This is a genomic window from Wenzhouxiangella sp. AB-CW3 (assembly GCF_014725735.1).
Taxonomy (GTDB): Bacteria; Pseudomonadota; Gammaproteobacteria; order Xanthomonadales; family Wenzhouxiangellaceae; genus Wenzhouxiangella.
Genome location: NZ_CP061368.1, coordinates 145,001 through 260,343, shown reverse-complemented (window position 1 = coordinate 260,343; position 115,343 = coordinate 145,001). Strand labels below are relative to the sequence as shown.

General features: G+C 62.5%; 94 protein-coding genes, 1 tRNA gene, 2 rRNA genes and 1 pseudogene (2 of these 98 running past the window's edge). 56 read left to right on the top strand and 42 right to left on the bottom strand.

Annotated elements, in window-relative coordinates; translation table 11 throughout:
- The 7 genes from IC757_RS16905 to IC757_RS01085 form a co-directional block, all read right to left on the bottom strand.
- Positions 1-712 carry the 5' portion of a septal ring lytic transglycosylase RlpA family protein gene (locus IC757_RS16905; RefSeq protein WP_190976891.1) on the bottom strand. The gene continues 74 nt to the left of window position 1, outside the view, so the window shows 712 of its 786 coding nt (coding positions 1-712); the start codon lies at positions 710-712; the stop codon falls past the left edge of the window.
- Positions 712-1,668: a lytic murein transglycosylase B gene (mltB, locus tag IC757_RS01110; protein WP_190975576.1), complete on the bottom strand. Its 957-nt coding sequence runs from the start codon at positions 1,666-1,668 to the stop codon at positions 712-714. The genes IC757_RS16905 and mltB overlap by 1 nt, the downstream gene beginning before the upstream one ends.
- Before the next feature lie 150 nt (positions 1,669-1,818).
- Positions 1,819-2,922: a rod shape-determining protein RodA gene (gene rodA, locus IC757_RS01105; RefSeq protein WP_223846198.1), complete on the bottom strand. Its 1,104-nt coding sequence runs from the start codon at positions 2,920-2,922 to the stop codon at positions 1,819-1,821.
- Positions 2,919-4,766 (bottom strand): penicillin-binding protein 2, encoded by a 1,848-nt coding sequence (gene mrdA / locus IC757_RS01100; RefSeq protein ID WP_190975575.1) that lies wholly within the window; start codon positions 4,764-4,766, stop codon positions 2,919-2,921. Before mrdA ends, rodA begins: the two co-directional genes overlap by 4 nt.
- Complete coding sequence (gene mreD, locus IC757_RS01095) at positions 4,763-5,254, bottom strand: rod shape-determining protein MreD (protein WP_190975574.1); 492 nt, start codon at positions 5,252-5,254, stop codon at positions 4,763-4,765. Before mreD ends, mrdA begins: the two co-directional genes overlap by 4 nt.
- A complete protein-coding gene (gene mreC, locus IC757_RS01090; RefSeq protein ID WP_190975573.1) occupies positions 5,251-6,225 on the bottom strand; it encodes a rod shape-determining protein MreC in 975 nt (324 codons plus the stop codon). Before mreC ends, mreD begins: the two co-directional genes overlap by 4 nt.
- Positions 6,226-6,258: 33 nt before the next feature.
- Positions 6,259-7,305 (bottom strand): rod shape-determining protein, encoded by a 1,047-nt coding sequence (locus IC757_RS01085; RefSeq protein WP_190975572.1) that lies wholly within the window; start codon positions 7,303-7,305, stop codon positions 6,259-6,261.
- A gap of 167 nt (positions 7,306-7,472) precedes the next feature.
- Between IC757_RS01085 and IC757_RS01080 the strand changes: the two genes are divergently transcribed.
- Positions 7,473-8,417 carry a carbohydrate kinase family protein gene (locus IC757_RS01080; RefSeq protein ID WP_190975571.1) on the top strand — a complete coding sequence of 315 codons (945 nt, stop codon included), beginning with the start codon at positions 7,473-7,475 and terminating at the stop codon, positions 8,415-8,417.
- Positions 8,418-8,465: 48 nt separating this feature from the next.
- Here the strand turns inward: IC757_RS01080 and IC757_RS01075 are convergent, their stop codons facing one another.
- The 5 genes from IC757_RS01075 to IC757_RS01055 are packed head-to-tail and all read right to left on the bottom strand — an operon-like array spanning position 8,466 to position 14,556.
- Positions 8,466-11,795, bottom strand: coding sequence for a pilus assembly protein (locus tag IC757_RS01075; protein ID WP_190975570.1), 3,330 nt, complete (start codon positions 11,793-11,795; stop codon positions 8,466-8,468).
- A gap of 25 nt (positions 11,796-11,820) precedes the next feature.
- Positions 11,821-12,411: a PilX N-terminal domain-containing pilus assembly protein gene (locus tag IC757_RS01070; RefSeq protein WP_190975569.1), complete on the bottom strand. Its 591-nt coding sequence runs from the start codon at positions 12,409-12,411 to the stop codon at positions 11,821-11,823.
- 18 nt (positions 12,412-12,429) lie between these two features.
- Positions 12,430-13,608 carry a PilW family protein gene (locus tag IC757_RS01065; protein WP_190975568.1) on the bottom strand — a complete coding sequence of 393 codons (1,179 nt, stop codon included), beginning with the start codon at positions 13,606-13,608 and terminating at the stop codon, positions 12,430-12,432.
- On the bottom strand, positions 13,605-14,045 hold the full coding sequence (gene pilV, locus IC757_RS01060) for a type IV pilus modification protein PilV (protein WP_190975567.1): 441 nt from the start codon (positions 14,043-14,045) through the stop codon (positions 13,605-13,607). The genes IC757_RS01065 and pilV overlap by 4 nt, the downstream gene beginning before the upstream one ends.
- A 10-nt stretch (positions 14,046-14,055) precedes the next feature.
- On the bottom strand, positions 14,056-14,556 hold the full coding sequence (locus tag IC757_RS01055; protein WP_190975566.1) for a GspH/FimT family pseudopilin: 501 nt from the start codon (positions 14,554-14,556) through the stop codon (positions 14,056-14,058).
- A gap of 286 nt (positions 14,557-14,842) precedes the next feature.
- On the opposite strand from IC757_RS01055, the gene IC757_RS01050 reads away from it, so the two are divergent.
- Positions 14,843-14,918, top strand: a tRNA-Ala gene (locus tag IC757_RS01050).
- Positions 14,919-14,962: 44 nt separating this feature from the next.
- Here IC757_RS01050 and IC757_RS01045 read toward each other — a convergent pair.
- A complete protein-coding gene (locus tag IC757_RS01045) occupies positions 14,963-17,809 on the bottom strand; it encodes a hypothetical protein (protein WP_190975565.1) in 2,847 nt (948 codons plus the stop codon).
- 130 nt (positions 17,810-17,939) lie between these two features.
- On the opposite strand from IC757_RS01045, the gene IC757_RS01040 reads away from it, so the two are divergent.
- Positions 17,940-18,539 carry a hypothetical protein gene (locus tag IC757_RS01040; RefSeq protein ID WP_190975564.1) on the top strand — a complete coding sequence of 200 codons (600 nt, stop codon included), beginning with the start codon at positions 17,940-17,942 and terminating at the stop codon, positions 18,537-18,539.
- A gap of 48 nt (positions 18,540-18,587) precedes the next feature.
- On the opposite strand, the gene IC757_RS01035 is transcribed toward IC757_RS01040, so the two are convergent.
- The 3 genes from IC757_RS01035 to IC757_RS01025 all read right to left on the bottom strand — a co-directional run bounded on the left by IC757_RS01035 (position 18,588) and on the right by IC757_RS01025 (position 24,278).
- Positions 18,588-21,020: a DUF305 domain-containing protein gene (locus IC757_RS01035; RefSeq protein WP_190975563.1), complete on the bottom strand. Its 2,433-nt coding sequence runs from the start codon at positions 21,018-21,020 to the stop codon at positions 18,588-18,590.
- Between the two features lie 94 nt (positions 21,021-21,114).
- Positions 21,115-23,943 carry a type 2 lanthipeptide synthetase LanM gene (lanM, locus tag IC757_RS01030; protein WP_190975562.1) on the bottom strand — a complete coding sequence of 943 codons (2,829 nt, stop codon included), beginning with the start codon at positions 23,941-23,943 and terminating at the stop codon, positions 21,115-21,117.
- Positions 23,944-24,089: 146 nt separating this feature from the next.
- Positions 24,090-24,278: a hypothetical protein gene (locus IC757_RS01025; protein ID WP_190975561.1), complete on the bottom strand. Its 189-nt coding sequence runs from the start codon at positions 24,276-24,278 to the stop codon at positions 24,090-24,092.
- Between the two features lie 537 nt (positions 24,279-24,815).
- On the opposite strand from IC757_RS01025, the gene IC757_RS01020 reads away from it, so the two are divergent.
- Genes IC757_RS01020 through IC757_RS01000 form a run of 5 tightly spaced genes read left to right on the top strand, consistent with a single transcriptional unit; the run spans position 24,816 to position 30,865 of the window.
- Positions 24,816-25,679 carry an efflux RND transporter periplasmic adaptor subunit gene (locus IC757_RS01020; protein ID WP_190975560.1) on the top strand — a complete coding sequence of 288 codons (864 nt, stop codon included), beginning with the start codon at positions 24,816-24,818 and terminating at the stop codon, positions 25,677-25,679.
- Entirely contained in the window at positions 25,676-26,590 is a 915-nt protein-coding gene (locus tag IC757_RS01015; RefSeq protein ID WP_190975559.1) for an efflux RND transporter periplasmic adaptor subunit, read from the top strand. The genes IC757_RS01020 and IC757_RS01015 overlap by 4 nt, the downstream gene beginning before the upstream one ends.
- A 13-nt stretch (positions 26,591-26,603) precedes the next feature.
- On the top strand, positions 26,604-28,835 hold the full coding sequence (locus tag IC757_RS01010) for a peptidase domain-containing ABC transporter (RefSeq protein WP_190975558.1): 2,232 nt from the start codon (positions 26,604-26,606) through the stop codon (positions 28,833-28,835).
- A complete protein-coding gene (locus IC757_RS01005; RefSeq protein WP_190975557.1) occupies positions 28,822-29,247 on the top strand; it encodes a gluconate 2-dehydrogenase subunit 3 family protein in 426 nt (141 codons plus the stop codon). The genes IC757_RS01010 and IC757_RS01005 overlap by 14 nt, the downstream gene beginning before the upstream one ends.
- On the top strand, positions 29,240-30,865 hold the full coding sequence (locus tag IC757_RS01000; protein ID WP_190975556.1) for a GMC family oxidoreductase: 1,626 nt from the start codon (positions 29,240-29,242) through the stop codon (positions 30,863-30,865). The genes IC757_RS01005 and IC757_RS01000 overlap by 8 nt, the downstream gene beginning before the upstream one ends.
- A gap of 95 nt (positions 30,866-30,960) precedes the next feature.
- Here IC757_RS01000 and IC757_RS00995 read toward each other — a convergent pair whose 3' ends face one another.
- The gene (locus IC757_RS00995; protein ID WP_190975555.1) at positions 30,961-33,033 is read right to left on the bottom strand and encodes a S9 family peptidase; all 2,073 of its coding nucleotides are present in this window, start codon (positions 33,031-33,033) and stop codon (positions 30,961-30,963) included.
- A 119-nt stretch (positions 33,034-33,152) separates the two neighbouring features.
- Positions 33,153-34,352 carry a DUF3322 domain-containing protein gene (locus IC757_RS00990; RefSeq protein WP_190975554.1) on the bottom strand — a complete coding sequence of 400 codons (1,200 nt, stop codon included), beginning with the start codon at positions 34,350-34,352 and terminating at the stop codon, positions 33,153-33,155.
- Positions 34,353-34,484: 132 nt separating this feature from the next.
- Between IC757_RS00990 and IC757_RS00985 the strand changes: the two genes are divergently transcribed.
- Positions 34,485-34,727, top strand: coding sequence for a FitA-like ribbon-helix-helix domain-containing protein (locus IC757_RS00985; protein WP_190975553.1), 243 nt, complete (start codon positions 34,485-34,487; stop codon positions 34,725-34,727).
- A 14-nt stretch (positions 34,728-34,741) separates the two neighbouring features.
- Complete coding sequence (locus tag IC757_RS00980; RefSeq protein ID WP_190975552.1) at positions 34,742-35,281, top strand: type II toxin-antitoxin system VapC family toxin; 540 nt, start codon at positions 34,742-34,744, stop codon at positions 35,279-35,281.
- Positions 35,282-35,286: 5 nt separating this feature from the next.
- On the opposite strand, the gene IC757_RS00975 is transcribed toward IC757_RS00980, so the two are convergent.
- The 3 genes from IC757_RS00975 to IC757_RS00965 are packed head-to-tail and all read right to left on the bottom strand — an operon-like array spanning position 35,287 to position 40,681.
- A complete protein-coding gene (locus IC757_RS00975; RefSeq protein ID WP_190975551.1) occupies positions 35,287-38,658 on the bottom strand; it encodes an ATP-binding protein in 3,372 nt (1,123 codons plus the stop codon).
- Positions 38,659-38,663: 5 nt separating this feature from the next.
- Positions 38,664-39,248 (bottom strand): DUF4194 domain-containing protein, encoded by a 585-nt coding sequence (locus tag IC757_RS00970; protein ID WP_190975550.1) that lies wholly within the window; start codon positions 39,246-39,248, stop codon positions 38,664-38,666.
- Positions 39,245-40,681: a DUF3375 domain-containing protein gene (locus tag IC757_RS00965; protein WP_223846197.1), complete on the bottom strand. Its 1,437-nt coding sequence runs from the start codon at positions 40,679-40,681 to the stop codon at positions 39,245-39,247. Before IC757_RS00965 ends, IC757_RS00970 begins: the two co-directional genes overlap by 4 nt.
- 64 nt (positions 40,682-40,745) lie before the next feature.
- On the opposite strand from IC757_RS00965, the gene IC757_RS00960 reads away from it, so the two are divergent.
- Entirely contained in the window at positions 40,746-41,309 is a 564-nt protein-coding gene (locus IC757_RS00960; protein ID WP_190975548.1) for a Uma2 family endonuclease, read from the top strand.
- Between the two features lie 73 nt (positions 41,310-41,382).
- On the opposite strand, the gene IC757_RS00955 is transcribed toward IC757_RS00960, so the two are convergent.
- From IC757_RS00955 to IC757_RS00945, 3 genes are all read right to left on the bottom strand, one after another.
- Positions 41,383-42,444, bottom strand: coding sequence for a hypothetical protein (locus IC757_RS00955; protein ID WP_190975547.1), 1,062 nt, complete (start codon positions 42,442-42,444; stop codon positions 41,383-41,385).
- A gap of 209 nt (positions 42,445-42,653) precedes the next feature.
- The gene (locus tag IC757_RS00950; RefSeq protein ID WP_190975546.1) at positions 42,654-43,334 is read right to left on the bottom strand and encodes a PhoU domain-containing protein; all 681 of its coding nucleotides are present in this window, start codon (positions 43,332-43,334) and stop codon (positions 42,654-42,656) included.
- Positions 43,335-43,366: 32 nt separating this feature from the next.
- The gene (locus tag IC757_RS00945; protein WP_190975545.1) at positions 43,367-44,560 is read right to left on the bottom strand and encodes a Na/Pi symporter; all 1,194 of its coding nucleotides are present in this window, start codon (positions 44,558-44,560) and stop codon (positions 43,367-43,369) included.
- Between the two features lie 273 nt (positions 44,561-44,833).
- Here IC757_RS00945 and IC757_RS00940 point away from each other — a divergent pair, with 273 nt between their 5' ends.
- The 6 genes from IC757_RS00940 to IC757_RS00915 all read left to right on the top strand — a co-directional run bounded on the left by IC757_RS00940 (position 44,834) and on the right by IC757_RS00915 (position 52,085).
- Positions 44,834-46,201, top strand: a complete 1,368-nt coding sequence (locus IC757_RS00940) for a serine hydrolase domain-containing protein (protein WP_223846196.1) — start codon at positions 44,834-44,836, stop codon at positions 46,199-46,201.
- A gap of 16 nt (positions 46,202-46,217) precedes the next feature.
- On the top strand, positions 46,218-47,417 hold the full coding sequence (locus IC757_RS00935) for a sensor histidine kinase (protein ID WP_190975543.1): 1,200 nt from the start codon (positions 46,218-46,220) through the stop codon (positions 47,415-47,417).
- Positions 47,414-48,175 (top strand): LytR/AlgR family response regulator transcription factor, encoded by a 762-nt coding sequence (locus IC757_RS00930; protein ID WP_190975542.1) that lies wholly within the window; start codon positions 47,414-47,416, stop codon positions 48,173-48,175. Before IC757_RS00935 ends, IC757_RS00930 begins: the two co-directional genes overlap by 4 nt.
- 65 nt (positions 48,176-48,240) lie before the next feature.
- Positions 48,241-49,389, top strand: a complete 1,149-nt coding sequence (locus IC757_RS00925; RefSeq protein ID WP_190975541.1) for a GGDEF domain-containing protein — start codon at positions 48,241-48,243, stop codon at positions 49,387-49,389.
- A 459-nt stretch (positions 49,390-49,848) separates the two neighbouring features.
- A complete protein-coding gene (locus tag IC757_RS00920; protein WP_223846195.1) occupies positions 49,849-50,961 on the top strand; it encodes a DUF1611 domain-containing protein in 1,113 nt (370 codons plus the stop codon).
- Complete coding sequence (locus IC757_RS00915; protein WP_190975539.1) at positions 50,958-52,085, top strand: alanine/ornithine racemase family PLP-dependent enzyme; 1,128 nt, start codon at positions 50,958-50,960, stop codon at positions 52,083-52,085. Before IC757_RS00920 ends, IC757_RS00915 begins: the two co-directional genes overlap by 4 nt.
- A 61-nt stretch (positions 52,086-52,146) precedes the next feature.
- Here IC757_RS00915 and IC757_RS00910 read toward each other — a convergent pair whose 3' ends face one another.
- Positions 52,147-52,473 (bottom strand): hypothetical protein, encoded by a 327-nt coding sequence (locus tag IC757_RS00910; protein ID WP_190975538.1) that lies wholly within the window; start codon positions 52,471-52,473, stop codon positions 52,147-52,149.
- A 171-nt stretch (positions 52,474-52,644) separates the two neighbouring features.
- On the opposite strand from IC757_RS00910, the gene IC757_RS00905 reads away from it, so the two are divergent.
- The 16 genes and pseudogenes from IC757_RS00905 to IC757_RS00835 all read left to right on the top strand — a co-directional run bounded on the left by IC757_RS00905 (position 52,645) and on the right by IC757_RS00835 (position 73,742).
- Positions 52,645-55,812: a DUF3427 domain-containing protein gene (locus tag IC757_RS00905; RefSeq protein ID WP_190975537.1), complete on the top strand. Its 3,168-nt coding sequence runs from the start codon at positions 52,645-52,647 to the stop codon at positions 55,810-55,812.
- Positions 55,813-55,933: 121 nt separating this feature from the next.
- Complete coding sequence (locus tag IC757_RS00900; protein WP_190975536.1) at positions 55,934-57,142, top strand: Fic family protein; 1,209 nt, start codon at positions 55,934-55,936, stop codon at positions 57,140-57,142.
- A 144-nt stretch (positions 57,143-57,286) separates the two neighbouring features.
- Complete coding sequence (locus tag IC757_RS00895; protein WP_190975535.1) at positions 57,287-57,685, top strand: nucleotide pyrophosphohydrolase; 399 nt, start codon at positions 57,287-57,289, stop codon at positions 57,683-57,685.
- Positions 57,686-57,755: 70 nt separating this feature from the next.
- A complete protein-coding gene (locus IC757_RS00890; RefSeq protein ID WP_190975534.1) occupies positions 57,756-58,673 on the top strand; it encodes an HNH endonuclease in 918 nt (305 codons plus the stop codon).
- A 20-nt stretch (positions 58,674-58,693) separates the two neighbouring features.
- Positions 58,694-61,210, top strand: coding sequence for a class I SAM-dependent DNA methyltransferase (locus tag IC757_RS00885; protein WP_190975533.1), 2,517 nt, complete (start codon positions 58,694-58,696; stop codon positions 61,208-61,210).
- Positions 61,203-62,579: a restriction endonuclease subunit S gene (locus IC757_RS00880; RefSeq protein WP_411913463.1), complete on the top strand. Its 1,377-nt coding sequence runs from the start codon at positions 61,203-61,205 to the stop codon at positions 62,577-62,579. The genes IC757_RS00885 and IC757_RS00880 overlap by 8 nt, the downstream gene beginning before the upstream one ends.
- The gene (locus IC757_RS16640) at positions 62,576-63,715 is read left to right on the top strand and encodes a DUF262 domain-containing protein (protein WP_223846194.1); all 1,140 of its coding nucleotides are present in this window, start codon (positions 62,576-62,578) and stop codon (positions 63,713-63,715) included. The genes IC757_RS00880 and IC757_RS16640 overlap by 4 nt, the downstream gene beginning before the upstream one ends.
- A gap of 128 nt (positions 63,716-63,843) precedes the next feature.
- Entirely contained in the window at positions 63,844-64,677 is an 834-nt protein-coding gene (locus IC757_RS16635) for a DUF1524 domain-containing protein (protein ID WP_263405590.1), read from the top strand.
- Between the two features lie 276 nt (positions 64,678-64,953).
- A pseudogene (locus IC757_RS00870) lies at positions 64,954-65,475 on the top strand (DUF4433 domain-containing protein); the annotation flags it as partial.
- A 16-nt stretch (positions 65,476-65,491) separates the two neighbouring features.
- On the top strand, positions 65,492-66,583 hold the full coding sequence (locus tag IC757_RS00865) for a macro domain-containing protein (protein ID WP_190975531.1): 1,092 nt from the start codon (positions 65,492-65,494) through the stop codon (positions 66,581-66,583).
- Positions 66,584-66,670: 87 nt separating this feature from the next.
- A complete protein-coding gene (locus IC757_RS00860) occupies positions 66,671-67,333 on the top strand; it encodes a hypothetical protein (protein ID WP_190975530.1) in 663 nt (220 codons plus the stop codon).
- A gap of 45 nt (positions 67,334-67,378) precedes the next feature.
- Positions 67,379-70,459: a type I restriction endonuclease subunit R gene (locus IC757_RS00855; RefSeq protein ID WP_190975529.1), complete on the top strand. Its 3,081-nt coding sequence runs from the start codon at positions 67,379-67,381 to the stop codon at positions 70,457-70,459.
- Positions 70,449-71,177, top strand: coding sequence for a M48 family metallopeptidase (locus IC757_RS00850; protein WP_190975528.1), 729 nt, complete (start codon positions 70,449-70,451; stop codon positions 71,175-71,177). Before IC757_RS00855 ends, IC757_RS00850 begins: the two co-directional genes overlap by 11 nt.
- Positions 71,178-71,395: 218 nt before the next feature.
- Positions 71,396-71,728, top strand: coding sequence for a helix-turn-helix transcriptional regulator (locus IC757_RS00845; RefSeq protein WP_190975527.1), 333 nt, complete (start codon positions 71,396-71,398; stop codon positions 71,726-71,728).
- Positions 71,715-73,052 carry a type II toxin-antitoxin system HipA family toxin gene (locus IC757_RS00840; RefSeq protein WP_223846193.1) on the top strand — a complete coding sequence of 446 codons (1,338 nt, stop codon included), beginning with the start codon at positions 71,715-71,717 and terminating at the stop codon, positions 73,050-73,052. The genes IC757_RS00845 and IC757_RS00840 overlap by 14 nt, the downstream gene beginning before the upstream one ends.
- Before the next feature lie 192 nt (positions 73,053-73,244).
- Positions 73,245-73,742: an exonuclease domain-containing protein gene (locus IC757_RS00835; protein ID WP_190975526.1), complete on the top strand. Its 498-nt coding sequence runs from the start codon at positions 73,245-73,247 to the stop codon at positions 73,740-73,742.
- A gap of 9 nt (positions 73,743-73,751) precedes the next feature.
- Here the strand turns inward: IC757_RS00835 and IC757_RS00830 are convergent, their stop codons facing one another.
- Both IC757_RS00830 and IC757_RS00825 read right to left on the bottom strand, forming a co-directional pair.
- The gene (locus IC757_RS00830) at positions 73,752-75,374 is read right to left on the bottom strand and encodes an SWIM zinc finger domain-containing protein (RefSeq protein WP_190975525.1); all 1,623 of its coding nucleotides are present in this window, start codon (positions 75,372-75,374) and stop codon (positions 73,752-73,754) included.
- Positions 75,371-75,838, bottom strand: a complete 468-nt coding sequence (locus IC757_RS00825; RefSeq protein WP_190975524.1) for a UPF0158 family protein — start codon at positions 75,836-75,838, stop codon at positions 75,371-75,373. The genes IC757_RS00830 and IC757_RS00825 overlap by 4 nt, the downstream gene beginning before the upstream one ends.
- Before the next feature lie 210 nt (positions 75,839-76,048).
- Between IC757_RS00825 and IC757_RS00820 the strand changes: the two genes are divergently transcribed.
- Positions 76,049-76,300 carry a type II toxin-antitoxin system Phd/YefM family antitoxin gene (locus tag IC757_RS00820; protein ID WP_190975523.1) on the top strand — a complete coding sequence of 84 codons (252 nt, stop codon included), beginning with the start codon at positions 76,049-76,051 and terminating at the stop codon, positions 76,298-76,300.
- On the top strand, positions 76,297-76,551 hold the full coding sequence (locus IC757_RS00815) for a Txe/YoeB family addiction module toxin (RefSeq protein ID WP_190975522.1): 255 nt from the start codon (positions 76,297-76,299) through the stop codon (positions 76,549-76,551). Before IC757_RS00820 ends, IC757_RS00815 begins: the two co-directional genes overlap by 4 nt.
- Before the next feature lie 32 nt (positions 76,552-76,583).
- Here the strand turns inward: IC757_RS00815 and IC757_RS00810 are convergent, their stop codons facing one another.
- A complete protein-coding gene (locus tag IC757_RS00810; protein WP_190975521.1) occupies positions 76,584-77,597 on the bottom strand; it encodes an NAD(P)-dependent alcohol dehydrogenase in 1,014 nt (337 codons plus the stop codon).
- A 274-nt stretch (positions 77,598-77,871) separates the two neighbouring features.
- The gene (locus IC757_RS00805; RefSeq protein ID WP_190975520.1) at positions 77,872-78,861 is read right to left on the bottom strand and encodes a zinc-dependent alcohol dehydrogenase family protein; all 990 of its coding nucleotides are present in this window, start codon (positions 78,859-78,861) and stop codon (positions 77,872-77,874) included.
- 142 nt (positions 78,862-79,003) lie between these two features.
- Here IC757_RS00805 and IC757_RS00800 point away from each other — a divergent pair, with 142 nt between their 5' ends.
- Entirely contained in the window at positions 79,004-80,251 is a 1,248-nt protein-coding gene (locus tag IC757_RS00800; protein ID WP_190975519.1) for an esterase/lipase family protein, read from the top strand.
- Here the strand turns inward: IC757_RS00800 and IC757_RS00795 are convergent.
- Positions 80,214-80,705, bottom strand: coding sequence for a hotdog fold domain-containing protein (locus IC757_RS00795; RefSeq protein WP_223846322.1), 492 nt, complete (start codon positions 80,703-80,705; stop codon positions 80,214-80,216). The genes IC757_RS00800 and IC757_RS00795 overlap by 38 nt on opposite strands.
- A 177-nt stretch (positions 80,706-80,882) precedes the next feature.
- Between IC757_RS00795 and IC757_RS00790 the strand changes: the two genes are divergently transcribed.
- From IC757_RS00790 to IC757_RS00780, 3 genes are read left to right on the top strand one after another with little or no spacing between them, the layout of a single operon-like run.
- The gene (locus tag IC757_RS00790; protein WP_190975518.1) at positions 80,883-81,173 is read left to right on the top strand and encodes a type II toxin-antitoxin system RelE/ParE family toxin; all 291 of its coding nucleotides are present in this window, start codon (positions 80,883-80,885) and stop codon (positions 81,171-81,173) included.
- The gene (locus IC757_RS00785; RefSeq protein ID WP_190975517.1) at positions 81,173-81,475 is read left to right on the top strand and encodes a HigA family addiction module antitoxin; all 303 of its coding nucleotides are present in this window, start codon (positions 81,173-81,175) and stop codon (positions 81,473-81,475) included. Before IC757_RS00790 ends, IC757_RS00785 begins: the two co-directional genes overlap by 1 nt.
- Before the next feature lie 60 nt (positions 81,476-81,535).
- The gene (locus tag IC757_RS00780; RefSeq protein WP_190975516.1) at positions 81,536-82,489 is read left to right on the top strand and encodes an MBL fold metallo-hydrolase; all 954 of its coding nucleotides are present in this window, start codon (positions 81,536-81,538) and stop codon (positions 82,487-82,489) included.
- A gap of 15 nt (positions 82,490-82,504) precedes the next feature.
- Here IC757_RS00780 and IC757_RS00775 read toward each other — a convergent pair whose 3' ends face one another.
- Together IC757_RS00775 and IC757_RS00770 are read right to left on the bottom strand one after the other, a co-directional pair.
- Positions 82,505-84,169, bottom strand: a complete 1,665-nt coding sequence (locus IC757_RS00775) for a hypothetical protein (RefSeq protein ID WP_190975515.1) — start codon at positions 84,167-84,169, stop codon at positions 82,505-82,507.
- Between the two features lie 146 nt (positions 84,170-84,315).
- Positions 84,316-85,929, bottom strand: coding sequence for a M20/M25/M40 family metallo-hydrolase (locus IC757_RS00770; protein WP_223846192.1), 1,614 nt, complete (start codon positions 85,927-85,929; stop codon positions 84,316-84,318).
- A 220-nt stretch (positions 85,930-86,149) separates the two neighbouring features.
- Between IC757_RS00770 and IC757_RS00765 the strand changes: the two genes are divergently transcribed.
- From IC757_RS00765 to IC757_RS00755, 3 genes are all read left to right on the top strand, one after another.
- Positions 86,150-87,295, top strand: a complete 1,146-nt coding sequence (locus tag IC757_RS00765) for a serine hydrolase domain-containing protein (protein ID WP_190975514.1) — start codon at positions 86,150-86,152, stop codon at positions 87,293-87,295.
- A gap of 95 nt (positions 87,296-87,390) precedes the next feature.
- The gene (locus IC757_RS00760; RefSeq protein ID WP_190975513.1) at positions 87,391-88,698 is read left to right on the top strand and encodes a hypothetical protein; all 1,308 of its coding nucleotides are present in this window, start codon (positions 87,391-87,393) and stop codon (positions 88,696-88,698) included.
- Positions 88,699-88,827: 129 nt separating this feature from the next.
- On the top strand, positions 88,828-91,302 hold the full coding sequence (locus tag IC757_RS00755) for a zinc-dependent metalloprotease (RefSeq protein ID WP_190975512.1): 2,475 nt from the start codon (positions 88,828-88,830) through the stop codon (positions 91,300-91,302).
- On the opposite strand, the gene IC757_RS00750 is transcribed toward IC757_RS00755, so the two are convergent.
- From IC757_RS00750 to IC757_RS00740, 3 genes are read right to left on the bottom strand one after another with little or no spacing between them, the layout of a single operon-like run.
- The gene (locus IC757_RS00750) at positions 91,299-91,718 is read right to left on the bottom strand and encodes a hypothetical protein (RefSeq protein WP_190975511.1); all 420 of its coding nucleotides are present in this window, start codon (positions 91,716-91,718) and stop codon (positions 91,299-91,301) included. The genes IC757_RS00755 and IC757_RS00750 overlap by 4 nt on opposite strands.
- A 5-nt stretch (positions 91,719-91,723) precedes the next feature.
- Positions 91,724-92,566: a hypothetical protein gene (locus tag IC757_RS00745; RefSeq protein ID WP_190975510.1), complete on the bottom strand. Its 843-nt coding sequence runs from the start codon at positions 92,564-92,566 to the stop codon at positions 91,724-91,726.
- Positions 92,567-92,597: 31 nt separating this feature from the next.
- Positions 92,598-94,277, bottom strand: a complete 1,680-nt coding sequence (locus IC757_RS00740; RefSeq protein ID WP_190975509.1) for a DUF2235 domain-containing protein — start codon at positions 94,275-94,277, stop codon at positions 92,598-92,600.
- Between the two features lie 181 nt (positions 94,278-94,458).
- Between IC757_RS00740 and IC757_RS00735 the strand changes: the two genes are divergently transcribed.
- The 8 genes from IC757_RS00735 to IC757_RS00705 all read left to right on the top strand — a co-directional run bounded on the left by IC757_RS00735 (position 94,459) and on the right by IC757_RS00705 (position 99,916).
- The gene (locus IC757_RS00735; RefSeq protein ID WP_190975508.1) at positions 94,459-96,024 is read left to right on the top strand and encodes a hydroxymethylglutaryl-CoA reductase; all 1,566 of its coding nucleotides are present in this window, start codon (positions 94,459-94,461) and stop codon (positions 96,022-96,024) included.
- 137 nt (positions 96,025-96,161) lie between these two features.
- Entirely contained in the window at positions 96,162-96,506 is a 345-nt protein-coding gene (locus IC757_RS00730) for a YciI family protein (RefSeq protein WP_190975507.1), read from the top strand.
- A gap of 9 nt (positions 96,507-96,515) precedes the next feature.
- Positions 96,516-97,784: an RNA polymerase sigma factor gene (locus IC757_RS00725; RefSeq protein WP_190975506.1), complete on the top strand. Its 1,269-nt coding sequence runs from the start codon at positions 96,516-96,518 to the stop codon at positions 97,782-97,784.
- 101 nt (positions 97,785-97,885) lie between these two features.
- Positions 97,886-98,254, top strand: coding sequence for a nuclear transport factor 2 family protein (locus IC757_RS00720; protein ID WP_190975505.1), 369 nt, complete (start codon positions 97,886-97,888; stop codon positions 98,252-98,254).
- A 37-nt stretch (positions 98,255-98,291) separates the two neighbouring features.
- On the top strand, positions 98,292-98,711 hold the full coding sequence (locus tag IC757_RS00715) for a YciI family protein (protein WP_190975504.1): 420 nt from the start codon (positions 98,292-98,294) through the stop codon (positions 98,709-98,711).
- Positions 98,708-99,259 carry a VOC family protein gene (locus IC757_RS00710; protein WP_190975503.1) on the top strand — a complete coding sequence of 184 codons (552 nt, stop codon included), beginning with the start codon at positions 98,708-98,710 and terminating at the stop codon, positions 99,257-99,259. Before IC757_RS00715 ends, IC757_RS00710 begins: the two co-directional genes overlap by 4 nt.
- Positions 99,260-99,335: 76 nt before the next feature.
- On the top strand, positions 99,336-99,464 hold the full coding sequence (locus IC757_RS16825) for a hypothetical protein (RefSeq protein ID WP_263405577.1): 129 nt from the start codon (positions 99,336-99,338) through the stop codon (positions 99,462-99,464).
- Positions 99,465-99,511: 47 nt separating this feature from the next.
- Positions 99,512-99,916 (top strand): VOC family protein, encoded by a 405-nt coding sequence (locus tag IC757_RS00705; RefSeq protein WP_223846191.1) that lies wholly within the window; start codon positions 99,512-99,514, stop codon positions 99,914-99,916.
- 23 nt (positions 99,917-99,939) lie between these two features.
- Here the strand turns inward: IC757_RS00705 and thiI are convergent, their stop codons facing one another.
- On the bottom strand, positions 99,940-101,445 hold the full coding sequence (gene thiI, locus IC757_RS00700; protein WP_190975501.1) for a tRNA uracil 4-sulfurtransferase ThiI: 1,506 nt from the start codon (positions 101,443-101,445) through the stop codon (positions 99,940-99,942).
- A gap of 258 nt (positions 101,446-101,703) precedes the next feature.
- Here thiI and aroK point away from each other — a divergent pair, with 258 nt between their 5' ends.
- From aroK to IC757_RS00675, 5 genes are all read left to right on the top strand, one after another.
- Entirely contained in the window at positions 101,704-102,234 is a 531-nt protein-coding gene (gene aroK, locus IC757_RS00695; protein ID WP_190975500.1) for a shikimate kinase AroK, read from the top strand.
- Positions 102,231-103,301 (top strand): 3-dehydroquinate synthase, encoded by a 1,071-nt coding sequence (aroB, locus tag IC757_RS00690; RefSeq protein ID WP_190975499.1) that lies wholly within the window; start codon positions 102,231-102,233, stop codon positions 103,299-103,301. The genes aroK and aroB overlap by 4 nt, the downstream gene beginning before the upstream one ends.
- Positions 103,298-104,353 carry a uroporphyrinogen decarboxylase gene (hemE, locus tag IC757_RS00685; RefSeq protein WP_190975498.1) on the top strand — a complete coding sequence of 352 codons (1,056 nt, stop codon included), beginning with the start codon at positions 103,298-103,300 and terminating at the stop codon, positions 104,351-104,353. Before aroB ends, hemE begins: the two co-directional genes overlap by 4 nt.
- Before the next feature lie 73 nt (positions 104,354-104,426).
- A complete protein-coding gene (locus tag IC757_RS00680) occupies positions 104,427-104,831 on the top strand; it encodes a GntR family transcriptional regulator (RefSeq protein ID WP_223846190.1) in 405 nt (134 codons plus the stop codon).
- Positions 104,824-106,668 (top strand): ABC transporter ATP-binding protein, encoded by a 1,845-nt coding sequence (locus tag IC757_RS00675; RefSeq protein WP_190975497.1) that lies wholly within the window; start codon positions 104,824-104,826, stop codon positions 106,666-106,668. Before IC757_RS00680 ends, IC757_RS00675 begins: the two co-directional genes overlap by 8 nt.
- Positions 106,669-106,704: 36 nt before the next feature.
- Here the strand turns inward: IC757_RS00675 and IC757_RS00670 are convergent, their stop codons facing one another.
- Positions 106,705-108,396 carry a glutamine--tRNA ligase/YqeY domain fusion protein gene (locus IC757_RS00670; RefSeq protein ID WP_190975496.1) on the bottom strand — a complete coding sequence of 564 codons (1,692 nt, stop codon included), beginning with the start codon at positions 108,394-108,396 and terminating at the stop codon, positions 106,705-106,707.
- Positions 108,397-108,540: 144 nt separating this feature from the next.
- On the opposite strand from IC757_RS00670, the gene IC757_RS00665 reads away from it, so the two are divergent.
- Complete coding sequence (locus tag IC757_RS00665) at positions 108,541-109,839, top strand: dicarboxylate/amino acid:cation symporter (protein ID WP_190975495.1); 1,299 nt, start codon at positions 108,541-108,543, stop codon at positions 109,837-109,839.
- Positions 109,840-109,845: 6 nt separating this feature from the next.
- Here IC757_RS00665 and IC757_RS00660 read toward each other — a convergent pair whose 3' ends face one another.
- The 5 genes from IC757_RS00660 to IC757_RS00640 form a co-directional block, all read right to left on the bottom strand.
- Complete coding sequence (locus tag IC757_RS00660; RefSeq protein ID WP_223846189.1) at positions 109,846-110,793, bottom strand: alpha-L-glutamate ligase-like protein; 948 nt, start codon at positions 110,791-110,793, stop codon at positions 109,846-109,848.
- Complete coding sequence (locus tag IC757_RS00655; RefSeq protein WP_190975494.1) at positions 110,790-112,316, bottom strand: UUP1 family membrane protein; 1,527 nt, start codon at positions 112,314-112,316, stop codon at positions 110,790-110,792. The genes IC757_RS00660 and IC757_RS00655 overlap by 4 nt, the downstream gene beginning before the upstream one ends.
- A complete protein-coding gene (locus tag IC757_RS00650) occupies positions 112,313-112,843 on the bottom strand; it encodes an ATP-dependent zinc protease (RefSeq protein WP_190975493.1) in 531 nt (176 codons plus the stop codon). The genes IC757_RS00655 and IC757_RS00650 overlap by 4 nt, the downstream gene beginning before the upstream one ends.
- Before the next feature lie 590 nt (positions 112,844-113,433).
- Positions 113,434-113,547 (bottom strand): 5S ribosomal RNA (gene rrf / locus IC757_RS00645).
- 155 nt (positions 113,548-113,702) lie between these two features.
- A 23S ribosomal RNA gene (locus tag IC757_RS00640) occupies positions 113,703-115,343 on the bottom strand; it runs 1,252 nt beyond the window's last position.

Sequence of the window (115,343 nt, the reverse complement as noted above, 5' to 3'; positions counted from 1 at the left end):
CCTGGTCGATCGGGCCGACCCGAACGCGCCAGATAGGCCCGCCGGCATTGCGTGCCGTTTCGGTGTGTATGGGTCCCAGGCCGGCGTTTTCAAGCCGTTCGGCCATGCCGCGGGCGCGATCCTGGTCGGAAAAGGCGCCCACCTGGACAAATACCGGCACTCGGGCCGGTCGCGGCGTCACGCCCTGATCCTCGTCAAAGGTAATCGCGCGCACCTTCACCGGCGCCGTGCCCTTGTCGACCATGTCGAGCTTGACCGCCGCCGCCCAGGACAGGTCGATGATGCGATCGGGATGGAACGGGCCGCGGTCGTTGATGCGTACGATAATGGTCTTGCCGGTATCGAGCCGGGTCACCTCGGCCCAGGTCGGCAGGGGCAGACTGCGATGCGCCGCGGTCATGCGGTACATGTCGTAGGGCTCGCCCGACGAGGTCGGGCGACCATGAAACTTGGTGCCGTACCACGAGGCAATGCCGCGTTCGGCGTAGCCCTCGGCAGTGGAGCGGACGTGATAGGTCTGGCCGAAGACCTCGTAGGGACTGTGATTGCCGTAGGCGCTGGGGGGCTCGGGGCGCGGCTGGGGTGTCTCGATCAGGGCCGGATCAAGCTGATCGTCCGGGGCCCCGTCGACCTCGGGCCCGGGCATGCGGACCTCGCGCCCGCAACCGGCCAGCAGCACCGCCACGGCAATGAGCGGCAGTGCAGTACGCATCACTGTTTGCGCTCCCGGATGGCTTCGGCCAGCTGGATGACTGCCATGGCATACAGCGGCGAGCGGTTGTAGCGGGTGATGACGTAGAAATTGTTCAGCCCCACCCAGTACTCCCGGCCGTTCTCGGTCTCGAGTTCGACCAGCGTGGCCGGCGTGTCGGGCGAGAGGCCATCGCGGTCGAAATCGATGCCCTGCCCGGCCAGCTCTTCCAGGCTGGTGGCCAGGCGCGGATTGAACTCGAAGTCCAGGTCATCGGGCACGCCATTGACCGGCAACACCGTCAGGCCATCCGGGTCCCAGTCATGTTCGGCCAGGTAATTGGCCACCGAGCCGAGTGCGTCGGGCAGCGAACGCCACAGATCCCGCGAACCACTGCCGTCGAAATCCACGGCATAGGCGCGGTAGCTCGACGGGATGAACTGGCCGATCCCCATGGCGCCGGCGTACGACCCCCGCACCTCGTTGACCGGCAGGTTTTCTTCATGGGCCAGGCGCAGGAACTGGGCCAGCTCGCGGGAAAAGAAGGCCGCGCGCCGGGGGTAGTAGAAGCCCAGCGTGGCCAGCGCATCGATGACCCGGAAACTGCCGGTATTGACCCCGTAGTTGGTTTCCACGCCGACGATGGAGACAATGATCTCCACCGGCACGCCGAAACGCTCGGAAACCTCTTCGAGCAGATCGCGATTGGCGCGCCAGAACTCCGCGCCCGCGTCAATGCGCGTTTCGGTCAGAAAAATCGGTCGGTACTGATACCAGGGCCGCGCCTCGGCCGGCCGCGTCATGGCATCGATGATCGACTGCTGATACCGCGCCTCGGCCAGCACGGCCCACACCTCGTCGGCATCCAGCCCATGCTCGCTCACGGCCATCTCGACAAAGGCTTCGGCACCTGGATGAACATCATCGGCCTGGGCCGCAACAGAAACAGACAACAGCAATCCAATCAGCAAACGCATCAGCATCTCATCTCGATAGCCAGACATCAGTCAATATAGAAACCCCCAACAAGCAAAGGTTTCCACCCACCCCCAACCCCGAATTCTACCCCTTAAACCACCCCCAAACACTTCACACTTCACACTTAACACTTAACACTCAAAGCCCCCTCACCCCATAAACCGCCGCCGACTATAAAGCCCCATCACAATCCCGAACGCCGCCAGCAACGTCACCGCCGATGTCCCCCCGTAGCTGACCAGCGGCAGCGGCACACCAACCACCGGCAACAGGCCCGAAATCATCCCGACGTTCACGGCCACATACAGGAAGAACATGAACACCAGGCTGCCGGCCAGCAGGCGGCCGAAACTGTCACGGCACTGGCTGGCCAGATACATGCCGCGCCCGACAATGCCGGCATACAGCGCCAGCATGACCAGTACGCCGACAAAACCGAACTCTTCGGCCAGCACGGAGAAGATGAAATCGGTGTGGGGCTCGGGCAGGAATTCCAGGTGGGACTGGCTGCCGGCCAGCCAGCCCTTGCCGGTCAGACCGCCCGAGCCGACCGCGATCTTCGACTGAATGATGTTCCAGCCCTGCCCCAGGGGGTCGGATTCCGGGCTGAGAAAAGTCAGGATGCGATGGCGCTGGTACTGGTGCAACTGCAGCCAGAGCACCGGGGCGATGGCGGCCAGGCCCAGCAGCATGAGCAGAATCAGGCGCCAGCGCAGGCCGGCCAGGAACAGCATGCACACGCCGCTGGCGCCGATGAGCACGGACGTGCCCAGGTCGGGCTGCATCACGATAAGGGCCACCGGCAGGGCAATCAGTGCCGCGGCCATGAACAGGGTGGACCAGTTCGGCGGCAGGCTGCGACGGTAGAACAGCAGCGCCAGCATCAAGGGCAGTGCCAGCTTCATCGCCTCGGAGGGCTGGAAACGGATCACGCCCAGGTCCAGCCAGCGCTGTGCTCCCCGGCCAACGCCGAACAGCAGCACGGCCACCAGCGTGAGCAGGGTGGCGAGAAACAGCCACGGCGCCCACAGTCGCAGCAGCCGCGGCGGCACGTGCGCCAGCACCACCAGGATGACCAGGCCCATGCCCAGGCGCACCGCCTGACGCCAGACCAGGCCGATCTGCTGTTCGCCGGCCGAGTACAACACCAGCATGCCGAACCCCATCAGGACCAGGAGCATACCCATCAGCCATGGGTCCAGACGCCACTGTGGCATCAGGGATCCCGTTCGATCGGCCAGCAACGGGCTCACGGTGCCTCTCCCTTGTCCATGAGCCCCAGCTCGGCGGCGGCCTTGATGACCTTTCCGGCCGCCGGGGCCGCCACGCGGGCTCCGCCACCGCCGTGTTCGGCCACCACCACGACCGCGATCTGCGGGTCATCGAACGGGGCAAAAGCAGTAAACAGCGCGTGATTGCGCAGGTGCTCGGGCAGCTCATCCTGCTCGCGCTCATCCACGCCCTCGGCTTCACCGGGTCGGCCGAAGACCTGGGAAGTGCCGGTTTTACCGGCCAGCCGCACTGGCACGTCGGCGGCGATAGCCCGGGCCGTGCCGGACGGCCCGTGCACCACGGCCTCCAGGCCGGAAAAAACGGCCGCCCAGTCGGCATCGGCATGCTCGACCATGCGCGTCGGTTCGGTCGGCACGACCAGCCAGGGGGGCGCGGTCTGGCCGCGCCCGGCCAGCGCCGCCGTGGCGTGGGCCAGTTGCATGGGGGTGACCACGGTAAAGCCCTGACCGATACCGGTAATCACCGTCTCGCCGGGATACCAGGGCTCACCGAAGGTGGCGCGCTTCCAGCTACGCGTGGGCAGGACACCGGTGAGTTCTCCCGGCAGATCCAGGCCGGTGGCACGTCCCAGGCCGAACAGTGCCAGTTCGCGCGATATGCGGTCGATGCCCAGGTCGACGGCCAACTGGTAGAAATAAACGTTCACCGACTCGGCCAGGGCCAGCTCCAGGTCGACCCAGCCATGACCGCCGCGCCGCCAGTCGCGGTAACGCCGGCTGTGGCCGGGCAACTGGAACCACCCGCGAGAGAACACCCGGGTTTGAGGGGTGATGGCGCCGGTTTCCAACCCGGCCAGGGCGATGAACGGCTTGATGGTGGATCCCGGCTCGTAGCCGCCGGCCAGAAAGCGGTTGAACAGCGGGCGCTGGTGATGGTGCAACAGGCTGGAGTAGTCGAACTGGCTGATGCCATGCACGAACAGGTTGGGGTCGAAACCGGGCTTGCTGACCAGGGCCAGCACCTCGCCGTTGTGAACATCCAGCACCACCACCGCCCCGGCATAGTCGCCCAGGGCCTCGTGCGCGGCGTCCTGCAACTGCAGGTCCAGCGTGAGCTGCAGGTCCTCGCCCGGGACCGGGTCCTGGCGCTCGATCACGCGCAGCACGCGCCCCTGGGCATTGGTCTCGACCCGCTCCAGCCCCGGCTGGCCGTGCAGCAGGTGTTCGTAGTGGCGCTCGATGCCGGTCTTGCCCACATGGCTGGTGGCACGGTACTGCTCGCGCCCCAGCCGGCGCAGGTCGCGCTCGTCGATGCGCCCGACATAGCCCACCACGTGCGACAACAGCTCGCCATGGGGGTAATGGCGGGTCAGGTAGGGTTCGATCTCGACACCGGGGATCTGGTGACGATGCACCGCCAGTCGCGCGACCTCTTCGTCGCTGAGGTTGCTCTTGAGGGTGACCGATTCGAAGCGGCGCTGGCGCATGCGCTGGCGCTGGAAGCGGCGCTGCTCCTCGGCGCTGATGGTGACCAGCTCCGACAGTCGCTCGACCGTCTCTTCCAGGCCCTCGGTCCGCTCGGGCACGATGGCCAGCCGATAGGCCGGACGGTTCTCGGCCAGCACGCGGCCATTGCGATCGAGAATCAGGCCGCGATTGGGCGCGACGGCATTGAGCCGGATACGGTTTTCGTCGGCGCGCGCCGCGTAGCGTTCATGCTCGCCCAGTTGCAGGGTGCCGAAGCGCCAGCCCAGCACCAGGAAGATCGCCAGCATCACGGTCACCACGAAGCGGAAGCGACGCTGGATCAGCGCCAGTTCCTCGCGCTCGTTGCCAAGCGTGCCGCTGTGTTGCCGGTCGATCATATGCGCTGTCGGCGTTCGAACTGACGCAGCCGGTCGAGCAGCAGGAACAGCCATGGCCAGACCACAAGCCCGACCAGCGGCGCCAGCCACCAGGCCACGGACGGCCAGGCATCGTCGGTCAGGCCGACGATCCACAACTGCACGATGCGGTCATTGAACAGCAGGGCCATCACCGCGGCCGCCTGTTGCCACGGCGGGAAAAAGCGCAGGCGATTGCGGAAACGCTCGGTCAGATAGCTGATCACGAGCAGGCTGAGCGCATGCTGACCCAGCAGACTGCCGGTCAGCAGATCGAGCAGCAGCCCGAGGATGAAAGCCTGGCCTAACTGACGCAGCCGACCGGCTTCCAGGTTCCAGTAGATCAGCACCAGCGCGACCCAGTAGGGTCGGGCCGGGGCCACCGCTTCGGGCAGCGGCATCAGGGTCAGTACCAGGGCTGCCAGCAGCGACAGCCAGAGGACATACGAAGTGGAATTGGGACGGCTCATGGCTGATCCTCCCCGCCCACATCGTCTGGGCTGTCGGCTTCGATATCGGCTTCGGTGTCGATTTCGGCGTCGGCCTCGTCTGTCGTTGTGCCGGCGTCATCCACTGATTCAGCAGGCTCCGCGTCGGGCTCGGCCATGGCCACCACCAGCACATGCCGGGCGCGGTCCAGCCGGCCCAGCGGCCGGGCATCGGCACGGGCGAACGGCTCGCCGGAACGGCGCGTGACATCGCGAATTTCGGCCACCGGCAAGCCCGGCGGAAAGACCCCGCCCAGCCCTGAGGTGATCAGCACGTCGCCGGGCACGAGATCGACATTCATGGGCAGGTCGGTCAGGCGCAGCGAGTTGATCTGCCCGGTGCCATAGGCCACCGTACGCAAGTCGGTGCGGCGCACCCTGACCGGCAGGGCATGGTCCGGATCGGAAATCAGGATCACCTGGGCGGAGTTGCGGGCCAGGCGGTCGACCTGGCCGAGCACCCCCTCACCATCGATGACCGGCTGCCCGCGCTCCAGTCCATCGCGGCGTCCGCGATTGATCATGACGCGGTGCGAGTAGGGATTGAGGTCGACATTCATCAACTCCGCCGCGCGATAGGCCAGCTGAACCCGCCCGGTGGCATCCAGCAATTGCCGCAACTCGGCATTCTCGCGATCGAGTTCTTCGAGCATGATCAGCTCGGCGCTCTGATCGCGCACCTGCTGTTCCAGCAGCGCCACACGGTCCTGCAGTTCGTGGCGCGTGCGCAGCTCCTCGCCCAGGCGGCGACCGAAGGCAAACGGCGCCTCGATGGCAAGCAACACAGGTTCGACCACGGCGGTGGCGCGATTTCTGATATCGGCAACATAGCCGCCGCGATAATCCAGCACCATCAGGATGATGGCCAACAGGCAGTAGATCATCAGCCTGGCCGTTCGGGCGGCCAGGTCACTGGCGGCAACCGTGCCCCAGGTGCCGAGCGGCTGGTTCACTTGCCGCCCCGGCCCCTGCACTGGCACGGCAGATCAGCTGGCAAAGAAGAAATCGCCCTTGTTTTCATCCATCATTTCGAGTGCGCGGCCACCACCGCGGGCCACGCAGGTGAGCGGATCGTCGGCAATGATGACCGGCAGCCCGGTCTCTTCCATCAGCAGCTTGTCCAGGCCGCGCAGCAGGGCGCCGCCACCGGTGAGCACAATGCCGGTTTCGGCCACGTCGGCGCACAGCTCCGGCGGGGTCTGCTCCAGGGCGGTCTTGACCGCGCCGACAATGCTGGCCAGGGCCTCGTTGAGCGCCTCGAGCACCTCGTTGTTGTTGAGCGTGATCATCTTGGGCACGCCCTCGGCCAGGTTGCGCCCGGAAATCTGGATTTCCTTTGTCTCGTCGAGCTGATGGGCGCAGCCGATGTCGACCTTGATGCGCTCGGCCGTGGATTCTCCGATCAGGGTGCCGTAGGAGCGGCGCACGTAGTTGATGATGGCCTCGTCGAAGTGATCGCCGCCCACGCGCACCGAGTTGGAATACACGATGCCATTGAGACTGAGCACGGCCACTTCCGTGGTGCCGCCACCAATATCGAGCACCATCGAGCCACGCGCCTCGTGAATGGGAATACCGGCACCGATGGCCGCAGCCATGGGTTCCTCGATCAAAAACACTTCGCGTGCACCGGCGCCCTCGGCCGACTCCTTGATCGCGCGGCGCTCGACCTGGGTCGAGGAACAGGGCACGCAAACCAGCACGCGCGGGCTGGGACGCAGAAAGCGCGAGGAATGCACCTTCTTGATGAAGTGCTGCAGCATCTGCTCGGTCATGTTGAAATCGGCGATCACGCCATCCTTCAGCGGCCGGGTGGTGCGGATATTGCCCGGCGTGCGGCCCAGCATCTGCTTGGCCTCGGCACCGACCGCGGCCACGTTCTGCGGCCCGCCGGGGCCACGCTCCATGCGCACGGCCACCACCGAGGGTTCGTTGAGCACGATGCCCTGACCGCGCACGAAAATGAGGGTATTGGCCGTGCCCAGATCGATGGACAGGTCGTTGGAAAAGATACCGCGCAAGCGTTTGAACATGATAAGAGAGGGATAACCCGTTCGAGGTTGCAAAAGACCGACTAATTTAGCAACGGTGCCTCGATCCGGCAACAGCAATCGACCCTGAAATTGCAAATCCGGCTGATCTGCGGGGTTTCGGTACAATCGCGCACTGACTCTCACCCTTTATTCGTCAGGAGTGCTTCATGTCCGTACTGATCTGCGGCTCCATGGCCTACGACAACATCATGGTCTTTCCCGAGCGTTTTCGCGATCATATCCTGCCCGACAAGACCCACATGCTCAACGTGGCCTTCCTGGTGCCGGAGCTGCACCGCAACTTCGGCGGCTGCGCGGGCAACATCGCCTACAGCCTGAAGAAGCTCGGCGGCGAACCGCTGCCCATGGCCACGGTGGGCCCGGATTTCGACGACTACGCGCGCCACCTCGACCGACTGGGCATCTGCCAGGACTACGTGCGCGTACTGGGCAACCACTGGACCGCCCAGGCCTACATCACCACCGACATCGACGACAACCAGATCACGGCCTTCCACCCCGGCGCCATGAGCGAGAACCACTGCCAGGCCGTACCCACCAATGCCGGCGTGCGCTTCGGCATCGTCTCGCCGGACGGCAAGCAGGCCATGCTGGATCATTCCGAGCAGTTTCACGCCGCCGGCATTCCGCATGTCTTCGATCCCGGCCAGGGCCTGCCGATGTTCGATGCCGACGAACTCAGACGCATGGTCGACCATGCCGACTGGCTGACCGTCAATTCCTACGAGTGGGAACTGCTCAAGGAAAAGACCGGCTGGAGCCGCGAAGACGTGACCCGGCGACTGCCCGGCGGCCTGATCGTCACGCATGGCGGCGAAGGCTCACAACTCTGGCACAATGGCAGCGAAGCAACCATTCCGGCGGTCAAACCGGAACGGGTGGTCGACCCCACCGGCTGCGGCGACGCCTACCGGGCCGGCCTGCTCTACGGGCTGGAACGCGACTGGGATCCGGTCGACGCCTGTCGGCTGGGATCCCTGCTGGGGGCGCTGAAGATCTCCCACAACGGGCCACAACACCACGATTTCCAGGCCGAACAGCTCCTCGAACGGTTCCGCGCGGAATTCGGCAGCGACATGCCGCCGGGTTGAGGTCTGTCCGGGCCGGACCCGATTGGGGTCCGGCCCGGGATATACGGGCTAGCGTACCTGCATCCAGTTCTGGCGACGACCTTCGGCAAGATCCTCGGCCCATCCGGCCGTGCCTTCGAGAACCTCTTCGTGATCACCGATGCGAATGGCCACGTCCACCCCATCGGCAATGACCTCGCCGGTATCCGGATCAGTAACCGGGTCGCCATCGCTGTCGAGCAGGGGCCGTTCGCGCACGGTAAAGCCGACGCCGGCCGGCGCGCCTTCGATGTCGCCGATGCGGCCGGTGTAGTCATCACCAAAAGCACCCTCGGCGCTACCCACGCGCAGCAGGTAGCCGGCATTGATACCGCCGACGGCGCAGGGGTCTTCGATAGGCTGATAGGTGCTGAACAGCACCATGTCCTGGACCACGCGCGGCTGTGTCAGCACGCGTTCGCCACCGGAAAACTCAACAAACCAGCCGTCGTAATCCTCGAGATCGATGTCCTCGCGCTCGCCCGTGTTACTACCACCGAAACTGCGGCTTGTCAGATCGCCGCCCGGGGTGCCGTTTTCCGGATCGAGGTCATAGATCACATAGAAACGCTGGTTGTCAGTGGTCGAGTTGTCACCGGTCTCGAAGAACTTGCCGGTGCCGAAGCTCACCACGAAGCCGTTGCCAAACGGCGGGTAGCTGGTCTGCGGCGCGGCCGTGATCGGCCCGCTGGTTGAATGGATCTCGTCGGCACTGCTCGAAGGACTGTTCAGATCAAAGCGCCACAATGAGCCGTGGAGGTCGCCGGCGTAAACCCAGCGGCTGTAATGTTCATCCGGCCGATCCATTGCAATGCGGGCCGTGGACAGACCATTGGGATTGCCACTGCTGCCGGTTCCTGCGGCAATATTCTCCGTCAGGTTGCCACTTTCATCGAAAACGAGAAGGCGCGAGTCATTGTTCTCCGAGCCATAGCCATTGCCGGCTACAACCACGAACTCCCCGGTGTCACTGCCATCATCGATACGGGCAATCCCCGGGGCGGCGAAGGTAAAGCCCAGATCGTCTCCGTCACCACCGAGATCCTCCGGCGTCACTTCCCACAGGACAGTGGGGTTGTTCGGATTGGTCACGTCAATGGCAAACAGGCCCTTGCCACCGGCACCGAGACCGCCCAGCAGAACCGTCTTCCAGCCACCATCCCAGTAAGCGTCGACAACCCTCATGCTGCCATCGACGGTGTAGACGAAATCGGTGCCCGGATCGGCCAACTCGGGCAGGCGCGGCCAGACGGCGCGCGGCACATAGCCCCAGATTTCATTGCCGGATTCGGCATCGATGGCATGCACGACGCCGGCGTTGCTGCCGACGTAGACCACGTTGCGCCGGCCGCTCTTGCTGCTCACGTGCGACTGGTAGCTTTCCCTGAGTTCTTCAACACGGTCCCAGCCGTGGTTGATGGGGCGCTGCAGGGCCGGTTCGCTGCCGACCACGGCGCCGATCAGGCTGGATCGATCCTGGAAGTTGCCATTGTTGCGCTGCTCATTTGAAGCATCGCCGCGCACGTAATTGATGATGTCGATCGCCTGATCGACATCATCCTGATCACTGTCGTCACCGCCGAGAATCTCGATCATTTCGGCGAGCAGGTCGGCATTTCCGGGTTCGAAATCACCATTACTGGTTATGAGGCCACGATCCTCCCAAGCCGGCATCTCCTCGCTGGCCCGCCAGATCTCCGTCGCCGAACCGTCCGGATTGCGCTCGCCAACCACGTCACCGGTCCAGTCTTCCGGGTCGGCCAGAGTACGGAATCCAATGCTGTCCAGACGCATCACGGCCCCGGAGTTCAGGCTGCTGAACTCGGAACGAGCATCGGCGATGATCTGCTGGAAGATCTCGTTCATCGCTTCGATCAGACCCTGCTCATCCTCGGCCATCAGGGCCTTTTCCGTGCCACCGGCTGCAGCCAGCCTGTCCAGCGGGTCATCAGGCATTTTGGGGATGTCTTCCACGCCGGCCGGCAGGGCAAAACCGACAATATGGACATCGGCGCCGGTGACATTATGGAAGTCTTCGATGGCATCGGCAGCATCGTCCAGCGCTCCCGGCGGATCGTCACCCAGGCCGGTACCGTCGGCCGCAACCGATGGCAAACCGTCGGTAATCCAGACCGCGGCATTGACATCGCAAGATTCCGGCAAGTCGGGCAGGTCATCGTTCCAGCCCTGGTCCGGCCCGAAGGTGTTCGAGGTGCCGCTTCCCGCCTCCTCAAAGTAGTCGCGCGCGGTCTGCATGGTGCCTTCCAGCGGGGTCAGGCCGGCCGCGATCAGCGGCCAGGCCGGATCGGTCATCGCGTCCGGGTTCCAGTCGTGGCGCTGGGGCTGCAGTTTGGCTGTCAGGGCCGCCCAGTGAGCATCGTCAACCGCCGGATCACCGGTGTTGCCGCGAATCGGCACGTGAAGATAACCCTTGCCGGGTGCGGTGGTCGTTCTCCATTCCTTCTGATTGGTTTGCAGAAACACGGCACGACGACCCCAGCTGTCGATGCCACGCTGACGCTGACTGTCTACCAGAAACACATTCCAGCGCTGATTGCGGTCAGCAAACCAGAGCCCACTACCGATACCGGGTATATCATCCTCTACCGCCCCCGAATCCCGCAAATCACCAAACGACGTCATGTAGGTCGAGTCCTCATCATGCTCGTAGCTCGGGTCATAATGACAGTCCCACTGCTGGCCCCCACCGTCGCGATCTGTTCGGCAGTAAAAGCCAGTGACATTGTTATCCAGGTCCAGGGGCTGGTTGGTTGGTGTCCACGCATAACCTGGAATGGCGTCATTGAAGAACAGATAGATATCTTCGTCGTAAGGGTGCTGCGTGCGAAAACGCTTGATGTCGGAATCCCAACTTTGATTATGGTTGGGCTGATACCAGGATGGATTGGAGTCAGTGCTGAAGCGCACGTCAATCGCACGCTCGACCAGGTGCCAGCGGACCGTGCCACCGGAATTGAAATCACCTCGGTCCTGAGATGCGGGATGCTGCTGGTAGGACATCAGGCCCATATTGACGTTGTCTCGATAGTTGTCGATCAGCAGCAGCCCGACATCCTTGACAATGCTCGCCTTGCTGAGCGGTGAGCGCGCACCTGCCGGGCAATGGTCTGCATCCATATTCGGCCCCGGAACGCACTTGGGGTCGCTTCGGTCCAATGCCAGCCTTCCAGACGTGTCCTCCTGCATGCTTTCCGAGGTATCGGGGATCAGAAGGATATTGGGCGGTTTGCCGGTGGCCATGGCCAGGGGTTTGGGGGCGATATTGACGCCGGCAAGGGTCGGGGCGCCCACGCCCCAGGCTAGCAACGCAGTCAAAGCCGCCAGTGTGATTCGCTTCATTGTGTAACTCCCGTCTGCCACATGTTCAACAGCCATCCGACCCGATGCCTTCCAGGGCGCCACCAAAATACATCGTCTGCAGGATTACCTGGCCGGTACCGGCCGGGCCGATTCCATGGGCCAGCACCAGGATGGTGTCCCGCGACGATGAGTATTCCGGCATGCCATCCGGACCCTCGTTCGGGTTTTCGGTTTCCCCCTCCTTGAGTCCACAATCCGGCGGCAGCTCCAGGGCCACATACCGGGCCTCGCCATCGCCGGTGGAATCGGAAATCCAGCTCAGTGCGTCCATGCAGTCGGCATCGGCCACCACGGCGCTGCCACCGCAGGCGCGCGCGGTCGGGCAAGCGGCCGGCCGCTCTTCCAGGCTGACGAATGGATAGTCCAGCCCCGCGCATTTGGCGGCGCGGAAATCGCGCTCGGCGGTGCGCGCGGCCAGCTCGGCCATCTGCAGCGCCTGGTTGCGCTCGGCGTAACTGCCGGCCATGCGTTCCTGCAACACGGTGTTCTGCATGGCGCCCAGGCCCAGTATGGTCAGGATCAGCAGAAAGATCAGCGCCATGATCAGCGCCAGTCCGCGTGCCGGTGCAACAATTGCTTGGGGGTGGTTTTGCATGTTCATGGGCTCCTGCCGTCAGCGCACGATGATGCGATTGCGCACCGCCACGGTATTGGAATAGACCACCCGGATGCGCCGGTCGTCCACGTTCACGTTCAGACCATTGCCAAGGTCAATGGTCTGGGCCAGATCCTTGTTGTCGACTTCCTCGGGCGAGACCAGCACCAGGTTCAGCTCGACGGCGGCCACATTGCTCCAGTCGCCGATCGCGTTGTCGCGCGGGTCACGGAAGGTGTTGTCGCCTTCGGTACGGACAAAGACCTGGAGGTTTTCCACGCCCTCGGCCAGTTCCTCGAAAACGCAATTCGCCGCATTCGCAGCGTTGCAGTTGCGTACCCGGAACAGAGCCGGCCGCGGACGGGCGGCCGTGGACCCGGCACTCAGGCCGATAAAATAGTAGATCACCTCGGAACGATAGAACTCTGTGTTTTCGCGATAGGAATGGCTCCAATTGACGTTACGATTGCGCACGCCGGTGTGGTTGTTTCCCTGGCCCCGATTGAAGGCAGATGCGTTGGCATTGTTGTTATTGACAAAGATGTCGCCGACGCCAGCAGTGCAGTCAACCGCGGTTACAACAGTTCCTTGGTCGACTCCGGTATTGGCGGAACCGACACTACCGCCGGGGTCATCATCTGGACACACATTCAGAGCACTGGCATTGGGGTTGTTGGGCGGTGACCCCGTGCAACCGGTAATGCCGGTCACAGCCTCCATGGTTCGCAGGGCGATGACATCCGTACCGGCCAGCGCCCGCCCCGCCAGGGCAGGCGGCAGGCTGCTACCATCGAAGTGGTCCCAATTGTTGCTATTTCCGGGCCCATACTCCGGAAAAGCATAAGTATCGCCAGCTCCGGTGTTGGTATAGTCAAACAGCATGATTCCGCCGGCATTCACGATATCCGCAACATCACCGTCAGCACCTGAAGTATCGATAATGAGATTGAGCTCGACCGGCGCACCACTGCACATGGGTGCCGAGCCGGCCATGCGCAGATCGCGGTTAAGGCGTTCCATGGAATAGCGCGCACTTTCCTGGGCCCGGACCAGGCCGTCGGAAACGCTGTAGGTCAGCCGGTTGGCCAGGAACAACTGCACCAGCGCGCCAGTAACCAGCAGGCCGAGAATCAGCGCAATCAACAGTTCGATCAACGAGAAGCCGCGTGCACGGCGGTTGAACAATGTCTGCCTCATAGCCGACTCCTCAGAGTGACCGTTTCCTGGGTCGCGCTGCCGTTATCGGTGATGCGATCGTCCGACCAGGTCACGGTGGCGACAGCCTGGTTGCCCTGTTCATTGACAGTGATGGTGACACTACCGGGGAATTGTGCGTTGTAACGGGAGCTGTTGCTCGTGTAATAGCTGTTGACCTGGGCCGGCGTGTCGCCGGCGCGCACCCGGTCGAGCGCATCCCCGGCCAATGTGGTGGCGAGCGAGTAATGGTGGGCGCTGTGGCTGTTGACCAGGGCATTGGACTGCATGGCCGCCACGGCCAGCAGACCCAGCGCCAGCACGACCACGGCAATCAGTACCTCGATCAGGGTCAGGCCACGCTGAGCACGGGGGACGGCGCCAGGCGCTACCATTGCACTGCACTCCTTGTCGATCATCCTTGGACTGGTCGCAATCATGGGCATCACATCATTCACAGGGCTCGACCATTACCTGGGCACGCCCCACGTGGGAGACATCGACAGTACGTCGCAGCGTTTGCCCCGCGCTGCAGTTGGCCGGCTGCACATGCAGGCTGAAACTGAAGTTACCCGCAGTGGCGCCGGCTACCGCGCCCATGGCATCAAAGTCGATTTCATCGTCGTCGTCCGAGACGATCGTGAAACGGTCCGGCAGCCCGTCCCACTGGCGCAGCATGTCATTGCCGACTCGAACCACCCAGCCATCGGCCCAGTCGCCACCGCAGGTCAGACCATCGCTGGATGCGCACAGGCGCACATCCTCACCGCGCTTGACGGCCTCGGAGCGGGCAAAGTTGAGTGCCGAGACCAGTGAATTGGCCTCTGCGGTGACGCGATTGGACTGGATGAACTGCATGAAGTTGGGCACGGCGAAGTTGGCCAGCACGACCAGGACCACGACGGTGATCATCAGTTCGATCAGACCGATGCCCTTGCTCAGATTTTTCACGGCCGCTGACCTCGGACTTGCGCGGTACGGATATTCATGCTATCGGCGCCTTGGCATCTTGTCAAAAGTCATTTCGGCAGTACATCACATTATTATAGACACAGCGTGATTTCAATCGCGGCAATTCCCCGCGGACGTCTCGCGCACACCGGAACGACAGCCTGACAACGCCGCCGCGCCAGGCCGGCGCGTGACACCGGGAGACTGTTGTCGCGCCGGCAAAACCGCTATAATGCCACCCGCCCGAATGCGCTGCTGCCAGGCGGCGGCGTCTGCCGAGGTTCGTGGGGCCGTAGCTCAGTTGGGAGAGCGCAGCAATCGCACTGCTGAGGTCAGGGGTTCGATTCCCCTCGGCTCCACCATTTTCCCGTTTACATCGGCCATTCTGTCGCGGCAGGCGAGCGGTTCAGACCTCCACCGAATCCGGATTGACGCCTGACCCGGCCATTGTCGTTCCCTGCCCCAGCGTGTATCCCCGGCATGTCTCGCCGTGCTTCTGGTAGAGCCGTGGCCGGCGTGGCTCGAGCAGGCCGAGATGGGGCGGACGGATGCGCTGTTCGTCTTCCCGCGACTCTTCGCGTTGCTGGCGGGCATGCTCCCGCATCAGGGTCGAGCGTGCCAGTTCCAGCAAGGCCGAACGGGCCTCCGGCGCGGGAACGGCATCGGCAACGAAGTCGGAATCGGCATCGTCTTGTTCGGCGCGAAGCTCCGCCACCGTTTCGATGACACTGAATCCCCACTGCCGGGCTCGCTGCCAGGCGGCCGCGAAGCCGGCCAGGGCGTGGCGCGGGTCGGACATGGACTCGACCAGCGCATTCAGCCGGGCCAGTTGCTGTTCGATGTCGGCCAGCCCCAGCAGGCCGCTGTCGGGGTTGAAGTGCAGGCGGCGGCTGTTCATGTAGCTCACAAGTTTTAGGCGGCGAATGCAGGCGGTCTGGTAGTCGGCGGTTTCCAGCCGCGTGGCCTCGGCCCGAAACAGGGTTTCGGCGGTGCGGTAGAGCTTGGCGGCGCGCTGACGGTCGAGATCCGGGTGGCGGGTATCGCAGGCGAGATGGTCGAGCATGTCGATGACACGGGGATCGATCCAGACGGCATGGCCATGGCGATTGTCGCGCGCCTGCTGGAACAGCGGGCTGAGACAGCGCTTATGCTCGATGCATTCGGAACGCAGACTGACCAGGTCAAGCAGGCGCCGGTCGCAGTCGCACATGGCCCGTTCCAGCGACTGTATCACTTCCGGATCTTTCCGCCCGCTGCGGCGCAAGGCAATGGCCTGGTCCAGGCAGGTCGCCACGCGCATCTGCGCGGTGTCCCGGGCGGCCTGGCGTTGCTGCCACCGCGAAGAGGGGATGCAGTCTTCCAGCCCGCCGTAGACGATTTCCCAGGCGGTGGCGCCCCGGTTGGCGACATCCTGCTCCAGCACCAGCGCGTCCAGCCCCGGCCGGTCGTCCCGCGCCACTTTCAGGTGGGTGGGGCGCAGCCCCCGGGTCAGCCCCAGCCCGGTGAAACGCCAGTTCGAATAAGCCAGGGAGGTCGGCAGACCCTCGCCGGGCTTGATGTTGTCGACGCCGCCCTCGCGGCCGAAATAGATGCCGGAATGATCGCCCTCCAGCATCGCTTCACCCTCGGCAATGGCCCGCACCTCGGCATCGGACAATCGCTCCCAGCCCTGCTCGCGCGCCTTGCGCTGGGCGGCAAAGGCCGGCCCGGGGCAGTTGAGGATGTTCTCCGGTTTCAGATCGGTATGGGTGACGTCATCGGCCAGCAACCGGTGCCCGTTGCGCATGAGGTTGGCCGCCATGCGCAGGCGATAGCTCAGGGGGCAGTCCTCGACCAGGCGACGCCGGGCGTCGAAGTCCGACAGCATGCCGTCGGCATTCCAGTCGGTCACGGCCAGCAAGAGCTTGTATTCGTCGTCGACCCACACCTGGTGCAGCAACGGCCCGAGGTGGCGCAGAAACTGCCGCGGCGACGGCGCCGGCGGATACTCCGGCCAGGGTGCGTCCGGTGTGTCAGTGGCCGGCCTTTCGGCATGCAGCGCGGTCAGGGTACCGGCAATGATGTCGCGTGCCAGGGCCTTGCCGTGACGCGCGCGGTCCAGCAACGCAGGTGCCTGCACGGTGTGCACGTACTGATGCGCCTGGATCAGTCGCACCAGGTCGCCGACCGATTCGAACGGCACGGCCTTGACCGCGACCCGGTGCCGCTCGCTGCGGTAAACCGCCACGTTGCGATGGTGCCCGCGCATGGCCGGCATGCCATCGGCCATGCGCTCCAGCATCCAGCGCCGCCCCTGCATGACGAAATGGTCCAGGTTGTGAAAGCAGGCTGCGCACTCCTCACCGGCACCCCAGATGCGCTGCTCGGCGGTCTTGCGATATGACGGCTTGCCGATGCTGATCAGGCGATCGCGCACCCGGGATTCGGCCAGGGCGTTGAAGCGGGCTTCAAAGGCGTCGCCCGGCGGCAGGAATCGCACCCGGCCATCGCGTCCGCGAAAAGCCGGACCGCGGCGATTGCCCAGAAACAGGGTCAGCAGCGACTGACGGTAATGGCCGTCGGGCTGGCGGTGCGGGCGCAGACACAGCCGCAGCGACACCGGACCCGATGGTGGCGTGCCGGCTTCGAAGTCGAAATGGCGCATGGCCTGCCGGAACGGCTCGCGATTACAGCGCTCGGCCCGACCATCGAGCGTCATGCTGTGATCGAAGTTTTGCACCGCGGCCTGCAAGTCGCGCGCGGCCACTTCGCCACCGTCCGGCAGCCACTGCGCCATCCAGTCGGCCACGGCGCTGCTGCCCTGCCCGTGGGCATTGAGCAGCATGAAGACCCGCTCGAAGTAGCCTGAGCGCAACTCGGCATCGCGTCGGACTTCGGCGACGTCGTGACGCCGGCGCTGCCTGTACAGTGGGTCCTCGATGCGCGCGTAGATCCGGACGCGCCCGGTATTGAAGATGCGGAAGCGGCCCGGCGAGGAGTGATACTGAAAACGCAGCGCCACGTAGCAGACGGCCGAACTGGAACAGGCAACGATGCGCGTGGGCCTGGCCTGAAGCCCGGCGAACCCGGCCCGACCGAGCACCGAGTCATCCTCGCCGCTGCGATCGGGCAACAGCGGCACGCCCGGCATGAGACGGGCAAAACTGGCCACCAGCATCTGCTCACGGCGCAGGCTGCGCTGAAGTGCCGTTCCATGCAGCTCACGATCAGAGCGCCAGAGCGACAACCAGCGGCGAAACAGGGATTCGGTCAATGGAATAATCGTTATAGTTGAGGACCGTCACACAAAACTGTACTGGAGCCCCGGGCTGGCGGCAAGCGCCGCGACAGTCTGTTCCCGGGCAAGCCGCCTCGAATTCACCCGACAACCAAGGAGAAAAGCCATGAAATTCAGAACCATCCTGCTGGCCCTGCCGCTTGCGCTGCCGTTGCTGACCGGGTGCGGTGTCGACGAGTCGAATGGCGAGGATGCACCGGCCGCGACCAATGGTCACGCCTTCTACCTGGGCGATATCGGCATGCGCGGCATGGAATGGCGCGGCGAGGCCACTCTGCTCGAGGCCGGGCTGGAGTTTGCGGACGCCAGCCTGGACATGAGCACCATCCGTTTTTCGCTCAACGCCGATCATCGCGACATGACCGAGTTCGACAACCCGCCGCTGGAGTTTCGCGGCGAACCGGTCACGCTGGCCCTGCGCATCGGCGGACTGGTCCAGGACCGCGAGCCCGGCCGAATCATGGTCGAGATCAATTCCGTGCGGCCGAGCTTCAGCGGCGGCCCCGGGACGGCCTCTACCGAGGAGCTGATCGAAGACCTGGCCGCCAACGGGGTGGTGTTGCCGGAGATCGACCGGGATAACCCGCCGGTGGTCACCTTCGAGGTCATGGCCGCCGACGAAGACAATCGCGAGATCACGCTGAGCGCCGACGTCGACTGGATCGGCAGCATCCGGATGCGCGACGGCGAGCGCGCCGCGCTGTAGTTCGCCACAAGGAATGGCCACCCGGCAGGCTGCCGGGTGGCCGGGCGATCAATTCAGCCGACCGGCCACGCCCTCAAGCGTGCCGGACAGGCCCGCCAGGCGGTGGCGGGTCTGACCCTCATGGTCGCGGGCCTGTTCGGCCACTCTGGCCGACCAAGCGCGCAGTTGCTCTGGCAGCTCACCGGCCGGTTCACCGTTGGCCAGCACGTGGTCGGCCGTTCGGAGCAGTTCGCGAATCGCGGCCAGTTCCGTCTCATCGAGACGCTTGCCGCGCTCGAGTTGGTCGAGCCAGGCACGTGCCACCACCGGCTCGGCCGGCCAGCTGACCTGGTCCTGCTGCTGGGGATTGAAGGCATCACCCTGGTCGACCAGCCGTGCCGCGGCCAGTTCGTTGGCGCTGAGGTAGTCGCTGGGCAGCAGTTCGAGTACATCCAGGCCACGCACGATCTCGGTGCCGTAGACGCGGCCGCGGTACCAGTAGGCCGACCAGTAGCCGCCGGTGACCAGTGCTTCCTCGTCGATCGGACCACGGTCGAAGAAGGCTATTTCCTTCGGGCTGGACGCATCGGTGAAATCGAACACCGAGATGCCGCCCTGGTACCAGGCCTGCACCATGATGTCGCGGCCGGGCACGGGCAGCAGCGAGCCGTTATGGGCCACGCAGTTTTCCTGCTCGGTCTGCGGGGCCGGCATCTTGTAGTAGGAGCGGAACACCAGTTCGTTGTCGACGATCTCGTAGATGGCGTTCGCACCCCAGGTCAGCGGGTCGGAGGCGCGGCAGCGTGGCCGGGTCCCGCCGCCCCACTCGTCGGTGAAGATCACCTTGCGGCCATCATTGCTGAAGGTGGCCGAGTGCCAGTAGGCAAAGCTCGGGTCGACCACTTCATGGATGCGCTCGGGATTGACCGGGTCGGAGATGTCGAACAGGATGCCGTTGCCCGAGCAGGCGCCGGCGGCAATCTGCTTGTCGGGAAACACCGTGATGTCATGGCAATGGTTGGTCTCGGCCGAGGTCTGGGTGTCCGGGCCGTGATCGCCGCGCTCCCACAGGCCGGCCAGGATGCCGGTATCGGGATCGGCAAAGACCGCCGGTGAGTGCACGATGCGCGAGTCTTCGGGCCGATCAACAGGAATCTCGATCACGTCGATGCGAAAAAGCGCGGTCTGATCGTCGCGCCAGGGGTCCTCGTCGATGCAGCCGTCCATCTCCTCCTCTTCACGCACCGGGGCGGTACCGGAGTTGTAGACAATGAGCTTGCCATCCTCGCCCGGACCGGCAACCACGGTGTGGGTGTGCGAGCCGCGACAGGTCTGCACCTGGCCGACCTGCTTCGGGCGCGCCGGGTCGGAAATATCGAAGATGCGCAGGCCGCGGAAGCGATCGTCGCTGACCTTGCCGGCCACGCCAAGCAGCCCGCAGTCGGTGCGGCCACGGAACTGCTCGACCGACATGATCAGCAGATCGCCGACGATGGACACATCGCCCTGCCCACCGGGGCAGACCACGCCGCTGACCAATTCCGGGGTTCGGTTCTCAGCGATGTTGTAGAGCTTGAAGCCGTGGTAATTGCCAACGGCCAGCAAATCGTCGGCGAAAGCCATGTCGGTGTTGGCAAAATCCAGTAGCGAGGGGCGATCGCGGGCTTCGTCCTCTTCAGGTTCCTCACCATTGTCTTCTGCCTGCAACTCACGCAGGCGGCTGGTCGGCAGGGCGGCCGGGTTGTCCGGATCGAAGAAGCCGTCGGGCTTGGGCAACGAGACCAGCAACTCCATGTTGTGGATCGCCTCGCCGGCATCGCGAAAGCCGGCGGCCAGGCCGGTGCGCGGATCGGGCGAATAGCTGGCCAGCATGACAGTCATGCGGTCGATCTCGGCATCCTGGTCGTTCTTGACGTCGCGGGCAAACTCGAACACTTCGGGATCCTGGGCCGCGCCGCGCGCGTCGAGCAGGTCCTCGACCATCACCAGCGCACCGCGGTGGTGCTCGATCATCAGCTCGAGGAACAGGGTGTCGAAGTCATCACCGCTGGCCGCTTCGAGTTCTTCCATCTGCTCCTCGGTCGCCATGCCCTCCATGCCGTGGTGATGATGATGGTGTCCATGGGCGCGCCAGTCACGGTCGGGCACCGGCTCGCCGCGCGCGCTCAGCCATTCGATCATGTAGGCAATCTCGTCCTTCTGCGAAGACTCGATGCGACGGGCCAGCTCGATCATGCCGTTGCGGGCCGTGCGATCGGCGACCAGCACGGTCATGTCCAGCGCCTGCTGATGGTGCGGAATCATGTCGGTCATGAACTGCACATCGGCGGCCGAGTAGCGCACGGCGGCGAGCTTGATGGCATCTTCGGCCGAAATCTCGCGGCTGTCTTCCCCGGGCTTGCCGGGCTGGATGATGGGGGCGGCAACCGCGGCGGCTGCCAGGCAGATGGAGATGAGTGCCAGTACGAAAAACCGCAGCAGAGTCGTGGGCAGATAATGCATGATTGACGGATTCCTGTTCCTGTCGCTTGTCGGCGACCTGTCGGGCCAAAGCGCTCGAATTTACCAGAATCGGCGTCAAGGCGCTTGTCCCCCGCTAGAGAGGTCCCAAGCGCAGGCGCAGTGGATCGGGCCAGTCCGAATGGTCCAGCAGTAGCAGACCGTATCCAATTCCGGCCAGTCCGGCCATCATCCCGTGAAGCGTCCTGAAGGGTCGTGCGCCGCAATGTATCGGCCCACTCGACAGCTCCGAGAGCAAGCGGTCTCTGATCACTTCGAGTTCAAGACTGCCCAGGGCATCGGGATAGGCCGGCTTGAGCCGGGAAAGCATGAGCAAATTGCCGAGATCGCCGTGACACAGGCTGTGGTTGTCTGTTTGAAGGCGACCGTGTACACCGCCCAGGGCGGCGTGCATGAGCGCACTACCATGCCGGGCTTGTTGCTGACCGATATCGACATCGGCCAGGGCAATACCCAGCGTTCCGTTGCACCATGCCTCGCCCTTGATGGTCGTTTGTCGATCATGAGCAGAAGGGTGTCGAGCATCGAAACGCCGCAGCTCGAAGTCGAATCCGGCCGCCTCGAACTCGACAGCCCCGGCGACCCTGTCGTCGACCTCGGCAATCGGATCCAGCGATTGCAGGCGCATCAAGGCCATGCGGATACCACTGCTGCCATGCGCCATGCCAGGCAAGGGCCGACCATCGGCCGTGGTACAGGACAGCCAGGCACACCCCGGATTGGCCGGGACATGATGGGCCAGGATTCTTTCGCGGGCGACTTGCGCGCAACGCATGGCGTCCGGGCTTCCGGTGCACCTTGCCAGTTCGGTGGCCGCCGCCAGGGCGCCGGCGCAACCGGCCATGAGATCCATCCGTTCATCCCGGGCAACCGTCTGTTCAAGCAGGGGCAGGAGCCGCTCTGCCCGTTCGATCCAGGCCGCATCGTCCAGCAGACTGGACAGGCTGCACAGACTGAACATCAGCCCGCCCAGCCCGGCATGGCCACCCGGGCCCGTGTCCAGCAATGCGGCCTCGCTCCTGTCCAGGGCAACGTTGGCCAGGCGCCGGGCATGATCCTCGAATTGCGCTTCACCGGCCGCGGCGAGACCGGCAAAGAAGACCGATATCCCCAGCACGCCGGTTTCCAGGCTGGTGTCGATGCCGGCCACGCGAGCCGAATCACCGGCCAGGTTGGCTTCGAACCAGTAGTCGCTGGTCTGACGGGACAGCAGCCACTCGCCCACCTCGGCGGCCAGGCTTCGGGGGTCGGCGGGCACGTTGCTGCCAGAATCTTTGCACTGCAGCGTGGGCAGTTCGTAGAGACCGAATGTCTGCTGGATCAATCGGACTTGTCGCTCGGTATCTGCAGCACCAAGCCGCCGCCACCGCCGACCGAGGGCCTGAGTGGCCGAAGGGGGCAAAAAGTCTGCAGCCACGCACTGCCCCTGCCAGATGAGTTCGCGCGAGCCCAGCCGGCCGTGGAATGCGGGGACGTCGCCCGCAAGCAGGCTGGATTGCTCATGGGAAGCCAACTGGCTGATGCCGGGGTGGCGGGCATCGGCCAGTTCGAGCTTCGCCAGTAGCTGGCCTCTGGCGCGCTTGTCGGCCAGACCCTCCGCGCCGTGCAGCGCGGACTGAAGGCGAGCGTAATGCCACGTCGTGCGTGGCAGGATGCGCACGATCTGCCCATCCAGACGCCGGGTTAAAGTGTCGGAGAAATCGGCTTGGTCAAGCAGTTCTCGAATGCTGTCGGCGCCGTCTCGAAAACCATCGGCCAGCCGTCGACCCAGGGATGGCCAGTCCGGCTTGAGGCTGTTCCCCAGGAAAGGACTATGCGTGGCGTCAATCGATTTCTCCACCCTGGAAAGACTCAGTCGCGCATCATCGTCAACGCTGACCTGCCACTCGTGCACCAAAGCCTTTGCCGAGGTGGCCAGCCCTGCCCGGTTTCTGGTCCGCACCCCACTACCCACCACCTCCCATGGCAGCAGGCCCAGCCCCAGCACGGTATCGAAGTGACTGATCTGGGGTGGGTCATACCAGGGCAAGTCGATTGCCACGCACACTTCGCAATCGACCATCACCGGTTCATCGGCGACAGCAATCACGTTCTCCGAATGCATGTCGCCCATTCCCAGCAAATCGGCAACCGCGAGCTGCAGACCAAAATGGTAGTGATAAGCTTCAAGTTGTTCCCTTGTGCGCGCCGGAACGGCTTCGATCCATTCCATCCAGCCATGCGTGCCGAGGTCGACGATGGCTGGCTGCCGCCGCGATGACTTGCCGCGAGCCTTCAGTACTTTCTCAAGGCACCACTGGAAGCTGGCTTCCATACCCAGGCTGCGTGGCTTGTATACCACCGTGTGGCCCGACGAAAATTCGAAACGCAGTGGGCGTTGTCCTTCGTTATGAGTTTCTTCACCCAGGGGCGTGATTCGCCTGAGCGAACCACTGCTTCCATGCAGCAAACCCTGCTCGATCAGCGCATGATTTTCAAAGTAGCGTTGCAGGGCCTCGGCGATTGCCCTGGCTTGCCGCGAAAGAATGCCACCGACGGTGTCGGGAAGCAGCGGGAAAGCGCCCGACATGAGATCGAGGCCATGCCGTTCAATCCACTGCCGCAAGTCATGTTCGGAGTCGCCGATTTCGACTGGGCCAACCGCGATGATCGACTCACACATCCGGAACACGACCGGTGTCAATCGATTAACGAGTTCGTCGTTCAGCAGTAGCTGAACACTTGCAAGTACTGAACCGGGATCAACCCGGCCCGGGTCGGTTGATTGTTTCAGCAGAACTGTTCGAACATCATGCAAATGATGTTCTACTGATTGCTGAAAGGACAGACGCGCCAGATCGGGAAACTGCCGGGCCATGATGGGGACCAGCCAGTCAGTTGAACTGGAGTCATGGGCCGGCTGCATCAGGTTCACCAAGTTTGGAGCAAGGATATTCAGGCAGGGGCTACAGAACGATCACCCATCGAAGTGTATGGTCATGACACCTGGCACTGGTTGAGAGAGCCGCATGGTGGCCGTAGCCACCATGCGGTGTACCTAAAGCCTGTCGCTTACGGGCACTGGTACCAGGTTCCGTCCGGGCACAGGGTGGCCGAGAACGGGTTGGGCTGACATCCTCCCATGCCGCCGCAACCGCCATTGATGCTCTTGAGTGCTTCGTCGTCAATCACGTTGACCTGGTCAGCCGACTGGTCGGCCTGAACGTTCTTGCGCATCATTTCAATGAGTTCGTTTTTCATTGTTGCGTTCCTCTTTGTCTACAGAAAAAACCCTCTCGGGTCAAACTCAGAAAACGCTGAAAGCACGTTTTCTGTCCCGGTTGGCGACATGACGCATCGCCAACATCCACACCATGGAGGTGCGAATCGCCTTGCAAACAAAAGGAACATGCCAGCCCAGAACGAAATGGCTTCATGAATCCAATGGATCGACCCCCCGACCGCCATTATTTTTACTGAAAACTTCAGCTGGTAAGTTGGCTTTATCAGTTGATTTGATCTGACGTTATCAACTGAGCTATCCAACCAGACTGTTCGGCTTCAGCGCCTTTTGTTTTTTAGCCTGCCACCGATGGTATAGGCGGATAATCCAGCATGTCAAGCGCTGGGAAAATTATCGATTTCACGCAAGGAACGCTTCATCAAGAACCGTACCTTAATGCATGCGATCTGCATCAAGATGCTGAGTTGATGATGGTTGACTGCCTCTTCAGGGGCTGATTAGAATGCAGATAACGGGGGCTTAATCATTCGAGTTTGTACTGGCGAGGGAATGGCATGCTCCTGGCATTGATGTTGTCGAATCCGGCCGTGCGCACCACCGGCCGCCTTTTCACTGGTTGCGCTCTGACCATTGTTCTGACTGTCGGACTTGCCGTTGCGTCGGACGAAGGCTGGGTAGGCGTCGTATACCCTGCCGAAGCCGTCAAGGTAAGCAGCGAACTGGATGGAACGGTTGAAGAGGTTGAAGTCCTGATCGGTCAACCCGTGATTCCCGGACAACAACTTGCTGTCATCAATCTTGAAGAACTGAAATCCGAGATTGCACGTTCGGAAGCCGAGCTGCGCATGGCGAAAGCCCAGGTCACGGAAGAGAACTCGATGCGCTCCCTGCGCAAGAGCGAGCTCGACCGACGTTACATGGCCGGGGCCAGTGTTTCCCTTGACGAACTGGGTATGGCAGAGCAGCTGTACGAAGCTGCAAAGGCAGGGGTGGCATCAGCAAAAGCCCAACTGGAAGCGGTCAAGGCGGATCATGAACTACTGCTACTCAAGCAGCAGCGCACCTCCGTGGTTGCTCCGATCGGAGGACTGGTACAGCAACGCAGGGTACGCAAGGGGGATAGGATTCGCACCGGTGATGTGATGTTCGAGATCGTAAAGCCGGATTCCCTGCTGGTGCGATTTGCCTTTCCGGAATCAGACCGGTACAACGTTCAGGTTGGAGATAAAATGTTGATTGACGCTTCGGCCACGGCCACGGTCGTTGCCGTTGCGCCAGGTAGTGACGTGGTTACCGGACTGGTTGTCGCCGAAGCCAGCCTGGAGTCTGAGGAAATCGGGCTGCTGGGCCGTGGTGTTTCGGTGCAGCCGTTGCCTGCCACCAATTCGGCAGCGAGCGACCCGGTAGCTTCCCGATGAGTGAATCTTCCGACAGCCTGTTTCGTCCTGCCGCCCTCAAGGCACGGGATGAGGGCGACGTTGAACTGGACTCGATACTGAGAAACGGGCCGGGGTGGACCATCTGGACCTATCGGGTACTGGTACTGGTGCTGGTCATTGCAGTGGTCTACGCGCTGGTGGCTCGAATCAGCACCTATGCCGATGGGCAGGGCGTGGTCAGACTGGGTGGTGACTCCCAGATCGTGGCCCGCATTTCCGGCACGGTCGACGAAGTCAGGGTGGCCAGCGGCGACTGGGTCGAGGAAGGCGATGTGCTCGTCGAGTTCCATTCACAGCGTGAGCTGGACCAGTACATCCTGGCCCGGGACAACTACCGGGACGCTGTTCAGCGCTGGCTGCTCAATCACGAACAGGCCGAGCAGGTGGCACAGGCCCGGGCAGACTACCGAAGTGCGCAATCGCAGCTTGACGAACTCAAGGTCACGGCCAAGAGTGCCGGCACGGTCAGCGATGTGCGCGTACGTCCGGGGCAGCCGGTGGTCGCCGGCCAGGTATTGCTGACACAGGGTGATGCACGCGGCACCAACGTGGTCAGCCTGTTTCTGCCGGGGCAACTGCGTCCGCAGATCGAACCGGGACAGCAGGTGCTGCTGGAGCTTCTGGGCTATCCGCAATCTCGCCTGGAGCTTGAGCTGGAACAAGTGGACAGTGAACTGATCGGTGTCGAGGAAGCCCGGGGACAGATCGGGTACGGCCTGGGTGACAGCCTGCAGTTGACCGGCACGCTGGTCCATGCCCGCGCACGCATTCTCGATCCGGTGTTCGAGTACCAGGGTCGGCAGTATCCGCTGCACGACGGCATGCTGGTATCCGGACAGGTGCAGATTGGTTCGGAACCCGTCGCGATCGCCCTGATTCCGGGACTATAGGTGGATTGACCCGATGAAATCGATTTTTGATCTCGCCCGTCGCTTCACGTCGCTGGAAAGGGTCAGCCTCGGGCGTCGAAAGCGCATCCCGTTTGTCGCCCAGCATCAGCATTCCGACTGCGGTCCGGCATGCCTGGCCATGGTACTGGGCATGCATGGCAGGCACACCACGCTCGACGAAGTGGTTGATGCCTGCGGCACCATGCGACGGGGCACCAATGCCCACGTGCTGCTGAATGTGGCACGCCGCTACGGCCTGCTTGGCCGTGGAGTACGGGTCAGCCAGGTAGACGACTTGCGCTACGTGCCAAGAGGCTCGATTCTCCACTGGAAGTTTCACCACTATGTCGTCTTCGACCGGATCGGCAAGGACGCGATCTGGATCATGGATCCGGCTCGGGGGCAGGTCCGTGTTCCGCTGGCTGATGTGGATCGCGCCCTGACCGGCGTGGCGCTGACCTTCGAGGCCAAGGCGTCTCTTGCCCCTGGCGAGAAGGGTGAATCGAAGCTGAAACCTTTTTTCAAGCTTCTGCTCAATGACCCGGCAGTCTTGCACCGGGTCATCGTCGTGTCCTTCGCGTTGCAGTTGTTTGCCCTCGGACTACCGCTGCTGACCGGCGTGCTGGTCGATCGCATCATTCCGCGACAGGATCACGACCTGCTGATGGTGGTGGTGATTGGCGTTGGTCTGGCCTTTGCCTTTCGTTTTGCCTGCAGCCTGCTCAGGAGTTACTCGCTGCTATACCTGCGCACACGGCTGGATTCGGTGCTGACATTCAACTTTCTTGATCACTTGATCAGTCTGCCATTCGAGTTCTTCGATCGACGAAAGGCGGGTGACCTGGTCATCAAGATGAACAGCAGCCGGTCTGTCCGGGATGCGTTGACCAACAGTTCGCTATCGGCGGTTCTGGACGGCAGCATGCTGATCTTTGCATTGCTGGTCCTGGTACTTGGTTCCATCCCCCTGGCGATGATCGTGCTCGCGTTTGCCAGCATCCAGGTGCTGGTCTTTCTGGTAACACGGCGCTACTACCGCCAGTTGCACCTGGACCAGTTGATTGCCCAGAGTCGTGCCCAGGGCTTGCAGATACAAATCCTCACGGGCATCGAACCGTTGAAATCATCCGGTCGCGAACATGTTGCGGCGGAACGCTGGTCCGATGCGTATGTCGACGAGTTGAACGTCGTCCTGAAACGGGGGCGCCTTGAGGCCTGGACGTCAGCCATACGCGACGGCATCGTCAACTTCGGGCCATTGCTCTTCCTCGCGGTCGGGGCCTACATGGTGCTGGCCGGAAGCCTGAGCCTGGGCCTGCTGCTGGCCCTGAGCCTGGTGGCCACCAATGTCCTGCAACCCCTCAACCAGCTGCTCGATACCGGGTACGAACTGCAGAAGATGTACAGCCACCTCGATCGCATCAATGACGTGTTCGGGGCGCGTCGCGAAGACGATGGGAGGGCATGGGCTGTTCCACCGCAGATCGAGGGGCACATCGAGGTCGACAACGTGACCTTCTCCTACGAGAGTGGTCAGGCACCCGTGCTCAAGGGAGTGAGTTTCGAAGCCAGGCCCGGAGAGTTCATCGGCGTGGTCGGACAGTCCGGGTCGGGCAAGTCGACCCTTGCCCGCCTGCTTGCCGGCCTGTACCTGGCCTGGGAAGGATGCATTCGCATCGACGGCGCCGACCTGAAACAGGTTGATCTCGAAGCGCTGCGCCAACAGCTTGGCGTCGTCACCCAGGACGTGTTTCTGTTGCAGGGCAGTGTGCGCGAAAACATCAGCTATGGTCAGCGTGCCGCGAGCCTGGAGGAGGTGCGTCAGGCGGCACGCATGGCGTGTATCCACGAAGAGATCGAAGCTTTGCCCCTGGGCTACTACACCCAGATCGGGGACGGTGCCAGTGGACTGTCGGGGGGACAGAAGCAGCGCATTGCACTGGCGCGCGCGCTGTTTCAGAAACCCAAGCTGCTGATTCTCGACGAGGCGACCAGCGCGCTGGACAGTCTGACCGAGGCTCACGTTCATCAGCAGGTCGAACAGGTCGAAGCCACCCGAGTCGTGATTGCCCATCGCCTGAGCACCATCCGCTCGGCCGATCAGATACTGGTGTTCGACGAGGGAGAGATCGTCGAGCGCGGCACCCACGATGAACTGATCGCCAGGCAGGGCCACTACTACCGGTTGTACGAGGCGCAGCAGAATCGTTCGCTCGCGACGGGCATCGAACATGTCGGCACCTGACACCGAGGCTCAGTTCCGCAGGTGGCTGGAATGTCTGGCCGAGCACGTGATTCCGGATACCGCGGGACACGGCCCGGATACAGCCGGCGTGGCGCAGTATCTGCACGGACTGGTTGAATCACCCCGTGGCGGACAACTGCGCGCCATGGTGACGGAGCTCCAGGCAGCGATGACGCGGGCCGGCCTGCCCGACACCGCCACGTTCCCCAAGCTCGCCCGACATGACCGGGAGGCGATTCTCGAAACCCTGGCCGAAAGCAAAGATGCGCGCTTCAGGGCCTGCTGGGTTTCATTCATCGAGTTCTGCCTGGAAGGCTATCTGTGCGACCCCGCCCGTGGCGGCAACCGCAATGAGGCCGGCTGGCGCCAGGTGGGCATGCGCGGACCGGAGATGCCACGCTTTAATGGCTGATCGGGAGTACGACGCCGTCATCATCGGCGCCGGTGCCGGCGGCGGCGCCCTGGCATGGTGGCTATGCCGGGCCGGCTGGCAGGTGCTGATGCTGGAGCGCGGCCAGGACCACGATCGCTCACAGTACCAGCCTGACGAGATCAGGTTTCAACGCGAGGGAGCTCTGCTGCCCGATTCAGGCGAGTTGCACTGGGTGAGCGGGAGCCGCAGCCAGTCACCCACCATTCCTTCCACGCTGGGCTGGACGGCAAGTTGCGTCGGCGGCGGCACGGTGCACATGGGCGGATTTCTCTACCGCTTCCACCCGCAAGACTTTCGCATGGCCGCCGAGCACGGCGAAACCGGTGACCTGGCCGACTGGGCCTACGACTATGACAGCCTGGCGCCCTACTACGACCTGGCCGAAAGGGAGATCGGCGTCAGCGGCGACGGCAATCCCTGCTTCGTCCCCAGATCAGGCCCGCACCCCATGCCGCCGGTGGCCGGACATCGCATGGCAGACCAATTGCGCCAGGCCAGTACCCGACTGGGTTTGACGCCTTTTGCCACACCACGCTCGATCAACTCGGTGCCCTACCAGGGCCGACCTGCCTGTGTGAAATGCGATGCCTGTGCCGAATTCGGCTGCGCCGTCGGGGCCAAGGGCAGCAGCCAGGAAAGCTTTGTTCGTCGCGCCCTGGCCACCGGCAGGCTCGAACTTCGAACCGGCACCATCGCCACTGAGCTCGAGACCGGGGCGCGGGACCGGGTGGAGGGCGTGGTGTACCTGGACCGGGCGCGGGGCACCAGGCACCGGGCCCGCGGACGGCTGTTCATTGTCAGTTGCTCGGCAGTCGAGTCGGCCAGGCTGTTGCTGCTCAGCCGCAGCGGACGACACCCCGACGGGCTGGGCAATGAACAGGGGCTGGTCGGCCGACACCTGCAGTTTCACGGCACCACTTTCGGCAGCGCGCGTATCGACCGGCAACCGGACTGGAATCCGATGCTGAATGTTTCTGTCGCCGACTATTACCTGGGAGATGGCGCCAGTGGAGAACTGCTCAAGGGTGGCATGCTGCGCTTCGACATGCTGGCCCGGCTGCCATTCCGGCGATCACTGCAAGTGCTCCGGCGCAACGACCGCATTCTGTGGGGAAAACCGCTGCTGGATGCGCTGGCCGAGGAACTGGGACAGTGCGATCGGATCGAGTACGAGGTCTTCCACGACTTTCTGCCCAGCTCGGAGACCTGGATGAGCCTGGACGAAAATCGCGAGGATGCATTCGGACTGCCGGCCGCACACATCAGGCTGGGCCATTGCCCGCAACGCCAGCGCACCGGCGAGATCCTGTCGGAGCGGGCCGGCGAGATCCTGAGCGAGGCCGGCGCCACCGACATTGTCCACGATGCGGTAGGGGCGACCTCATCCTATCTGGTCCACGGGACATGCCGGTTTGGCAGCAACCCGGAAACCAGCGTGCTCGACCCCTGGTGTCGCGTCCATTCCATGGACAACCTCCATGTGGTCGACGGCAGTTTCATGCCGACCTCGGGCGGGAGCCCGCCCACGCTGACCATTGTTGCCAACGCATTGCGTGTGGGTGAGTACCTGACTCGAGGCAACGGTCGGCCGGCCTGACCCTTTGGGCTGCCGGCCGTGTCGATGGTGTTCCGAGCCATCGGCCGATCCCCCGGACAGCAAGGCTGTCCGGGGATGGCGTGGCCGATGGATGTCTACTCGTCTTTCAGGTACTTCGCCAGCCAGTCATGCACCTCCTCCCAGAAGTAGCGGGCTTCCTTGCCCTGCATGATCCAGTGGTCCGCATCGTGGAAGACCAGCAGGCGCGAGGGCACCTGCATGCGCTGCAGGTAGGTCCAGGCGGCGATGGTCTCGTTGGGCGGGACGCGGTAGTCTCTCAGGCCGATGGTCAGCATGGTCGGGGTCGAGAAGCTCTCGGCGTAGGTCGAGGGGCTCTGCTCTTCCCAGACGTCGCTTTCCCAGGGCAGGCCGTCGTTCATGATCTCGCGGTGATAGATGGCATCGCTGGTCGACCACTGGCCTTCCAGGCTGATCAGGCCGGCATGTCCGATCAGGGCATCGAAGCGATCGGTGGTGGCCAGCAGCCAGTTGACCAGGTGGCCGCCATAGCTCGCCCCCGTGGCAGCAGCGCGGTCGGGATCGATGAAATCGAATGTCTCGATGGCCGCATCGGCGGCCTCGACCAGCTCCTCGCCCGGCGTGGCCAGCGGATCGCCCTGGATATTGCGTGAAAATTCCTCGCCGTAGCCCACCGAACCGGTGTAGTCGGTCAACAGCACCACGTAGCCGGGTGCGGCCAGCAGGTGCGGGCTCCAGCGCACATGGTCGTTGTCCAGCGACGAGGTGAACGGTCCGCCGTGGATGAACAGTACCAGCGGGTACTGCTTGTTTTCGTCGAAGTCCGGCGGCAGGGCCAGCCAGCTATGGATTTCGCGGTCCTTGCTGGAGGTGAACCAGAAGCTCTTGAACGGCTGACGGTCGAGCTCGGCGGCGCGTTCGGTATTGAACTCGGTCAGGGCCGTGTGCTGGCCGTTGGAGGGGTCGACGCGCACCACCTCGATCGGCGAGATCGAGCTTTCCCACGTCGCCACCAAGTGTCCGTCGGCGGCATGAAGGCCCCCATAGACACCGTCGCTTTCGGGATCGAGCGCCTCGACCTCACCGCCACCGGCCGGCAGCGCGAACAGGCGCATGCGGCCATGGTCCATAGCCGTGAGATAGAGCCGTTCGCCACCCGTGCTGATATCGAAGCTGCTCACCGAACGGTCGAAGTCACCGGTCAGCACCTCGGCATCACCATCGGCACTGCCATCGCGCCAGGCCACGCGGGCAATCTCGGTGTGGTTGTAGACCCACTCGTTGATCGGTGAGTAACTGCAATAGAGCCAGTCGCCGGCCGATGAAAACGTCGGTCCGGTGCAACTGAAGTCGTCGGCACCAACCACCCGCTCGGCTTCACCGCCATCGACCGAGATGCGGTAGAGATGACGACGGGTGGTGGCGAAAGCGGCCTCGTGCAGGTTCTCGGTGGCCGAAAACACCAGACCATCGCCGTCGGGCGTCCACACCGCTTGCAGACCACCATCGTAGCCGGGGCTCGAGGCCAACTCGGTGCCAACCAGCAAATCGGTGGGCTGGGCGCCGGCGCGCGCTTCCTGCACGAACAGGCGGGTCTGCTTCTCGTCGCGCCAGCGGTTCCAGTCGCGGATCGGGAAGCCCTCGTAACGCGACACGTTGATGCCGGAATCCTCTTCTTCCTGGGTGCGTTCCTTGTTGGCCTCGTCGTCGGCCGCATCCGGCCAGACCCGGCTTTCGAAGGCGATGGTCTCGCCGTCCGGGCTCCAGCGCGGGTTGGAGGCGCCGGTGGACAGGTCGGTGATGCGCATGGCCTCGCCGGGCGCGCGCATGTTCATGATGTAGATCTGGGCGGCCTCGTCATCCTCGCGGGTGGCCGAAAACGCGATCTTCGCCCCGTCGGGCCGCCAGTGCACGCCGCTCTCGCCGCTCTTGGCGGCTGTCAGCTGCCGTGGCGGCTCACTGCCGTCAACGGTGATCAGCCACAGATTGGTCACCGTGCCATCTTCCTCGTAGGACGGCTCGGTGACCGGCACCACGGCATACTGCCCGTCCGGACTGACGGTGGGCGAGCCCAGCCGCTTCATCAGCCAGACATCTTCATGGGTGACCGGGCGCAATTCCGTATCGGCCAGCGCCAATGGCGAGACCAGCAGCACGGCCAGCGCAGAAACAATCCAGTGCTTGAACATCACTACCTCCGAGAATCGAGAACCGACCATCTTAATCACTCGATCAACGAGGCGAAAGCAGCAATGCCGTGACGACGTACACACTTTTCACTCGGCGATTGCGCGGACTCCGAACCGCATTACAGGCGTGCCAGAAAGCGCTCCAGCCAGGCAAAGCGGATGTGCTCCTGTTCCAGGCGTAGCCGGGGGGAGAGGACATCGTCGCGCAGGACTTGATAGAGCGCCTGCTCGTGTTGATCGAGCCGCGACAGTTGGCCAAGAAAGCGCCGGTCAACGGGTTCCTTGCCCCACAGTTCGCGATGGGCATCGAGTGTGGCCCGGTCCATCAGGAACGACCGTGCCTTGGGCAGGTGATGGCGCAGACGATTGAGAATGGCAAAGCCGTGGGTGTCGATATCGCCCCAGTACCAGCAATCCGCACGGGCCAGCCAGTCGATGCCGGCCAGGCGTTCCAGTCCATAACCCAGGCCGAACACGACAATGGCGCGCCGATGGTCGGGAAAGGCCAGGCCGTTGATCTCGTTTTCGGTGATGAAGACCGTCTCGACCGGCAGGTTCAGGCGGGCGAATTCCTCGGCCGGGACGGATAGATCGCTCAGCCCCCGCAGCCTCAGCTCCGGATCAAGAATGCGAAAGCGCACCAGCACCGGACGGCTGGCCAGACCATAGCGACGATTGAAACCGCGCACGCCAGTGGCCGATGGGTCCACCGCCTCGAAAGGCAGGACCGCGTCGAGCAATTCCCCGACCAGTCTGCGTCGGGCATGAATGAACTTGGTATCCACGCCGGGAATATCGAGCTGGCGCAGGTAAACGCCGGGGCGGGGATGGTTGCGGAAGTAGCGCAGGATGGCCAGCAGGCGCGGCCAATCCTCGGCACGCTTGAGTGCCTCCAGCGGCCGGCGCGCCAGCCAGTCGTCAAGGGTTGGAAATTCGGCCAGCAACTCGGCGGCCAGTCGATCGAACTGCCGCGCGTGGCCGGTCTTGCCGATCAGCCGCAACGCATCGTCGGCACTGGGCACGATGACGGCTTTCGGCAGTTCGTTGCGACCCCGGGTGCGATGGTTGACCGTGCGCCACTCGATGGCATAGCCGTGCCCGCGCCTGTCGCGCGAGTGTTCGATCAATTCCCCAACCCAGTCGCGCACCGCATCGAAGCGCTCGGTGAGATCGCGCGAGGTGGCCTTCTTCACTCGCAGCTTCAGCGGAAACAACGGCTCCTGTCCCGCCAGCCGCTCGGCCAGCAGGCGACCCGAGTCCCACTGCCTGCGCAGCTGGGCGAGGAGATCCTTTGGCCGCGTCCATGGGCAGTCATTCATTCGATGAGCCAGTCTCGATTCGTTGCCAGAAAGGTTACAGGATGCCTGATTCGCCCCGCGTTCGTTGCGGTCTATGTGCCGGCAGTGATACAGTAGTGCAATCAATGATTGCACGTTCTAGGTTTGGAAAGCATGGGCAGCATTACCATTCGGCGGCTTGATGACGACCTGAAAGAGCGTCTGCGCCAGCGAGCGGCCCGTCACGGCCGTTCGATGGAAGACGAGGTGCGTGAAGTTCTGCGCACTACGCTAGCCATGGAGGCCGGCGAGCCGGACAACCTGGCCAAGCGCATCCAGGCGCGATTCGCGCCACTCGGTGGCGTGGAGCTTGACCTGCCTGAACGCGAGTCGACTCGCGAACCTCCCGAGTTCTAGCAGGTCGGTTCGGGATGCTGGTTCTCGACACCAACGTCATTTCCGAGCTGATGCGTCCGGCACCTGATCGGTCGGTTGTGGCCTGGGTGGGCGAGCAACCCGGCGGCAGTTTGTTCACGACCACGGTGACCGAGGCCGAACTGCGTTATGGCCTGGCGCTATTGTCGGCGGGAACGCGCCGCAAGCGCTTGATCGATGCCTTCGACCGCATGATGGCCGAGGACTTTGCCCGACGCGTTCTGCCGTTCGACCGCGACGCCGCCCGCGCCTACGCCGATATCGTGGCCAGCCGGCGCCTGTCCGGTCGCCCAATCGCCCAGTTCGATGCCCAGACCGCGGCCATTGCCTGTTCGCGGGATGCCGGCGTAGTCACCCGCAACGAACGCGATTTCTCCAATTGCGTCATCGAAGTGATCAACCCTTGGTCCCTGAACCCTGAACCCTGCATTCCGACACACGAACGATCCGGTGCGGGCGGATTCAACGTTGTCCGTCGGGGATGTAACCCCGACCTACAACCCCGGAAACCGGAACCCGGAAACCGTAACCTGTAACCCGTCTATGACGTTTTCCGCGCCGCCGCCTCGGCGCGGTATTCCTCAATCGAAAGATTGCGCAACATCGATTGCATGCCGTCGGGGTTGTGGACGAAGCCGACGCTGGCCACGAAGGGTTCGATGATGTGAATTTTCTGCAGCGGCGTGACGATGAGCAGTTGCAGGTTGAGCCGGCCGAACAGCCTGAGGCCGTAGCGGGCCGATTCGTCGGAACCGCGACCGAAGGCCTCGTCGATGACCACGAAGCGGAACGAGCGTGAGCGCTTCTCGCCCCATTCCAGTCCGAACTGGTAGGCCAGGCTGGCGGCGAGCACGGTGTAGGCCAGTTTTTCCTTCTGCCCGCCGGACTTGCCGCCGGAATCGGCATAGTGTTCGTGTTCGCGGTCGTCCTCGCGCCAGCGCTCGGAGGCCGAGAATACGAACCAGTTGCGTACGTCGGTGACCTTGCGCGTCCAGCGCCGGTCGAGCTCGGCCGTGCCCTCGCGACCACGGAACCGATCGATGATGTCGCGCACCTGCAGAAACTTCTGCTCGGAGTACTGGGCGTCGTCGGAACCGGTGATCGCGCCCTCGGTGCAGGCGCGCAGCTTGTGCTGGAACTCGCGAATGTCGGCATCCACCGCGGTTTCGGCCATCAGGCGGATGTAGCGGCCCTTCTCGTAGTCGATTTCGTGCAGCGAGCGGTTGATGATCTCGATGCGCTCGCGGATCTGCTCGCGCTCGCGGTGCAGCAATGCCTGAAAGGCGGCGATCTCGCGGATGGTGTTCTCGTTGAGCAGCTCCTTGAAGCGCTTTTCGAAGCGCGGCAGGTCGTCACCTTCGAGGCTATCAAGCAGGCGGCGGTACTCGTCGGCGGCATCGACGCTGACATCCGCCTCGCGCGCTTCCTGCGGCCAGCGGTGATGGAACTGCTGCATGGCCTGGATGATGCGGTCGTTGAGCCGCCGGATGGCCTTGTCCTCGGCATCGATGCGCGCGGTCAGCCAGGCGCGGAACTCACGCTGGCGGGCATCGATGCCGTTGAGGTTGATCGGCTGGTCTTGAAGTGCCGATTCGCGCAGTTCGGCCAGCAGGTCAAACCACCGCTCGCGCTCGGCCTCGTCAAGTTCACCGACCAGTTGCTCGGCTTCCTCGCGTGCCTCGCGTGCGCTGCGGGCGCGTTCCTCGGCCGTGGAGAGCTGAGCCTGGCGTTGTTCCAGCTCGGTCTCGGTCCGCTCACTGGCCTGCTCGAGTTCGTCGAGGCGGGCGCGCAGGGTCTTGAGCACATCCGACTCGTCGCGCAGGTTGCGTTCCTCGGCTTCCAGTTCGCTGATGCGGGTAGCCACTTCCTGCCAGTTCAGGCGCTGGAAATCTTCGAACATGTCCAGGCGGCTGATATCCCCCAGACGGGCAGCCAGGGCCTTCAGCTCCCCGTCCAGCCCGGCGATGCGATCGGCCACCGCCTGGATGCGCTTTTCGAGGCGATCGCGCTGTTCGGCCAGGGCGCGGATCTTGTTCTCGTTGCTCCAGCCCAGCACGAAGCGGGTGCGGTCGTCGATGGCGTGGCGGTCGTCCTTTTCGTGGCGCACGCCGCCAGTCTTGATCTGACCCGCGCGGGTGATCGCGCGGGTTTCGCGCCGGAAGCGGTCCATGTCGCTGCAGCAGACATGGTCGAAGCGGCGGGTCAGTTCATGTTCCAGCCAGGCGTATTGGGCGCTGTCGGTACGAATCGCGAGCTTGCGGCTGAGCGCTTCGGGGCGGGCGCGCTCGGGGCTGGCGCTGCCGACCTCGCGCACGCGGTAATAGACCAGCCGGCCCTTCAGGCGGGTGGTATCGACCCAGTCGGCCACGGCTCGGTAATGCTCATCGGGCACGAGCAGCGAAAGGGCGAAGTTATGCAGCAGGCGCTCGATGGCGCCTTCCCAGTCACGCTCCTCGTCTCGTACCTGGATCAGCTCGCCGGCAAAGGGCAGGTCTTCGGCTGCCAGGTTCAATGCCTCGCAAAGTTTCTCGCGCAGCGCCAGCATCGCCGCCGGCAGGTTGGAACGGCGTGCTTTCAGCGAGGTCAGTTCGGCATCGATCTCCTCGTGTTCGCCGCGCAGCGCCTTCATGCTGACGAACTGGTCGGTGCGCTCGTTCTGCAGCTCGGCCTGGCGCGATTCAGTCTGCTCGCGAAGTTTCTCCAGAGAGGCGCGATTGTCACGAAAGATATCGGCATCGCGGGCATCGTGCAGATCGACGGCGGCGGCCAGTTCGCGGTAGCGTTCGGCCTGGCGGCGGCGTTCGGCCTTCTCGGCCTGGCGGCGTTCGATCTCGGCGCGGACCTGTTCAAGACGATCACCGCCGTTGTCGGCGATGGCCTGGCGCAAATCGTCGCGCTGGCGGCGCTGGTCGCCGCGAGTGCGCTTGAGGCCATCGACCCGCTCGCCCAGGCGCGCGCTTTCGCCGTCGAGATCGGCCAGTCGCTTGTCCAGCAGTTCGATCTTGAGATGGGCAAACCACGGTGTCAGCGCCTCCCGGCACCCCCGCAGTTCGCTGACCTGGCGGCCGCGCTCGGCATGGTCGTCGGCATCGGAGACCAACGGGCTAAGCGCCTCGATCTGTTCGCGCGCCTTGAGCACGGCCTCGTGGGCCCGGTTGAGATCGTCGAAATGCCGGATCAGCTCGTCGATGCGCTGGCTGGTATCGGCGGCCTGCAGCATGTGCTCGCGCACGAACTCGGTCAGGTTGCCCACCGACTTCATCGACACGGTCTGGTTGAACAGCTCCAGGGCCTGGTCGCTGGCAATGCCAAGCTTGCGCCGCAGGCTGGCGCCATAGGCCGGAAAGGCGGTGTGCAGTTCGACGTGATCGAGCGCGCGCAGGCGCTTGCGCAGGTCCTTGAGGTCGTTGCCGAAACCGGCAAAGTGCTCCTCGACGGTCAACGGCCGGTCGGCGGCGATGTAGAAGCGCTCGGGCTGGCCTCGGCTGTCGCTGATCCAGAACACCTGGGCCAGCGTGACATGGCGGTCGAAACCCTCGTTGTAGAAATGACCGAGGATGACCGAGTAGCTGTTGTGGTCGCGCAGCGCGACCGGCCTGGCCGACAGCCCGGTCTCGCCACGCTCGGACTTGTAGTGGCCGAGCACGTAGGAGCGCAGGCTGCGCTCGCGCGCCTCGGCCCCGGCGGCCTTGTTGTAGGTGATGCGCTGGGCCGGCACCAGCAACGTGGTGATGGCATCGACCAGGGTGGACTTGCCCGAGCCGATATCGCCAGTGACCAGGCAGTTGGCGCCATCGGGATTCAGCCGCCAGACATGGCGATCGAAAGTGCCCCAGTTGAGCAGCTCGACGCGATGCAGGCGGTAGCCGGCACGGGCGTCATCGGGCGCGAAATCAAGGGCCAGTCCTTCCACGAGATTTACTCCTGCGCCGCGTGCTCGGAGTATTCGCCCAGGCGCCGGTCGAACTCGGCCAGCCACTGGGCATCGACATAGGCCTTGAGAATGCGGCGAACCTCGAACTGGTCGTCCTGGCCCCTGAGCTTGCGAAGGAACCCCATTTCCACGGCCTTGTTGATGTCCATGCCGACCCGGTCGATCAGTTTCGCCTCGTTGGCCGAATCGGGCAGGAACAGGCGCACCAGGTCGGCAATCTCCTCGCGCGACATGACCAGGCGGATATCGCCGCCGCCGGCATCGTGCTCGGCCAGTTTCTTGCGCAAAAGCGCCAGCAGCAGGCTGACCGGGTAGCTCAACTGCCGGCGGGCCATCAGGCGCGGCAGTTCGTTGTCATCGTCATCGGCCGGGCGCTGGCGCAGGAAGGCATAGCCCTCGGATTCGTCGACGATCAGCTCCAGGCCCAGCACAGCCACGTAGTCGGCAATCGCGCCCTGGTGATCGAGCAGTTGCTGCCAGTTCTGATGATTCAGGTCGGCATAGACCACGCCCTTGAACAGGGCGATCAGCGGCAGCGAAAGGCGGGAATCAACAGCGGGCTCGGTCATCGCGAGAATACTACCAGAGGCACCCGCGCCTGACGCTGACGACCATCGGCCTGCTGCCAGGTCACCGTCTGGATCTTCGCATCGTCGATCAGCCCGGCGCCATCCTCGGCGGCAATGGCGAGATAGGTCACCAGTTCGGCTAGTCCCTGCTCCAGTGGCTGGACTTCCAGCAATTCGGCCAGGCTGATCTGGTCACGATCCTGCAGTGCGCGTCGAATGCCAGCCTCCAGTGCCTGGCGGTCGACATGGGTCTGGTCGAACAGGGCATCCGTGTCGATGAGCCCGTCGTCGGCCAGCGTGACCTCATCGTGAATCTCGGGGCGCAGCGGCGGGCTGAACAGCGGCCGGTCCATGACCAGGTTCAAGTCGGGCACGGGCATGTCCAGCGACATGCCCGATTGCCGCGGCGGATGCTCGCGCACGGCCACGGCCTTGCGCTCCAGGTTGCGGATCAGCTCCATGATGCGGCGGTTTTCCAGCCAGGCCTGATCGTCGAGAAAGCGCCGCAACTGCTCGGACAGCCGGGCGACGGTGCGCTGGGTTACCTCGCCGGCTTCCAGCCAGTCGTAGTGCACGCGCTTGATACGGCGGTCGGGCTTCAAGTCGATGACCGCTTCGAGCTCGAAGATCTTCTCCAGCAGGCCGCTGAGTTCTTCCTGCCGGGCCGGCGACATCAGGAAATCCCAGAAGGCGCGAAAACTGCGGCCCTGATCGGAATCGGCAATGGCGTCGTGCTCGCCGAAGACTTCTTCGAGCACCTCGCCCTTGCCGCCCTCGAACCAGGTGATGCGCTCGCGCACCTGTCGGTCGAGTTGGCGGAAGTTGTGCTCGACCTGGCGGAAGTCGGCCAGCAGCGCGCGGGCGGTGTCGGCCATCTGCAGGAAACGCTCCTTGAGCCGGGTGTCGTCCATCAACGACAGCTCGCCCTCGCGAATGCGCTCGATTTCCTCGTCGATGGCATCGCGGCGCGCTTCCAGCTCGGCGATGCGCGCGGCCGGATCGGTTTCGGTGCCTTGCACGATCTGCTGGAGCAGGTCGAACACCGTCATCAGGCGCGACTCGGCGCCGACAAAGCGCGGCTGTTCCAGCCCGGCCAGCCAGCGGATCGCGCCTTCGGCCGCCGGGGTCAGATCGTAATGGGCCTCGTCGCTGTCGGCGGTGTAGTAGCGCCGCAGCCAGGCGCGCCGGTCATCCGACCAGTCCTTGAGATAGGCCAGAGCCGCGCGTGGATAGGCGTCCTCGCCATGCACCTCGCGGATGCCGGCCAGGTGGTCTTCCAGCCGGCTGACCAGCTCGCCCTCGGCCATGGCGCGCACGTTCGGCTCGATGAAGCAGCGATGAAAGAAGCTGACGATCATCGGTGCATGATCGGCCAGCAACAGCCGCCAGCCGCCATGGGAATCGCGCAGGTTGTCGAGGGTATCGAAGTCCACCGCCCCATTGTATTCTTGGATGGCTCGGAGCGGGTATGATGAGGACAGGCACAGGAGGTAGACGATGGCGAGTCCACCGCGTTCAGGTCTGAGCGGCGAGGAATTCCTGGCCTGGGAAGCCGAACAGGAAGGAAAGCACGAGTTCATGGCCGGCGAAGTCTTTGCCATGGTCGGAGCCAGCACACGCCACGTAACCATCACCGGCAATATTTTTGCCGCGCTTCGGTCCCATTTGCGCGGTGGCCCTTGCCTTGCCTATGTCGCGGACATGAAACTAAGGGTGGAAAAAGCCGATGCCTGGTTCTATCCCGATGTCATGGTGTCCTGCGACCCCGATGATCAGGCCCGGGAACTCGACAAGGGATCGCCCGTGCTGATCGTGGAAGTGCTCTCTGCGAGCACCGAGGCCTTCGACCGTGGCGCCAAGTTCGCCGCCTACCGCACCCTGGATTCTCTGCGGGAATACCTGCTCGTTGACCCGGACAGTGGTCGGGTCGAACTCTACCGCCGCGATTGCGACAATCACTGGGTGCTGTATAGCCACGAAGGAGATCAAGCGGTTGATCTCAACAGTGTGGACCTGCAACTGACTCGCGATTCCATATTCGAAGATGCCGAGCCAGGCTGATCCCGAATCTGAAAACCCGGCTGATGCATGACACTGTCTCAGGTCTGGCCCATGAACAATCCGGAAGCAGTTGTTACCAGAACTCCAGAAAGCTGAAGACTAATAGTGCAATTGACGCCACGACGCCGGCACGATCGATGAGCAATGTATCGCCTCGACGCGAGACCTCCCGGTTCATCTTCCGGTGCGAAACCAGCGGCACCTGCTCGAGCACGCGTTGCAGGCTCAATTCCGAGGCTGCCGGTTCAAACAGGTAGATCCGGTTTTCGAAAGTGGGCCTCCCCAAGGTCCGCTGTTGCGAGTAGACAGTCTTGGTCACCTGACCAAGCAGCACCCGGTCACCGTCGAACAGCAACTCACGACTGGCGAATCGTTGTACTTTGCCGTCCGGGTCGCGCAACAGCAGATCCATTCCGTCCACGCCCAGTTCATGCTTGCTGTTGTTGTACTCGTTCCTGACCAGAATCAGACACTGAATGGCCAGGATCGTCATCACGATCCCGATCACGAGCGGGGCCCAAACCAGGTCGGAGCGTTCATAAACCCTGAGTGCCATCATCACGCCGAACAACACCAGGGCACCCGACCAGATCGGTGCCAACTTCCAGGCTTGCCTGACCCAGAACTTGGATCGCCTCGCCTGCTTGCCGGGCTTAAGCCAGACGAGTTCGCCATGGCGCACGGTCGCCTCATCCTCCCCTTCAAGCGCTTCCAGTCTCCTGTCAAAGCATTCTCCGATGCGTTCTGCCACTGGGCCCATGCGTTGCAGCAACCGAAGCACTATCCAGCTTGTGATCGTGCCCACGATAATCAGGGCAATGAGCATGACGACAACAAAGTGATCGTCGATCCAGTCCAGCAGCCTGGGTTTGATTTCAAGCAGCCGTGTACTGTCGCCGGCGGTCAGGTTCTGGCGATAAAGCTTGTGTCGATAAGTGGTCGGCAGAAGCTGATCCTGGCCGGCCAGATACACGTCACCGGAGGCCGCGGCCGACGGCGCCGGCTCCACCACCGCCATGGTGTTTGGAACCAGCGGGTTCATCCTTGGCGCAAAGATCAGAATCGCCAACACCAGTACCAGCGACCAGGCTGCAATGCGCATGCCCTGGCCACCAACTCGCACGTCTCCACTCACTCCAAAGTCCCCGGATCGTTGAAAAAATCAATTCAATCTGCCACAAACGCATGGCCTGGTAAAGCAGGCGCATCAACGGGGAACGGGCAGGCAGCGAATCGGCTTACAATTCAGGCATGAGGGTTCTGGTCGCCGGCGCGGCCGGGTTCATTGGTTCGGCGATCGTCGAGCGTTCTCAAAGGTGCCGGCCCGACGGTATCAGGGCTTGATCAGTCCTCGTCGTCGCGGCGGGGATCGAAGTCCATGTCGTCGAGGTCGCCGGCGATGGCCGTGCTGATGTTGGCCAGGTGGCCGGCCACGCGCTTGTAGTGGCGCGCCAGCAGGGAGTAGGCCACGGCTTCGTGGATTTCCATCGGTTGCTGGTCGGCGAACAGCTCGTCGATGATGCGATCGCAGCGTCGCCGAATGATGCGCGAGCGGCCCATCGCCTGCTCAGCCAGGGCGTCATCGCCCTTCTGGCAGGCCTCGGAGACCATCCTGAACATGTCGACGGTCTGCTCGGCGATCTCGTTGAGCGGCTCGTGGTAGCGGTCGATGTGAAAGCCCTGGGTATAGGCGCGCCCGACCTCGTAGACGTTCTTGCAGTAATCGCCGATGCGTTCGGCATCCTTGGCCACGCTGACCAGGGCCAGGCAGGGTGCGACATCGTAGCCGGGGTTGACCGTGAGGTAGCGCAATACCTTGCGCCGGATGGAGCGCTGCAACTCGTTGATCTTTTTGTCGCGCTGGTAGATGACGTCATGCACCTCATCGGCCGGAATCCGGCTGTGCAACACATCATTAGCGCGCTCGAACATCCACAGGCTGTGGTCGAGCATTTCGCCCAGCTGGGTAAATGCTTTGTCAACAGCGGTCTTCGATGACAGTGTCTGGTAAATCTTCTTGAACATGTTCGTTCTCCGTGGCCGGCACTCGGCCGGGCTCAGGCGACAATCAATTCGGTCACGGCAATTCCGATAATCGGAATCACCAGGAATATCAGAAACAGGAAGGCAAAAGCGTAGCGCGGCGAACGACCCGCCAGCGCGCCATACCAGCTCGCAATTCGGTACGGAATGAAGCGCAACGGATACCAGATGGCCGTGCCGACCAGGTTGAACAGCACATGCACCAGCGCCACGGTCATGGCCGCGGCGACCGGGTTGGCCGTAGCTGCCAGCACGCTGGTGAATGTCGTGCCCAGGTTGGAACCCATCATGAACGGCAGCAGCCGCCGCATGCGCACCGCCCCGGCGCCGGCCAGCGGCACCATCAGGCTGGTGGTGATGGTGCTCGACTGCACCATGACCGTCGAGACTGCACCGATGCCGTAGGCACGCACGTCGGTGCGGAAGAAATAGCTGCGAAACAGCCCGTCCATGTGACGCAGCAGGGCCCCGCGCAGATTCTTGACCATGAAGACCAGGGCAATGAACATCAGCACCAGGCCCATCATCGCCATCACCAGGCCCTGAACCATGTCGGTGGGGGTGACCAGCGCCGCCACCCAGTTGAACGAGTCGACAATCGGCGCGGTGATCACCCGGACCGGACTGCTCGGCCGGGCCACCTCTTCGAGCCCGATCAGATCGGCCATCCAGGCCGCGCTGCGCGTGAGCACGCCGCGTCCGGTCTCGTTCAGCGCGCCGGTGATCCACTCCAATGGAAACAGCACCGCCACCGTCATCAGGTTGAACAGGTCGTGCAGCAGAGCGGCCGTAAAGGATTTGCGGAAATTGCTGCGAATCCGGATATTGGCCAGCGCCACCAGCACGGCGGTGACCGAGGTGCCGATATTCGCGCCCATGATGGCAAAGACCGCCGTACCCAGGGTCATCTCGCCGGTGGCCACCAGCGTGACGATCAGCGCGGTGGTGAACGACGAGCTCTGGACAATCGCAGTGACGACGACCGCGCCCAGTAGCGCGATAAAGGGATTCTCGCCGTAGGCAAAGGCGCGCAGCAGGAAATCGCTTTCCTGCCCGAACAGCCCCAGCCCGCTACCGATGACATTGAGCGCGGCCAGGAACAGGTACAGACACAGACCGGCATAGACTCCCCGCAGCCAGGCGGGCACCTCCGGTGACTTGAAATTGCGTGTCAGCGCGGGCGAGGCTTGGCGCTGGGGTTGGCTCATGTCGTTTGCATCTATTTTGAGCTTTGAAACGAAAAGTCGGTATCAATTCGTGCCGGCGCGACCACCACCGACAGGCCGCTGGGCGCATATTGTGCCCTACCCGCAAGCAAAATGACATTTGGATAAACAAATCATGACACCAGGCGCGCCAGCCACTCGTCACACTCCGGGCCGTTTCCGTCGAGACAGAAGCGGCGTTCGTCGCAGGTGTTCCTCAGAAAAGTGAAACTGCGGCAGCATGTTGCCCGATCTCATAGCGAACGGCAGAATCCAATGCATATGTCTTCCACGATACTCGTCTCCGGGCTGATGGCCAGCGCTGCTGCCCAGGCTGATTCCCTTGAATCCGTGCTTGAAAAGCGCCTGGCCGGTGATCGCTCCGGTGTCTGCGTGGCGGCGGTGTACATCGACGGCGAGCGCACCGAGGATGGCGCCTATTGCGCCGACCCGGACAACGTCCGCGAGCTCGGAGCGGATTCACGGTTCGAGATCGGTTCGATCTCCAAGGTGTTTCTCGGGCTGCTGGTCGCCCAACTGGTCGAACGCGGCGAACTGGACCTGGATCAGCCCGTTGCCGAACTGTTGTCGACCGACAGCCCGCTGCCCGAATACGAGGGGCAACCCATCCGTGTCATCGATCTGCTCACCCACACCTCCGGCCTGCCGCGCTTGCCGGACAACTTCGAGATCGCCGACCCGGACAACCCGTATGCCGGTTACACGCCCGAGGAACTGCTGGCCGACCTGTCCGCAGCCCAACTGGAGAGCAAACCGGGTGAACGATATGTCTATTCCAACTTCGGCTACATGGCCCTGTCGCTGGCGCTGGTTCACCACACCGGAAAACCGCTGGCCGAACTGCTCGAGGACGAGATCTTCAAGCCGCTGGGCATGACTCGGACCAGCCTGTCCGGATCAACGGTACAGGGCCACGCCGGGCCGGGCCGCAGAACCTCCAACTGGGATTTCCATCCGGATCTGGGCGGTGTGGGTGCCATTCGATCCACGCCGGCTGACATGACCCGCTGGCTGCAGGCCCATCTCGGCCACCACGAGGGCGCCCTGAAAGACGCCCTGTTGCGAGCCGGTCAGATCCTGATCGAGGCGGACAACGAGCCGCAGGGCTACGCCTGGGGATTCATCCAGGTGGGCGACCGGCGGGTCCTGGCCCATGATGGCGGCACCGGCGGTTTCTCCTCGATCGCGGTGGTCGATCGCGAGACTGACCGGGCCAGTCTGGTGCTGATGGACACCACCATGGCCATGCGCGGCAGCCTCGGCGACCTGGCCCTGCACCTGGTCGACCGCGATCACAAGCTGCAGGAACCGCTACCTGTCGCCGAGGCGGTCACTGGCATCGATCTCGAGCAATATGTCGGCCGTTTCGCGCTCTTCGATGACGACGGGCCGTTCATGGGCGATTTTGTCGTCGAGTTCAGCATCGAAGGCGAAGAACTTCACATCCAGGCCAGCTCCGGCGGCCAGGTTCAGCCGAAACTTCCCATGGTGGCCGAGGGAGAGACTCGCTTTACCATCGCCGAGCTGGGCCTCACCATTGATTTCGTGGCCGAGGATGATGGTCGCGTCGAGCGCCTGGACTTCAGTCAGGGAGCACTGGAACTGCGCGGTAAACGGCAGTGATCTATCCTTGACCAGGATGAGCCATTCAAGCACCGAACTGAACAAGCCGTTACCGGCGGCTGTAGCCGTCGGCAGTGGTCACTGGTGGCTGTCCTACCGCCAGTTTCCGGTGTTCAGCACGGCCTGGGTCTGGCGGCGGGCCGCGCTGTTCGGTCTGGTGATCGTCCTGATCGGTGCACTGTCAGCGTTGCTGCACTACGCCGAGGGCAGTGATGGGTGGTCGACGCTGGAACTGTTCGCCTACTTCATCGCCGGCTTTCTGGTCATGTTCAATGCCGGTCCGGTGCTGGCCGCAATCGTGCGCCATCGGCACTTCGCGCCAGTGGCCGAGCGGCGCCTGGTGATTGCCGCCATCGTCGTCGGGCTGGTATTGGCCATGCTGGGCGACCACTGGTCGTCGACCGCCATCATGCGCCTGACCGACCGCGAGTTCGAGCGCAGCATGGAAGGCAGTGCGCTGGTGATCAATATTCTCGTGCTGCTGGGCCTCTATACTCTGATGGGCGGCGGCTTGGCCCTGCGTGCCTACCTGGGCGAGCACCGCCGGTTGGCAACGTTCGAATCCGAACAGGCCATGCGGCGCCTGCAGTCCGACAAGCTCGCCGCCGACCGCCAACTGGCCATGCTGCAGGCCCAGGTCGAGCCGCATTTCCTGTTCAACTCCCTGGCCACCATCCGCTCCGACATTCGCAAGGAGCCCGAGCAGGCCGAGCGCACCCTCGACGCCCTGTGCCAGTACCTGCGGGCCACCATCCCGAGATTGCGACCCGACGATGCCGGTTCTGCCTCCACGCTGGGTGATCAACTCGAAATCTGCCGCCAGTATCTGACCGTCATGCAAAGTCGCATGGGCGATCGCCTGGAATTTTCCATCGACAGCGACCCGGGCCTGTCGAAGCTGACCTTCCCGCCATTCATACTGCTGTCGCTGGTCGAAAACGCCATCCGTCACGGACTCGAACCCAGCCCGCACGGCGGCCAAATCGCGATCCGCGCCCACCGCGACGGTCAACGTCTGATCGTGACCGTGGCCGATACCGGCGTGGGCCTGTCAGACAATGCCGGCGGTGGCGTGGGCCTGAGTAATATTCGCCATCAGCTTCGGCTGCTGCACGGCGACGACGCACGGCTGAAACTGTCAGGCCATGCCCGCGGCGGGGTCGAGGCCAGCATCGAACTGCCCGCCGAAGCCGTAACCCGGGAGCCCGACTCATGAACAGCACACCGGTCCGAATCCTTGTCGCCGAGGACGAAAGCGGCCAGCGCCGGCAACTGATCGACCAGCTCGCCAGACTGTGGCCGCAAGCCCAACTGGTCGCCGAATGCGCCGATGGCAATGCGGCACTGGCCGCGCTGGGGTCCAAGCGCCCCGATGTACTGTTTCTCGATATCCGCATGCCCGGCGCCGATGGCATTGAGGTTGCGCGCGCCGCCAGCGGCCGGGCCCACGTGGTGCTGACCACAGCCTACGAGCAATATGCCGTGACGGCCTTCGAAGCCGGCGCCCTGGACTACCTGCTAAAACCGGTCGTGCCCGAACGACTCGCCGCCACCATCGAGCGTCTCAAGCAACGCCTGCGGTCCTCGCCGCCGGATATCGGCGCCCTGCTCAGCGCCCTCGACGAGCGTCTTCGCCCGGCCGCCGAGCAGAAACTGAACTGGATTACCGCCACCATCGGCGATGCGGTCAAGCTCCTGGCCATCGACGACGTGCTGTTCTTTCGCGCCAGCGACAAGTACGTGCGCGTGGTCACCGCCGACGATGAGGCGCTGGTTCGCATGAGCCTCAAGCAACTCGAAGACCGCCTCGACGATAGCGTGTTCTGGCGCATCCACCGCGCCGTGCTGGCGCGCGCCAGCGCCATCGAGCAATTCGAAAAAGACGAACTCGGCCACTGGCACGCCCGCCTGAAAAACCACCCCGAACGCCTGCCCGTGAGCGAATCGGCACGCAGCCGCCTGCGCGGCATGTAAACACGCAGGTCGTAACCCTCGCTTATACTCGTCATCTAACGGCTAGAAAATCCAAGGATGGCCCGGTGCAAGACAACCTATCCGCGGTGCCCGACAAGGCGGCGGCGGAGCAGGTAACCGATCATCGGTCTCTTATCGAGGCCGAAACACTGGCGCTGCTGTTTCGCCAGTCGGCACCGGGCATGTATTTCGCCCTGGCCATCTCCACGCTGGTGGCCATCGGCCTTTGGTCCGAAGTCGCAACCCCGGCCCTGGGACTGTGGCTGGCCGCCATCGGCTTGTCCTTCCTGTTGCGTCTGTCGCTGTTTGTCGCCTACAAGCGCGCCAACCCCATCGGCGTGGCCGTGCTTGGCTGGCGCAAACCTTACGTGGCCTCGCTGTATTTTTCCGCGGCCGTGTGGGGGCTGGGCCTGCCCTGGCTGATGCCAGCCGACTCCATCGTCCACCAGGCTTTCGTTTACGTCTTTCTCATCGGCATGGCCTCGGCGGCGCTGACCACCTACTCGGCCGTGCGCGAAATCGCCCTGATCACCAGCGCCATCACCATGCTGCCGGTCGTGCTCTGGTTCCTCATCCAGGGCGACGCGTTGCGCCTGGCCATGGGGCTGGGCGGGCTGCTGTTTTTCGTTTCGGCCTGGCGTGCCACCCGCGTGCTGGCCGCGGCCATGCACGGCACCATTCAACTGACCCACGAGCTCGAATCCGCGCGTGCCAGTGCCGAGAAAGCCGCCCAGTGCGACGATCTCACCGGCCTGTTCAATCGCCGCGCACTGACCGAACTGGGCGATGCGGCGGTTGCCCGTTGCCGGGAGCGCCACCAGCCGGTATCGGTCATGGTGCTCGACCTCGACCACTTCAAATCCATCAACGACACCTGGGGCCATGCCACCGGTGACGAGGCGCTGATTGTTGTCGCAAACGTCCTGACATCCTGCCTGCGCCAGCACGACATCTGCGGCCGCCTCGGCGGCGAGGAATTCGGCGTGATCATGCCCGACACCAGCACTGAGGCCGCCCATGCCATCGCCGATCGCGTGCGCCAGGCCGTCGCCGCCGAACCGCTGACCGACCGCGACGGCCCGCAACACATCACCGCCAGCGCCGGCGTGGCCAGCAACGGCTACGACCTCGAAACCCTGCTCAACCAGGCCGACCAGGCCATGTACGACGCCAAACAACACGGCCGCGACCGCACCGTCGTCGCCGGCGCTTAGAACCTCCTCGGGCCGCGTGATAGTGCAAACATTGTCCATTGATTCTCAATATTCCGACAATGGAGAACTGAATCGACATTGATACGCTTGGGGTGCCCAGCCGCGCAATTGGGTCGCGGCACGCGAACCCTATGGATACGGCGGGCATGAGCCGACCCGGCCCGCGGCGCATCGCTGAAGTTCCGCAATTTTGATAGGCAATACGCTGCCTCGATTCGGCGTTTTCCGGGCCATACGTGGTAGGCTGTCAGTTGTTCGACCCCGCTGCTTGGTGGGGACTGTCCTGGCAATCGGTACTTCTCGCCCGAGTTCACGATATCGCTCCCTCTGAGCCCCTGTTTCGCTCAAGGAGTCATCATGTTTCCCATCATCTCGGGCCCGATTCGATCAGCCCCCTGTTCAACCTGGGCCCAGCCTGGTCAACAAGCCCCATATCCCTCCGACTTGAAGCCGGTCACCGTGGGCGCCCTCGTTGCACTACCCGAACGAACGGCGACCGCCATCGTCTATTGCGAGGGCAACTTCGGCGAGGTCGACGGCAAAACCGCCAACGGCCTGGTTCGTCATTCGGAAAAGTACCGGATCCTTGCAGTGATCGACAGCGAGAGGGCCGGAAGTGATGCCGGCGAGCTGCTCGACAAGCGGGCCAACGGCATCCCCGTGTGTCGCGATCTGGCCGAGGCGCTCGCGCTTGCCGACAAGATGCCCGACTACTTCATCTACGGCATGGCGCCGGCCAGCGGGATGCTGTCGGACCATGAACGTGATCTCGTACTGAGTGCCATCGGCCTGGGAATGAACATCGTCAACGGCCTGCACGAGTTCCTCAACGACGACCCGGAATTCAAGGCGGCCAGCATCGCCGGCAACGTGCGCATCATCGATATCCGCAAGCCGCGGGAGAAAAACGAGCTGCGCCTGTTCAGCGGACGCATCCACGAGGTGAGCTGTCCGCGCATCGCGGTGTTGGGTACCGACTGCGCGATCGGCAAGCGCACCACCGCCACGGTGCTGGCCGGCGCACTCAACGAGGCCGGCCTGAAAGCGGTGATGATCGGCACCGGGCAGACCGGCCTGATCCAGGGGGCGCGCTACGGCGTGGCCATGGACGCCGTGCCGTCGCAGTTCTGCGCCGGCGAGCTCGAAGCGATCATCGTCGAGGCCTTCGAGGCCGAACGGCCCGACGTGATCATCATCGAGGGGCAGGGCGCGCTGAGCCATCCGGCCTTTTCGACCACCTCGTTCATACTGCGCGGCAGTTGCCCGGACGCGGTCGTGTTGCAACACGCCCCCGGACGGCCCGCACGCTGCGATTTCGAGCACATGCCCATGCCGTCGCCGGCTGTCGAGATCAACCTGATCCAGACCTTTTCCGACACCCGCGTCATCGGGCTGACCATCAACCATGAACACATGACCGAGGCCGAGGTGGAGACAGCCATCGGGCACTACGAAGCCGAACTCGCCATCCCCGCCACCGATGTCCTGACCCGCTCGCCGAAGCGCCTGCTCGACATGGTCTTTGCCGCGTTCCCGGAGCTTGAAAAGGCGCCGCTTGTTGAAGCGGTATGACCGCGCCCCGGCTCGATGTCGATCTCGACCGGATCGAGCACAACGCACGCAGCCTGGTCGATCGGCTGGCCGAGCGCGGCATCTCGGTCACGGGCGTGACCAAGGCAGGACTGGGGTCTGCCGCAATAGCCAGCGCGATGCTGCGCGGCGGTGTCAGTGCGTTGGGCGATTCGCGCATCGAGAATATCGAGGCCCTGCGATGCGAGCAGGTCAACGCGCGCACGGCATTGATCCGCTCGCCGATGCTCAGCCAGGCCGAGCGGGTCGTGCGATCGGCCGAGACCAGCTTCAACACCGAGCTGTCGGTCCTCACCCGGCTTTCCGGTGCGGCCTGCCAGGCCGAGCTCACCCACGAAGTCGTGCTCATGGTCGAGCTCGGTGACCTGCGCGAAGGCATCATGCCGGCCGACCTGGAAGACATGGTGCGCGCCGTGCTGTGCCTTCCGAACATCATCCTGCTGGGCATCGGCACCAACCTGGCCTGCCAGGGCGGGGTAGCACCCGATGCACGCAACATGGCTGAACTGTCGGCGCTGGCCGAATCGATCGAACGGACCTTCCGAATCCACCTGAGGTTGATCTCCGGCGGCAACTCCGCCAACCTGGATTGGGTCTTAAGCAACACCGATACTGGCCGGGTCAACCACCTGCGCCTCGGCGAGGCCATCCTGCTCGGCTGCGAGCCGTTGGCCCGCCAGCCGATCACCGGCCTGTACACCGATGCCATCACGTTGGTCGCCGAGGTAATCGAGTCGAAAACCAAACCGGCACAGCCATGGGGATCCATCGCCCAGACCGCCTTCGCGCCAGTACCAGGGCAAGCATCCGTAGTGCCCGGCTCGGGCAACCCGTCACGTTCCATTCTGGCCATAGGCCACCAGGACGTCGACCCGGCAGGCCTGCAGCCACCGCCAGGAATCCACATTCTGGGTGCCAGCGGCGACCATCTCGTCGTGCACTCGAAAAATCACAATCCGGCCATCGGCGACGAAATCCGCTTCGGCTTGAACTACAGCGCACTGGTGCGCGCCATGACCTCGCCGTTCGTGGCCAAGGCCATGAACCAGAACACCGCCAGCTCCCGGTTCTTCCCCGGCGAACCCGCTGCTGCACCGATGGTGTAGAAAGACGCAAGCCCCGTGACGCCTGGCTTGAGGGCCGAATGAGGAAGCCTTCTGGAGATTTTCAAATGGCACAGTCCCTCAAACGGAATGCAATGACCAGCGTTCGGTATTTTTCTGACACCCCGTTTCCAGAGATCGACTCTTTCGGCTTCGATGCCGGCTTACCCGACGCCTTCCCTGGGTGATCGACGACCACACAGGAGGGGGCTCCGTGATGGCCTGAGCGATACTGGATACTCGTGCCGCCCCCGCATCGCAGCTGGCTCTGATCGTCGCCCTGCCGATGGCCAGCGAAGCCATCGAAAAACACCACAAGTCCGACGGCTACAAAATCGACATCAACAACGGCCAAGCCGCCGGCCAGACCCATCAAGACTGTCGACTTCACCAGTCGCTACTTCCCCAAGTACAGCGAGAAGCTGCGTGCGCCTCGATCAAAGCTTTTGCAACATCCGGAGGACAGAACTCAAGATGTCGTTGAGTGGCAATTGGAACCCACCTGCAAAAAGGAATCTCGAAATCGAGGTGCTTGTTTCGCCTGGCCTGGCATAATCCCTCAATGGGCGACGAGCGTGACAAGTTATTCGGGCTGCATGAAAGCCTGCTGACGCCCGAGTTGCGCGAACGGCTGACCGACTTGGGCCTGGAGGACCTGGCGGAGTGGGATGCCAGCCCGGATAAAGAGACCCTGCCTACGTCGGTTGGCACCCACCTGGCCCGCGTCATGTCGACAGCCCTGCTTGACCTTCGAGAAAAGGATTACTCTGCATGGGAGGTTTGTCTGCGAACATTCTCCGAGGCATTGCAGGATTCAGGGTCACCCCTCTCAGAGACGATCTCGCAGATTCCTGAACTGCCATTCCGGCAATTGCAGGAGATCAGGCGGCCGGACCAGGCCCAGGTGCGTGCATCCAGCACGCCGCGACCCGACATCCCGCTGGCGGTTTCGGCATTGCTGACCGGATCCCGTCACTCTCCCAGCCTGATTACCCAGATCGAGAAGGAACTGGCCAGTGCCGACCAGACCGAGTGGCTGGTTGCCTTCATCAAGTTCAGCGGCGTGCGTGCCCTCAAGAGCGCCCTGCAGCGCTTCACCGAGACCCCGCGTTCCGACGGCCAGCCGCGACTCAGAGTCGCCACGACTTCCTACCTGGGCGCCACGGATCTCAAGGCCATCGAAGTTCTTCTGGATCTTCCGAATACCGAAGTGCGGGTGTCCTATGACACCCACCGGACCCGCCTGCACGCCAAGGCCTACCTGTTCCACCGCAATACCGGCTTTGGCACCGCCTACGTGGGATCGGCCAACGTCTCCCGGGTGGCCCTGGACGAAGGGTTGGAGTGGACCGCCCGGATCAGCCAGAACGAGCTGCCTTATCTGTGGCGCCAGATCAAGGCCGGTTTCGAGATGCACTGGTCCGACCCGGCCGAATTCGAGCCACTGACCCACGACGACCTGGATCGGCTCGAAGCGTCGCTTGCCAACGAACGCCAGGGGCCGGTCAAGGCCGACCGCCAGACCTACCGCTTCTTCGATCTGCAACCCTACGGCTTCCAGCAGGAAATTCTGGACACCATCACGGCCGAACGCCAGGGTGGTATCGACAGGCACCTTGTCATCGCCGCCACCGGTACCGGCAAGACCATGATCGCGGCCTTTGACTACCGCCGCCATGCCAGCGAAGCCCAATCCACCAACCGTCCAAGCCTATTGTTCATCGCTCATCGGGAGGAGATCCTGAACCAGGCATTGGAAACCTTTCGCCACGTGCTGAAAGACTCAGAATTCGGCGACCTGCTCGTGGGCGGCCAGCGCCCCGATCAATCCCGACACCTGTTCTGTTCGGTACAAAGCTGGCACTCCAGAGATCTCGGCCAGCTGGCCCGCGACCATTTCGACTATGTCGTCCTCGACGAAGCCCATCACGCCGCGGCCAAAAGTTACCAGGCCATCATCGACCACATCCAGCCACAGGTGCTGCTCGGCCTGACCGCGACCCCGGAGCGCGCCGATGGCCGCGATATTCGCGATGACTTCGGAGGCCGATTCACCCACGAACTCAGACTGCCCGATGCCATCGAGGCACGCCGTCTGGCGCCTTTTCACTACTTCGGAATCCATGACGCCGAAGGCGTGGATCTCAGCGGTCTTGCCTGGCAGCGAGGGGGGTACCGAACCGAGGACCTGGACCGGGTCATCGGTGTCAACGAACGCCGTGCACGCTGGGTGCTGACCAACCTGCTCGATCACGTGGCCGACCCCGAACGATTTCGCGCCCTGGGCTTTTGCGTGAGCCAGTCTCACGCCCGGTTCATGGCCCGGTATTTCGAAACCTGCGGTATCCCCGCTGCATCCCTGACTGCCGATTCGCCACGACAGGAGCGGCTTCGCGTGCAGCGCGACCTGGTTGACCACAAGATCCGCGTCATCTTTACCGTCGACCTTTACAACGAAGGCGTGGATATCCCGGAAGTCGACACCGTGCTGTTCTTGCGGCCCACCGAGAGCCTGACGGTCTACCTGCAGCAGCTGGGACGTGGCCTGAGACTCCACGAGGACAAGCCACACCTGACCGTTCTGGACTTCATCGCGCCACAACACCGCCAGTTCAGGTTCGCGGACCGATTCCGGGCCCTGAGCAGCCGAACCCACGAACGTATCGACCATCAGGTCGAATCCGGCTTTCCCTGGCTGCCGGCCGGCTGCCTGATCAGGCTCGATCGGCAATCCACCGACATCATCCTGAAAAACATCCGTGACACGCTGGACCAGCGCCGGCCCGAGATCGTTCGTCAGTTGCAGGCCCTGCGCCTGGAACACGGCGACCGCCCGGGGCTTGAGCGCATGCTCGACTGGCTGCACTTCGACGAGCCGGATCCACTGATCAAGCGGGGCCTACCCTGCCGCCTCATGGAGGCCGCTGGTGGCGATGCACACCCAAAACTGAAACCGTACGAATCAAGCCTGACCACTGGTCTGAGACATCTGGCCATCGCCACGGATCGAAACATGCTCCGGGCGCTGGCCGAGTTATTGAAAGAGCAGCCGCGCGAGGAGACCGAATGGCGGATGCGCGCCAGCCTGGGCCTCAGCCTGATCTGGGGCCAGAAGCGACCGGGAGACGGAACCGAACAGGCTGTCACCGAGTTCATGCATGAACAGCCCGGCCTCCGCGGCGATCTGATCGATTTGATCGAATACCGCCTCCAACGCCTGCTTCCGGCCTCCAACCGCTATTTTCCTGAGCGATCCGGCGTGCTCGAATTGCACGCCAGCTATACCCGAGAGCAGATCCTGCTTGCACTGGGGAAAGGTACTTTCGCGCAACCAGCCAGTCACCGCGAAGGCGTGCTGCACCTGCCCGAACGCAAGGTAGATGCCTTCTTCGTCACAATCGAGAAATCAGAAAAGGACTTCGCGCCGACCACCCTCTACGAAGACTATGCCCTCAGCCCGGAGCTGTTCCACTGGCAGAGCCAATCCACGACCACCCCGGAATCTCCCACCGGCGCGCGCTACATCAACCACCGCGAACGTGGCTACCAGCCGCTGTTGTTCGTGCGGCAAGGAAAGCGATTGCCCAATGGCCTGACCGAGCCCTTCCAGTTTGTCGGTCCCGTGAATTACGTCCGCCACGAGGGCAGCAAACCCATGAGCATCGTCTGGCGCATGCAACACCCCCTGCCAGCCCGGATCTACCGGCAGTGCAGGCACGAGGCGGTGTGAGCGCCGCTGCGTGTTCCGCCCAGGCAGAAACCTTGGACATTTTTTCGGACATATAACACAATGAAATTTGCTAAACTGCTGATAGAAAGATATTTATAAACTAACGTTCCTGGACATTTTTATGGACGAAGCAACGGACAGTTCCAGGGAAGACTCGACCTGGAGCGAGATCGAGTTGCGCCTGGAAACCCGGCGGGCCGGCCCGTTCCGATTTCAGGCCGGCGTGGACCCGGCAACGCTGGCAATGCCCCTGCAGCGTATCCAGGACGCTCAGGAACGATTCTGGCGTAGCGGGCTTGCCCAGGTTGCTGTCGACCTGGAGCGCGAGGTACTGGCCAGTTCCATCTTCGGCACCAACACGATCGAGGGCGGTGAACTGTCCGAGGAGGAAACGGCTGCAGCGATGGAGCTATCGCCGGACGAAATCGAGAACATCGAGCAGCAGCGCGCGCGCAACATGCGCTCAGCCTACGATTTTGCGCTTGAACAGAGTCAGGACGAGGCATGGGAGCTGTCGCCCGACTATATCCGTGAAATCCACCGGCTGGTCTGTCATGAACTGCCCCATGAGCAGAACCGCCCTGGTCAGCTTCGAGACAACCCGAAAGACCAGGTCACCCGGGTGGGCGATGCCGACCATGGCGGCGTTTACAAACCGCCGCAGTACGGGCGCGATGTTTCAATGCTGCTCGATGCGCTATGCCAGTGGCACCGACAGCTCGACCAGGCCGGATGCCCGGCCCCCGTCCGAGCACCACTGATTCATCTCTACTTCGAACTCATTCACCCCTTCTGGGACGGTAACGGTCGCGTCGGTCGTGTACTCGAAGCCTCCATACTGCTGAATTCCGGATTTCGCTATGCGCCATTCGCTATGGCGCGCTTCTACCTGCAACACATCCACCGCTACTTTGCACTATTCAATCACTGCCGCAAACAGGCAGAGAAAAAGCGCGCCTGGCCCAACCAGGACTTTGTGACATTCCACCTGGACGGATTGCTCGAGGTTATCAACAAGCTGCATGACCGCGTCAATGAGATGGTGGCGCACCTGCTCTTCCTCCATCAGGTTCGCCAGGCCCTGGACGATAAGCACATCAACCAGCGCCAGTACGCCATTGTTGATTTCATCATGAAGGCGGGCCGCCCCGTTGACCCCGGAAAACTGCGCAAGGAAACCTGGTACCAGGCACTCTACGAGAAGCTGACCGACAAGACCCGCCGCCGCGATCTCGAGCGTTTGCGCAAGCATGGTCTGATCCAGCTGGATAATAACAACCAGCTCTGGCCGGGCCACATCAATATCGATGCAAGTGAGACCAAAAAATAGCTACCGCCAGTCGGTGTTGAACCTCAAATTGCCCAGTAAATTAACGGTGACAGCCGCACTGCTCGGGCAACGTTGCAGACCGATTCCAGAACACAGGCACAAGAGTCATTTGCCCGGACCCGCCATCATCTGGATACTGTCCTCATGAAGTCCGATGACCCGAAACCCGAACCCGACGAATGGCCCGACTTGGCCCGCTTCAAGGCCGAATTCCGCCGCTTCGTCGCCGAGCGCGACTGGGAGCAGTTTCACACCCCGAAGAACCTGGCCATGGCACTGGCCGGAGAGGTGGGTGAGCTGCTGGAGCACTTCCAATGGCTCACGCCTGAGCAAAGCCAGGAGCTGCCGCCTGAAGTGCTCGAACAAGTCGCCCACGAAATCGCCGACATCCAGATCTACCTGGCCACCCTGTCCGACCGCCTCGGCATCAACATCGGCCCGGCGGTGGCCGACAAGATGCATCGCAATGCCGAGAAGTACCCGGCAGATCAGGTCCGTGGCAGTGCCCGAAAGTACACCGCATACCGAAGAAACGAGGACTGAGGGCAGCCTTTTGCGTTAATCCCGGGCCCTCGTCCATAATCAGGGCTGGTCATGAGGGGAGCCGGTCACCATGGTGCAAAAGCTGTATATCGGTGTCACCGACTCGCAGTGGTTCCACTACCTGGCCGCCCGGCAGCCCGATGAAGTCAATTTCTGGAAGCCTGGCGGTGGCGCCTTTCGTGCGCTGCCCGAGGCCGGTCTGTTTCTGTTCAAACTCAAGAAGCCGCACAATGCCATTGCCGGAGGCGGATTCTTCCTGCGCTTCACCCGCCTGCCCGTAACCCTGGCCTGGAACGCTTTTGGCGACAAGAACGGGGCCGCCACACTGCCGGATTTCATCAAGACGCTTCAGAGTAGCCGTCCGAATCTCCACCCGTCTGATCAAATCGGATGCTGCATACTGGCCGCCCCATTTTTCTTCCCGCCAGAGCACTGGATTCCCACCCCGGAGGATTTTTCGCCCAATATCATGACGGGCAAGACTTACGACGGGAACGCCGCCACAGCCCAGAAGCTGTTGGATGCGGTGCGCGAGCGCCAGGCGTATCTAGGAGAAACCGACGATCTGCTCGAAGAAGACGCCGACCCGGAGCGGCCGCTGAGGCTGATACGGGGCCGAGTGGGTCAAGGCGGGTTCCGGGCCCTGGTCACGGATGCCTACGAGCGCCGCTGCGCCGTTTCCGGCGAGCGAACGCTACCGGTGCTGGAAGCCGCCCATATCAAGGATTACGCAAAATCCGGCCCCAACCGCATCGAAAACGGCCTGCTACTACGCTCGGATATCCACAAGCTGTTTGACGCCGGCTACGTGACTGTCACCCCCGAGCATCGAATCGAAGTCAGCCCGAGAATAAGGGAAGAATTCGAGAACGGTCGTGACTACTACCGGTTCCACGGCGAGAAGTTGGTCGTGGAGCCGGGCGACCCGGCGGAGAAGCCCGATGCCGGCTACCTGGGCTGGCACAATGAACAGGTGTTTCGTCCCTGAATTCCGGTAACAAAACCACCATGGCACTCAAGAAATCCCAACTCTACTCCTCTCTCTGGCAGTCCTGCGACGAGCTGCGCGGCGGCATGGACGCCTCGCAGTACAAGGACTATGTGCTGACGCTGCTGTTCATGAAGTACGTCAGCGACAAGAAGGACTCGCTGATCGAGGTGCCCGATGGCGGCAGCTTCGAAGACATGGTGGCCGTCAAGCAGGACAAGGACAACGGCGACAAGATCAACAAGATCATCGGCCGGCTGGCCGAGGCCAACGACCTCAAGGGCGTCATCGACCAGGCGGACTTCAACGACGAGACCAAACTCGGCTCCGGCAAGGACATGCAGGACCGGTTGTCCAAGCTGGTGGCCATCTTTGACCAGCTTGATCTGGGCGCCAACCGTGCCGATGGCGACGACCTGCTGGGTGACGCCTACGAATACCTGATGCGCCACTTCGCCACCGAATCCGGCAAGAGCAAGGGCCAGTTCTATACCCCGGGCGAGGTCTCGCGGGTAATCGCGAAGGTGGTGGGCATCGGCCCGGATACGCGCCAGGACGAGACCCTGTATGACCCGACCTGTGGCTCGGGCTCGCTGCTGCTGCGCGCCGCCTACGAGGCGCCGCAGGGCGTGAGTATCTACGGCCAGGAAAACGACAACGCCACCTGGGCGCTGGCGAAGATGAACATGATCCTGCACGACTACCCAACAGCGGAAATCTGGCGGGGAAACACGCTGTCGTCGCCCCATTTCCGCAACAACTCAGGCCCCAGGCCCGGCTCCTTTTTTCGTGACCACCATGCAAACCCAGTCGGCAAGGGCCCTGATTACTATGGAGGCCTCAAGGCCTTCGACTACGCCGTCGCCAACCCGCCGTTCTCCGCCAAGTCCTGGACCAACGGCCTGGACCCGGCCAACGACGAGTTCGGCCGCTTCGAGTACGGCATCCCGCCGGCCAAAAACGGCGACTACGCCTTTCTGCTGCATCTGATCAAGTCGCTCAAGTCCACCGGCAAGGGCGCCATCATCCTGCCCCACGGCGTGCTTTTCCGCGGCCACAAGGAAGCCGACATCCGCCGCAACCTGATCCGGCGCGGGCTGATCAAGGGCATCATCGGCCTGCCGGCCAACCTGTTCTACGGCACCGGCATCCCCGCCTGCATCCTGGTCATCGACAAGGAACACGCCGCCAGTCGCGAGCACATCTTCATGATCGACGCCAGCCGCGAATTCATGAAGGACGGCAACAAGAACCGCCTGCGCTCGCGCGACATCCACAAGATCGTGGACGTGTTCAACCACCAGCGCGAGCTACCCGGCTATGCCCGCCGCGTGCCCCTGGCCGAGATCGCCAATGATGCCAACGACTTCAACCTCAACATCCCCCGCTACATCGACGCCGGTGAGGCGGAGGACCGGCACGACCTCTACGCCCACCTGAACGGCGGCACGCCTAAGCGCGACGTGGACGCGCTCGAGCCCTACTGGTCCGTGCTGCCCGGCCTGCGCCAGGCGCTGTTCCGCGACAACGGCCGGCCCGGCTACCTCGAACCCCGGGTCGACGCCCGCGAAGTCAAGGCCACGGTGCTGGGCCATGCCGCCTTCACGGCCTTCGCCGAGCGCGTGTCCGGCGTCACCGACGACTGGCAGGCGGCCCATCGCCCGGACCTTTACGCCCTGCAAGCGGGCGACAAGCCGCGCGACGTGATCCACGGCCTGTCCGAGGACCTGCTGCAACGCTTCACCGATGTGCCCCTGCTGGATCGCTACGCCGTCTACCAGCGCCTGATGGACTACTGGGCGGATGTCATGCAGGACGATGTCTACCTCATCGCCGCCGAGGGCTGGAGTGAGGCGGCCCGGCCCCGGGGTGTGATCGAGAACAAGGAGCGCAAGATCAAGGAAGAGCCCGACCTGACCGTCGGCAGCGGCAAGAAGGCGCAGAAATACAAGCTCGACCTGATCCCGCCCGCCTTGGTCATTGCCCGCTACTTCGCCGACGAACAGGCCCGGCTCGACACCCTCCAGGCCGAAGCCGAGACCGCGACCCGCGAGCTGGAGGAATTCATCGAGGAGCAGGACGGCGAGGAAGACCTCTTGAGCGAGGTCAAAAACGACAAGGGCAAGGTCACCAAGACCGAGATCCCCAAACGCCTCAAGGCCCTCAAGGGCGAGCCGGAGGCCGACGACGAAATCGCCGCCCTCAAGCAATGCAAGAAACTCATGGACAACGAGGCTAGCGCCAAAAAGGCCGTCAAGGACGCCCAGACCGAACTCGACCAGGCCGTACTGGCCCGCTACGCCGAATTCACCGAGGACGAGATCAAACAGCTCGCCGTGGACGACAAATGGCTGGCCGACATCCGCGCCGCCATTGAATCGGAAGTCGAGCGCATCACCAACCAGCTCGCCGGCCGCGTGCGCGAGCTGGAAGAACGCTACGCAGAACCCCTGCCGGACATCGAGCGCGAGGTGGAAGCACTGGCCGCCAAAGTCACCGGCCACCTGGAAAAGATGGGGGTGCGCGTCGATGGCTGAGCGGAGCGAGGCAGTGGAAGAGCAGGCCGTGCGGGATGCGCCTGCCGGCTACAAGGCGGCGGCTGATGTCGCGACTAGGGAGGACGTGCCGCCTGGGTATAAGCGGACTGAGGTGGGGGTGATTCCAAGGGATTGGCATTCAAGGTCGCTTCAGTCGGTCGGGATTGATCCCGCAGTAAAAGCTGGACCATTCGGGTCGTCGCTTACTAAGGCGTCGTACAGTCAATCAGGATACAAAGTGTATGGCCAGGAACAGGTGATCCGCGGTGACCATCATTTTGGTGATTATTTCATCGGTGAAGAAAAATACCGTCAACTTCGAAGCTGCTCTGTTAGGCCAAGGGATGTTCTTATTAGCTTGGTAGGAACTGCGGGTAAGGCCCTGCTAATCCCTGATGATGCACCGCCAGGTATTATTAATCCTCGTTTGGTCAGAGTGCGACTCAATCAAGAACAGGTTGACCCGCCGTTTTTTAAGCATCTGTTCGAAAGCAGCCAAGTTCAGGGTGCATTGATTGGGCACGCCCAAGGCGGGACGATGGATGTGCTTAACGCAAGAATACTCAGAGACTTGCGTTTGCCAATCCCTATGTTGTTCGAACAACGCGCCATCGCCACCGCCCTCTCGGATGCGGACGCGCTGATCGAATCCCTCGACCGCCTGATCGCCAAAAAGCGCGCCATTAAACAGGCCGCCATGCAACAACTCCTCACCGGCCAGACCCGCCTGCCCGGCTTCACCGGTGGGTGGGAGACGAAGCGGTTGGGGGATGTTGGCACCTTCTACAAAGGACAAGGCATTCGGCGGGATGATGTCAGCAATGAAGGTGTTCCGTGCATTCGATACGGCGAGATTTACACGCGGTATGGTGATTGCGTCCTGACGCCGGAATCCCGCATTCCCAAAACCGTCGCTGAAGCCGCATTCCCATTGCGAACCGGAGATATTCTGTTCGCGGGATCGGGAGAAACAGCGGAAGAGATTGGTATGTGTGTCGCGTACCTGGGCGAACAACCAGCCTTCGCAGGCGGGGATATCGTGGTGTTGCGGCCAAACGAAGGCGTCTCTGCCTATCTGGGGCGTTTGCTCAACCATCCAACGATTGCCCAAGAGAAAGCCCGTCTAGGCCAAGGGGACGCCGTTGTTCACATCAGCGCAAGGAACCTCGCTCAGATTGAAGTGCAGATGCCACGACAGGAAGAACAAACCGCTATCGCCACCGTCCTCTCCGATATCGACACCGAAATCGAGGCCCTGGAACACCGCCGCGACAAGGCCCGCCAGATCAAGCAGGGCATGATGCAGCAGCTCCTCACCGGGCGGGTGCGACTGGTGGAGCCAGAGTTATCAAAGGAGGCAACTGCATGAAGGCGACGGAAGCTAAGCTGCTAGATTTCCTTAAGAAATCGCCGCAGTTCATCATACCGATTTACCAGCGTACCTATTCCTGGACGGAGCCTCAGTGCCGGCAACTCTGGGATGATGTGCTCCGTGCCGGTTCGAACGATGCCATCAGTGCTCACTTCATCGGTTCCATTGTCTACATCGAGCAGGGCTTGTATCAAGTGTCCAGCCAGTCGCCGCTGTTGGTAATCGACGGCCAGCAAAGGCTGACGACGGCCATGTTGATGATTGAGGCGCTATGCCGCCATCTTGGAGACGATGAGCCAATTGAAGGTTTTTCGGCGAAGAAGCTGCGCAACTACTACCTGCTGAATCCGCTTGAGGAGGGAGAGCGCGGGTTCAAACTGCTGCTGACCGAGACGGACAAGGATAGCCTGCTGGCGCTTTTTCGGCAGAAACCCCTGCCACCAGAGGGGTCGCTGCGCATCGAGGAGAACTTTGAATGGTTCGAGCAGCAGGTGAAGCGCCTTGATGATTTGGGTCCGCTGTGTCGTGGGCTGGCCAAGCTCGTGATCGTTGATATAGCCCTGAGCCGCGATCAGGACAACCCCCAGCTCATCTTTGAAAGCATGAACTCCACTGGCCGGGAGCTGAGTCAGGCGGACCTGATCCGGAACTTTGTGCTGATGGGGCTTGAGCCGGAGCATCAAAAACGGCTTTACCAAGACCACTGGCGCCCGATGGAGCTGGACTTTGGGCAGGAGGGGTATGGTTCCCATTTCGATTGGTTCATGCGTCACTACCTGACGGTGCGAACAGGCGATATTCCCAAGATTGGCGATGTGTATGAAGCTTTCAAGGCGTTTGCTCGCGCGCCGAAACAGGCCGGACAGGGTGTCGACGCGTTGGTAGCCGATATCCATGCCTTTTCGGGATATTACTGTGCCATGGCGCTTGGCAAGGAGAGCGACAAGCTGTTGGCGGAGGCTTTTCGTGACCTGCGAGAACTGAAAGTGGATGTGGCCTACCTTTTTTGCTGGAGCTATACGAGGATTATCAGGCTGGGCTGCTGCAGCGGGAAGACTTCGTCGATGCCGTTCGTCTGGTGGAGGCGTATGTATTCCGACGCGCGGTTTGCGCGATTCCGACCAACTCCCTGAATAAGACCTTTGCCACCTTTGGTCGGGCGCTCAAGAAGGACCGCTATCTGGAGAGCATCCAGGCCCACTTGTTGAATCTTCCGTCGTATCGCCGTTTTCCTCGGGATGAGGAGTTCCGTCGCGAGTTGATGACTCGGGATCTGTACAACTTCCGCAGCCGCAGCTACTGGTTGCGTCGGTTGGAAAATCACGACAGAAAGGAACGGGTGCCGGTGGATGAATACACGATCGAGCATATCCTGCCGCAGAACGAGAACCTTTCTCGAGAATGGCAGCACGCCTTGGGCGAAGACTGGAAACGTATCCAGGAGACCTGGTTGCATACCCTTGGGAACCTGACCTTGACTGGCTACAACGCCGAGTACAGTGATCGGCCCTTTGCCAAAAAGCGGGATATGAAGGGCGGCTTCAAGGAGAGCCCGTTGCGTGTCAATGAAGGTCTGGGTGCACTGGAGAGCTGGGACGAGACCACGATACAAAAGCGTGCTGAGCGATTGGCGAATGTCGCCGTCACGGTCTGGCAGGCACCCAGTGTGAGCGAGGATGTGCTCTCAGCCTACCGGTCCGAGAAAGAGCCTCAGACGAGCTACAGTCTGGACGATCACCCGCAACTCGAAGAAGGCGCACCCATGCGGGAGCTATTCGAGGCCTTGCGCAAGGAAGTGTTGGCACTGGACCCGGGTGTGACCGAGGAGATCCTCAAGCTCTATATCGCCTTCAAGGCCGAGACGAATTTCGTGGATGTGGTCCCGCAGAAGAGCCGGCTGCGCCTTTCGCTCAACATGGCATTTTATGAGCTGCACGACCCGAAACAGTTAGCCAAGGACGTGACGAATCTCGGCCGCTGGGGGAACGGAGACGTGGAGATCGGGCTGAGTTCATCGGATGATCTGCCTTACGTTATGGGACTGGTACGCCAGGCCTTCGAGAAGCAGATGGGCGATCTGGAGGTGGCGGGATGAGTCAGGTGGGTGCACGCGAACGCCTCACCCAGCAGCAGCTAGGGAGCTTCTTTCAGGAGACGCTGGTCTACCACTATCGAGGTGGTTGCAAAGCCAGCGACGGCAATGGTTGCGACTTCAGCAAGGAGGGCGGGACTCAGCAATGACTGTTCCCTATCCAACACCAATACTGAGGTTGATCCACATTGACAACCTCGGCCTCTGCCTGGCGCGAGGAGGGCTGCATGCGCCGAACCATCAGCCCGGTGACGGTCTGGAGTATCGCGCTATTCACAGCCTGGCCGTCCAGGCATCCAGGCATCCAGGCACGACCGGGCGATTCCCTGTGGGCCGGGCGGGTCGATGCACGATTATGTGCCGTTCTACTTTGGCCCCTTGTCACCGATGATGCTGAACCTCAAGACCGGCCGGGTTGCCGGTTACCAGGAAGGTCAGGAGCCGCTGATCTATCTGGTGTCGACCGCTCAGAAGGTTCAGGAAACCGGCGCCGAATTCGTCTTCTCCGATGGCCACGGGCTGGCGGCATTCACCGAGTGGTTTGATGATCTTGATTTCCTGGAACAAATTGATTGGCAGGTCGTGAAGGCACGCTATTGGGCGGATACCGCAAATGATATGGATCGACAGCGCAAAAAGCAGGCGGAGTTCCTGGTGCATCGCTTCTGCCCCTGGGCGCTTATTGGGGAAATTGTGGTCCTGAACCAACGCATGAAAGAGCGCGTCGAGGCGGTATTGGCTGGATACCCGGCGGCTTCGGGCGTGGCTGTTTCCGAGCGCCCGGACTGGTACTATCATTAGATAGTGGGAGAATACAATGATTGAGCATACACAAGGCAACCTGCTCAGCGCTGACGCGGAAGCGCTGGTCAACACGGTGAATTGCGTTGGCTACATGGGCAAAGGAATTGCCCTGCAGTTCAAGCAGGCGTTTCCGGAGAATTTCAAGGCGTATCAGCGGGCGTGCAAGGCGGAAGAGGTGCGGCCCGGAAGGATGTTCGTATTCGAGACCGGGAACCTGGTCAATCCCCGCTATATCATCAACTTTCCGACCAAGAATCACTGGCGGGGCAAGTCCCGCATGCAGGATATCGAGCAAGGCTTGCAGGACCTCATCGCTGTTATCCGGAGGCTAAACATTCGCTCGGTTGCGATCCCGCCGCTTGGCAGCGGACTGGGGGGATTGAATTGGCTGGAAGTAAAGCCGCGAATCGAGGCGGCGTTTGCCGATCTTGCGGACGTTCATGTATTGCTCTATGAACCCAAGGGTGCGCCCGAAGCAGCCCGCATGCTGGTCAGGACCAAGCGCCCGCATTGGACGGTGGCGCGTGCCCTTTTCATCAGCCTGATGGATCGCTATGGGGAGCTGGATTACCGCCGGACGCTACTGGAGATACAGAAGCTTGCCTACTTCCTGCAGGAGGCCGGGGAAGGACTAAGGCTACGTTACGAAAAAGGGCTTTATGGCCCTTACGCGCACAACCTGAACAAAGTGCTGGAGACCCTGGAAGGGCATTACACGCGCGGATTTGGTGACAGTCAGAAGCCCGATACTGAAATTGAATTGATGGACGGCGCGGTCGACGAGGCTGAACGGTTTCTGGCTGAATACCAGGAGTCCCGGGAGCGCCTGGACCAGGTCACAGAACTCATCGCAGGCTTCGAAACGCCATACGGAATGGAGCTGCTGTCCAGCGTGCATTGGGTTGCAGCGCATGATGAGCGGCTGGTCAGTAATGCGGATGAGGCCGTGGAAGCGGTTCATGCCTGGAATGACCGAAAGCGGAGCATGTTCCAGCCGAAGCACATCAGGGTCGCATGGCGGCATTTGGAGGATCACGGTTGGCTGGGTCTCGATCAGGCTGCCTCGCGCGGGCCGGGTTCAGGGAACGCTGGAAGGCCGAGGTAAACGAAATAGTCAACGGAAAGCCGCATGATGCTGTCGGTCACTCTTGTGGCAGGCGCACAGGAGGCGCGGATCAGGAGGCGTAGGCCCATGCAAACTAAGCAGGCGCAGGAGTTCCGCAATCAATGGCCTGCCTGCCTGGATGCCATGGAGGCACTGTATGGTCAACGCATGCCTCCGCCGGATCAGCGCTATGAAGCCGTTAGGAAGCAACTACAGCGGCTACGCCATCAACCGGCGGCCAATGAAATTCAGAAGGCGCTGCGTACGCTTTGGGATTTTGACCAGCGTTTTTGGGGCGAGACGCTGGGGTTTGATTCCGCTGATCATGAGTGGGCGGTCTATTCACTCTGCTACCTCTGCAAGGACGAAACGATCATCGGGCATTTGTTGAATATCTATGTCCCGCTACTCGGGAGACATATTCAGGACATGCTCGGGAAGGATTTCCGCGCCAAAATCGGGACGACGTTTATGGACGATGTCGGTCACGTACTCTGGGATATTGAAGGGCTGCTCGAGCCCGAGGATCATGATTTGTTCGATTGGCATGGCAACCGGAATGGCTTGTCCAGGGAGAAAATCGAGACATGGTTGCGATTCGCGGATCTGCCACCGCTGCCAAGCCCCGACTTTCCACCGCGCTGGGTTTTGCTGCGCTTTACCAATTTGCAAGACTCTTTTGGCTCTGAAGAAGAGTACCTGAAGGATTTGCAGGCGTTCTATGTGGAGCGAGGTTATTCCGTTGAATGATATCGGAAATCATGAAGGCCGATCCGTCTGGAGCGTGAGATCCGTATGAGCACCGTCGGCCAACGAGAACGCCACACACAGCAACAGGTGCTGCGCTTCTTCCAGGACGAGCTGGATTATCGCTACCTGGGCGACTGGAAGGACCGCGCCGGCAACTGCAATATCGAGGAAGACCTGCTGCGCGACTGGCTGGCGCGGCAGGGCCATGATGAGCGCGTGATCAGCCGTGTGCTCCGCGAGCTGGACCAGGCGGCGGCGATCGCCGGCAGCAAGACCCTCTATGACGCGAACCGTGCTGTGTACGAGAAGCTGCGCTACGGGGTGCACGTCAAGCCGTCGGTGCAGGAGCAGACGGTCACGATCTGGCTGATCGACTGGGAGAATCCAGAAAACAACGATTTCGCCGTGGCCGAGGAGGTCACGGTGGCCGGGGCCAATACCAAGCGCCCGGATGTAGTGCTTTACGTCAACGGCATCGCTCTGGGCGTGCTGGAACTGAAGCGCTCCACCGTGGCGGTGGCCGAGGGCATCCGCCAGAGCCTGGACAACCAGAAACCCGAGTTTATCCAATCCTTTTTCGCCACGGCGCAGCTGGTGATGGCCGGTAACCCCACCGAGGGCCTGCGTTACGGGGTGATCGAGACGCCCGAGAAGTTCTGGATGGAATGGAAGGAGCCGTCCGAGATCGACGACCCCTTGGCGCGCGGGCTGCACCAGCTCTGCCGCCAGGAGCGGCTGCTGGAGATCGTGCACGACTTCATGGTCTTCGACGCCGGCATCAAGAAGACCTGCCGCCACAACCAGTTCTTCGGCGTACGTGCTGCGCAGGATCATGTGCAGCGTCGCCAGGGCGGCATCATCTGGCACACCCAGGGCAGCGGCAAGTCGCTGACCATGGTGTGGCTGGCGAAATGGATTCGCGAAAACGTGCAGGACGCCAGGGTGCTGGTGATCACCGACCGCACCGAGCTTGACGAGCAGATCGAAAAGGTCTTCAAGGGCGTGGACGAGGATATCCACCGCACCCGGAGCGGCGCGGACCTGATCGATGTGCTCAATCGCAGCGACGAGTGGCTGATCGCTTCCCTGATCCACAAGTTCGGCGCCTCGGAGGAAGGCGATGTCGACGCCTTTATCCAGGATATGCGCAGCCACCTGCCGAAAGGCTTTCGGGCCAAGGGTAGTCTGTTCGTGTTCGTCGACGAGTGCCACCGCACCCAGTCCGGCAAGCTGCATGAGGCGATGAAGGCCCTGCTGCCCGAGGCCATGCTGATTGGTTTCACCGGTACGCCACTACTGAAGAAGGACAAGCGCAAGAGCATCGAAGTCTTCGGCCCCTACATCCACAGCTACAAGTTCGACGAGGCGGTGCGTGACGGCGTCGTGCTGGACCTGCGCTATGAAGCGCGGGATATCGACCAGCATGTCACCTCACAGGACAAGATCGACCAGTGGTTCGAGCTCAAGACCCAGGGCCTGAACGACTACGCCCGCGCCCAGCTCAAGAAGCGCTGGGGCACACTGCAGAAGGTGCTCAGTTCACGAGACCGGCTGGAGAAGATCGTCTCCGACATTCTCTGGGACATGGCCACCCGCGACCGGCTGATGAGTGGCCACGGCAACGCCATGCTGGTGGCCGGCAGCATCTATGCGGCCTGCCGATTGTACGAGATGTTCGAGAAGACCGAGCTGAAGGGCAAGTGCGCCATTGTCACTTCCTATGCACCCTCCACCGCCGATATCAAGGGCGAGGCCACCGGCGAGGGCGAGACCGAGAAGCTGCACCAGTATGCGATCTACCGGCGCATGCTGGCCGAGCACTTCAACGAGCCGGAAGACTCGGCCGTCAACAAGGTGGATACCTTCGAGCAGGAGGTAAAGAAGCGCTTCATTGATGAGCCCGGCCAGATGAAGCTGCTGATTGTGGTCGACAAGCTGCTCACCGGCTTCGACGCCCCACCGGCCACCTACCTCTACATCGACAAGCAGATGCGCGACCACGGCCTGTTCCAGGCCATCTGCCGGGTCAATCGCCTGCACACCGAGGACAAGGAGGTCGGCTACATCGTCGACTACAAGGACCTGTTCAAGTCCCTGGAGCAATCCATCCAGGACTACACCGGGGGCGCGTTTGATGCCTTCGATGCGGACGACGTGGAAGGGCTGCTGGAGGATCGGCTGGAAAAGGCACGGGAACGCCTGGAAGAGACCCGCGAAGCGGTCAAGGCGCTATGCGAGGCCGTGGACCCGCCCAGGGACAGTCCCGCCTACCGGCGCTATTTCATCGGCCCCAGCGATGCGCCCGAGGTGCAGAAGGAGAACGAGCCCAGGCGTCTGGCCCTGTACAAACACGTTGGCGCTTTCCTGCGCGCCTATGCCGACCTGGCCAACGAAATGCAGCAGGCCGGCTACAGCGAGGCCGAGGCCGCCACGATCAAGGCGGAAGTCGAGCACTACGAAAAGGTTAGGGAAGAGGTCAAGCTGGCCAGCGGCGATTACATCGATATGAAGATGTACGAGCCGGCCATGCGGCATCTGCTGGACACTTACATCCGCGCGGATGAGAGCGAGAAGCTCTCGGCCTTTGACGATATGACGTTGGTGGAACTGGTGGTCGAACGCGGAGAAGAAGCAGTGGACAGCCTGCCGGCATCCATCTCGGGTGATCGCGAGGCCATGGCAGAGACCATCGAGAACAACGTGCGCCGGCTGATCATCGACGAAATGGCCGTCAACCCGAAGTACTACGAGAAGATGTCCGAGCTGCTGGATGCCCTGATCGAGCAACGGCGCAAGGAAGCCCTTGAGTACAAGGAATATCTGCGCCGTATCGTGGAACTGACGCGGAAAGCGGCGCGGCGGGAAAGTGAAAGTCGCTATCCCACTGGCATTGATACACCGGCACAACAGGCGCTGTATGACAACCTGGGTCAGGACAGCGCGCTCGCCCTGAGTCTTGACGAGAAGATCCGGTCGGTGAAAAAAGCAGACTGGCGGGGGAACAGATTCAAGGAGCGCGAAGTGCGGAACGCCATCGCCTACGTCCTCGAAACCCAGGCCCGGGAAAGCGAGATTCCCGACCAGGATGCGGTTTTTGAACTGGTGAAGAACCAGCATGACTATTGAGCGCAGCCATATCGAGGTCAGCGGCATCGACGTGGAGATTCGCCGCAAGGCGATCAAGAATCTGCATGTGGGCGTCTATCCGCCCGATGGCAAGGTGCGGGTGGCTGCGCCTGCGCACCTGGACGATGAAGCTGTCCGGCTGGCGATCGTGTCACGCTTGAGCTGGATCCGGCGCCAACGGAAGAGCTTTGTCGAGCAAGAGCGTCAGTCTCCCAGGGACATGGTGACCGGCGAGAGCCATTACTTTGCTGGTCGGCGATATCGCCTCGACGTGATCGAGCACGCGGGCCGGCCGGCGGTCAGGTTGAGAGGCAACCACACGCTCGAGTTGAAGGTGTCTCCTGGCACCGATCAGAAACAGCGTCGCCATATTCTCGAGCGCTGGTATCGTCAGGCGCTCAAGTCACGAATCCCTGAGTTGCTGGCGCGTTGGGAACCCATCGTGAATGCAAAAGTCAGCGAGTGTCGGGTGAAGAAAATGAAAACCAAATGGGGCAGTTGCAATGCTCAAGCTGGGCGAATCTGGCTGAACCTGGAGCTGGCGAAAAAGCCTGAATCCTGTGTCGAGTACATCCTCGTCCATGAAATGATTCATTTCTTCGAGCGGCACCACAACGAACGCTTCCGAGAGCTGATGGACCTCTTCATGCCGGACTGGCGTACCCGACGTGACCAGTTGAATGCTCAGCCGCTGGCGCACGAGAACTGGACGTACTGACCGCGCGAATCCGTTGGACTGGATGATGTGGGGGTGCAACCGATTGCCATGGCCTCGCTCAAACTGGACCTCCACGAAAGATTCAAACCTGGCAACGCTGTTTACTGAATAAAGTACACCGATTTGACTTCTTATCTGCCTCCTGCCCATAATGTTTAATATATTGAACTTGAAATAACGTCAAGTCAATCAAACTGAACAGAAGGCACGTATCCGCGATGAAGCGCAAGAGAAGTTACGCGCGCCAGACGCGCCAGGCACTCTCGATCCTGGGGAAGCTGATCCGGATCGGGCGCATGGAGCGCGGCATGACGGCACAGGAGCTGGCGGACCGTGCCGGGATCAGCCGCACGACGCTCCATAACATCGAGAAGGGCGCACCAGGAGCGGAGATCGGCAGCGTGTTCGAGGCCGCGTCACTGGCCGGTGTGCGCCTGTTCGATGACGACGAGGCAGCGCTTCGTGTCGAGAACGCACGCCTCGATGAAAAACTGATGCTGCTACCGAAGAGCGTACGCGCATCCCGCACCGAGGTCGATGATGACTTCTGATCGCAAGATGCCGGACAGCGTCTTTGTGTGGATCTGGCTGCCGGGTGAGACCCAGCCGGTCGTGGCCGGCCGCATCTCAATGGATGGCGGCCGCTACATCTTCAATTACGGCGCCAGCTATCTTGAGCGCAACAACGCCATCCCGATCTATGAACCCGAGTTGCCGCTCAGGCGCGGCCGGATCGATCCGCTTCCCAACTTGGAGATGGCCAGTTGCCTGCGTGATGGCTCGCCGGATGCCTGGGGCCGCCGCGTGATCATCAATCGGCTCGTCGGGCCGCAGGCCGGCGATCGGGGTGCGGACCAGTTGAACGAACTCACCTACTTGATCGAGTCTGGCTCCGACAGGATTGGCGCACTGGATTTCCAGCACTCGGCCACCGAGTACGTGCCACGCACCTCGGTTCAGGCAAGCTACGAGGAGTTGCTTGAGGCAGCCGACCGTGTCGAAAAAGGTCTCCCTCTGACACCGCCGCTCGACCGGGCGATCCATCACGGCACATCGATTGGTGGGGCGCGACCGAAGGCACTGATCGATGCTGACGAGCGCAAGCTGATCGCCAAGTTTTCATCGAGCAAGGACGTCTATAGCGTCGTGAAGGCCGAGTTCATGGCCATGCGGCTCGCGCACCTGTGTGGGCTCGACGTTGCGCCTGTCTCGATCTTCGAGACGGCCGGCAAGGACGTTCTGCTCATCGAGCGCTTCGACAGGATCAAGGCAGACGGCAACTGGCAGCGTCGCGCCATGCTCTCGGGGCTGACCATTCTCGAACTCGGTGAGATGGAAGCGCGCTACGCGTCCTATGAAGACCTGGCCGAACGGATCCGCCACACCTTCACCGATCCGAAAGAAACGCTCCGCGAGCTCTACGGGCGGATTTGCTTCAACGTGCTGTGCGGCAATACGGACGATCACGCGCGTAACCATGCCGCCTTCTGGGACGGCAAGATGCTGACGCTGACGCCCGCCTACGATATCTGTCCGCAGGGACGCGCCGGCGACGAGGCGACGCAGGCGATGCTCATCAAGGGCGAGAACCGCATGAGCACGCTCGCCACGTGCCTGTTGGCGTCGGCCGATTTTCACCTGAGCGAAGACGAGGCCACGGCGCTCATTGAAGGTCAGATCGAAACCATCGCGCAAAGCTGGGCTTCAAAGTGCGATGAGGCGGCGCTGAGCCCTGTCGATGCCAAACTCCTTGCCGGTCGACAGTTCCTGAACCCTTACTGCGTACAAGGCCTCGGCCGGCAGCACCAAGCACTCACGGATCAATTCGAAGACGCGAGAGCGCGCATTATCGATCTGAGTGCACAGGGTGGATAATTCTGTTGCGCAGCCCACGACGCCGATCGACTTTTTGCCCGGCGCCGGTGTTGTCCCGCGCGGCACGGCGTTTGCGAAGACGCTCCGGCTGTTTGTACGTAATGGTCAATGGAGGCCGGGATCCGGGTCGTCGCTCCAGCAAGATTGACGTAGTAGCCCGAATGTGCGATCAGGCAGGTTAGACTCCCGACCATGCGTTTTGCCGCCATCGACTTCGAAACTGCCAACCGCGGCGCCGACAGTGCCTGCGCGATGGGCGTCGTGATTGCCGGTGATGGCCGCATCGTCCACCGCGAGACCCATCTCATCTGCCCGCCGCCCGGCGAGTTCCTGTTCACCCATATCCATGGACTTGATTGGGACGATGTGTGCGATGCAGCTGATTTTGGCCAGGTCTGGTCGGGGCTCGGTCCGCTGCTCGAGGACGTCGATTTCATGGCCGCGCACAATGCCCCCTTCGACCGGAGGGTGCTGCACGCCTGCTGCCACAGCCATGGTGTGAGCATCCCGGAAGTGCCCTTCGAGTGCACCGTGGCGCTGGCACGCCGGGTGTGGAGCATCTATCCCACCAAGCTGCCCGATGTCTGCCGCCGTCTCGGTATCCCCTTGAACCACCATGACGCCGCATCCGACGCCGACGCGTGCGCCCGTATCGTTCTGGCCGCCGAAGAAGCCGGTTGGCATCCGTAGCCCGCCCCCTCAAATCCCGGCCTTGTCCATCATCCCCATGAGCTTGCGGCGAGCCTTGTAGCGGGTGCGGATCTGTTCGATCCAGTCGCGGGTTTCGCGGCTGTCGTCGAGTTGGGCCACGTTCCTGATCAGCGGGACGACGTTCTTGTAGGTCTTGGCGTCGGCACGTGGCAGCTCGGCGTCGGCGGCGCGTCGGTACAGGCCGGCGGCGGCTTTGGGGTGTTTGGCGGCGACGGATTCGGCTACCTTGATCAGCAGTTCGGGGTGGGCTGCCTGTGTGACGACCAGTTCCATGGCTTCTTCGGGGGCGCCATCTTCCAAAAGGAGCTGCACCCGCATGCTGACGTTTCGGCGGCCATCGTCGAGTCGAAGTTCGCGTTCGGCCAGCTCGCTCAGCGCTTCTTGTCGAATCTTTGGCCATTGATCCTCGCTCGCGGCCTTGAGTCGATGCCAGGTTTCCGGTCCGGGGCGATGACGATAATCCTCCCAAAGCATTTCGCGTGCCTCGGCTTCGAGGCCGGCGCGCTGGTATTCCTCGGCCACCAGGTGGCGCATGCCCGGCCAGCGGGGTTTGTCCTTGAGGCCGCGCTCGGCCCAGCTCATGGCCAGTGCGTCGTGGCCGAATTCGCGACAGGCCTTGACGATCTTCTCGTAGTCGTAGCCAGACGACAGGTCACGCGACAGCAGTTCGATCAGGGTGTCGAAATCGCCTTGGCAGCGGGCGATTTCGACACGCCAGGCCAAGACCCGGATGTTCTCGTATCGTTGCGAAAAGTCCTCTTTCTCGGCACTTTCGGGCAGGGCCGCGACGGCCTTGTCCACGCGCCGGATATAGGCTGCCTGCCCCTTGCTGCCCAGGGCGTCCCAGTAGCGCTCCAGCGGAAACAGGTTCCAGTCTTCTTCTGTCTTGAACTTGTGCAGGCTGCCGGCCAGTTTCACGCCCGATACCCCGGCTTTTGCCGCGGCGCGGGCGTGCAGTTCGACAAAATCGTGCATGCGCTCGCCGATCATTCCGCCGGAGTCGTCGGCACGTGGATAGATGCGCAACAGCCGCTTGACGACATACTCAGCAAGCTCGAAGCATGTTTGTGGATCGCTTTCCAGCAGCGACTCCAGAATGTCCAGCGGCGCATGGAGTTGCAGCGCATAGTCCTGACTGCGGCGCCAGTCAAGGAATCCGCCCGTTCTGAGCAGCGCCGAAAGCGATTTTTTCAATGCCTTCGGGTCGCTGGAGAGCTTGAGCCGCAACTGCTTTTCCAGCGCCGCATCGTACAGGGCGGCTTGATGCAGCCATTCGGCCAGGCGTTCGCGTGGCTGCTTCAGAAGTGCGGCGTGCAGATCGTCCCCGGATTTCGCCGGGTCATCGTCGCTTTCAGCCTCGATCCAGGTCAGGGCGGCGGCCACCAGATGCTTGCAGAAGCTGCCGTCGGCGGCGGCCGGGCAGGAGCAGGCGAACTGAAGATCATCGTCTTGCTGTCGCAGCCATAGCCGGTAGCGGCTGGTGCCCTGGGCGGTGGCCTCGAAACCGGTCGCCTCTTGCGTCGAGATGCTCACGCGCCCCTGCGCATAGTAGGATTCGCCCCGGCCGAATGCGGCATCACCGGCAAGCGCCCGAATCTGCTCGTGATTCATCGGGACAATCCGGTCGGTTCGCCGGGCGCCTTCGTCCAGCGCACGGCGTAGCCCTCGTCTTCATGGAAGTCTTCGGCGAAGCGCTTCATTTCATTGGCCTCGAACTCGAACCAGCGGCGCTCGTCATCGGGAAAATCAATCAGTGTGTCCTTGAAGCGGCGAAAGGGCTTGCGCATTCTCAAAGCATCCTGCAGTCGCTCCGATGCCGCACTGCTGGCCTCCTCCAATGCGAACTGCTGCATGAGTTGATAGCCGTCCGAGCTGGCGAAATGAGGGATCGGCAACACTTGCTCCGGGTCTGTTGGCGTCCAGAGTTCCGCATCGTCGTGGCCGAATGCAAAGGCGGCATCCTCCGGGTCCAGGCACAGCTTTCCCGTTGCAGGATCAAGCACCCATTCGGTGTTCTGATCGCTCATTGCCATCTTTATGTCTTCGGGATCGAGGGTCAGGACGGGCATGTTCATTTCGGGATCAACTCCACGCGATGAAACAATCGGACCGAGCCTTCCGACGGGAAAGCCTGATGACGGAAGGCACGATGATAGCAATAGCGCGGTTTGCCGATTGGTTTCGTGTCTGATATCGGCTCATGCGCAGAGCAAGTCATTTTCGGTACCGAGTTTTAGCCTTGGTAGCCCTTTGACGTACAGGTTTCTGTACATTAAGATAGGGGCATGTCCACGATTAGCTACACTGATCTGCGCCGCCGGCTGGCCAGCGCCATGGACCAGGTCAACGAAGACCATGCGCCGCTCTACATCACCCGCCAGAAGGGCAAGGGGGCGGTGTTGCTTTCGGCGGATGATTACGCCTCGATCGAGGAGACGTTGTACCTGATGTCCAGCCCGCGCAATGCCGCGCGGTTGACCGAAGCGATCGAGGGTTTGCGGCAAGGCGAAGGTGAAACGCGCGAACTGATCGAGTGAAGATCTGTTTTCATGCACACGCCTGGGCTGATTATCTCTATTGGCAGAAGGCCGACCCGAAAAAACTCAAGCGCATCAACGAACTGATCCGTGCCATTGGTCGTGACCCGTTCAAGGGTGTTGGCAAGCCGGAGCCACTGAGAGGAAACTGGTCGGGCTTCTGGTCGCGCCGGATTGATCGGAAACATCGGCTGGTCTATGCCGTCGAGAACGACACGCTGCTGATTGCCCAGTGCCGGTTTCATTATTGAGGCCCGCCAACTCCGAGCATTGCATCTCAATCTCACGGCACGATGACGATACGACCGCATGCCTGCCCTTCTTGCAGGTACCTGATCGCTGTGGGCACCTCTGACAGGGGAAAGGTCCGGGCCACGACCGGGTTCAGCGCCCCGGACTCGATCATGCCGCGCAGGGCTTCCATGGCATCGCGTTTTTCCATGGAGCCGAACGAAGGCCAGGGCAGGTGTCGGTCGAATCTTGCCCAAAGCATCAGGCCGAGAAAGTACGGGATTCCGCCCAGCGTTCGGCGACCTTTGGCGCCGTAGTGGTCATGGCCGATGATGACGATCAGTCCATCGGGTTTCAGCATGCGTTTTGCGCTTGAGAGGGAAAGCGTGGAGGCGACGTCGATGAGGAGGTCGATGGCTTGTTCGAGCTCGGTGACATCCTCTTGGGTGTAGTCCATGGCCTTGTCGGCACCCAGAGATCGCATGTAATCGAGTTTGGTGGTGTGGTCTACCCCGATGACGTACGCACCGTTGGCCTTGGCCAGTTGGATAGCGATGCTGCCTACGCCACCGGCCGCGCCGTTGATGACGATGCGTTGCCCGGGCTTTTCCCAGATGTGCTTTTGCAGGTTGACGAGCGCGATGATGCCGGCGGTAGGGACGGTTGCGGCCTGCTCGAAGCTGATGTTCCCGGGCTTGAGCGCCAGGACGTGTTGGGGCACGCAGACGTATTCGGCGTAAGCGCCGCCGTTGATCCACTGAATCTGGTCATGGGTTTCACCGAATACCGCATCGCCGGGGCGGAAGTCGGTCACGTCGTGGCCGACGGCGGTCACCACGCCGGCCATGTCCAGGCCGGGGATCGGTTGCTTTTGTCGTTTGAGGCCCGCGCCCATCAGTCGCATGACGCGGGGATAGCCGCTGATCGCATGCCAGACGTCGGGATTGACCGAGGCGGCCCGCACCCGCACAAGCACTTCGCCCGGCGCGGGTGACGGGATGTCGACTTCACGTATCTGCAGCACCTCGTCGGGATCGCCGTACCGATCCTGGACGATGGCCCGCATACTGGTCATCCGGCACCCCGCAAGCCCGTGCTGATCAGCAAGCTGGTGCTCAACCGTTCAAGTCGATGATCTGTCATGGGCTCGGCCCCGATGAAGTTTCGACAGCATACGCGATTGAGGTTGGAGTCGCCCCTGCCAGGAGTCATCGAACAGCCGGCTCCGCACAGCGCGTATGCCGCCGTTTCCCGGGGCCGGGACAGCAAGACGCCAGCGTCAGTTCAACGTTTCATTCGGACCGGGAATGCTGCTCCAGCATTGCGTGCCGAGTCACGGGCTATTCGGGCGTCAGCAGGATCTTGCCGTCGCGCTCGCCCCGGCTGGCGGCGCGAAGGGCATCACTGACTCGCGATAGCGGATAGGTGGCCGCGACCGGTGCGCTGAGTTTGCCGGCGGCGATCTTGCCGATCAGGTCGCCGAACAGTTGTTGCCGGTCGGCTGGTGAGGACTGCTCAAACCAGCTGGCCAGCCAGAAGCCGGTCAGCGTGATGTGGCGAAAGATGAGTTGTCCGGCAGAGATCTGGCAGGGCTCGCCGCTCATCATGCCGTAGTTGGCCACGGTGCCGTCGTCGGTCAGGCAGGCGGCCAGGCGCTCGGTCGCTTCGCCGCCGACCGCATCGATGGCCAGGCGGATCTTGGCCTTGCCGGTGGCTTCGGCCACCCGCCTGGCCAGATCCGGGCCGTCGACCAGCACCACTTCGCCGCCTTGTTTCCTGACGGACTCGACAGCCCCCTCGCGACGAACGACATTGACGGTTTGCAAGCCACGCTCGGCGGCCAGCTGAACCAGGTAGCCGCCCACGGCGGAGTTGGCGGCATTCTGGATGACCCAGTCGCCTGGTTCCAGGTCCACCACTTCGCTGAGCAGCAACGCAGCAGTCGGCGGGTTGATGGTCAGCATGGCCAGCTGCAGCGGGTCGGCCTCGCCCGGCAGGGGAATGAGATCTTTTGCCGGCAGGGCCAGGTGCGAGCGCCAGGTGCCGCAGCCGACCGGCAGCAACACGGTCTGGCCGACTTCCAGACCGCTGACTTTCGGGCCCAGCTCGGTGATTTTTCCAATCCCCTCATTGCCTCCAATGGCCGGAAGATCCGGCAGAACGCCGTAGTCGCCTGTGATGGTGAGCAGGTCGGAGGGGTTGATGGGTGCGGCCAGCAACTCGACCAGCGCTTCGCCGGTACCGGGCTGGGGCCTGTCGTACGGCAAGGCCTTGATGAGCTTGTGCGGCTTGCTGCCGCGTTCGTCGTACTGCGCCTTGATCGGGTTCATGATGTGCCGCTCCTTGCAACATTCGTGATGAGTAAAACCGGTACTGTAACAGTCGATGTGCAAGGCACTGTGCCGTGCAACAACACGTTCGACCCCACCCGGAACGATGTATGATGAATCTCCTGCATCAAGAGCGCTACCGATGAGTTCTCCCGGCGCTGACCTGGCTCCTTCCGACCTGCGCGGCCTGTGCCTGCTGGCCGCCGATGGCGTGGTGGAGGTCAGCCGGGTGGTCGAGCAGCTTCACCACACGATTGCCCGTGTATCGCTTCCAGTGGGGTCGCCGGTGGCCGGGACCACGCGCGGAATCACCGGGCTGGTCTATCGATCCGTCCGTACCATTGCGGGCGTGGCCGGCAGCGGTGCCGGGCTGGTGCTGGGCCGCTTTGCCCCGGCCGTGCCGCTGGGCCAGACGCGCATTGGCCGCGAACATCTGCTGAGCGTGCTCAACGGCATACTGGGTGACCACCTGGAAGCCGGCGCTAACCCGCTGGCCATCGACATGGGTTTTCTTGTCGACGGCATGGCAGTGGACCTGGACTCGGGCCTGCCCGATGAACTGGCGCGACAGGCCGGTCGAAAGCTGCTGGTCAGCCTGCACGGGCTGTGCCTGAACGAGGCCTGCTGGGTGAAGCCTGACGGCGATGTCAGTCTGCCGCGGACACTGGCCGAAAGCCATGGCTACACACCGGTGTACCTGCGCTACAACAGCGGCCGGCATATCTCGGCCAATGGTGCCGAACTGGCCGAAAAGCTGCAGCGTCTGATCGAGATCTGGCCGGAGCCGGTCGAGGAGATCGTTCTGCTGGGGCACAGCATGGGCGGACTGATCGCGCGCAGCGCCAGTCATCATGCCACCCTGGAGGGCCGCGACTGGGTCAATCCGCTCTCGAGCATCATCTGCCTGGGCAGCCCGCATCATGGCGCGCCGCTGGAACGCATCGGACACCGGCTCGACCGCCTGCTGGGCGTCAGCCCCTACAGCGCACCATTTGCACGCCTGGGTCGATTGCGCTCGGCCGGCATCACCGACCTGCGCTTCGGCAACCTGTGCCGGGAAGACTGGCAGGACCGCGACCGTTTCGAACCGGGAGATGATAATCGCCAGCCGGTCGTCCACGCCGACCATGTTCGTCACTATATGGTCGCGGCCACCCTGGACCGGCGTGCCGATTCCCTGCGATCGCTGACCATCGGCGATGGCCTGGTGCCGGTGCCCAGCGCCCTGGGGCAGCACGACAGGCCGGAAAGACAGGTACCGGCTTTGCCCGAACATCAGTTGGTGGTACGCCGCAGCGGCCACGTAGACCTGATGAGTCGCCGGCGCGTGCTGCGGCAACTTCAGCACTGGCTCAGGACTTCGGCGGCTTCTCCGATACGTAAAGCATGATGGTGCCCTGCACCACCACGGTGCCATCGGCGCGGTAAGCGGTGACCCGGACCGGGAGATCGCCGGGCTGCCAATCTTCCGGACGGGTCTCGGCGGTCACGCGGATGTCGGAATCGGCCTTGGCCGTGTAGTCAACTTGCATGCCGCGCGGAATCCAGCGCAGATGTTTCGGGATGGTGGCTTCGGCCAGCCCGCCCATGGCCATTTCCAGGGCATTGCAGATGGCAATGACGTGGACCGTGCCGATATGGTTTTCCACCCGGCGGCGCTTGGCAAAATGCACTTCGCAGAAGTTGGGCCGCAGCTCGGTCACGCGCGGCCGGATGGTGGCAAAGTACGGCGCCTTGCGGGCAAACAACCTCGAAAACAGCCCCTGGCCGAAAGGCCAGCGTGTGCAGCGCCTGTAAAGATCAATCAGGTAATTGGATTCCGGCATGGCTTCCTCATGGCGCATCAGGCGCAAGACTCTCTTTCCATACGGTATCGTATGGAGACAGGACGTACAAGCACGCTGATCCGGATGACGCCTCAAACATCCGCCGGGGCCGTCTGCGCGCCGGCTTGTTGGGCCGCGCGGCGCTCGTATAGTAACGCTTGACGTTATTAACGCCTGGCGTTATGGTCGGGTTGCATGATTCGTTCTTTCCAGTGCCGCGACACGGAGCGATTGGCATCCGGTCATCGAGTTCGACGGTTCATCCAGTTTGAGCGCGTTGCCTTGCGAAAGCTGCGGCAACTGGAAGTGTCCGCCCGGCTGGATGATTTCCGGGTTCCGCCGGGCAATCGTCATGAATCCCTTAAGGGCGATCGTGCCGGACAGTACAGCATACGAATCAATGACCAGTACCGACTCTGCTTTCGCTGGACACGCTCAGGGGCAGAGGAAGTGGAAATCGTCGACTATCACCAGTCAGGTGCCTGATGAAACGATTGGATCCAGTAACCCCCGGCGAACTATTGCTGGAGGACTTTCTCAAGCCCATGGGCATTAGTCAGTACCGATTGGCCAAGGAAATTGGTGTGCCCGCCCAACGCATCGGCGAAATCGTCAAGGGTCGCCGTACCATCACCGCGGACACGGATTTGCGCCTTTGCCGTTTTTTCGGGCTTTCCGACGGCTACTGGCTGCGCGCCCAGGTAGCTTGTGATACTGAAAAGGCGCGGGAAGAGCTTGAATCGACACTTGCCCGCATTCGTCCGTGGAAAGAGCAGCGTGCCAACTGAAGCAGGTTGCTTCCTGCGGTCAGCATGGGCTGCTGATTGAGCCATTGCCTGGGAGACAAGATGAACGGCATTCACACCATCGATACCCACTACCTCGGGCTACCCGAGGTGGCCGCCGCTTACCTGATCATTGACGGCGATCGGGCGGCTTTTGTCGACAACAACACCAACGAGGCCGTGCCCCTGCTCCTGGCGGCGCTGGCCGACCAGGGGCTTGCGCCCGAGCAGGTGGAGTACCTGATCATCACGCATGTGCATCTTGACCACGCCGGCGGCACCTCGGCCCTGGCCCGGGCCTGCCCGAATGCCACGGTGGTGGCTCATCCGCGCGCCGCGCCGCACGTGATCGACCCGTCGAAGCTGGTTGCCAGTGCTTCGGCGGTCTACGGGCAGGCCGAGTTCGAGCGCCTCTACGGCCAGATCGAGCCGGTGGCCGCGGACCGGGTACAGGTCATGGAAGACGAGGAGACGCTGCAACTGGGCAGTCGCGAATTGCGCTTTCTGCACACGCGCGGGCATGCCAACCATCATTTCTGCATAGTCGACAGCGCCTCGGGCGCGATCTTTTCCGGCGACGCGTTCGGACTGGTTTATCCGGCACTCCAGGGCGAGGGCACCTTCGCCTTTCCCTCGACCAGCCCGACGGACTTCGAGCCGGAGCTGGCGCGCGAGTCCATCCGCAGGCTGGTGGCCGAACAGCCGAGCTGCATCTTTCCCACCCACTTTGGCGCGGTCACCGATATCGAAGTGGCCGCCGGCCAGTTGCTACGGCACCTGGAGTTTGCCGAGCGATTGCGTGACGACGCCGAAAACAGCGACCAGCCCGACGAGGCGCTGGAGGCTTACTGCCGGGCACGACTGGCCGACTATTTTGCCGGCCTGCTCGATGGCATGGGCAGCCTCGGGCGCGACCCGAACATCTGGTCGCACCTGAAACTCGACATCGACCTCAACGCCCAGGGCATTGCCTTCGCCGCCAGCAAGCGCCGGCGCAAGGCGAGGGCGAGGTCATGACCGGGCACAGACCGGCTAAAGGAAACTCGTAAACGGCACGGCAAACATCGATGCAATCACGACCCAGGTCAGCCAGCGGTTGCCCCTGCGTCGCGACGCTTCCCTGTGCAGTGCCCAAGAGGTAACCACGGTCGCCGCCTCGAGCACTGGCTGCAGACTGATCTGAGACTTGGCCGGTTCATACAGAAAACGTCTATCGTGCAAGGTCGACGAACTCATCTTCACATGTTGTTCGAAAAGCCTGATCACCGTTTGCCCGGCCAGCACCGTGTCGCCATCGAACAGTAGATCACTGCCGGCGTATCGACGCACTCTGCCGGCCGGATCCTGCAACAGCAGAGCCTGGCCCTGTACGCCTGGTTCGTATTGACTGTTGTCGTAATCCCTCTTGCTCTCCACCAGCCCCTGAATGGTCAGGAAAATCATCGAGATGACCAGGATTCCGGCGCCGAGCACAGACTCGGATTGTTCGTACACCCTCGAAACAATGAGGACAGCGAAGACCAGGGTCGCCCCCACCCAGACGGGCGCCAGCTTCCACTGCCATTTCGTCCAGCGCCGCCTGCGGCTGACCTTTTTGCCCGCACTTAACCAGACGGGCCCATCGTGCTGCATCGAGGCGATGCCTTCGGCATCAAGCGTCTTCAGGCTTTCGCGGAGAGACTCCCGGACTTTCGTGGTCATGGGTTCCATGTGCAACTTTGCCCGTATCACCAGGGCAAACATCCCGATCGACAGGAGCAGCAAGAGCGCGACCATGATCACGACGAAGTTGTCGTGGAGCCTGATCACCAGGCTCGCGTCTCCCTGAAACAGCAATGTGCTCTGCCTGCTGGAAAGATCGTGGCGAAAGAGCTTGTGCCGATTGCTGGCTAACAGCAGCTGGCCCTGATCATCGACAGACCAGTCGGTGATTCTTCCATCGACTCGCACCGCATGGGTGTCGATCAGTTCCCAGTCATCATCCAGCACCGCAAACCGAATGCGATCGGCCCGATTGAGCAAACCGAGCCACCAATGCTCACCCACGCGCCTTAGCCGATGCGGAAGGTCGTAGCCGCTGACGGGTGAGCGCTCGGACAGATCGAGCATGGTTTCGGGCTCGCCAAAACGGCCGTTTGAGACTGTCATGGAGCGGACCTGCCTTGGGCTGCCAACTGACAGAAAGACATCCTGGCCCCGCCGCGTCAGACTGGTTCGCGAACTCTGCAACGAGCGGCTATCGAGCTTTTCTCCAGCGGCGTCGAGCAGATACAGCCTGTCCGGGCCGAGAGAGAGCAGGACAACATGTCCGTCATCCATTTCGACCGCCTGGAAACGATGTCCGAGGTCCAGATCCTTAGCCCAGGGTCGACAATCGATCAGGCCTGCCCGGCACCGCCACAGCGACCGGTTCGAATGCGACACCAGCAGGTCACCACCCCGCAGTGGTGCCAGCATGCGCGGACTGAGCTCCTGATCCCGGGTTGTCGGCAACGGATGGCCGTCCAGGTCATACCACTGCCCCGCCAGGTACACGTAACCGGTATTTCCGTCACCGTCGACCGGCTCGGCCACCGCCAGCGTACCGGGAATCGGCGGAAACATTCTGACCAGCAGAACCAAAACCGCCACTACCAGCACCAGCGACCAGGCCACAATCCTGGTGCGCTGGCCACCCACTCGCACACTTCCATCCATCCCTGATGTCCCCAACCGCTCAAAGTATCAATTCAACAAGGCAAAAAGCGCCGTCCCAACGACACAAGCTACCACGTTTGAAACGGCGGATCGGTGGGTCGCATTCAACCGCTGAATGCGACCCACATCAGTGAATGGGATTCACGCTACTCCGGTTCTTGCGGGATGGGCATGCGTGGCAGTGGCTCGTCGCGCATGGCGGCGTGGTAGAGGAAGCTGGCGAGGACCACGGCGGATTGCATCAGGTCTTCGCGGCGGACGTACTCGCGGGTGTCCAGGTGCGTGTGGTGGGTGCGCCCGAAGTAGTCGAGCCGATCCTGGATGAACTGAAAGCCGGGTACGCCCACCCGGTCGAAGGGCACGTGGTCGGTGCTGCCGGTGCGACGCAGGGTGACCGTGTCGGCATCCAGATCGTGCAGCGGTTCCAGCCAGGCCCGGAACACCTCGGCGGCTGCGACGTTTTCCTCGGCGTGGATGCCCCGGATGCGCCCGCTGCCGTTATCGAAGTTGAAGTAGGCCACATGCTGTCCATGGCCCCGTAGCGGCTCGATCGGCCAGGTCGGTTCGCGGAAACGCTCCGGCAGGGCGAGTTGCTCTTCGTCGGTATGTTCGGGCCGCGTGGCAATGTGGCGCTCGACATAGTCACGACTGCCCAGCAGGCCCTGCTCTTCACCACTCCAGAGGGCAAAGCGGATGGTGCGGCGCGGCTGGACTTCAAGCGCCTGGAGGATGCGGGCGGCCTCCATGACCACGGCCACGCCGCTGGCGTTGTCGGTCGCACCCTGCCCGGCATGCCAGGAGTCCAGATGGGCGCCGGCCATGACGATCTCGCGCCCGGCGCGGCCCCGGCCCGGAATCTCGGCAATGGTGTTGTAGGCCTGGGTGTCTTCCTCGTGGAACTGCGCACGCACATGGACACGGACTTCCACCTCCTGCTCGTCGGCGACCAGGCGCGAGAGCAGGTTGAAGTGCTCGGCGGCCATCTGCAACGACGGCACACCGGGGTTGGCATCCACGCCATGGCCGGCACCGCCCGTCACCCGCACGATACCGTGATCCCAGGAGCTGACATGGATGGTCGCGGCCACGCCTTCCTCGACCAGGAACTCGTGTAGCTCTTCGCGAAACGCCGCCCGGCGGGCCCACTCCGAACGGTCCCAACCGGGACCCTCCTGGGGAATCGGGAAATCGACGATGTCTGACAGCGTGTCGTCGTCGTGACGGTGAACGCTCGGATCCATGCGATCCGCCGGGTCGCGCGGATCGTCCATCAGCACGATCTTTCCTTCCAGCGTGCCGCGCGCCTCCTCGAGCTCGTCTTCGTCGGTCAGCGACACGCGGACCACCGGCCCGGTCACCGGCTGTTCGGTGCCCGGCGTCCAGGCCCGGGGGTAGGCAATCAGCGGCTGCTGGCGCGGTGCGGTCATGTGTACGGACACGTAATCGAATGACCAGCCATGGCCGAATTCAAAGCCTTCCAGGCGGGCATTTTCCAGGCCCCACTCTTCCAGGCGGTCAAGCGTCCACTGGTTGGCCTCGGACATGGCCGGCGAGCCAGTCAGTCGTGGGCCAATGTGATCGGTCAGGTGGGTGAGGGTCTCCATGACCCGGGAGCGGTGCAGGCCCTCCTGGCGAATCCGGGAAACCTTGTCCAGATCGACCGGCTCGGCGCTTGCCTCGGTCACGGCCACCGGAGCGACGTGGAATGCCGACACCAGCAGACCGGCCAGGAACACAACATTGAAAACACGCGACATCATTCAGGCTTCTTTTGGATGGGTGGATAGATGGTGAGGGAGTCCCGGCAAGCCAGGCAGGCGCGCAGGCTCTGCTTTGGGAGCGGCAAGCAAGAGGACAGACCGGGCCAGAATGTATGCCATCGGGAAGGGCAGGTCAACCGAACCCGCCCGGTGGCTCCCGGCACGGTCGCGCTCGACCCGATACAATCATTGCCGATTCCGACAATGCAGGAGACCCGACATGCCGCGATGGTTACCCCTTGCCCTGCTGCTTGCCACCAGCGCCGTTCAGTCCGATGACTACTTCCCCGAACGTGACTACTGGGAGCAGCGCCCGGCCTCGGAACTGGGGTTCGACCCGGACGGGCTTGACGAGGCGGTTGCCTGGGCACGGTCGCAGGCCGACACCGATCCGTCGGATCTCTACAAGATGATCTACAACCATTTTGCCCCGCGGGAACCGGATTTCCGCATTCTGGGCCCGACCCGACCGCGCGCGGGTGACAGCGGCATGATCATCCGCAACGGCTACATCGCCGCGAGCTGGGGCGATCTGGACCGTGCCGACATGGTCTTCAGCGTGGCCAAGAGTTTCCTGAGCACCGTGGCCGCACTGGCGCTGGACGACGGCGCCATTATCGACCTGGACGAGCCGGTGGGGCGTACCGTGCAGGAAGATCATTTCGCCGGGCCGCACAACAGCGCGATCACCTGGCACCACCTGCTGCAACAGACTTCAGAGTGGGAGGGCACGTTATGGGATGTCCCCGACTGGGCCGATCGCCCCGAGGGCGATGACCCGGCCGACTGGCCCAATCGTGAACTGCAGGCTCCCGGCAGCCGCTACAAGTACAACGATGTGCGCGTCAACCTGCTGGCCTATTCCCTGCTGCAGGTCATGCGCGAGCCGCTTCCCGTGGTACTGCGCGAGCGCATCATGGACCCCATCGGAGCCTCGCCGAGCTGGCGCTGGCACGGCTATCACAACTCCTGGGTCGAGCTCGACGGTCAGCACATGCAGTCGGTGTCCGGTGGCGGGCACTTCGGTGGTGGAATGTTCATCAGCACCGAGGACATGGCCCGGTTTGGTCTGCTGTTCAAGCGCCGGGGTGGCTGGGACGACCAGCGTGTATTCTCCGCCGACTGGATCGACACCCTGGCCCAGCCGGTGGCCGATCGGCCCGACTACGGTTACCTGTGGTGGCTCAACACCGACCGCGAGCGCATCCCGCAGGCACCCGAAAGTGCCTACTGGGCGGCCGGATTCGGCGGAAACTTTATCTACGTGGACGAAGAAAACGACCTGGTCATCGTGCTGCGCTGGATACCCGAACTCGAAGAAACCGTCGCGCGGGTACTCGACGCGATCAACCAACCCGAAGGCTGAGCCTGGACAGCCTGACTTGAAAGGGGTCACGGGGGCGGGTGTATACTGTCCGGCAGGTGGCAGGGAGTGAATCTCCGAGAGGGGAGGAGGCCACCATGTCCGCACTATTCGACAACGCCCGCACCTGGCCGGTGGCGCTGGTCGCCGCTGCCATGCTTTTGATGTCCGCCCCGGTTTGCGCGCAACCGCAGGTCCAGCTCCTGGAAGACTTCGAGCTGCGAGACAGCGAGGAGATCGCCCGTGCCAACCAACTTCGTGCAATTCTTGAGGATCGCGGCCTGAGCGAAGAGCAGGTCAGGGTGACCGACTTCGAAGGCCAGGACCGCACGCCGGAACTCCTGGGCCCACGCGTACCAGGCGATGTGCCGCCGCGGCTTGGCGAACGTCAGGTGGTTGTGCGCCCGGCCGAGACCATTTCCATGCGACTGCCTACCGAGCGCAGCGACCTGCCGGGAGGCGTGGCACAGATCGAGGATTCGGGGCGCGACCCGGAAACCGGAGATGGTTGGTTTCACCCCAGCCTGTTCTCCAGTCCGATTCCTGCGATATGGGACGATGACCTGCACCAGTACACGACCCGGCTGTCGATCGGCCTGCGCGGCGAGAACGTGCCGCCCGGCATCGAACTGGAACAGCCGGTGACGGTACAACTGGGCTTCAGCGGCCTGACAGCCGAGCCCATCGAGCAGATCACCCTGCGCCGGCCGGGTATCGAGCACGAGAGGCACCTTGATTTCCAGTTTGTTCCAACGACCGACCAGCCGACTCTGAAAATGCGCTCGTCCATCGTTGATGTCGACTTCGAGATCGAGGCCATGCCGCGCATCGCGATTCTCCCCGAAAGCGACAGCATGACCGGGCTGGGCCTGGAGGAAATCCAGATCAACGTCCGGCGCCTGAAACCGCACGGCGACTTTGCGCCTGCGTCCGACGATCTCCTTGCCGCGGTGACCGTGAGCGGTGCGGCCACCCCCGATTCCAGTGAGCTCAACATCGAAGAAGGGACGGTCGGGACAAGTTTTGCACTGCGCTCGAGCGGGCTGAGTGATGCCACCATCAGGGTTTCGGACGGACAGCACACCGCAAGCCGAACCATCGAGCAGCGTTTCCCAATCGGCCCGGTTCTGGCCGCACTGTTCGGTGGTGCGATAGGCGGTTTTGCAAGGCGTTTCATGAAAAAAGCTCCGCCCATAACAACGGGCACGAGAATAGTCGAAGGGCTGATCGCGGCCATCGTGGTGTATGTCGCCAGCGTACTGGGAGCCGGTTACTTCAACGTTTTGCCTCCGGCCATCGCCGCCACTGAAGCCGGCGCCTTCCTCACCGGCGCGGCATCGGGCTTTGTTGGTGTCGCGGTTTTCGAGGCCTTCAGGAGGAACCTGGTCAGAACGGGTAGCTACTAACACCTGCATTAGTAACCCGGCAGGTATGTAGATCGCATTCAGCCGGGTCAATAAATGGCACGAGCACGAAACCAGGTGATGATCGAACCGGTATAGTGGTGCCGGTTTTGTCTCCTGCACGGGTGTTTCATGCGTAATCTTTTCGGCCTTTCCTCTCTCGTTCGACTGTTCGTCCTGCTAGTGATCTCTTCGGGCATCGGCTCGGCCACGGCGCTGGCCGGGGACCTGTCCTCCCGCGACCTGCGCGGCGCCGAGTCCGAAGATGGGCTGTTTACCGTTCATGTGCTCGATGATGAGCGGATCATTTTCGAGATTCCCGCCGACAAGTTGGAGCGCGACATGGTGGTGATGAGCCGCTATGCACAGGCGCAGGAAGGGCTGGCCGCCCGTGGCGGGGGTGATCGCATGACCGGCAACATGGTGGTCTACTGGGAGCGGCGCGGCGGCCGCATCGTGCTGCGCACCCACACCCATGCCAACACGGCCGACCCCGATTCGCCATTGGCGCTGGCGGTCGCCAACTCCAATTTCGCACCGGTGCTGGCCAGTTTTCCGATTGCCATGGAACGGCGCGGCAATGTGCTGATTGACGTGACCGAGTTGTACCTGGGCGATCACCCGGCCTTCTCTTTCCCGCGTCAGCGCCGGGCCGACCTGGGCATGCGCGAGTTCGACGCCGACCGGAGCTGGCTGGAGTGGGCGCGAAGTTTTCCCGAGAATATCGAGATCCGCGCCGTGCGCAGCTACGAGGCCGACGAGCCTCCGTCCAACCCCAGGGGCGGCACGGTCTCGTTCGAGATCAATCATTCCATGATCCTGCTGCCCGAAGAGCCGATGATGCCGCGCCTGGCCGACGAGCGGGTCACCTGGATTACGCAGACCCAGACGGATTACTCACGTGATTTTCAGGGTGTGCGCCCTTACCAGTACCTGCGCCGCTACCGGCTGGAGCCGAAGGACATGGATGCGTTCCGGCGCGGCGAACTGGTCGAACCGAAAAAGCCCATCGTGTGGTATATCGACCCGGCCACACCGAAGAAGTGGGTGCCCTACTTCAAGGCCGGCATCATGGAGTGGGAGTCGGCGTTCGAGAAGGCCGGCTTCAAGAACGCGGTGGATGTAAAACTCGCGCCCACCGAAGAGGAAGACCCGGACTTCAGCCTGCTCGATGCGCGCTACAACGTGATCCGCTACGTGGCCACGCCGGTGCGCTCGGCCAATGCCGGCGGTGATGTGATCGACCCGCGCTCGGGCGAAGTCATCCGCGGCCACATGAACATGTATCACGGCCTGGACGAACGCCTGCGCTGGTGGCTGGTGACACAGGTGGCCACCGCCAACCCGCGTTTCCGTACCAGCGAATTGTCCGAGGAAGACCTGGGAGAAGCGCTGCGCTACGTGGTTTCCCACGAAATGGCCCATGCCATGGGTCTGCCGCACAACCAGCGCGCAAATTTCGTCTACCCGGTGGATGGACTGCGCGACCCGGAGTTCGTGGCCGAGTGGGGTCATTCGGCCTCGTCGGTGGGCCGCACCCGCTACAACTACATTGCCCAGCCCGGCGACGAGGTGCCGCCGGAACGTCGCATCGGCCGCTGGGACGAGTTCGCCATTTTCTGGGGCTACCGCCCGATTCCCGATGCCGGCACGCCGGAAGAGGAGCTCGACACCCTCAACGAGTGGATCGTGGAACGAGCCGACAAGCCCTGGTTCCGGTCAGCTTTGCCGCAGTTCGGCATGGACGTGGAGTGGGACCCCTACCGCATGACCGAAGGCATTTCGGATGACCCGGTCAGGGCCGCTGAGTACGGCATGCGCAACCTGAGAAAGGCCGTAGGAAGCCTGACCGACTGGTTACTGTCGGACGGCGACGATTACTACGAGCTCGAAACTCATTACCTGCAAGGCCTGACCCAGTGGAACCGTTACGCGGAACATGCGGCCGCGGCGGTGGGGGGCTCATGGACCCATCACAAGCGCGTTGGCGAGGATGGTCCGGTCTACACGCCGATCGAGGCCGACTACCAGCGCCAGGCCATGGCCTTTATCGATGAGCACGTGCTGAGCACCCCGGACTGGGCACTGGACATGGAGATGCTGAGAAAGCTGGAGCATGCCGGTGCCGTCGAGCGCATTCGGGCCTACCAGGAACTGGCCGTTCAGCGTCTGCTCAACCACGCCCGCCTGGCCCGCATGATCGAGCACGAAGCTTTCCTGGGTGACGAGACCTATCGCCCGGCCGACATGCTCGACGATGCCCGTGAGATGGTCTGGCGCGAGTTGAATGCCGGCGAATCCATCAATACCTGGCGACGCAATATGCAGCGCGCCTGGCTGGATCAGGCCCATTACCTGCTGCACCAGGCCGAATCCGAGCACTGGCAGCCGCCGGCCTCGGGCAACCTGCGCGTCGGGCGCAACGACGACCCGCCACTGAATGCCGACCTGCACATCGCCCAGTCCGACATCCATGCACTGCTACGCGACCAGCTACGCCTGCTGGGCGAGGACATCGACCGGGCACTGGACAACGGCATCGACGACCGCATGACCCGCATCCACCTGGAAGATGCCCGCCAGCGCCTCGACCGGGCGTTGCGCTAAGGAGACGGCATATCGGTTCCATTGCAGGGATCGGGCGTGGCCGGTTCCATGCGGCCGAACCAGAGGATCTGCCGCCAGCGTTCGGTCTCGGCCAGCATGTACTGTCCTTGTGCGGGGTAGCGCGGATCTTCGCAGTCCACGTGCAGCACTGCCGACTCGCCGGCCTCGAACCGGCCGTAAAAGCGCACGCACTGATCGTCGCTGGCAAAGGTTTCATCCTGGCCTTGAATGCCGCGGGCCAGGGGGATGGGCAGCGCGCCGCAGCGCCACAGGGTGAGCGTGCTGTCGCCTTCCTTCCAGTGCAGCACGGCAGGCGTATCACCGAACTCACCGCGGGCTTCATAGTGGGTCAGGGTGCAGCCACCCAGCAAAGTGGCCAATAACAGTCCGCAGATCAGGGCCGTCGGTCTTTTCATGATGGTCAACCCCATAGCATGGATACCAGTCGAACACCGATGGTCGGATCCTTCCAGTACGCGGTGTGTGCCAGCAGCCACTTGACGCCACTGTTGACGACGTGGCCGTGCAGCAGCCAGCCGGCCTGGTCGGTGGCGTCACGATAGCGGGCCTCGACCGGCCCGTCGCTGCCGTCCACCTCGACCCGGGTGCCGAACACCCGGCCGCTGACCACCGGATCATGAAGGCTGTAGAAGTTGTGCCACGGCAGGCGTTCAACGTTCGAGGGCACCGGTGCGATCTTCACCTTGGGAAAGACCTGCATGCCGGGCATTTCGATATCCAGGCCCAGCGGACTGCCCAGGGTGACCAGCCCCTGCACGGCCCACAGGCGGCGGTCGTCGCCGGCGAACAGGCTTTCTTGTGCCATCAGCTCGTTGAGGGTCTGGAGAGCGTACACGCTGCCCAGGCTGTGGCCCAGCAACAGTACGCGGTGCCCCTGTTCGTGCAGGCTGAGGATGCGTTCGGCCAGTCCGGCGCGGATACGGCCGGCGGTGCTGGAATTGCGGGCGTTGATGACGACATCGCCGGCCAGGTCAATCGCCTCGCTGAGCGCGCGTCCGGCCAGCGGTCGCCCCCGGGAGATGGCGCGGGCGATGAACTGTGCCAGTCGAACCGTGGGGTGCTGGTCGTTCTTGTGCTCGTAGACGTATTGATCAACCGTGTAGTCCTCGCTGATATGACTTTGCCGCAGGACCCGATCGACCAATGCGCACACCGTTTCGTCAAGCTCGATATTCATGCCCGAACCACGCTGTACGCCGTGGACCACGACGATATGTGGGGCCTTGGCCAGGTCGACGCTCATCGGCTGCCTGGCGTTCCGTTTCTGGTCTTCATCATGGCAATAGCCGTGCTCTCAGCAGCACCTTGCGCCAGGTCCTGCGCGTGTGCTGACGCAAACGTCGGCGCGCCCAGCGGTTCAGCAGCAACCCCGGCACAAGTAGCACAACGGCCAGCTTGAGCCATGGGTCGGCCAGGAGCAGGGTCACGAGCGGATTGAGCTGATCGAGCCCTGGCGCGGACAAAAATCGCCACAGCTTGGTATAGGGCAGGCCGAACAACGCCACGATCAGAGCCAGAGTGCCGAGAAGGTTGATGCCATAGGCCAACCGTCGCCACAACACCGGCCCCCTGGCCACATGGCGGGCGGCATCGGCCTCCGGAAGTTCGCTCGACTCGTCGCAACCGGCCCCGGAGAAAGGACCGGGCCCTCGGGTATGAACAATCTCCACGTTGGCCGGCAGGGTATAGGGCGCATAGTCCTGGGTGCCTTGCAACAGGCGCTGGCGAACGCTGACGTGCACCGGGATCCTGCGCGGCGCGGGCGTGAGCCAGGGTATGCCCAGGCGCCGATGCCAGGCGCCCGGCAGCTCGGGCAGACGTAGCCAGCGTGCCCAGCCGTGCTTCTCGCCGGTGTAGGTACGCTCGAGCCAACGCGGATGATATCGATAGAACAGCCCCGCACCGGTGCGGGGTTCGTAATGGCGGCCCTGTGCATCGGCCTGGTGCTGAATGGCCACCCGGGTCGAGCTGTGAACGGCAAAGCGCTGTCCACCATCATCCTTGAACAGCGCCATGGCCGGGGGATCGGATTCGCCTGCCAGCAGCGGCCTTGCGGTATCGCCCTCAAGCCAGATTCGGTCAGAGCCCAGGCTGTCGATCTCACCGAGCATCCAGTCCAGGGTCACAAAAGCCAGGCCGTCCTTGGGATAGCCACCCCCCACATTGGAATGCGCCCCGGCAAACCAGACCTGCTCGACATCCTGGCAGAGCTTGGCGCGCTCGCCGGGTGCTTTCCGGGTCGACCAGACGTTGGGGTGAAACGTGCGACGGTCGTCGTCGATGGACAGGGCCTGCCGGGCAGTGCGCACCCAGCCACTCAGCTCACGGTCATGGAAACCGTAGCCGCGGCGGTTGCAGAACAGTCGCGGGCACACCTCGAGCAGGACCTTGAGCTCGTCGACAGGCATGCCCACGGCATCGACGGTATCCCACACGCCGAGAAAGCGGATGTAGACCTCTGGGTGAAGATCGAACTCCTCACGCAGCGCCCGCACCTTCCGGTCTCCGAGGGAACGATAGGCCGGCAGGATGCGTTTTCGGATCAGGCGTTCCGGTTCTTCCTCGGCGAAGTAGCCCTGTTGCGTCCACAAACCGCAGCGGGCCAGCATGCCGGCCAGCACGCGCACGGTGAACGCACCACGGCTGAACCCGAGCAGGTAGATACGGTCGCCAGGCCGGTAGTTGCGGGCGAGAAAGGCGTAAAAGCCGGTCACGTTGCGAGTCAGGCCAATACCGAACGCCCCGCCCAGCGCCTTGGCGATGCGCATATCGTCGGTTCCGACCCCGTCGTCGTAACGAACCCGTTGCTCTACCGGCGCCTGGTGGCGATCAATGGCCTTGTACAGGCGCCAGACATTGGTATCCCTCGTTACGCCGCCGCGGTTGCCGGTGCCATCGGACAGGACGATCAGGTTACGTCCCGCGAGCCGAGGCGTTGATCGGGGGCTGTCCATGCCCGCCTCCGGAGGTCCGCGAAGCCCTGTAGATCACCATAAACCCCCGACTTCACAAATGCAAACGCGCCGCCTGGCTTGATCTGGCGCAAGCGCTTGCCCGAGAATCCTGCCTATGATGAGCCCATACCGGCACCGCAACTCCGCGGGTGCCGACCTCATCGGGTGGAGGAATATCAGAATGCGCTTCGTGCCCAAAGCGTTGCTCAAGCGTCTTTACAATCGCGCCAGCCTGCGCAACACCGAATCCGGGGTGCGCTTTTCAATCAAGAACCGGCTGAGTCCAGCCAGGCTGGAACAGGTCGAGCGTATTCGCATCAACGGCCGCGACGTCTCGCCAGACCGGGCCAGACTCTCGGTCGATGGTCATGCCGAATTCTCCCTGACCGAGGTGACACCGGATCGCGCCATTGATTTTGCCCTGGGCTCCCTGCTGGTCCTCGATCTCGCCATGGACACACTGGACGAGGGCGAGCACCAGATCGAACTGGAGTTCCGCGCCCAGCCATTCGGAAAACTGACATTGTCGGTGACCGATCAGCTCCAGACCCGACGGCGCGCCCCCGAGACCATCCCGCGAGATGCCGAGGATGATTACAGCGAAGCGGTGATCGAGGAGCGCCAGCGATTTGTCACCGAGCGTACCGGCGTGGAGCTCACCCATATCCCCGGGTACTCCTTCGAGCCCGGACTCACCCGCGGCAACATCGAACATTTCACCGGAGTGGCCCAGGTACCGCTGGGCATCGCCGGGCCGTTGCATGTCAACGGCGAGCATGCTCTAGGCGAGTTCTACGTGCCGCTGGCGACCACCGAAGGTACGCTGGTGGCTTCCTATAACCGCGGTATGCGCGTGATCCGCGAGTGTGGCGGAGTGCAGTGCACGGTGGTGGGCGACAACATGCAGCGTGCGCCGGTATTTGCATTCGAGAACGCCGCCGCGGCGCGGCGTTTCGCTGACTGGCTGAAGGGGCAGACCGACCAGCTCAGGCAGGTGTGCTCCGACTCCGACCGTTTCGTGTCACTGAAGTATGTGGACTACTACCTGGCCAGCCGCTTCTGCTATACCCGCTTCAATTTCACCACCGGTGATGCCGCCGGAATGAACATGGTCGGCAAGGCGACTTTTGCCGCCTGCAACTGGATTCTGTTGAACTTCGCCGGAGCCGAGGTAAAGGACTTCTATCTCGAGTCCAACTTTGCTACTGACAAGAAGGCCTCGATGATCAATTCGATGCGTACACGCGGCAAGCGCGTGACTGCCGAGATCACGGTCAAGCGCTCGGTATTGCAGAACATCATGGATGCCGATACCGAGCAGCTCCATACCCACTCCAAAATCGCCAATATCGGCTCCATGCTCTCGGGCGCCAACAATAACGGCTGCCATGCCGCCAACGCCATCACCGCGATCTTTATCGCCACCGGCCAGGACGTGGCCAACGTGGCCGAGTCGTCGGCGGGGATTCTGCATACCGAGCTGACCGAGGACAAGGATCTCTACATCTCCATCACCCTGCCGTCGCTGATCGTCGCCACCATTGGCGGCGGCACCGGCCTGGCCACCCAGTCCGAAAGCCTGCAAATCATGGGCTGCCAGGGGCCGGGCAAGGTAATGAAGTTTGCCGAGATCGTGGCCGGCACGGTGCTGGCCGGAGAAATCTCGCTGGGTGCGGCCATCTCCTCGCTGGACTGGGTCTCCAGCCACGACCAGCTCGGCCGCAACGATCCGACCCGCCAGCAGTAGTCGACCCCTTTGCTTTCGCCATGACTTGACCCCGCCGCTCGCGGGGCGGATGCTTTGTGTTCGGTATCGGACCGGCCTGTCGAATCCGGCACCGGCCACACGACCATTCAGTGTGACGCCAACCTGAGGAGTGCGCGATGAAGTACGTCTGCCTGGTGTATGCCGACGAGCAGGATCTGCACGGGCTGCCCGACAGTCCCGAGGATGCCGAGTGCCACGCTTTTTCCCAACGCCAGCTCGAAGCCGGCCGCATGGTCGGGGGGCAGGCGCTGCAACCGGTTGCAGCGGCCACCACGGTGCGGGTACGCGCCGGCGAGGTGTCGATCACCGACGGGCCGTTTGCCGAGACCCGCGAGCAACTGGCCGGTTTCTATCTTGTCGAGGCCAGGGACCTCAACGAGGCCATCCGCTTTGCCCAGCAGATCCCGCCGGCGCGGGTCGGATCCATCGAGGTCCGGCCGGTGCGCGAGCTGGACACCTGATTACCGAACATGAGCGGCCAGCCCCGTGCCGAAGGCGTCGAGGCCGCGGTGGAGGCGATCTACCGCGCCGAGTCGCGCCGCGTTCTCGCCAGTCTGATCCGCCTGCTGGGTGATTTCGAGCGCGCCGAGGAGGCGCTGCAGGAGGCATTTGCCGCCGCACTTGTGCAATGGGGCGAAGTGGGGCTGCCGGACAATCCGCGCGCCTGGCTGGTCTCGACCGGGCGTTTCAAGGCCATCGATCGCATGCGCCGCAGCCGGCGCCATGACGAGTTGCTCGGGCAGAACCCGGGGGCGGTCGCGCCGGCCGAACCCGACCCCGGCATCGAGACGATGGACCTGCCCGATGATCGCCTGCGCCTGATCTTTACCTGCTGTCATCCGGCGCTGGCGAAGGAAGCACGCGTGGCGCTGACCCTGCGCGAGGTCTGCGGCCTGACCACCGAGGAAGTCGCGCGAGCCTTTCTCACCCGCCCGGCCACCATGGCCCAGCGCATCGTGCGCGCCAAGCGCAAGATCCGCGATGCCGGAATACCCTACGAAGTGCCGTCGCGACCCGAACTGCCCTCGCGGCTCGATGCCGTGCTGCAGGTGGTCTACCTGGTCTTCAACGAAGGCTACGCGGCCAGTGCCGGTGAAACCCTTTTGAGGGGCGATCTCGCCTCCGAGGCGGTCCGCCTTTGCCGCCTGTTGCTGGAATTGCTGCCCGACAGCGAAGTGCGCGGTCTGCTCGCGCTGATGCTGCTGCAGCATTCGCGCCGGCGCGCCCGCACCGATGCGGCCGGCGAACTGGTACGTCTGGAAGACCAGGATCGTGATCTGTGGGACCGGCCGATGATCGACGAGGGGCTGGCATTGGTCGAGCAGGCCTGGCGTTCCGGTCGCATCGGCCCCTACTCCGTGCAGGCGGCCATCGCCGCGGTCCATGCCCGCGCCATAACGCCGGGGGACACCGACTGGCAGGAAATCCTGGCGCTGTACCAATTGCTCGAACGCATCCAGCCCTCGCCCGTGGTTACGCTCAACCGGGCAGTGGCCCTGTCCATGGCCGAGGGGCCGGCGGCCGGGCTGGAGCTGGTCGATGCCCTGCTCGGCAGCGGAGAGCTTGAGCAGTTTCATCTGGCCCATGCCGCCCGCGCCGACCTTTGCCAGCGCCTGGGCCGGCACGACGAGGCGCGCCGCGGATTCGAGCGCGCGCTGTCGCTGGCCTCCCAGGAGACCGAGCGCCGTTTTCTCAAGCGCCGCCTCGACGAACTGGAGTCCGGGCTCGAATCTGATTGAATCGGAGGTGTCGATTGGCGCCGGCGCCGTTCGACAAGACAGTACATGCCGATTCAAGACTGAAATCCAACAACCATTTCAATAGACCGACGGAGCCACCGATGAACGACATCAGGACCTTTCTGCGGGAATTCAACGAGTACTGGGTGCGCCCCGACGCGCAAGCCATACTCGACAACGTCACCGATGACTTCCGCTTTTCCATGGCCGGCGGCAGAACAGTCTCTGGCAAGGCCGATTTCAAGGGCTTTCTCAAAGAGATGGGGAGTGGCGGCGCCGACATGGCGCTGGACATTGCCAGCATCATCGTCGAGGGCGAACGTGCCGCGGCCCATGGCGAGATCTCCATGACCGACGAACAGGGCCGGCGCCGGGTGTATGCCTTCTGCGATATCTACCGGCTCGCTTCGGGCAAGGTGGCCGAACTGACCGCCTATGTTGTGGAAATCAACGGCAACGACAAGTACTAATGCGGTCACTAATCAGCAGACTGGTAAGGAGTACACCATGAGATTCATGATCATCGTCAAGGGCGACGAACGCATTGAGGCCGGCGAGATGCCGCGAGCAGAAGACATCGCCGCCATGGCCGATTACCACGAAGAGCTGGCCGAGGCCGGCGTGCTGTTGGCCGCCGATGGCCTCCAGCCGACATCGAAAGGATTTCGGGTACGCTACGATGGCGAGGAGCGTCAGTTGATCGACGGACCTTTTGCCGAGACACGCGAACTGATCGCCGGGTTCACCATGATCCAGGTCGATTCGCGCGAGGAAGCCGTCGCCTGGGCGCGGCGTTTCCCCAATCCTGCCGGCGAGGGCAATGCCTGCGAGATCGAGGTGCGGCAGGTCTTCGAGCTGGACGATTTCGAGCCCAGCGACGGAGTGGAGCGCTTCCGCAGGATGGAAGCGGAAGGAAAAGTGACATGAAAGGACTGATTACCTGCCTGTGGTTCGACGGCCAGGCCGAAGAGGCGGCCGAATTCTACGTGTCGACGTTTCCCAATTCGACCATCCTCGAGCGAAATCCCGCGCCCGATGCCCCGGCCGGCAGTCCGCCGCTGACGGTGGTTTTCTGCCTCGACGGGCGCCCGTTTGTCGCTCTAAATGGCGGCCCGCAATTCAACTTCAGCGAGGCGGTCTCCACCCAGGTCATGTGCGAGACGCAGGAAGAAGTCGACTACTACTGGGAACGTCTCGGCGACGGGGGCGACGAATCCGCTCGTCAGTGTGGCTGGCTGAAGGACCGCTTCGGGCTGTCCTGGCAAATCATACCGGTGCAGCTTCCAGCCCTGCTGGCCGATCCCGACCGGTCCAAAGCCACGCGGGTCATGCAGGCGATGCTATTAACCCGGCACGAATGTAGATCGCATTCAGCCGCAGTGTGCGCTTCGGCAGCAAGGCAGCGAAACGCCGCTGTAGCACTCCTACAGCAAGTTTCGATAACGCAGTCTGCCGAAGCGCACACTGCGGCCTGACTTTTTAGAATCAGATAGTTAGGGGCTTCAATCAGGGCCCGACTCTGCGTTCTCGCTCTTGCCAAGGGGATCACCCTTGGCGGCGAGCGACGCCTTGATTCGGGCCCTGATTGAAGCCCTGAATGTGATCTACATTCGTGCCGGGTTAATAACGATGAAGAAGATCGATATTGCCGCACTCGAAGCGGCCGCCCGTGGCGACTGAACTTATCAGGAAAACCATTGGATTCAATGGAGGAAGACAGTATGTCCATGTCCGCACCGACTCCGCACCTGATCGTCAATGACGGCCAGGCCGCGGTCGATTTCTATCACCGCGCCTTCGGCGCCGAACTGATCGACAAACACGTTGCCGAGGACGGCAAGCGTTACATGCATGCCGCCCTCAGCATGGGCGAGGGCCGGCTGTTCCTGCACGACGAGTTCCCGGAGTTCGAGGGCTGCGCCGGCGCCGTGTCTCCGAAAAGGCTGGAATCGGCCAGTTGCACGTTTCATCTCGATGTGGCCGATGCCGACGCTGCCTGGCAGCAGGCCATCGACGCCGGGGCCGAGGAAGTCATGGCGCTGGAAGACCAGTTCTGGGGCATGCGCTACGGCCAGTTGCGCGACCCCTTCGGGTATGTCTGGTCCATCGGGGGGCCGATCAGCTCCGGGTGATCTGGTCGATGGATCACAGCCGCCTAATGTGTTCCTGGCTCGACTGCGCCTGCATCACGATGGGGACGATGCCTCGACAGTTCGCGCGCGCCGCCGCTGAAACTCCAGGCGCGATATCCCATCCGGCGCATGCGTTCGGCCAGAAAGGCGCTTTTCAGTCCGAATTCGCAGACCAGCAAGTAAGAGCGGTCGGCCGGCAGGTTGCCGGCAAATTCCATGGCTCGGTCGAAGTCGAGGTGAATGGCGCCGGGCCAGGATGCTTTCAGGAAGTCGGCCTCACGGCACAGGTCGATGACGGCTGCGCCATCGGGCACCTGGTCGACTTCGACCGTCTCTTGCGGCTCGACCGGCGCGAAGTCCTCGCGCCGGAGGGTCCGGCGTTCTGCAGCCAGGGTTTCGGCCAGTTGCTTGCCGATCCGTGCTTCCTGCCGGTCCAGGCGTGCGGGGCGGCAGCTGGTGATCGGCTTGCCGCCATCCAGGGCACAGAATTCGATATTGCGGGCACAGGTTTCGTAGGTGCCGATCTGCCGGGCCGCGGCAATGATTTCTTCCTTGTTCAGGCCCACCAGCGGCCTGAGCACGGGGGTGCGAACATGGGCTTCAATCGACCGCAGGTTGGCCAGCGTTTGTGAAGAAACCTGACCGATGACTTCGCCGGTGATCAGTGCTTCAGCCCGGGTGTCGTGGGCGATGCGGTCGGCGGCATGCATCATCATGCGCTTGAGGAGCACCTGCCAGTAGCTGCCATGAACCTGCTGACGCATGCGCGCGACCACCGGCCGGAAATCGACCACGTGCAGGCGGGATTCCGAGCCGGCCATCCAGCGCTCATCAAGGACCTCGAGCACTTGACGCACCGAGCGTTCCTGTGGCCAGCCGGCCAGGCTGAACACGACGAAATCCAGATCCATGCCGCGCAGCAGCATGCGCCAGGCAGCCACTGCCGAGTCGAAGCCGCCGGATATCAGTGCCAGTCCGCGACCGCCCGTACCCAGCGGCAAGCCACCACTGGCCGGCAGCGGCTCGTCGAACAGCAGCAGGCCATCGTTTCGAATTTCCACATGCACCCGCAGTTCCGGCTGGTCAAGATCGACCTGCCCGCCGGCATCGACCAGTACCTGTCCGAGCACACGGGCGGCAGCGTTGGTCCCCGGCATGCCCGGGGCCGGATGCCCGACCCGGCGCGGGCGGATGGCAAAGCGGCATCCACCGGATACCTGTTGGGAAAACAGGCGGTGGACCTGTTCGGCGGCGGTCTCCAGCCGACCATCCTCGACCCGGTATGCAACACGCACCGACTGTATGCCGAAGACCCGGCTGAGCACTTCAGCGGCACCGGGTCGGGCCTGCTCGATATCGATTCGGTCCCGGCGGTCGATAATCCGCCCGCCGAGATCGTTGCGATCCAGCGCGGCACGCAGGTTGGCCCGCAAGCGGCGGTGGAAACTGCGCCGCGTCACGGAAGACTTGGTCGATACCTCGCCGGACAGGCTCAGTGAAAGTATGGTTTGCGGGATTTCGTGCTGCATCCGCCTGAAGGCACACTGGATCTGGGCAATCCCCCATCATGGGAACTAATGTCGGCAGGGTCAAGGCGTCGGGCCGGCGGAGGATTCAGGGCATCCCGTCCCGATGGGCGCGTGGTAGCATTGCGCACTGGAAAGAAGCCCTGATCGCGTTGCATGATCGCCAAGCTTGCTGGCCCGATGCGTTTCATCGCCGGACCCGGACCGGACCGGTCCAATAACTGCCCGACCGCGGCCGCCAGCTGAGGGGGATCGGCGACGATGAACCGCATCTTCCTGATCGGCCCGATGGGTTCGGGCAAAACCACCGTGGGTCGTCACCTGGCACGGCGTTTCGGGATGACGTTCTGTGATCTGGACCATGAAATTCAGGCACGCTGCGGAGTCGAGGTGGCGGTGATTTTCGAGATCGAGGGCGAAGCCGGGTTTCGTGAACGCGAAAGCCGCCTGCTCGATGAACTCAGCCAGCGTGACAATATTGTGCTGGCCACCGGGGGCGGCAGCGTACTGAATCCGGACAACCGGCGGCTACTGCGCGAACGCGGCCTGGTGGTTTACCTGGAAACGACCGTTGATCAGCAGCTTCGTCGGCTCGAACGCGACAAGCAGCGCCCCCTGCTGCAAGCTCCCGATCGCAAGCGCCGGTTGCGCGATCTGGCCCAGGAGCGCAACCCCGTCTACCGGGAGGCTGCGGAACTGGTCGTGGTATCGGCCGACATCCCCCCTCCGGCCATGGCGGCCCGGGTGGAAAAAGCCATACGCAGGCATGCACAAGAGGAAGGTATCGGATGAAGGTTGTTCAGGTTGAGCACGGCGCGGGCCACTACCCGGTCTACGTGGGCCAGCGCCTTTTGAGCATGTCCGGCATCTGGGAGCGCCACCTGGAGGGCCGGGTGCTGGTCGTCAGCGACGAAACCGTGGCCGGCCATCACCTGGAGCGCATGCGGCCCTTGTTGCGGGAATACGGCCGGCACCGCGAATTGATCCTGCCGCCGGGCGAGTCGTTCAAGACCATCGAGCAGTGGTCGCGTGTCATCGATGCGCTGGTGGAGATGGGTGCCCAGCGCGATGCGACGGTGATTGCGCTCGGCGGCGGCGTGGTCGGCGACCTGGCCGGCTTTGCCGCGGCCAGTTACATGCGCGGTATTCGTGTCGTGCAGATGCCGACTACCCTGCTCGCCCAGGTTGATGCCTCGGTGGGTGGCAAGACCGGTGTCAACCACAGTTCCGGCAAGAATCTGATCGGCGCCTTTCATCAGCCAGCCGCCGTGGTGGCCGACCTCGATACCCTGGGCACCCTGGGCAATCGCGACTATCGCGCCGGCATGGCCGAGGTGGTCAAGTACGGTGCCATCCGGGACCCGCACCTGTTTTCCTGGCTCGAAAGCAATGCCGATGCGCTGTCCTCGCGCCTGCCCGATTTACTGGCCGAATCGGTTTACCAGTCGGTTCGCAACAAGGCCGAAGTGGTCGCGGCCGATGAGCGCGAGGCCGGCCAGCGCGCACTCCTGAATTTCGGCCACACTTTTGGTCACGCGCTGGAAACCGTGACCGACTACAGTCAGTACCGGCACGGCGAAGCCGTGGCCATCGGCATGGTGCTGGCTGCCCGGATGAGTGAACTGATGGGCATGACCGAGATCGGTACGGCCGACCGGCTTGCCCGGCTGCTCGACCAGTTCGGCCTGCCGACGCGATTGCCGGACGACATTCAACGCCGCAGTCTGCTGCGGCTCATGCGCCTGGACAAGAAGAACCGGGCCGACCAGATCCGGCTGATCCTGCTGGAGTCCATAGGTCGGGCCGTGGTTCGGTCTTGCCCGGCCGACGATATTCTCGAGGTACTCAATCAATCATGACTGCTTCCCGCCACGACAGCCTTTTCATGCGCGCCCTCAGGCGCGAGGAAGTCGAACGCACACCGATCTGGCTGATGCGCCAGGCCGGGCGTTACCTGCCCGAATACCTGGCCACCCGTGAGCGTGCCGGCAGTTTCCTGGAACTGGCCGGCACCCCGGAACTGGCCTGCGAGGTCACGCTGCAGCCGATCGAGCGCTACGGCTTCGACGCGTCCATCCTGTTTTCGGACATCCTGATCATTCCCCATGCCATGGGACGCGGGCTGGGCTTCGCGCCGGGCGAAGGACCGTATTTCGAGAAACCCGTGCGGACGGTAGCCGATATTGACAACCTGGGCCGGATTGATCCGAACGACGACACCGGGTACGTGATGGAGGCGGTCCGCCTGATTCGCGCCGCCCTGCCCGAGGCAACCCCGCTGATCGGCTTTGCCGGCAGCCCCTGGACGGTCGCTACCTACCTGATTGAAGGCAAGAGCAGCAAGGATTACGCGCTGGCCAAGAAGCTGCTGCTGGCCGAACCGGCAGCGGCAACCCGGTTGCTCGATCATCTGGCCGATTCCACCGCCGACTATCTAATTGCCCAGGTCGAGGCCGGTGCCGATGCTCTGATGATCTTTGACTCCTGGGGCGGAGTGCTCTCGCCACGGCTGTACCATGAATTCTCGCTGGCCTCTCAGCAGCGCATCGTCGAGAAGCTCGACCAGCACTGCCCCCACATACCGCTGATTCTGTTCGGCAAGGGATGCGGGCAGCACTTGGAGGCCATGGCCGAAACCGGCTGTGCCGCTCTGGGGGTGGACTGGACCATGGACCTCAGCGTCGCCCGCGCACGGGTCGGGGATCAGGTGGCCCTGCAGGGCAATCTGGACCCGGCCGTGATGCTGACCACGCCGGAAGTCATCGAGCGCGAGGCACGGCGTGTACTCGACAGCTTCGGCGAAGGTCCGGGACACATCTTCAACCTCGGCCACGGCATCACCCCGCAGGTCGACCCGGACAACGTTGCTTGCCTGGTCGAAACCGTGCGCAGGGAAAGCCGGCGCACCTGACGCTGTCGGCTCGGGGGAAGCGACCGGTTGCCCTTGTTGGGGTCAGTGTGTATTATACGAATAATACACTTTTGTGACGGGTAACTGCCGCTTGCTGCTCAGGATCGATTCATCCTCGGGAGTGCCTCTGTATCGCCAGATTGTCGATCAGATTCAATGGATGATCAGTGCCGGTCGGCTGCAGGAGGGTGACGAGCTGCCATCGGTGCGCGACATCGCACGGCATCACCAGATCAACCCGATGACCGTTTCAAAGGCCTACAGCCTGATGGAAGCCGAAGGCCTCGTCGAACGTCAGCGCGGCAAACCCATGAGGGTGCGCACTCTCAGTCTGCAACCCGAATCGCCGGCACTCCGGCTCAAGCGGATCGAGCCGGAGATTCGCAGGCTGGTCATGGCAGCGCGCCAGCTGGACATTCCTGCCGACGAACTGCTTGCAGCCATTGGCCAATACCTGGAGGACAACGGGGATGAATGATTCGATCACCATCGAACTGAGTGGACTCGACAAGCACTTCGGGGCGGTGCATGCCCTGCGCGAGGTATCGGCGACCGCCCGCGCCAGCGACATCATCGGACTGGTCGGGCGCAATGGCGCAGGCAAGACCACCCTGCTGGAGACACTGGCAGGTTTGCAGTTTGCCGACCGGGGCCGGGCACGCGTACTCGGCTGCGATTCAGGCCGCATGGATGATCAGACACGCAACCGTCTAGGCATGGTGCTGCAGGACGACGAACTGTTCGGATGGCTGACGGTGGACCGGCACATCGATCTGGTCGGGCGTTTCTATTCACGCTTTGACCGTTCGCGCATCGAGGAGCTGCTTAACGGATGGGGGGTTGCCCTCCAACGCAAGGTCGGCAACCTTTCGCGCGGCCAACGCCAGATGGTGGGAATCGCCCTGGCGCTGGGTCACGATCCGGATGTGCTGCTGCTCGACGAGCCGGCATCGGCACTCGACCCGGTAGCCCGCCAGAGTTTTTTGCAGGAACTGGTCAGTATCGCCTGCGACAGTGCCCGCACCATCGTATTCTCCACCCATCTTATCGGTGACCTCGAACGGATTGCCAACCGCCTGTGGCTGATGCGCGATGGGGAGCTGGTACACACCCTGGCTGTTTCTGATCATGCTGACCGCGGTGTTCCCACAGGACGATGGCTGGGCGATCTGGCTGGGCTGGCCGATCGCGCTGACCACTGCGGGGATGGCCGCCAGTCGGGTGCAACTGATGCTTCAGTCGCGGTTGCCTCGGCTGTGGCCATCCGGCCCGAAACAGCTCTTCCTGGCGCTCGCAGCAGTCATCGTGGCTGCCTGCCTGCCAGCCTGGGTGCTGGCCGCAGCCGGTCCAGCACCTGCCCAGCAGGCCATTGCAACCCTGTCGCTGGCCTTGCTGGGCACGGCTGTGGGGTTGCGCTACGGCCCGAATGGACTGATGTGGCTGGTCCTGCTCATCTTGCTGGTCGGCCGCCTGGGCACCATCAACCCGGTGGCATCCATTGTGGAGTTCGGGCTGATCGCAACTGTTATCGCTGCGGCTCTGGCGGCGTGGAGCTGGCACATATGCAGCAGGCGCAATGCAGGGGAAGTCGACTTTCCGGAAAGGCTGCGCCGTTACTGCGGGATCGTCCGCGTCAGCCCCTGGGATGGCGTCTGATGGCCGCCTACCTGTTGTTTGGCGTGCTGCTGATGACCCTGTTCTGGGAACCGGCCGATGTCCTGGCCGGCCGAGACGGGCCGCAGGAATTCTTTTTTCTGGCTGGCAGCATCACCTTCTTGAGCGTTATCTTTCTGGGTCTTTCCACGGCGCACGAGTTGCTCAATTTTCGGGCCAGGCTGCGCTTCTTGATCCTGCTGCCGGGCCATGATCGCGACCAGCTCCGACTGATGGCGGCGGGTGGACTGTGTCGGGCGTGGCTGGTACTGGCCCTGCCTCCCCAACTGGTTCTGATCGCGGGCGCCGGACGGACGGAGGACGTTGATGGCGCACAGGTGGCGCTGTTTTCTCTGGCGGCACTGGGTGGCCTGGCCGTGCTGGCCACTCTGGCGTTGAGGGTGGTGGCCATCGAAAATCATTCGGCCTCGGTGTTGGGGCTGGTTGGCATGGGCGTACTGGCAATGGCCGGGGGGCTTTCCGGTTACCGACTGTGGACACTGGAACCGGAACCTTGGGTGGTTTTCGGCTGCCTGTTGGCAAGTGGCCTGGTCGGACTGGGGTGCTGGATTTGGGCCGCTGCGGCATGGCGACGCCTGTCATTGCCGCGCATCGATCACTGGCCACTGATCAGACTGGCACGGGAAAGCTCGTTTGGGTAGCGAGAATACGGGCCATACGGGGCCATGCCCGAAAGGTCAACCCTGGCGCAACTGCTTTTCCAGTTTCGCCCAGGTATCGCGCAGTGTGACGGCCCGATTGAGGACCGGCGCATCGCTTGTGCCGTCCGGGTCGGGCACGAAGTAACCGAGGCGCTCGAACTGGAAGAAATCACCCACCTGCGACTGCTCGGTACCCGGCTCGATGCGGGCATCGTGCAGGACCTCGAGCGATTGCTCGTTAAGGTGCTCGACAAAGTCCCGTTCCTTGTCACCGCCGGGATGCGGCACTTTGAACAGCCGGTCGTAAAGGCGCACCTCGGCCTTGACGGCATGTTCGGCCGAGACCCAGTGAATGGTGCCCTTGACCTTGCGGTCGGCTCCCGGCTGGCCTGAGCGGGTTTCGTGATCGACGGTGCAGTGCAACTCGACGAGGTTGCCGGCCTCGTCCTTGACGACTTCGTCGCAGCGAATGATAAAGGCGTTTCTCAGTCGCACCTCGCCGCCGGGCTTGAGACGGAAAAACTTCTTGGGCGCCTCTTCCAGGAAATCATCCTGCTCGATGAAGATTTCCCGGGTCATGGGCACGTTGCGCGTTCCCATGTCCGGGTTCTGCGGATGGTTGGCCGCTTCCAGCCACTCGGTCTCGCCTTCGGGGAAGTTGGTCAGCACGAGCTTGAGCGGCTTGAGCACCGCCATTCGCCGCGGAGCACGAACATTGAGGTCATCGCGAAGATTGCGCTCGAGCACGCCGAACGGAATGATGCTCTCTGACTTGGTCACCCCGATTTCGGTGCAGAAATTGCGAATTGACTCGGGGGTGAAACCACGTCGGCGCAGGCCAGCCAGGGTCGGCAGCCTGGGATCATCCCAGCCGGAAACGTGACCCTCGTCCACCAGCCGCGTCAGGCGCCGCTTCGACAGCACGGTGAAATCGATATTGAGGCGGGCAAACTCGATCTGGTGGGGACGCGAGGGCACTGGCAGGTGTTCGACCAGCCAGTCGTAGAGCGGGCGATGATCCTCGAACTCCAGTGTGCAGAGCGAATGCGTGATGTGCTCGATGGCATCACTCTGGCCGTGGGCGAAATCGTAGCTGGGGTAGATACACCAGTCGTTGCCGGTGCGCGGATGCTCCTGGTGGCGGATTCGGTAGATGACCGGGTCGCGCAGGTTGATGTTGGACGCGGTCATGTCGATCTTCGCGCGCAGCACACAGGCGCCATCGGGCAGTTGGCCGTTTCGCATGCGCTCGAACAGCAGGCGGTTTTCCGACACGCTGCGGTCGCGGTGTGGGCTGTTGGTACCCGGCTCGGTGAGTGTGCCGCGCTGCTCGCGGATGGCATCGGCATCCTGCTCGTCGACATAGGCCAGGCCGTTGTCGAGCAGGTGCAGGGCGTAGTTGTATAGAGTTTCAAAATAATCCGAGGCATAGCACTCGTTCTTCCATTCATAACCCAGCCAGCACACATCTTCCTTGATGGCGTCGATATAGCGCTGCTCTTCCTTCTCCGGGTTGGTGTCGTCGAATCGGAGATTGGTGTAGCCGCCGAACTCCTCGGGCAGGGCGAAATTGAGCACGATGGACTTGGCATGACCGATGTGCAGATAGCCATTCGGCTCGGGCGGAAAACGCGTGACGATTCGCTCATACTGCCCGGCATCCAGCTCCCTGATGATGCGATTGCGAATGAAATTGGTCGGCGCACTCGGCTGCTCGTTACTGCTCATCAGAATCGGCCCGGTTCAGAATCAAGCCCGACATTATACCGCCGCCGCCAACTCTCCCGTCTCCCGTCTCCAAACTAGACCCAACCGGTCCCATGCGCTACCCTTCCGGGGCCGGACAACAATCAACAGAACGGACCCAGCCCGATGAGCGAAGAGTTTCGATTCAACCACCACAAGTTGTCCAACCGCATCCTGATGGGCCTCGGCCTGGGACTGGTGGTTGGCCTGCTCATGAATTTCACGATTGCCGACACCGATTGGGCACAAGCCTGGTTGATCGGGGGGCTGTTCGAGGTGGTTGGCGAGGCATTCGTCCGTTTTCTGAGCATGCTCATCGTGCCGATCGTCTTTGTTTCGCTGATTACCGGGGTTTCCTCCCTGGCGGATCCAAAAAGCCTGGGGCGCGTCGGCGGAAAGGCCATCGGACTTTACCTGATCACCACGGGCGTCGCCATTGTTCTTGCGCTGTCGGCCGGTCAGATCTTTCAAACGGGCGTGGGCGCGAGCCCGCCAGACATGGAGCCACCTCAGATTTCCGATGCCCCACCGTTTACCGAGGTGCTCGTTGACCTGATTCCGGCCAATCCGGTCGAGGCCATGGCCGAGGGCAACATGCTGCCGATCATCGTGTTTGCCATACTGCTCGGGCTGGCCATGTCCTTTGCCGGACAGCCCGGGAAACGCTGCGCCGACTTTTTCGCCGACTTCATGGAAGTGGTGATGAAACTGGTCGGCATCGTCATGCTGATTGCACCCTACGGTGTTTTTGCTCTAATCGCCGGCATGGCGGCGACCACGGGCTGGGGCACGTTCGCCGGTGTATTGAAGTACGTAATCCTGGTGCTGGCGATATTGATTCTGCACGCCGCCGTGGTCTACCCGACATTGTTGAAGTTGTTCACCGGCCTTAGCCCTCTAGTGTTCTATCGTCAGATTCGGGACGTGTTGGCGTTTGCATTCTCCACGGCGTCGTCGGGCGCGACCATTCCGGTCACGCTGCGGGCGGTGCAGGAGCGGCTGGGGGCAAGTAACCGGGTCAGTTCGTTTACCGTACCGCTGGGCGCGACCATCAATATGGACGGCACCGCCATCATGCAGGGTATTGCCGTGGGCTTCATTGCCCAGTATTACGGCGTGGACCTCAGCTTCACGCAGTACCTGATGGTGGTGTTCATGGTCATCATGGCATCCATCGGGGCGGCCGGCGTGCCCGGTGTCGGGCTGATTCTATTGGCCGGCGTGCTTTCGCAGGTGGGACTACCGGCCGAAGGGATTGCGCTGATTCTGGGGGTCGATCGATTGCTGGACATGACCCGGACTGCCGTCAACGTGACCGGGGATGCCACTGTGACCTGTATCGTGGCGAACGGCGAGGGCGAACTGGATCGGGACCGGTTCTACGACACCGACCTGCCCGAAGCCGATAGAAAGGCCAGAGCCTGACGGCTGCTATCGCGGCAGCATCCCTTCCAGCGCGTACCGTGCCCGGGCCTGCACGCCGAGCCCCTCGGGGTTTTCGAGGCGGTCGACAAAGGCCAGGCGATGCTGCAACCCGGCGCGATTGGCAATCTGGATGGCCAGTCCGGGCCGCGCATTGAGCTCCAGAACCAGTGGGCCGTGGTGCTCGTCCAGGACTATATCAACGCCCAGGTAGCCCAGCGGCACGGCATCGAAACAGCGAGCAGACAGCCGAATCAACCCTTCCCAGCCCGGCATCTGGAAGCCGGTGATCGGAATCCCTGTGTCCGGGTGTTCGTTGACGATGTCGTGATGCATCACGGCAGAAAGCGTTTGACCAGTGGCCATGTCAATTCCAGCGCCGATGGCACCCTGATGAAGATTGGCCTTGCCACCGGAACGGCGCGTGGGGAGGCGAACCATGGCCATGACCGGGACGCCACGAAAGACGATCACGCGAATATCGGGCACGCCTTCGGGAGCGATCGGTCGCAGGACCGGGTCGGTGCGGACCAGCGCCTCGATGAGCGCACTGTCAAGTTGTCCGCCCAGCGAGTACATGCCGGCAAGAATGCCGGAGACATGGTACTGAATATCGGCAATCGAGAGCAGTGACCCTCCGGGACCAAGCCAGTCGCTGCCGCGGCGCCCCAGCGTCACGAGTACACCGTCACCGCCGGTGCCGGTAGCCGGCTTGATGGCAAAGGCATCAAGCTGTTCGAGTCGCTGTGCCAGCAGCCGGGCCTGATACTGCCCACGAACCACGCCAAGTTGCTCGGGGACGGCGATGCCATGGGCTTTCAGCCGAGCCTTGCACAGAACCTTGTCGTCGACCAGTGGATAGAGGTGTCGGGGATTGTGCTGCAGAACATAGCGGGCGTTGCGGGCGTTGAGGCCCAGCACACCGGATTGACGGAGTTTTCTAACGAGCCCGATCACAACTCTTTGGCCAAACGTCGGAAACGAAGCAACTCGGACAGGCGATATCCGGAGTAGCGGCCCATCAGCAGGGTCAAGCCGAGAATGGCCAGCAGCATTTCGGGAAAAACAAAGACGAGGTGCTGGACATGATCGCGACTCATGACAAAGAAGGCGAGACTGGCGATCACCGCAGTGCCGGCGGCCTCGACCAGGGCTTCGCCGGGGCCGCGCTCCTCCCAGACGATCGACATTCGTTCAATGACCATGGCCATGATGACCATGGGGAACAGGCCGACCGACAGGCCAACCTCCCAACCGAGCTGGTGACTGATCAGACTCAAAAGCACCATCAGGGCAACAACGATGATCAGCACAGCCGTCAAGCGTGGAACAAGCAGTAACCGTAACCGCTCCAGGTAAAAGCGTAAAAGCAGGCCGGCACCCACCACCAGTGAGAACAGCACCAGCCCGCCAGTCAGCCCGGTCTCGCGGAATGCCAGGGCGATAAGAACCGGCATGAAAGTACCGAATGATCGTAGCCCGACGAGGTTGCGCATAAGTACCATGATGAAGCCTCCAACCGGGACCAGAAGCAACACCGCGTAGACCGTTTGCGCCTGCACCGGCAGATCAAGCATGCTGAGACGGGAAGGCCAGGCATCGCGTGCACTGGCACGCTGGTCGGCCAAGTCCAGCGCACCGAGTTCGTTGCGGCGAATCGACCAGCTCAGCTCTGCCAGTTGTGCGCCGTCGATGGCCAGCACCGGTTGCTCGCCCCGCCACCAGATCAGAAAGTTCTCAGGCAATCCTCTACGCCCGGTTCCGGGATCGAAGAACAGCCACTCCCGCCCGTTGTGAACGGCGAGCAATTGTTCGGGCTGTGCCCGTCGTTCAGAGTGGGTCAGGGTGAAGCCGTTAACTTGTTCGGTTGGAATGCGGGCACCGGCAAGCAAGGTGCGGGCGACACGTACCGGATTGTCACGGTACTGCTCGCTATCGAGAAACAGCGCGATCTCTTCTGAGGGTGATGGGCTATTGATGCGGGCCACCATTTCCGCAGCAAAAGAGGAGATGTCGGCCGATTGCCGGCGCACGTCTTCAACAATCGTTTCCATGGCCGTGGCAAACGGTTCTGACATACGCGGAACCGGCGGATAGGGGGGGACCGGGGCAAAGTCCTCTTCCCCACGATCCGGGTAGAAGACACCGCTGTAGTACAGAAGCTGGCGTTGACTAGCCCTGCGTACGGCCCAGTTCGCGGTCCGGCTCCACCGGTCCTCCGAAGTGGTGAGCCCATAGCCGCGGGAGATGAAGTTTTCACGCAACCGGCCCAGACCCGGCGTCACCGATGGCAAATCAAGCTCCACCTTGACCGGGCCACCTTCCGGCTGAATGGCCAGTCGAACCTCGGCCGTCCAGGAGGCTTCGGTCTGGTCGGGCAGCAGTGGGTAGCCCAATGACAGGTGCTTGTGCGCAACAATCGCCAGGCCAGCCAGAACCAGGCCTATGCTGATCAGCAACCAATGCAGGCGCTGACTCATTTGCCGTCTTCTTCCCCGGAGCAATCCGGCGGAAAAAGAAAGGTCTGACCACTGTCGATCAACGCATAGCCTTCCAATGCACTACGCCCAAGTAGCAGAGGGTAGATGAAGTTGCTGCGATCGATCAGGTTCACCTCCACCTCTCTGCGCCGATCACCAAAGCACAGGGGCATCATCACCACCGGCCGCCGCTGATACTCACCGCCGTGACGCACAATGCGAACATTGCGCAGCAGCGGCTTTTCCAATGTCACCTGCTCTTCGGTTTCCGGATCCGTCACTGTAAACCGAACCCAGCGGTCACCATCACGTCGAAACCGCTCAATGTCAGTGGCATCAAGCGAGGAGTTGGCGGCTCCGGAGTCCAGCTTGGCCTTCATGGAGAACTTCCCGTCCAACAACTCGACCCGCTCGACCCAGCCAAAGATCTCAAGCTCAAACTGATCAGAAGACTCAGCCGCAAGGAACACCGGCGTGAGCAACAGAAGGAGTAGCAACAAGGGAACAGTGACTATGCGCATGGGCATGCTGTGGGCAATGCTGGAAAGACGGGAATTATAGCAACCCCTCCAGACTCCGTAACCCCCTGACAACCGGCATCTTTTCGGCACTGAACATTACAGAAAGCGCCGAGACTCGGAGAATCTCGGGGCTTTTGGGATAGATGCCTGGCAGGCCCCTCTGGAACAGCATGGCGGTTTTCGCCGACAGGCGAAAGAAGCCTTGCTGTGGAAGAGGAGAATGGCCGTGCAGCTCGGAACACGGGTACGATTTGCGGCGAAGCCGCAAGAAGTGCCCGTGTGGAGAGCGCCCGTGCGTGACCGTAGGCACGGCCTGATCGGCCCCTTCGAACCGGCTCCTTTCGCTATCGCGAAAACCGCCGATCCGAGATGGCCGGGCCCGCCAGCCCGCTAAGGCCGAAAAGTTACGGGGTTTTGGGGTATGGATTCCTGGCAGCGTAGCCCGGCGCGGCATGGCGGTTTGCGGCGAAAGCCGCAAGAAGCCTTGCCGCAGAGGGCGGCCACGCGTGACCGTAGGCACTGCCAGTCGCTGACGAGGCACCAAACGCAAAAAAAAGCCCCGAAACTCTCGGAGTCTCGGGGCTTTCAGGATAGATGCCTGGCAGTGACCTACTCTCGCACGGCAAAACCGCACTACCATCGGCGCTGGCGCGTTTCACTGCCGAGTTCGGGATGGGATCGGGTGGTTCCACGCCGCTATTGCCGCCAGGCAAAGTCAATCGTTCGCCGGCCAAAGGCCGGAGCGATTGATCCCGGACTTGATCCGGGACCTCCCTGCCATTGGCAGGGATTCCGGGATCACCGGGATCGGAAATTCTGTTCAAAGAGCGCTGATTGCGTCTGTCGCAATTGGCTTTGGTGTTATATGACCAAGCCTCACGGGCAATTAGTACTGGTTAGCTTCATGCATTACTGCACTTCCACACCCAGCCTATCAACCTGGTAGTCTTCCAGGGCCCTTCAGGGACCTCAAGGGTCCAGTGAGACCTCATCTTGGGATGGGCTTCCCGCTTAGATGCTTTCAGCGGTTATCCCTGCCGATCGTAGCTACCCGGCAATGCATCTGGCGATACAACCGGAACACCAGCGGATCGTCCACTCCGGTCCTCTCGTACTAGGAGCAGATTCCCTCAAGTCTCAAACGCCCACGGCAGATAGGGACCGAACTGTCTCACGACGTTCTAAACCCAGCTCGCGTACCACTTTAAATGGCGAACAGCCATACCCTTGGGACCGGCTACAGCCCCAGGATGTGATGAGCCGACATCGAGGTGCCAAACACCGCCGTCGATATGAACTCTTGGGCGGTATCAGCCTGTTATCCCCGGAGTACCTTTTATCCGTTGAGCGATGGCCCTTCCATACAGAACCACCGGATCACTAAGACCTACTTTCGTACCTGCTCGATCCGTCGATCTTGCAGTCAAGCACCCTTGTGCCTTTGCACTCAGCGCACGATGTCCGACCGTGCTGAGGGTACCTTCGTGCTCCTCCGTTACTCTTTGGGAGGAGACCGCCCCAGTCAAACTACCCACCACACATTGTTCCCGAACCGGATAACGGTCCTGGGTTAGAACTCCAATTACACCAGGGTGGTATTTCAAGGTTGGCTCCACGCAGACTGGCGTCCACGCTTCAAAGCCTCCCACCTATCCTACACAGGAATAACCGAAGTTCAATGTGAAGCTGTAGTAAAGGTTCACGGGGTCTTTCCGTCTAGCCGCGGGTACACAGCATCTTCACTGCGATTTCAATTTCACTGAGTCTCGGGTGGAGACAGTGTGGCCATCGTTACGCCATTCGTGCAGGTCGGAACTTACCCGACAAGGAATTTCGCTACCTTAGGACCGTTATAGTTACGGCCGCCGTTTACCGGGGCTTCGATCAAGAGCTTCGTCCGAAGACTAACCCCATCACTTAACCTTCCGGCACCGGGCAGGCGTCACACCCTATACGTCCACTTACGTGTTTGCAGAGTGCTGTGTTTTTAATAAACAGTCGCAGCCACCTGGTCACTGCGGCCTCCAGAAGCTCAGAGAGCAAGTCTCATCACCGCCAGAGGCGTACCTTCTCCCGAAGTTACGGTACCATTTTGCCTAGTTCCTTCACCCGAGTTCTCTCAAGCGCCTTGGGATTCTCACCCTGCCTACCTGTGTCGGTTTACGGTACGGTCACGTGTTACCTGAAGCTTAGAAGATTTTCCTGGAAGCATGGCATCAATACCTTCGCCCCACATAGGGGGCTCCCCATCGCATCTCGGCATTGATCCCCCGGATTTGCCTAAGGGACCTGCCTACTTGCTTGGACCGGGACAACCAACGCCCGGCGCACCTAGCCTTCTCCGTCTCTCCATCGCAGTAACACCTGGTGCAGGAATATTAACCTGCTTCCCATCGACTACGCCTTTCGGCCTCGCCTTAGGGGCCGACTCACCCTGCGCCGATTAACGTTGCGCGAGGAAACCTTGGGCTTTCGGCGAACGGGTTTTTCACCCGTTTTATCGTTA

Bases quoted from the DNA above. Each gene is read 5' to 3' on its own strand.
- mltB (WP_190975576.1), bottom strand. From the start codon at position 1,668: ATGCGTTTGCTGATTGGATTGCTGTTGTCTGTTTCTGTTGCGGCCCAG.
- mrdA (WP_190975575.1), bottom strand. From the start codon at position 4,766: ATGATCGACCGGCAACACAGCGGCACGCTTGGCAACGAGCGCGAGGAA.
- mreD (WP_190975574.1), bottom strand. From the start codon at position 5,254: ATGAGCCGTCCCAATTCCACTTCGTATGTCCTCTGGCTGTCGCTGCTG.
- IC757_RS01085 (WP_190975572.1), bottom strand. From the start codon at position 7,305: ATGTTCAAACGCTTGCGCGGTATCTTTTCCAACGACCTGTCCATCGAT.
- IC757_RS01080 (WP_190975571.1), top strand. From the start codon at position 7,473: ATGTCCGTACTGATCTGCGGCTCCATGGCCTACGACAACATCATGGTC.
- IC757_RS01075 (WP_190975570.1), bottom strand. From the start codon at position 11,795: ATGAAGCGAATCACACTGGCGGCTTTGACTGCGTTGCTAGCCTGGGGC.
- IC757_RS01070 (WP_190975569.1), bottom strand. From the start codon at position 12,411: ATGCAAAACCACCCCCAAGCAATTGTTGCACCGGCACGCGGACTGGCG.
- IC757_RS01065 (WP_190975568.1), bottom strand. From the start codon at position 13,608: ATGAGGCAGACATTGTTCAACCGCCGTGCACGCGGCTTCTCGTTGATC.
- pilV (WP_190975567.1), bottom strand. From the start codon at position 14,045: ATGATTGCGACCAGTCCAAGGATGATCGACAAGGAGTGCAGTGCAATG.
- IC757_RS01040 (WP_190975564.1), top strand. From the start codon at position 17,940: ATGAAATTCAGAACCATCCTGCTGGCCCTGCCGCTTGCGCTGCCGTTG.
- IC757_RS01035 (WP_190975563.1), bottom strand. From the start codon at position 21,020: ATGCATTATCTGCCCACGACTCTGCTGCGGTTTTTCGTACTGGCACTC.
- lanM (WP_190975562.1), bottom strand. From the start codon at position 23,943: ATGCAGCCGGCCCATGACTCCAGTTCAACTGACTGGCTGGTCCCCATC.
- IC757_RS01025 (WP_190975561.1), bottom strand. From the start codon at position 24,278: ATGAAAAACGAACTCATTGAAATGATGCGCAAGAACGTTCAGGCCGAC.
- IC757_RS01020 (WP_190975560.1), top strand. From the start codon at position 24,816: ATGCTCCTGGCATTGATGTTGTCGAATCCGGCCGTGCGCACCACCGGC.
- IC757_RS01015 (WP_190975559.1), top strand. From the start codon at position 25,676: ATGAGTGAATCTTCCGACAGCCTGTTTCGTCCTGCCGCCCTCAAGGCA.
- IC757_RS01010 (WP_190975558.1), top strand. From the start codon at position 26,604: ATGAAATCGATTTTTGATCTCGCCCGTCGCTTCACGTCGCTGGAAAGG.
- IC757_RS01005 (WP_190975557.1), top strand. From the start codon at position 28,822: ATGTCGGCACCTGACACCGAGGCTCAGTTCCGCAGGTGGCTGGAATGT.
- IC757_RS01000 (WP_190975556.1), top strand. From the start codon at position 29,240: ATGGCTGATCGGGAGTACGACGCCGTCATCATCGGCGCCGGTGCCGGC.
- IC757_RS00995 (WP_190975555.1), bottom strand. From the start codon at position 33,033: ATGTTCAAGCACTGGATTGTTTCTGCGCTGGCCGTGCTGCTGGTCTCG.
- IC757_RS00990 (WP_190975554.1), bottom strand. From the start codon at position 34,352: ATGAATGACTGCCCATGGACGCGGCCAAAGGATCTCCTCGCCCAGCTG.
- IC757_RS00985 (WP_190975553.1), top strand. From the start codon at position 34,485: ATGGGCAGCATTACCATTCGGCGGCTTGATGACGACCTGAAAGAGCGT.
- IC757_RS00980 (WP_190975552.1), top strand. From the start codon at position 34,742: ATGCTGGTTCTCGACACCAACGTCATTTCCGAGCTGATGCGTCCGGCA.
- IC757_RS00970 (WP_190975550.1), bottom strand. From the start codon at position 39,248: ATGACCGAGCCCGCTGTTGATTCCCGCCTTTCGCTGCCGCTGATCGCC.
- IC757_RS00960 (WP_190975548.1), top strand. From the start codon at position 40,746: ATGGCGAGTCCACCGCGTTCAGGTCTGAGCGGCGAGGAATTCCTGGCC.
- IC757_RS00950 (WP_190975546.1), bottom strand. From the start codon at position 43,334: ATGTTCAAGAAGATTTACCAGACACTGTCATCGAAGACCGCTGTTGAC.
- IC757_RS00945 (WP_190975545.1), bottom strand. From the start codon at position 44,560: ATGAGCCAACCCCAGCGCCAAGCCTCGCCCGCGCTGACACGCAATTTC.
- IC757_RS00940 (WP_223846196.1), top strand. From the start codon at position 44,834: ATGCATATGTCTTCCACGATACTCGTCTCCGGGCTGATGGCCAGCGCT.
- IC757_RS00935 (WP_190975543.1), top strand. From the start codon at position 46,218: ATGAGCCATTCAAGCACCGAACTGAACAAGCCGTTACCGGCGGCTGTA.
- IC757_RS00930 (WP_190975542.1), top strand. From the start codon at position 47,414: ATGAACAGCACACCGGTCCGAATCCTTGTCGCCGAGGACGAAAGCGGC.
- IC757_RS00915 (WP_190975539.1), top strand. From the start codon at position 50,958: ATGACCGCGCCCCGGCTCGATGTCGATCTCGACCGGATCGAGCACAAC.
- IC757_RS00905 (WP_190975537.1), top strand. From the start codon at position 52,645: ATGGGCGACGAGCGTGACAAGTTATTCGGGCTGCATGAAAGCCTGCTG.
- IC757_RS00900 (WP_190975536.1), top strand. From the start codon at position 55,934: ATGGACGAAGCAACGGACAGTTCCAGGGAAGACTCGACCTGGAGCGAG.
- IC757_RS00895 (WP_190975535.1), top strand. From the start codon at position 57,287: ATGAAGTCCGATGACCCGAAACCCGAACCCGACGAATGGCCCGACTTG.
- IC757_RS00890 (WP_190975534.1), top strand. From the start codon at position 57,756: ATGGTGCAAAAGCTGTATATCGGTGTCACCGACTCGCAGTGGTTCCAC.
- IC757_RS00885 (WP_190975533.1), top strand. From the start codon at position 58,694: ATGGCACTCAAGAAATCCCAACTCTACTCCTCTCTCTGGCAGTCCTGC.
- IC757_RS00880 (WP_411913463.1), top strand. From the start codon at position 61,203: ATGGCTGAGCGGAGCGAGGCAGTGGAAGAGCAGGCCGTGCGGGATGCG.
- IC757_RS16640 (WP_223846194.1), top strand. From the start codon at position 62,576: ATGAAGGCGACGGAAGCTAAGCTGCTAGATTTCCTTAAGAAATCGCCG.
- IC757_RS16635 (WP_263405590.1), top strand. From the start codon at position 63,844: ATGACTCGGGATCTGTACAACTTCCGCAGCCGCAGCTACTGGTTGCGT.
- IC757_RS00865 (WP_190975531.1), top strand. From the start codon at position 65,492: ATGATTGAGCATACACAAGGCAACCTGCTCAGCGCTGACGCGGAAGCG.
- IC757_RS00860 (WP_190975530.1), top strand. From the start codon at position 66,671: ATGCAAACTAAGCAGGCGCAGGAGTTCCGCAATCAATGGCCTGCCTGC.
- IC757_RS00855 (WP_190975529.1), top strand. From the start codon at position 67,379: ATGAGCACCGTCGGCCAACGAGAACGCCACACACAGCAACAGGTGCTG.
- IC757_RS00850 (WP_190975528.1), top strand. From the start codon at position 70,449: ATGACTATTGAGCGCAGCCATATCGAGGTCAGCGGCATCGACGTGGAG.
- IC757_RS00845 (WP_190975527.1), top strand. From the start codon at position 71,396: ATGAAGCGCAAGAGAAGTTACGCGCGCCAGACGCGCCAGGCACTCTCG.
- IC757_RS00840 (WP_223846193.1), top strand. From the start codon at position 71,715: ATGATGACTTCTGATCGCAAGATGCCGGACAGCGTCTTTGTGTGGATC.
- IC757_RS00835 (WP_190975526.1), top strand. From the start codon at position 73,245: ATGCGTTTTGCCGCCATCGACTTCGAAACTGCCAACCGCGGCGCCGAC.
- IC757_RS00830 (WP_190975525.1), bottom strand. From the start codon at position 75,374: ATGAATCACGAGCAGATTCGGGCGCTTGCCGGTGATGCCGCATTCGGC.
- IC757_RS00825 (WP_190975524.1), bottom strand. From the start codon at position 75,838: ATGAACATGCCCGTCCTGACCCTCGATCCCGAAGACATAAAGATGGCA.
- IC757_RS00820 (WP_190975523.1), top strand. From the start codon at position 76,049: ATGTCCACGATTAGCTACACTGATCTGCGCCGCCGGCTGGCCAGCGCC.
- IC757_RS00810 (WP_190975521.1), bottom strand. From the start codon at position 77,597: ATGCGGGCCATCGTCCAGGATCGGTACGGCGATCCCGACGAGGTGCTG.
- IC757_RS00805 (WP_190975520.1), bottom strand. From the start codon at position 78,861: ATGAACCCGATCAAGGCGCAGTACGACGAACGCGGCAGCAAGCCGCAC.
- IC757_RS00800 (WP_190975519.1), top strand. From the start codon at position 79,004: ATGAGTTCTCCCGGCGCTGACCTGGCTCCTTCCGACCTGCGCGGCCTG.
- IC757_RS00795 (WP_223846322.1), bottom strand. From the start codon at position 80,705: ATGCGCCATGAGGAAGCCATGCCGGAATCCAATTACCTGATTGATCTT.
- IC757_RS00790 (WP_190975518.1), top strand. From the start codon at position 80,883: ATGATTCGTTCTTTCCAGTGCCGCGACACGGAGCGATTGGCATCCGGT.
- IC757_RS00785 (WP_190975517.1), top strand. From the start codon at position 81,173: ATGAAACGATTGGATCCAGTAACCCCCGGCGAACTATTGCTGGAGGAC.
- IC757_RS00780 (WP_190975516.1), top strand. From the start codon at position 81,536: ATGAACGGCATTCACACCATCGATACCCACTACCTCGGGCTACCCGAG.
- IC757_RS00775 (WP_190975515.1), bottom strand. From the start codon at position 84,169: ATGGATGGAAGTGTGCGAGTGGGTGGCCAGCGCACCAGGATTGTGGCC.
- IC757_RS00770 (WP_223846192.1), bottom strand. From the start codon at position 85,929: ATGATGTCGCGTGTTTTCAATGTTGTGTTCCTGGCCGGTCTGCTGGTG.
- IC757_RS00765 (WP_190975514.1), top strand. From the start codon at position 86,150: ATGCCGCGATGGTTACCCCTTGCCCTGCTGCTTGCCACCAGCGCCGTT.
- IC757_RS00760 (WP_190975513.1), top strand. From the start codon at position 87,391: ATGTCCGCACTATTCGACAACGCCCGCACCTGGCCGGTGGCGCTGGTC.
- IC757_RS00755 (WP_190975512.1), top strand. From the start codon at position 88,828: ATGCGTAATCTTTTCGGCCTTTCCTCTCTCGTTCGACTGTTCGTCCTG.
- IC757_RS00750 (WP_190975511.1), bottom strand. From the start codon at position 91,718: ATGAAAAGACCGACGGCCCTGATCTGCGGACTGTTATTGGCCACTTTG.
- IC757_RS00745 (WP_190975510.1), bottom strand. From the start codon at position 92,566: ATGAGCGTCGACCTGGCCAAGGCCCCACATATCGTCGTGGTCCACGGC.
- IC757_RS00740 (WP_190975509.1), bottom strand. From the start codon at position 94,277: ATGGACAGCCCCCGATCAACGCCTCGGCTCGCGGGACGTAACCTGATC.
- IC757_RS00735 (WP_190975508.1), top strand. From the start codon at position 94,459: ATGCGCTTCGTGCCCAAAGCGTTGCTCAAGCGTCTTTACAATCGCGCC.
- IC757_RS00730 (WP_190975507.1), top strand. From the start codon at position 96,162: ATGAAGTACGTCTGCCTGGTGTATGCCGACGAGCAGGATCTGCACGGG.
- IC757_RS00725 (WP_190975506.1), top strand. From the start codon at position 96,516: ATGAGCGGCCAGCCCCGTGCCGAAGGCGTCGAGGCCGCGGTGGAGGCG.
- IC757_RS00720 (WP_190975505.1), top strand. From the start codon at position 97,886: ATGAACGACATCAGGACCTTTCTGCGGGAATTCAACGAGTACTGGGTG.
- IC757_RS00715 (WP_190975504.1), top strand. From the start codon at position 98,292: ATGAGATTCATGATCATCGTCAAGGGCGACGAACGCATTGAGGCCGGC.
- IC757_RS00710 (WP_190975503.1), top strand. From the start codon at position 98,708: ATGAAAGGACTGATTACCTGCCTGTGGTTCGACGGCCAGGCCGAAGAG.
- IC757_RS00705 (WP_223846191.1), top strand. From the start codon at position 99,512: ATGTCCGCACCGACTCCGCACCTGATCGTCAATGACGGCCAGGCCGCG.
- thiI (WP_190975501.1), bottom strand. From the start codon at position 101,445: ATGCAGCACGAAATCCCGCAAACCATACTTTCACTGAGCCTGTCCGGC.
- aroK (WP_190975500.1), top strand. From the start codon at position 101,704: ATGAACCGCATCTTCCTGATCGGCCCGATGGGTTCGGGCAAAACCACC.
- aroB (WP_190975499.1), top strand. From the start codon at position 102,231: ATGAAGGTTGTTCAGGTTGAGCACGGCGCGGGCCACTACCCGGTCTAC.
- hemE (WP_190975498.1), top strand. From the start codon at position 103,298: ATGACTGCTTCCCGCCACGACAGCCTTTTCATGCGCGCCCTCAGGCGC.
- IC757_RS00675 (WP_190975497.1), top strand. From the start codon at position 104,824: ATGAATGATTCGATCACCATCGAACTGAGTGGACTCGACAAGCACTTC.
- IC757_RS00670 (WP_190975496.1), bottom strand. From the start codon at position 108,396: ATGAGCAGTAACGAGCAGCCGAGTGCGCCGACCAATTTCATTCGCAAT.
- IC757_RS00665 (WP_190975495.1), top strand. From the start codon at position 108,541: ATGAGCGAAGAGTTTCGATTCAACCACCACAAGTTGTCCAACCGCATC.
- IC757_RS00655 (WP_190975494.1), bottom strand. From the start codon at position 112,316: ATGAGTCAGCGCCTGCATTGGTTGCTGATCAGCATAGGCCTGGTTCTG.
- IC757_RS00650 (WP_190975493.1), bottom strand. From the start codon at position 112,843: ATGCCCATGCGCATAGTCACTGTTCCCTTGTTGCTACTCCTTCTGTTG.